This window comes from Nonomuraea sp. NPDC049655 (assembly GCF_044465465.1).
In the GTDB taxonomy this organism is placed as follows: Bacteria; Actinomycetota; Actinomycetes; order Streptosporangiales; family Streptosporangiaceae; genus Nonomuraea.
On record NZ_JBITLS010000022.1, the window covers coordinates 1 to 103,357 of the forward strand.

General features: G+C 70.4%; 115 protein-coding genes, 1 tRNA gene, 1 pseudogene and 2 CRISPR repeat arrays. Of the genes and pseudogenes, 69 read left to right on the top strand and 48 right to left on the bottom strand.

Going from position 1 to position 103,357, the window contains the following annotated elements; genetic code table 11:
• The 11 genes from ACIBQ6_RS47215 to ACIBQ6_RS47265 all read left to right on the top strand — a co-directional run.
• Positions 1-234, top strand: a 234-nt coding sequence (locus ACIBQ6_RS47215; protein ID WP_397219176.1) for a transposase, incomplete at its 5' end; no start/stop codon positions are given.
• A 42-nt stretch (positions 235-276) separates the two neighbouring features.
• A CRISPR array of direct repeats spans positions 277-1,097; the repeat unit is 29 nt; unit sequence GTGCTCCCCGCGCACGCGGGGATGGTCCC.
• Between the two features lie 737 nt (positions 1,098-1,834).
• A complete protein-coding gene (cas3, locus tag ACIBQ6_RS47220; RefSeq protein WP_397219177.1) occupies positions 1,835-4,189 on the top strand; it encodes a CRISPR-associated helicase Cas3' in 2,355 nt (784 codons plus the stop codon).
• Between the two features lie 8 nt (positions 4,190-4,197).
• Positions 4,198-4,563, top strand: coding sequence for a hypothetical protein (locus tag ACIBQ6_RS47225; protein WP_397219178.1), 366 nt, complete (start codon positions 4,198-4,200; stop codon positions 4,561-4,563).
• 4 nt (positions 4,564-4,567) lie between these two features.
• The gene (gene casA / locus ACIBQ6_RS47230; protein ID WP_397219179.1) at positions 4,568-6,172 is read left to right on the top strand and encodes a type I-E CRISPR-associated protein Cse1/CasA; all 1,605 of its coding nucleotides are present in this window, start codon (positions 4,568-4,570) and stop codon (positions 6,170-6,172) included.
• Complete coding sequence (gene casB, locus ACIBQ6_RS47235) at positions 6,165-6,773, top strand: type I-E CRISPR-associated protein Cse2/CasB (RefSeq protein ID WP_397219180.1); 609 nt, start codon at positions 6,165-6,167, stop codon at positions 6,771-6,773. Before casA ends, casB begins: the two co-directional genes overlap by 8 nt.
• Positions 6,770-7,900 carry a type I-E CRISPR-associated protein Cas7/Cse4/CasC gene (cas7e, locus tag ACIBQ6_RS47240; protein ID WP_397219181.1) on the top strand — a complete coding sequence of 377 codons (1,131 nt, stop codon included), beginning with the start codon at positions 6,770-6,772 and terminating at the stop codon, positions 7,898-7,900. The genes casB and cas7e overlap by 4 nt, the downstream gene beginning before the upstream one ends.
• Positions 7,897-8,628, top strand: a complete 732-nt coding sequence (cas5e, locus tag ACIBQ6_RS47245) for a type I-E CRISPR-associated protein Cas5/CasD (protein ID WP_397219182.1) — start codon at positions 7,897-7,899, stop codon at positions 8,626-8,628. The genes cas7e and cas5e overlap by 4 nt, the downstream gene beginning before the upstream one ends.
• Positions 8,619-9,290 (top strand): type I-E CRISPR-associated protein Cas6/Cse3/CasE, encoded by a 672-nt coding sequence (cas6e, locus tag ACIBQ6_RS47250; RefSeq protein WP_397219183.1) that lies wholly within the window; start codon positions 8,619-8,621, stop codon positions 9,288-9,290. The genes cas5e and cas6e overlap by 10 nt, the downstream gene beginning before the upstream one ends.
• Before the next feature lie 1,173 nt (positions 9,291-10,463).
• Positions 10,464-10,814 carry a type I-E CRISPR-associated endoribonuclease Cas2e gene (cas2e, locus tag ACIBQ6_RS47255; protein ID WP_397219184.1) on the top strand — a complete coding sequence of 117 codons (351 nt, stop codon included), beginning with the start codon at positions 10,464-10,466 and terminating at the stop codon, positions 10,812-10,814.
• A 149-nt stretch (positions 10,815-10,963) separates the two neighbouring features.
• A CRISPR array of direct repeats spans positions 10,964-12,602; the repeat unit is 29 nt; unit sequence GTGCTCCCCGCGCACGCGGGGATGGTCCC.
• A 437-nt stretch (positions 12,603-13,039) separates the two neighbouring features.
• Positions 13,040-13,981 (top strand): hypothetical protein, encoded by a 942-nt coding sequence (locus ACIBQ6_RS47260; protein ID WP_397219185.1) that lies wholly within the window; start codon positions 13,040-13,042, stop codon positions 13,979-13,981.
• 121 nt (positions 13,982-14,102) lie between these two features.
• Positions 14,103-14,390, top strand: coding sequence for a hypothetical protein (locus tag ACIBQ6_RS47265; protein WP_397219186.1), 288 nt, complete (start codon positions 14,103-14,105; stop codon positions 14,388-14,390).
• A 74-nt stretch (positions 14,391-14,464) separates the two neighbouring features.
• On the opposite strand, the gene ACIBQ6_RS47270 is transcribed toward ACIBQ6_RS47265, so the two are convergent.
• The 3 genes from ACIBQ6_RS47270 to ACIBQ6_RS47280 form a co-directional block, all read right to left on the bottom strand.
• Positions 14,465-15,271: a CPBP family intramembrane glutamic endopeptidase gene (locus tag ACIBQ6_RS47270; protein ID WP_358289441.1), complete on the bottom strand. Its 807-nt coding sequence runs from the start codon at positions 15,269-15,271 to the stop codon at positions 14,465-14,467.
• A 118-nt stretch (positions 15,272-15,389) separates the two neighbouring features.
• Positions 15,390-15,746 (bottom strand): hypothetical protein, encoded by a 357-nt coding sequence (locus tag ACIBQ6_RS47275; RefSeq protein WP_358289438.1) that lies wholly within the window; start codon positions 15,744-15,746, stop codon positions 15,390-15,392.
• 5 nt (positions 15,747-15,751) lie between these two features.
• Entirely contained in the window at positions 15,752-16,165 is a 414-nt protein-coding gene (locus tag ACIBQ6_RS47280; RefSeq protein ID WP_397219187.1) for a VOC family protein, read from the bottom strand.
• Between the two features lie 93 nt (positions 16,166-16,258).
• Here ACIBQ6_RS47280 and ACIBQ6_RS47285 point away from each other — a divergent pair, with 93 nt between their 5' ends.
• Positions 16,259-17,185: a helix-turn-helix transcriptional regulator gene (locus ACIBQ6_RS47285; RefSeq protein WP_397219188.1), complete on the top strand. Its 927-nt coding sequence runs from the start codon at positions 16,259-16,261 to the stop codon at positions 17,183-17,185.
• A 6-nt stretch (positions 17,186-17,191) separates the two neighbouring features.
• Here ACIBQ6_RS47285 and ACIBQ6_RS47290 read toward each other — a convergent pair whose 3' ends face one another.
• Together ACIBQ6_RS47290 and ACIBQ6_RS47295 are read right to left on the bottom strand one after the other, a co-directional pair.
• Positions 17,192-17,638 (bottom strand): GNAT family N-acetyltransferase, encoded by a 447-nt coding sequence (locus ACIBQ6_RS47290; RefSeq protein WP_397219189.1) that lies wholly within the window; start codon positions 17,636-17,638, stop codon positions 17,192-17,194.
• 26 nt (positions 17,639-17,664) lie between these two features.
• The gene (locus ACIBQ6_RS47295; protein ID WP_358289426.1) at positions 17,665-18,537 is read right to left on the bottom strand and encodes a winged helix-turn-helix transcriptional regulator; all 873 of its coding nucleotides are present in this window, start codon (positions 18,535-18,537) and stop codon (positions 17,665-17,667) included.
• A gap of 52 nt (positions 18,538-18,589) precedes the next feature.
• On the opposite strand from ACIBQ6_RS47295, the gene ACIBQ6_RS47300 reads away from it, so the two are divergent.
• Both ACIBQ6_RS47300 and ACIBQ6_RS47305 read left to right on the top strand, forming a co-directional pair.
• Complete coding sequence (locus ACIBQ6_RS47300) at positions 18,590-19,861, top strand: MFS transporter (protein ID WP_397219190.1); 1,272 nt, start codon at positions 18,590-18,592, stop codon at positions 19,859-19,861.
• A gap of 57 nt (positions 19,862-19,918) precedes the next feature.
• The gene (locus ACIBQ6_RS47305; protein WP_397219191.1) at positions 19,919-20,809 is read left to right on the top strand and encodes an SMP-30/gluconolactonase/LRE family protein; all 891 of its coding nucleotides are present in this window, start codon (positions 19,919-19,921) and stop codon (positions 20,807-20,809) included.
• On the opposite strand, the gene ACIBQ6_RS47310 is transcribed toward ACIBQ6_RS47305, so the two are convergent.
• On the bottom strand, positions 20,775-21,689 hold the full coding sequence (locus ACIBQ6_RS47310; protein ID WP_397219192.1) for a LysR substrate-binding domain-containing protein: 915 nt from the start codon (positions 21,687-21,689) through the stop codon (positions 20,775-20,777). The two genes, ACIBQ6_RS47305 and ACIBQ6_RS47310, sit on opposite strands and share 35 nt — an antisense overlap.
• A 79-nt stretch (positions 21,690-21,768) precedes the next feature.
• Here ACIBQ6_RS47310 and ACIBQ6_RS47315 point away from each other — a divergent pair, with 79 nt between their 5' ends.
• Positions 21,769-22,974 (top strand): MFS transporter, encoded by a 1,206-nt coding sequence (locus tag ACIBQ6_RS47315; RefSeq protein ID WP_358289414.1) that lies wholly within the window; start codon positions 21,769-21,771, stop codon positions 22,972-22,974.
• 18 nt (positions 22,975-22,992) lie between these two features.
• Here the strand turns inward: ACIBQ6_RS47315 and ACIBQ6_RS47320 are convergent, their stop codons facing one another.
• On the bottom strand, positions 22,993-24,579 hold the full coding sequence (locus ACIBQ6_RS47320) for a Coagulation factor 5/8 type domain-containing protein (protein WP_358289412.1): 1,587 nt from the start codon (positions 24,577-24,579) through the stop codon (positions 22,993-22,995).
• Positions 24,580-24,689: 110 nt separating this feature from the next.
• A complete protein-coding gene (locus tag ACIBQ6_RS47325; RefSeq protein ID WP_397219193.1) occupies positions 24,690-25,121 on the bottom strand; it encodes a MarR family winged helix-turn-helix transcriptional regulator in 432 nt (143 codons plus the stop codon).
• 57 nt (positions 25,122-25,178) lie between these two features.
• On the opposite strand from ACIBQ6_RS47325, the gene ACIBQ6_RS47330 reads away from it, so the two are divergent.
• The 5 genes from ACIBQ6_RS47330 (at position 25,179) to ACIBQ6_RS47350 (ending at position 28,451) form a co-directional block, all read left to right on the top strand.
• Positions 25,179-25,550: a VOC family protein gene (locus ACIBQ6_RS47330; protein ID WP_397219194.1), complete on the top strand. Its 372-nt coding sequence runs from the start codon at positions 25,179-25,181 to the stop codon at positions 25,548-25,550.
• Positions 25,551-25,632: 82 nt separating this feature from the next.
• The gene (locus ACIBQ6_RS47335) at positions 25,633-26,214 is read left to right on the top strand and encodes a hypothetical protein (protein ID WP_397219195.1); all 582 of its coding nucleotides are present in this window, start codon (positions 25,633-25,635) and stop codon (positions 26,212-26,214) included.
• A 172-nt stretch (positions 26,215-26,386) separates the two neighbouring features.
• Entirely contained in the window at positions 26,387-26,881 is a 495-nt protein-coding gene (locus tag ACIBQ6_RS47340) for a sigma-70 family RNA polymerase sigma factor (RefSeq protein ID WP_352355860.1), read from the top strand.
• A complete protein-coding gene (locus ACIBQ6_RS47345) occupies positions 26,878-27,585 on the top strand; it encodes a zf-HC2 domain-containing protein (RefSeq protein WP_397219196.1) in 708 nt (235 codons plus the stop codon). Before ACIBQ6_RS47340 ends, ACIBQ6_RS47345 begins: the two co-directional genes overlap by 4 nt.
• A gap of 17 nt (positions 27,586-27,602) precedes the next feature.
• The gene (locus tag ACIBQ6_RS47350; RefSeq protein ID WP_397219197.1) at positions 27,603-28,451 is read left to right on the top strand and encodes a PHP domain-containing protein; all 849 of its coding nucleotides are present in this window, start codon (positions 27,603-27,605) and stop codon (positions 28,449-28,451) included.
• A 64-nt stretch (positions 28,452-28,515) separates the two neighbouring features.
• Here ACIBQ6_RS47350 and ACIBQ6_RS47355 read toward each other — a convergent pair whose 3' ends face one another.
• A complete protein-coding gene (locus tag ACIBQ6_RS47355) occupies positions 28,516-29,112 on the bottom strand; it encodes an alpha/beta hydrolase (RefSeq protein ID WP_358289401.1) in 597 nt (198 codons plus the stop codon).
• Between the two features lie 103 nt (positions 29,113-29,215).
• Between ACIBQ6_RS47355 and ACIBQ6_RS47360 the strand changes: the two genes are divergently transcribed.
• Both ACIBQ6_RS47360 and ACIBQ6_RS47365 read left to right on the top strand, forming a co-directional pair.
• Entirely contained in the window at positions 29,216-30,406 is a 1,191-nt protein-coding gene (locus ACIBQ6_RS47360; RefSeq protein ID WP_358289398.1) for an aromatic acid exporter family protein, read from the top strand.
• Between the two features lie 76 nt (positions 30,407-30,482).
• Positions 30,483-30,917 carry an NUDIX domain-containing protein gene (locus tag ACIBQ6_RS47365; RefSeq protein ID WP_397219198.1) on the top strand — a complete coding sequence of 145 codons (435 nt, stop codon included), beginning with the start codon at positions 30,483-30,485 and terminating at the stop codon, positions 30,915-30,917.
• Between the two features lie 19 nt (positions 30,918-30,936).
• Here ACIBQ6_RS47365 and ACIBQ6_RS47370 read toward each other — a convergent pair whose 3' ends face one another.
• The 3 genes from ACIBQ6_RS47370 to ACIBQ6_RS47380 form a co-directional block, all read right to left on the bottom strand.
• Positions 30,937-31,305, bottom strand: coding sequence for a hypothetical protein (locus ACIBQ6_RS47370; protein WP_358289395.1), 369 nt, complete (start codon positions 31,303-31,305; stop codon positions 30,937-30,939).
• A 101-nt stretch (positions 31,306-31,406) separates the two neighbouring features.
• A complete protein-coding gene (locus ACIBQ6_RS47375; RefSeq protein ID WP_397219199.1) occupies positions 31,407-34,853 on the bottom strand; it encodes a tetratricopeptide repeat protein in 3,447 nt (1,148 codons plus the stop codon).
• A gap of 97 nt (positions 34,854-34,950) precedes the next feature.
• Positions 34,951-35,643 carry a response regulator transcription factor gene (locus ACIBQ6_RS47380; RefSeq protein ID WP_357994472.1) on the bottom strand — a complete coding sequence of 231 codons (693 nt, stop codon included), beginning with the start codon at positions 35,641-35,643 and terminating at the stop codon, positions 34,951-34,953.
• Between the two features lie 176 nt (positions 35,644-35,819).
• Between ACIBQ6_RS47380 and ACIBQ6_RS47385 the strand changes: the two genes are divergently transcribed.
• The 10 genes from ACIBQ6_RS47385 to ACIBQ6_RS47430 all read left to right on the top strand — a co-directional run bounded on the left by ACIBQ6_RS47385 (position 35,820) and on the right by ACIBQ6_RS47430 (position 41,800).
• Entirely contained in the window at positions 35,820-36,071 is a 252-nt protein-coding gene (locus ACIBQ6_RS47385) for a MoaD/ThiS family protein (RefSeq protein WP_358289389.1), read from the top strand.
• Positions 36,072-36,143: 72 nt separating this feature from the next.
• Complete coding sequence (locus ACIBQ6_RS47390; RefSeq protein ID WP_358289388.1) at positions 36,144-36,809, top strand: DUF2993 domain-containing protein; 666 nt, start codon at positions 36,144-36,146, stop codon at positions 36,807-36,809.
• Between the two features lie 37 nt (positions 36,810-36,846).
• On the top strand, positions 36,847-37,359 hold the full coding sequence (locus tag ACIBQ6_RS47395) for a sigma-70 family RNA polymerase sigma factor (RefSeq protein WP_125643242.1): 513 nt from the start codon (positions 36,847-36,849) through the stop codon (positions 37,357-37,359).
• Complete coding sequence (locus ACIBQ6_RS47400; protein ID WP_397219200.1) at positions 37,356-38,174, top strand: anti-sigma factor family protein; 819 nt, start codon at positions 37,356-37,358, stop codon at positions 38,172-38,174. Before ACIBQ6_RS47395 ends, ACIBQ6_RS47400 begins: the two co-directional genes overlap by 4 nt.
• Positions 38,175-38,202: 28 nt before the next feature.
• Positions 38,203-38,661 carry a thioredoxin family protein gene (locus ACIBQ6_RS47405; protein ID WP_358289383.1) on the top strand — a complete coding sequence of 153 codons (459 nt, stop codon included), beginning with the start codon at positions 38,203-38,205 and terminating at the stop codon, positions 38,659-38,661.
• A 174-nt stretch (positions 38,662-38,835) separates the two neighbouring features.
• Positions 38,836-39,249 (top strand): DUF4395 domain-containing protein, encoded by a 414-nt coding sequence (locus ACIBQ6_RS47410; protein WP_397219201.1) that lies wholly within the window; start codon positions 38,836-38,838, stop codon positions 39,247-39,249.
• Positions 39,246-40,085, top strand: a complete 840-nt coding sequence (locus ACIBQ6_RS47415) for a sulfurtransferase (protein ID WP_358289377.1) — start codon at positions 39,246-39,248, stop codon at positions 40,083-40,085. The genes ACIBQ6_RS47410 and ACIBQ6_RS47415 overlap by 4 nt, the downstream gene beginning before the upstream one ends.
• Entirely contained in the window at positions 40,085-40,387 is a 303-nt protein-coding gene (locus tag ACIBQ6_RS47420) for a DUF1416 domain-containing protein (protein WP_357706203.1), read from the top strand. Before ACIBQ6_RS47415 ends, ACIBQ6_RS47420 begins: the two co-directional genes overlap by 1 nt.
• A gap of 103 nt (positions 40,388-40,490) precedes the next feature.
• A complete protein-coding gene (locus tag ACIBQ6_RS47425; RefSeq protein WP_387679409.1) occupies positions 40,491-41,051 on the top strand; it encodes an RNA polymerase sigma factor in 561 nt (186 codons plus the stop codon).
• Positions 41,048-41,800: a methylated-DNA--[protein]-cysteine S-methyltransferase gene (locus ACIBQ6_RS47430; protein WP_397219203.1), complete on the top strand. Its 753-nt coding sequence runs from the start codon at positions 41,048-41,050 to the stop codon at positions 41,798-41,800. Before ACIBQ6_RS47425 ends, ACIBQ6_RS47430 begins: the two co-directional genes overlap by 4 nt.
• Here ACIBQ6_RS47430 and ACIBQ6_RS47435 read toward each other — a convergent pair.
• Positions 41,776-42,330: an XRE family transcriptional regulator gene (locus ACIBQ6_RS47435; protein ID WP_358289368.1), complete on the bottom strand. Its 555-nt coding sequence runs from the start codon at positions 42,328-42,330 to the stop codon at positions 41,776-41,778. The genes ACIBQ6_RS47430 and ACIBQ6_RS47435 overlap by 25 nt on opposite strands.
• A 225-nt stretch (positions 42,331-42,555) precedes the next feature.
• On the opposite strand from ACIBQ6_RS47435, the gene ACIBQ6_RS47440 reads away from it, so the two are divergent.
• The gene (locus ACIBQ6_RS47440) at positions 42,556-43,797 is read left to right on the top strand and encodes a hypothetical protein (RefSeq protein ID WP_397154103.1); all 1,242 of its coding nucleotides are present in this window, start codon (positions 42,556-42,558) and stop codon (positions 43,795-43,797) included.
• On the opposite strand, the gene ACIBQ6_RS47445 is transcribed toward ACIBQ6_RS47440, so the two are convergent.
• From ACIBQ6_RS47445 to ACIBQ6_RS47455, 3 genes are read right to left on the bottom strand one after another with little or no spacing between them, the layout of a single operon-like run.
• Positions 43,784-44,983 (bottom strand): hypothetical protein, encoded by a 1,200-nt coding sequence (locus ACIBQ6_RS47445; protein WP_397219204.1) that lies wholly within the window; start codon positions 44,981-44,983, stop codon positions 43,784-43,786. The two genes, ACIBQ6_RS47440 and ACIBQ6_RS47445, sit on opposite strands and share 14 nt — an antisense overlap.
• A 7-nt stretch (positions 44,984-44,990) precedes the next feature.
• Positions 44,991-45,644, bottom strand: coding sequence for a hypothetical protein (locus tag ACIBQ6_RS47450; RefSeq protein ID WP_397219205.1), 654 nt, complete (start codon positions 45,642-45,644; stop codon positions 44,991-44,993).
• Positions 45,641-46,309: a hypothetical protein gene (locus tag ACIBQ6_RS47455; RefSeq protein ID WP_358289357.1), complete on the bottom strand. Its 669-nt coding sequence runs from the start codon at positions 46,307-46,309 to the stop codon at positions 45,641-45,643. Before ACIBQ6_RS47455 ends, ACIBQ6_RS47450 begins: the two co-directional genes overlap by 4 nt.
• A 169-nt stretch (positions 46,310-46,478) precedes the next feature.
• Here ACIBQ6_RS47455 and ACIBQ6_RS47460 point away from each other — a divergent pair, with 169 nt between their 5' ends.
• Both ACIBQ6_RS47460 and ACIBQ6_RS47465 read left to right on the top strand, forming a co-directional pair.
• Positions 46,479-48,422 carry a hypothetical protein gene (locus ACIBQ6_RS47460; protein WP_397219206.1) on the top strand — a complete coding sequence of 648 codons (1,944 nt, stop codon included), beginning with the start codon at positions 46,479-46,481 and terminating at the stop codon, positions 48,420-48,422.
• 73 nt (positions 48,423-48,495) lie between these two features.
• Positions 48,496-51,465 (top strand): ATP-binding protein, encoded by a 2,970-nt coding sequence (locus ACIBQ6_RS47465; RefSeq protein WP_358289352.1) that lies wholly within the window; start codon positions 48,496-48,498, stop codon positions 51,463-51,465.
• 18 nt (positions 51,466-51,483) lie between these two features.
• Here the strand turns inward: ACIBQ6_RS47465 and ACIBQ6_RS47470 are convergent, their stop codons facing one another.
• A complete protein-coding gene (locus ACIBQ6_RS47470) occupies positions 51,484-51,894 on the bottom strand; it encodes a YjdF family protein (RefSeq protein ID WP_397219207.1) in 411 nt (136 codons plus the stop codon).
• Between the two features lie 182 nt (positions 51,895-52,076).
• Here ACIBQ6_RS47470 and ACIBQ6_RS47475 point away from each other — a divergent pair, with 182 nt between their 5' ends.
• Positions 52,077-53,306: a MurT ligase domain-containing protein gene (locus tag ACIBQ6_RS47475; RefSeq protein WP_358289348.1), complete on the top strand. Its 1,230-nt coding sequence runs from the start codon at positions 52,077-52,079 to the stop codon at positions 53,304-53,306.
• Positions 53,296-54,009 carry a glutamine amidotransferase gene (locus tag ACIBQ6_RS47480; RefSeq protein ID WP_358289345.1) on the top strand — a complete coding sequence of 238 codons (714 nt, stop codon included), beginning with the start codon at positions 53,296-53,298 and terminating at the stop codon, positions 54,007-54,009. The genes ACIBQ6_RS47475 and ACIBQ6_RS47480 overlap by 11 nt, the downstream gene beginning before the upstream one ends.
• 4 nt (positions 54,010-54,013) lie before the next feature.
• On the opposite strand, the gene ACIBQ6_RS47485 is transcribed toward ACIBQ6_RS47480, so the two are convergent.
• On the bottom strand, positions 54,014-54,376 hold the full coding sequence (locus ACIBQ6_RS47485) for a DsrE family protein (RefSeq protein ID WP_352319743.1): 363 nt from the start codon (positions 54,374-54,376) through the stop codon (positions 54,014-54,016).
• 9 nt (positions 54,377-54,385) lie between these two features.
• Positions 54,386-55,879, bottom strand: a complete 1,494-nt coding sequence (locus tag ACIBQ6_RS47490; protein ID WP_397219208.1) for a sugar-binding protein — start codon at positions 55,877-55,879, stop codon at positions 54,386-54,388.
• 68 nt (positions 55,880-55,947) lie between these two features.
• Here ACIBQ6_RS47490 and ACIBQ6_RS47495 point away from each other — a divergent pair, with 68 nt between their 5' ends.
• The 4 genes from ACIBQ6_RS47495 (at position 55,948) to ACIBQ6_RS47510 (ending at position 58,477) form a co-directional block, all read left to right on the top strand.
• A complete protein-coding gene (locus ACIBQ6_RS47495) occupies positions 55,948-56,436 on the top strand; it encodes an FABP family protein (protein WP_352319740.1) in 489 nt (162 codons plus the stop codon).
• Between the two features lie 2 nt (positions 56,437-56,438).
• Positions 56,439-56,735, top strand: a complete 297-nt coding sequence (locus tag ACIBQ6_RS47500; protein WP_352319738.1) for a DUF2470 domain-containing protein — start codon at positions 56,439-56,441, stop codon at positions 56,733-56,735.
• 312 nt (positions 56,736-57,047) lie between these two features.
• Positions 57,048-57,461: a Fur family transcriptional regulator gene (locus ACIBQ6_RS47505; RefSeq protein ID WP_357967168.1), complete on the top strand. Its 414-nt coding sequence runs from the start codon at positions 57,048-57,050 to the stop codon at positions 57,459-57,461.
• A gap of 77 nt (positions 57,462-57,538) precedes the next feature.
• Positions 57,539-58,477, top strand: coding sequence for a glycine cleavage T C-terminal barrel domain-containing protein (locus ACIBQ6_RS47510; protein WP_352319734.1), 939 nt, complete (start codon positions 57,539-57,541; stop codon positions 58,475-58,477).
• Positions 58,478-58,482: 5 nt separating this feature from the next.
• Here ACIBQ6_RS47510 and dtd read toward each other — a convergent pair whose 3' ends face one another.
• Positions 58,483-58,914 (bottom strand): D-aminoacyl-tRNA deacylase, encoded by a 432-nt coding sequence (gene dtd, locus ACIBQ6_RS47515; protein ID WP_352355491.1) that lies wholly within the window; start codon positions 58,912-58,914, stop codon positions 58,483-58,485.
• 60 nt (positions 58,915-58,974) lie between these two features.
• On the opposite strand from dtd, the gene ACIBQ6_RS47520 reads away from it, so the two are divergent.
• On the top strand, positions 58,975-59,883 hold the full coding sequence (locus tag ACIBQ6_RS47520) for an asparaginase (protein ID WP_397219209.1): 909 nt from the start codon (positions 58,975-58,977) through the stop codon (positions 59,881-59,883).
• 30 nt (positions 59,884-59,913) lie between these two features.
• Here ACIBQ6_RS47520 and ACIBQ6_RS47525 read toward each other — a convergent pair whose 3' ends face one another.
• Complete coding sequence (locus ACIBQ6_RS47525; protein ID WP_397219210.1) at positions 59,914-61,518, bottom strand: DUF2207 domain-containing protein; 1,605 nt, start codon at positions 61,516-61,518, stop codon at positions 59,914-59,916.
• Positions 61,519-61,545: 27 nt separating this feature from the next.
• Positions 61,546-62,634, bottom strand: coding sequence for an FAD-dependent monooxygenase (locus tag ACIBQ6_RS47530; protein WP_397219211.1), 1,089 nt, complete (start codon positions 62,632-62,634; stop codon positions 61,546-61,548).
• Positions 62,635-62,745: 111 nt separating this feature from the next.
• On the opposite strand from ACIBQ6_RS47530, the gene ACIBQ6_RS47535 reads away from it, so the two are divergent.
• On the top strand, positions 62,746-63,663 hold the full coding sequence (locus tag ACIBQ6_RS47535) for a TetR/AcrR family transcriptional regulator C-terminal domain-containing protein (protein ID WP_358289324.1): 918 nt from the start codon (positions 62,746-62,748) through the stop codon (positions 63,661-63,663).
• Here the strand turns inward: ACIBQ6_RS47535 and ACIBQ6_RS47540 are convergent.
• A complete protein-coding gene (locus ACIBQ6_RS47540; RefSeq protein ID WP_397219212.1) occupies positions 63,660-64,394 on the bottom strand; it encodes an alanyl-tRNA editing protein in 735 nt (244 codons plus the stop codon). The two genes, ACIBQ6_RS47535 and ACIBQ6_RS47540, sit on opposite strands and share 4 nt — an antisense overlap.
• A gap of 115 nt (positions 64,395-64,509) precedes the next feature.
• On the opposite strand from ACIBQ6_RS47540, the gene ACIBQ6_RS47545 reads away from it, so the two are divergent.
• Complete coding sequence (locus ACIBQ6_RS47545; protein WP_387679360.1) at positions 64,510-65,118, top strand: SGNH/GDSL hydrolase family protein; 609 nt, start codon at positions 64,510-64,512, stop codon at positions 65,116-65,118.
• A gap of 16 nt (positions 65,119-65,134) precedes the next feature.
• Here ACIBQ6_RS47545 and ACIBQ6_RS47550 read toward each other — a convergent pair whose 3' ends face one another.
• The 5 genes from ACIBQ6_RS47550 to ACIBQ6_RS47570 form a co-directional block, all read right to left on the bottom strand.
• Positions 65,135-65,494, bottom strand: a complete 360-nt coding sequence (locus ACIBQ6_RS47550) for a DUF2516 family protein (RefSeq protein WP_352319719.1) — start codon at positions 65,492-65,494, stop codon at positions 65,135-65,137.
• Positions 65,495-65,618: 124 nt separating this feature from the next.
• Complete coding sequence (locus tag ACIBQ6_RS47555) at positions 65,619-66,029, bottom strand: hypothetical protein (protein WP_357967190.1); 411 nt, start codon at positions 66,027-66,029, stop codon at positions 65,619-65,621.
• Between the two features lie 3 nt (positions 66,030-66,032).
• Positions 66,033-66,527, bottom strand: a complete 495-nt coding sequence (locus ACIBQ6_RS47560; protein WP_352355473.1) for a helix-turn-helix transcriptional regulator — start codon at positions 66,525-66,527, stop codon at positions 66,033-66,035.
• 61 nt (positions 66,528-66,588) lie between these two features.
• Positions 66,589-67,494, bottom strand: coding sequence for a M56 family metallopeptidase (locus ACIBQ6_RS47565; RefSeq protein WP_358289313.1), 906 nt, complete (start codon positions 67,492-67,494; stop codon positions 66,589-66,591).
• Positions 67,491-67,847, bottom strand: a complete 357-nt coding sequence (locus ACIBQ6_RS47570) for a BlaI/MecI/CopY family transcriptional regulator (RefSeq protein WP_352319711.1) — start codon at positions 67,845-67,847, stop codon at positions 67,491-67,493. Before ACIBQ6_RS47570 ends, ACIBQ6_RS47565 begins: the two co-directional genes overlap by 4 nt.
• An 88-nt stretch (positions 67,848-67,935) precedes the next feature.
• On the opposite strand from ACIBQ6_RS47570, the gene ACIBQ6_RS47575 reads away from it, so the two are divergent.
• On the top strand, positions 67,936-68,445 hold the full coding sequence (locus ACIBQ6_RS47575) for an O-acetyl-ADP-ribose deacetylase (RefSeq protein ID WP_397219213.1): 510 nt from the start codon (positions 67,936-67,938) through the stop codon (positions 68,443-68,445).
• Positions 68,446-68,536: 91 nt separating this feature from the next.
• Here the strand turns inward: ACIBQ6_RS47575 and ACIBQ6_RS47580 are convergent, their stop codons facing one another.
• Both ACIBQ6_RS47580 and ACIBQ6_RS47585 read right to left on the bottom strand, forming a co-directional pair.
• On the bottom strand, positions 68,537-69,328 hold the full coding sequence (locus ACIBQ6_RS47580; RefSeq protein ID WP_358289307.1) for a class I SAM-dependent methyltransferase: 792 nt from the start codon (positions 69,326-69,328) through the stop codon (positions 68,537-68,539).
• A gap of 5 nt (positions 69,329-69,333) precedes the next feature.
• The gene (locus tag ACIBQ6_RS47585; RefSeq protein ID WP_358289304.1) at positions 69,334-70,080 is read right to left on the bottom strand and encodes an SDR family NAD(P)-dependent oxidoreductase; all 747 of its coding nucleotides are present in this window, start codon (positions 70,078-70,080) and stop codon (positions 69,334-69,336) included.
• A gap of 94 nt (positions 70,081-70,174) precedes the next feature.
• Between ACIBQ6_RS47585 and mshA the strand changes: the two genes are divergently transcribed.
• From mshA to ACIBQ6_RS47605, 4 genes are all read left to right on the top strand, one after another.
• Positions 70,175-71,452 (top strand): D-inositol-3-phosphate glycosyltransferase, encoded by a 1,278-nt coding sequence (mshA, locus tag ACIBQ6_RS47590; RefSeq protein ID WP_358289301.1) that lies wholly within the window; start codon positions 70,175-70,177, stop codon positions 71,450-71,452.
• Between the two features lie 42 nt (positions 71,453-71,494).
• Positions 71,495-71,974, top strand: coding sequence for a YbjN domain-containing protein (locus ACIBQ6_RS47595; RefSeq protein WP_357967206.1), 480 nt, complete (start codon positions 71,495-71,497; stop codon positions 71,972-71,974).
• Between the two features lie 39 nt (positions 71,975-72,013).
• Complete coding sequence (locus ACIBQ6_RS47600) at positions 72,014-72,757, top strand: phosphoglyceromutase (protein WP_352355458.1); 744 nt, start codon at positions 72,014-72,016, stop codon at positions 72,755-72,757.
• 276 nt (positions 72,758-73,033) lie between these two features.
• Entirely contained in the window at positions 73,034-73,240 is a 207-nt protein-coding gene (locus ACIBQ6_RS47605; RefSeq protein WP_397219214.1) for a hypothetical protein, read from the top strand.
• A 27-nt stretch (positions 73,241-73,267) separates the two neighbouring features.
• Here ACIBQ6_RS47605 and ACIBQ6_RS47610 read toward each other — a convergent pair whose 3' ends face one another.
• A complete protein-coding gene (locus tag ACIBQ6_RS47610) occupies positions 73,268-74,005 on the bottom strand; it encodes an SAM-dependent methyltransferase (protein ID WP_397219215.1) in 738 nt (245 codons plus the stop codon).
• A 201-nt stretch (positions 74,006-74,206) separates the two neighbouring features.
• A complete protein-coding gene (gene phoU / locus ACIBQ6_RS47615) occupies positions 74,207-74,851 on the bottom strand; it encodes a phosphate signaling complex protein PhoU (RefSeq protein WP_352355448.1) in 645 nt (214 codons plus the stop codon).
• Positions 74,852-74,983: 132 nt separating this feature from the next.
• Here phoU and ACIBQ6_RS47620 point away from each other — a divergent pair, with 132 nt between their 5' ends.
• Positions 74,984-76,156 (top strand): sensor histidine kinase, encoded by a 1,173-nt coding sequence (locus ACIBQ6_RS47620; protein WP_387679874.1) that lies wholly within the window; start codon positions 74,984-74,986, stop codon positions 76,154-76,156.
• Positions 76,153-76,845, top strand: a complete 693-nt coding sequence (locus ACIBQ6_RS47625) for a response regulator transcription factor (protein WP_352355444.1) — start codon at positions 76,153-76,155, stop codon at positions 76,843-76,845. Before ACIBQ6_RS47620 ends, ACIBQ6_RS47625 begins: the two co-directional genes overlap by 4 nt.
• Before the next feature lie 55 nt (positions 76,846-76,900).
• Here ACIBQ6_RS47625 and ACIBQ6_RS47630 read toward each other — a convergent pair whose 3' ends face one another.
• Positions 76,901-77,482, bottom strand: a complete 582-nt coding sequence (locus ACIBQ6_RS47630; RefSeq protein WP_352322347.1) for a copper chaperone PCu(A)C — start codon at positions 77,480-77,482, stop codon at positions 76,901-76,903.
• Positions 77,483-77,733: 251 nt separating this feature from the next.
• Between ACIBQ6_RS47630 and ACIBQ6_RS47635 the strand changes: the two genes are divergently transcribed.
• The 4 genes from ACIBQ6_RS47635 (at position 77,734) to ACIBQ6_RS47650 (ending at position 79,550) form a co-directional block, all read left to right on the top strand.
• A complete protein-coding gene (locus ACIBQ6_RS47635; protein WP_043624891.1) occupies positions 77,734-78,216 on the top strand; it encodes a CarD family transcriptional regulator in 483 nt (160 codons plus the stop codon).
• Positions 78,217-78,233: 17 nt separating this feature from the next.
• Positions 78,234-78,704, top strand: a complete 471-nt coding sequence (gene ispF, locus ACIBQ6_RS47640) for a 2-C-methyl-D-erythritol 2,4-cyclodiphosphate synthase (RefSeq protein WP_358289293.1) — start codon at positions 78,234-78,236, stop codon at positions 78,702-78,704.
• A 187-nt stretch (positions 78,705-78,891) separates the two neighbouring features.
• Entirely contained in the window at positions 78,892-79,182 is a 291-nt protein-coding gene (locus tag ACIBQ6_RS47645; protein ID WP_352322343.1) for a GlsB/YeaQ/YmgE family stress response membrane protein, read from the top strand.
• Between the two features lie 98 nt (positions 79,183-79,280).
• A complete protein-coding gene (locus ACIBQ6_RS47650) occupies positions 79,281-79,550 on the top strand; it encodes a GlsB/YeaQ/YmgE family stress response membrane protein (protein ID WP_352322341.1) in 270 nt (89 codons plus the stop codon).
• 105 nt (positions 79,551-79,655) lie between these two features.
• On the opposite strand, the gene ACIBQ6_RS47655 is transcribed toward ACIBQ6_RS47650, so the two are convergent.
• Positions 79,656-80,678 (bottom strand): DUF2637 domain-containing protein, encoded by a 1,023-nt coding sequence (locus ACIBQ6_RS47655; RefSeq protein WP_397219216.1) that lies wholly within the window; start codon positions 80,676-80,678, stop codon positions 79,656-79,658.
• Between the two features lie 59 nt (positions 80,679-80,737).
• On the opposite strand from ACIBQ6_RS47655, the gene ACIBQ6_RS47660 reads away from it, so the two are divergent.
• The gene (locus ACIBQ6_RS47660) at positions 80,738-81,124 is read left to right on the top strand and encodes a PPOX class F420-dependent oxidoreductase (protein WP_397219217.1); all 387 of its coding nucleotides are present in this window, start codon (positions 80,738-80,740) and stop codon (positions 81,122-81,124) included.
• A 43-nt stretch (positions 81,125-81,167) separates the two neighbouring features.
• On the top strand, positions 81,168-82,559 hold the full coding sequence (cysS, locus tag ACIBQ6_RS47665; protein ID WP_397219218.1) for a cysteine--tRNA ligase: 1,392 nt from the start codon (positions 81,168-81,170) through the stop codon (positions 82,557-82,559).
• A 46-nt stretch (positions 82,560-82,605) separates the two neighbouring features.
• Here the strand turns inward: cysS and ACIBQ6_RS47670 are convergent, their stop codons facing one another.
• Positions 82,606-82,938, bottom strand: a complete 333-nt coding sequence (locus ACIBQ6_RS47670) for an NIPSNAP family protein (RefSeq protein ID WP_397219219.1) — start codon at positions 82,936-82,938, stop codon at positions 82,606-82,608.
• A 76-nt stretch (positions 82,939-83,014) separates the two neighbouring features.
• Positions 83,015-83,767, bottom strand: a complete 753-nt coding sequence (locus ACIBQ6_RS47675; RefSeq protein ID WP_397219220.1) for a class I SAM-dependent DNA methyltransferase — start codon at positions 83,765-83,767, stop codon at positions 83,015-83,017.
• Positions 83,768-84,205: 438 nt separating this feature from the next.
• Here ACIBQ6_RS47675 and rlmB point away from each other — a divergent pair, with 438 nt between their 5' ends.
• The 4 genes and pseudogenes from rlmB to ACIBQ6_RS47695 form a co-directional block, all read left to right on the top strand.
• On the top strand, positions 84,206-85,177 hold the full coding sequence (gene rlmB / locus ACIBQ6_RS47680; RefSeq protein ID WP_358289275.1) for a 23S rRNA (guanosine(2251)-2'-O)-methyltransferase RlmB: 972 nt from the start codon (positions 84,206-84,208) through the stop codon (positions 85,175-85,177).
• Positions 85,178-85,197: 20 nt separating this feature from the next.
• A tRNA-Thr gene (locus ACIBQ6_RS47685) sits at positions 85,198-85,270 on the top strand.
• A gap of 597 nt (positions 85,271-85,867) precedes the next feature.
• A complete protein-coding gene (locus ACIBQ6_RS47690; RefSeq protein ID WP_397219221.1) occupies positions 85,868-86,182 on the top strand; it encodes a hypothetical protein in 315 nt (104 codons plus the stop codon).
• 81 nt (positions 86,183-86,263) lie between these two features.
• Positions 86,264-86,467, top strand: a pseudogene (locus tag ACIBQ6_RS47695) (IS5/IS1182 family transposase); the annotation flags it as partial.
• A gap of 5 nt (positions 86,468-86,472) precedes the next feature.
• Here the strand turns inward: ACIBQ6_RS47695 and ACIBQ6_RS47700 are convergent.
• Together ACIBQ6_RS47700 and ACIBQ6_RS47705 are read right to left on the bottom strand one after the other, a co-directional pair.
• Positions 86,473-86,928, bottom strand: coding sequence for a hypothetical protein (locus ACIBQ6_RS47700; protein WP_397219236.1), 456 nt, complete (start codon positions 86,926-86,928; stop codon positions 86,473-86,475).
• A complete protein-coding gene (locus ACIBQ6_RS47705) occupies positions 86,907-88,361 on the bottom strand; it encodes a S1 family peptidase (protein WP_358289269.1) in 1,455 nt (484 codons plus the stop codon). Before ACIBQ6_RS47705 ends, ACIBQ6_RS47700 begins: the two co-directional genes overlap by 22 nt.
• Before the next feature lie 329 nt (positions 88,362-88,690).
• On the opposite strand from ACIBQ6_RS47705, the gene ACIBQ6_RS47710 reads away from it, so the two are divergent.
• Positions 88,691-89,086 (top strand): DUF5984 family protein, encoded by a 396-nt coding sequence (locus ACIBQ6_RS47710; protein ID WP_397219222.1) that lies wholly within the window; start codon positions 88,691-88,693, stop codon positions 89,084-89,086.
• On the opposite strand, the gene ACIBQ6_RS47715 is transcribed toward ACIBQ6_RS47710, so the two are convergent.
• The 4 genes from ACIBQ6_RS47715 to ACIBQ6_RS47730 form a co-directional block, all read right to left on the bottom strand.
• A complete protein-coding gene (locus ACIBQ6_RS47715) occupies positions 88,989-90,011 on the bottom strand; it encodes a hypothetical protein (protein ID WP_397219223.1) in 1,023 nt (340 codons plus the stop codon). The genes ACIBQ6_RS47710 and ACIBQ6_RS47715 overlap by 98 nt on opposite strands.
• Positions 90,012-90,135: 124 nt before the next feature.
• Positions 90,136-90,696 carry a DUF6461 domain-containing protein gene (locus ACIBQ6_RS47720; protein ID WP_397219224.1) on the bottom strand — a complete coding sequence of 187 codons (561 nt, stop codon included), beginning with the start codon at positions 90,694-90,696 and terminating at the stop codon, positions 90,136-90,138.
• A gap of 511 nt (positions 90,697-91,207) precedes the next feature.
• Positions 91,208-91,471, bottom strand: a complete 264-nt coding sequence (locus ACIBQ6_RS47725; RefSeq protein ID WP_397219226.1) for a hypothetical protein — start codon at positions 91,469-91,471, stop codon at positions 91,208-91,210.
• Between the two features lie 75 nt (positions 91,472-91,546).
• Positions 91,547-91,699 (bottom strand): hypothetical protein, encoded by a 153-nt coding sequence (locus ACIBQ6_RS47730; protein WP_397219227.1) that lies wholly within the window; start codon positions 91,697-91,699, stop codon positions 91,547-91,549.
• A 290-nt stretch (positions 91,700-91,989) separates the two neighbouring features.
• Between ACIBQ6_RS47730 and ACIBQ6_RS47735 the strand changes: the two genes are divergently transcribed.
• The gene (locus tag ACIBQ6_RS47735) at positions 91,990-92,247 is read left to right on the top strand and encodes an Imm8 family immunity protein (RefSeq protein WP_397219228.1); all 258 of its coding nucleotides are present in this window, start codon (positions 91,990-91,992) and stop codon (positions 92,245-92,247) included.
• A gap of 52 nt (positions 92,248-92,299) precedes the next feature.
• Here the strand turns inward: ACIBQ6_RS47735 and ACIBQ6_RS47740 are convergent, their stop codons facing one another.
• Positions 92,300-93,121 carry a hypothetical protein gene (locus ACIBQ6_RS47740; protein WP_397219229.1) on the bottom strand — a complete coding sequence of 274 codons (822 nt, stop codon included), beginning with the start codon at positions 93,119-93,121 and terminating at the stop codon, positions 92,300-92,302.
• Between the two features lie 380 nt (positions 93,122-93,501).
• Here ACIBQ6_RS47740 and ACIBQ6_RS47745 point away from each other — a divergent pair, with 380 nt between their 5' ends.
• Positions 93,502-93,819, top strand: a complete 318-nt coding sequence (locus ACIBQ6_RS47745; protein ID WP_397219230.1) for a hypothetical protein — start codon at positions 93,502-93,504, stop codon at positions 93,817-93,819.
• Between the two features lie 15 nt (positions 93,820-93,834).
• Here ACIBQ6_RS47745 and ACIBQ6_RS47750 read toward each other — a convergent pair whose 3' ends face one another.
• The 3 genes from ACIBQ6_RS47750 to ACIBQ6_RS47760 are packed head-to-tail and all read right to left on the bottom strand — an operon-like array spanning position 93,835 to position 96,154.
• Positions 93,835-94,539, bottom strand: a complete 705-nt coding sequence (locus ACIBQ6_RS47750) for a class I SAM-dependent methyltransferase (RefSeq protein ID WP_397219231.1) — start codon at positions 94,537-94,539, stop codon at positions 93,835-93,837.
• Between the two features lie 40 nt (positions 94,540-94,579).
• Positions 94,580-95,350, bottom strand: coding sequence for an arylamine N-acetyltransferase (locus tag ACIBQ6_RS47755; protein WP_397219232.1), 771 nt, complete (start codon positions 95,348-95,350; stop codon positions 94,580-94,582).
• A 54-nt stretch (positions 95,351-95,404) separates the two neighbouring features.
• On the bottom strand, positions 95,405-96,154 hold the full coding sequence (locus ACIBQ6_RS47760) for a class I SAM-dependent methyltransferase (protein WP_397219233.1): 750 nt from the start codon (positions 96,152-96,154) through the stop codon (positions 95,405-95,407).
• Positions 96,155-96,225: 71 nt separating this feature from the next.
• Between ACIBQ6_RS47760 and ACIBQ6_RS47765 the strand changes: the two genes are divergently transcribed.
• Complete coding sequence (locus ACIBQ6_RS47765) at positions 96,226-96,795, top strand: CGNR zinc finger domain-containing protein (RefSeq protein WP_352355400.1); 570 nt, start codon at positions 96,226-96,228, stop codon at positions 96,793-96,795.
• Between the two features lie 16 nt (positions 96,796-96,811).
• Here ACIBQ6_RS47765 and ACIBQ6_RS47770 read toward each other — a convergent pair whose 3' ends face one another.
• Positions 96,812-97,753 carry a D-2-hydroxyacid dehydrogenase family protein gene (locus ACIBQ6_RS47770; RefSeq protein WP_358289243.1) on the bottom strand — a complete coding sequence of 314 codons (942 nt, stop codon included), beginning with the start codon at positions 97,751-97,753 and terminating at the stop codon, positions 96,812-96,814.
• A gap of 313 nt (positions 97,754-98,066) precedes the next feature.
• A complete protein-coding gene (locus ACIBQ6_RS47775) occupies positions 98,067-98,459 on the bottom strand; it encodes a hypothetical protein (RefSeq protein ID WP_387679276.1) in 393 nt (130 codons plus the stop codon).
• 271 nt (positions 98,460-98,730) lie between these two features.
• Here ACIBQ6_RS47775 and ACIBQ6_RS47780 point away from each other — a divergent pair, with 271 nt between their 5' ends.
• The 4 genes from ACIBQ6_RS47780 to ACIBQ6_RS47795 all read left to right on the top strand — a co-directional run bounded on the left by ACIBQ6_RS47780 (position 98,731) and on the right by ACIBQ6_RS47795 (position 103,179).
• Positions 98,731-100,587, top strand: coding sequence for a glycosyltransferase family 2 protein (locus tag ACIBQ6_RS47780; RefSeq protein WP_397219234.1), 1,857 nt, complete (start codon positions 98,731-98,733; stop codon positions 100,585-100,587).
• Positions 100,588-100,661: 74 nt separating this feature from the next.
• Complete coding sequence (locus tag ACIBQ6_RS47785) at positions 100,662-101,669, top strand: energy-coupling factor ABC transporter permease (protein WP_397219235.1); 1,008 nt, start codon at positions 100,662-100,664, stop codon at positions 101,667-101,669.
• Between the two features lie 23 nt (positions 101,670-101,692).
• The gene (gene cbiQ, locus ACIBQ6_RS47790; protein ID WP_358289233.1) at positions 101,693-102,448 is read left to right on the top strand and encodes a cobalt ECF transporter T component CbiQ; all 756 of its coding nucleotides are present in this window, start codon (positions 101,693-101,695) and stop codon (positions 102,446-102,448) included.
• Positions 102,442-103,179 (top strand): ABC transporter ATP-binding protein, encoded by a 738-nt coding sequence (locus tag ACIBQ6_RS47795; RefSeq protein WP_358289230.1) that lies wholly within the window; start codon positions 102,442-102,444, stop codon positions 103,177-103,179. Before cbiQ ends, ACIBQ6_RS47795 begins: the two co-directional genes overlap by 7 nt.
• Positions 103,180-103,357: the final 178 nt, after the last annotated feature.

The window sequence follows — 103,357 nt, forward strand, 5'->3', positions numbered from 1 at the left end:
AACCCGCAGGAGCGGCTGAACAAGGAGATCCGCCGCCGCACCGACGTGGTCGGCATCTTCCCCGACCGGGCCGCGATCATCCGCCTGGTCGGCGCGGTGCTGGCCGAGCAGACCGACGAATGGACCGAGGCCCGCCGCTACATGGGCCTGGACATTCTCGCCAAGGCCCGCGTCCGGCTCATCGCCAGCGACACACCGGCCCAGAACCCTCTCCCGCAGACACTTACCGCTTAACCTGCAGAAACAGGATCACGCGAAGATCGATTCATACACCACGTTCGTGGACGTGACCCGGGGATGGTCCCAACATCACGGTTAGCGAGCGAGGCCGCATCGCGTGCTCCCCGCGCACGCGGGGATGGTCCCCGTGCGTACGAGCGCGGTCTCCACCTCGCGGTGTGCTCCCCGCGCACGCGGGGATGGTCCCATGGCCCTACGCGAGGAGGACTTCGGGCGCATGTGCTCCCCGCGCACGCGGGGATGGTCCCCGGCCAGACCCTGAATCACACCTATGTCGGGGGTGCTCCCCGCGCACGCGGGGATGGTCCCTCCTGCCACATCTCGGTCGGGCCGACCCGATGGTGCTCCCCGCGCACGCGGGGATGGTCCGCGGGGGCACCCCGGCGGGGCTTGAGGTGTGTCGTGCTCCCCGCGCACGCGGGGATGGTCCCAATGAACAGTACGGCGTTTGGGGCGGAATGCTGTGCTCCCCGCGCCCGCAGGGATGGTCCCTCGTCCAACGAGGACTTCCAGTCGGCGAGCTTGTGCTCCCCGCGCTCGTGGGGATGGTCCCGAGACAGAGGCCCGTCGGCGTCTGGACAAGAAGTGCTCCCCGCGCCCGCGGGGATGGTCCCGCCAGCGGCGGGAAAGCCCACTGCCAGGGCAAGTGCTCCCCGCGCACGCGAGGATGGTCCCCAGACCCGAAACCCCATGTGCCAGAAGGAGGAGTGCTCTCCGCGCACGCGGGGATGGTCCCGTGTCGGCGGACACGGTGATGGCGCTGGACATGTGCTCCCCGCGCACGCGGGATGGTCCCGCCGGATCCTGCTCGGGATGTTGAAGGCGGCTGTGCTCCCCTTGCACGCGGGGATGACCTGGTTGCTGTCGCCTGCAGATTCTGCAACGAAGCGCACGCGTACTGAGACGTAAGATGGCCTCCGACATCCGGCGGTGGTCCAAAGGTGGATGGTCTGCGAGTCAGTGATCGTGGCAGCAGCGCTCCCACCCTTGTGGAGAAGTGGGGAGCGGCTGACTTCAACACGCCTAGCGATGCAGATCATCGAGAGTGCTCTCCGCGCACGCGGGGATGATCACTGCGCAAGACCCGGAAATGGGTCGCCGCCACCGTGCTCCTCGCGCACGCGGGGATGGGGACCTACGATGCGGACCGTATCCCACCCTGGCTAGGTGCTTCTCGCTCAGGCAGGGTGGGCCCCTGGGGCAGCGCGGCACCTCTGCGCCGCCGAAGCGCGCCCCCACGCATGCGGGGATGGCCTCGAGGAGTGAGACCGAGCCTTCTCTGGGGACTGTGACCACTTGTCGATCGGGGCATTCGCAGGCCCTACATGGCGATGATGCCCTTTAATTACTCCATGCTCGGTGAGGGGACACCCCATGCCCGGTTGGTTAAGGGATCGTCAGCTGAGGCACGTACGGTTCGGATCAAGCACAGTCGAGAGCTGAACGTGTCGTTGCCAACGTGCAAGCAGTTGATTGACGGTGGTGCTGCGTGTGGATGGCCATGGGATCGACGGCAGCCATGGCAGGTGGAGCAAGAGACCTCGGAGGTGCGCTTTGTCGGCAGCGCTCTGGGCGCGCTTGATCAGGTCGTACGGTGAACGCCGAACCGGGCGTTTGGCCAGCCTGGGGCAAGGCGCGCACTGACCAAGTTCACCCCCTCGTCTGCCACGTTCTCGATACTGCTGCGGTGGCCCAGCGCCTTGTAGGCGTGCTGACCGGGCCGCAATGTCGAGATGAACTGCGTGCTGCGTTTGAGCCGTTGGGGGAGGAGGATGCGTGGATCGCTACCCTCTGTGGGCTGCACGACCTGGGGAAACATAGCCCGACGTTTCAGGGGCTTCAGGTTGAGGTTGCCTTGGCGAGGTTCGATGAGGCGGCCGCTGCTGATCTGAGGCGCGTGGCGAAGAGGCCGGAGCTCAGGCGGCGCATCGATACACCGCATGGACTGGTCACGGCCATGCACATGCGCGACCTCCTCCGTAGCTGGGGCGCGCTGCCGGCCACTGCCGAACTCGTCGCTGCCGCGCTCGGCGGGCACCACGGTTACTTCCCTGATGGGACAGCACTGCGTCAGGCGCGACGAGAGATCAATGACCACGGCGGCCCGACCTGGGAAGCATGGCGCGATCAACTCGTCAGAGAGGTCATTGCTGTGCGCGGCCTGCCGGATCCCGGAGAGGTCCCCTGGCAGGACGTGCACGTGAGCAGCGCCGCCGCGGTGGCCCTCGCCGCTCTGACCACGATCAGCGATTGGATCGCGTCGGACACCAAGAACTTTCCCTATGCGGATGTATTCGATCTCCCCGTCTACAACAGGAGAGCTGATGAACGCGCGTCGCTAGCCGTGGAGAGGCTTGAGCTGTGCCCTTGGGAGCCGCCCACGTCGTTCAGCGAGTTGTTCCCGGGTGAAAAGCCGCGGCCGGTGCAGGTTGTCGTCGAGCGTGTAACAGGGGATCGGGACCAACCGACATTAGTGATCGTGGAGGCTCCGACGGGGGAAGGTAAGTCCAAGGCAGGGATTCAAGCTGCCGCAGCCTTGATGCGCCGCCTTGGCCTCCTGGGTACCTACGTCGCCAACCCGTCCAAGGCGACGAGCAATCAGATGCTGACCGAACTGGAGAGGCTGCTAGAGCGCCTTGGACACGACAAGACGGTCAGCGTCCGGCTGATCCACTCCGGCGCGCTCGATCACCTGAACGAGCGGGTAGCCGACCCAACTGACGTGAGTCGGGACAACGAGGACGACTCCGATGTCCAGGCGAAGGAGTGGTTCACTCGCAAGAAGAGCCTGCTCGTCCCGGTCGGCGTTGGAACGATTGATCAAGCCCTCAAAGCGGTCATCCGGTCAGGCCACGTCTTCGTACGGCTGGCCGCGCTGACCAACAAGGTCGTCGTCATTGATGAGGTCCACGCATACGACACCTATATGTCGACGCTGCTCGACCGGCTGCTCGCCTGGCTCGGACGGCTTGGCACGTCGGTGGTGATGCTGTCGGCCACACTGCCTTCGACCCGGCGGCAGGAACTGGTGGCAGCCTGGCAGTCGGGCCTGCTGAGGTGCCTGCCACGGGATGTCCCGAAGGCGGAACCATGCAGCGATTACCCGAGGGTCACGGTGGCCGGCGCTGGCAGCCCCATGACCGAGCGTGCCGAGGTGTCCGACCTCAACGTCAGCCGCCCGCTTCACTTCACTCCGGTCAACGACGAAGACGTAATCGACTGGGCCTTGAATCAGGTGGCGGATGGCGGCTGCGCCGTCGTGATGCACAACCTGGTACGCAGGGTGATCGCTACCCACGAGGCTCTCGTGACACGAATCGCGACCCTCCCACTGGAGATGCGCCCCCAGCTGTTCGTGATCCACGGTCAGTTGGACGATGGCCCGCGTCGCGCCGTTGAGACCGCATTGAAAGCCGCCTTCGGCAAGGATGGAGCACGGCCAAGGGCGATCGTGGTCAGCTCCCAGGTCTTGGAACAGGGACTGGATCTCGATTTCGACGCGATGCTCACGGATCTGGCTCCCGTGGACTGGCTGATGCAACGAGCTGGCCGGCTTCACCGCCACGACAGGACGCGAGGGGAACTTCGTCTGGCGATCGCGGGCGTGGTCGACACCGAGGCCGGCCCTCAGTTTCCGCGGTACAGCGAATCGGTCTACGCGCCGATCACGCTCATGCGAACCTGGGCTCTGCTGCAGGAGAAGACCTGCCTGAACCTGCCTGACGACGTACCCGCCTTGGTCGATGCCGTCTACGGGCCGGGCGGGGCGATCTCCTGTCCGCCCGGGTGGGAGGAGTCATGGCGGATCGAGACCGAGCGCCTGGCCCACGCGCTGAAGGTGGCTGAGCGCAACGCCCGTCTTATGTATCTCCCACACCCCAATGCGGTCTCTCATCTCGGTGAGTTGACCAAGCACAACAAGCACGCAGGACGAACGCGAAGCAGGTGATATCCGCGGTGGAGCACTCTGACGACGTCCCTTCCGTTGACGTCGTGCTGTTCCGAACTTCTCATGGAGGGCGGCCCGTTCCGACCTCTGGCGGCGACCCAGTGGAGCTGACCGCTCTGAGCCCTCCCGATGAGGACGTGTTACGAGCACTGCTCGACGCTTCCCTCCAACTCACCGCGTCGGCAGACATGCCCGCCGATGTCGTACGGGCGATCGCTGCGACCCCAGTGCCGGAGCTTTTCCAACGGTCTCCATGGCTGTACGAGCACAGGGTTCTCATGACCACCGAAGGCCGGTGCGCCGTCGGTAGTCATGTGCTGCGTTACGGCGATGGCCTGGGCCTCCTTGCGGAGGATGTCGATGCCCTCGCCTGACGACATGGTGCCATCGTTCGATCTACTGACCCAGCCCTGGATTCCTGTCGTGGGACCTGATGGGCGGGTCGATGCCATGGGACTTGAGGACGTCGTCGCGAAGGCTCATACCATCCGCCGAATCGCGGGAGAGGCGCCCACGATGACGGCGGCTCTTCATCGCCTCCTCCTGGCGGTCTTCCATCGCGCATATGGCCCGCCGAATGAGACGGTATGGCGAGACCTGTGGGAGGCGGAGAGTATCCCCGCCGATCCGCTCCGCAACTACCTGGAGCATCGACGGGATCGTTTCGATCTGTTTCACCCGAAGGTGCCGTTCATGCAGTGCGCTGAGTTGAGGTCCCTGACCCCGGCTACAGCGGCGAAGCTTGTTCCGTACCGCGCCGTCGGCAACAACGTGACGCTCTTCGACCACACCACGTCCGAAGACAAAGTCGTACTGACCCCACAAGAGGCGGCCCGATGGCTGGTCACGGTTCAAGCCTTCGACCCGGGAGGGATGAAGACCCCGTACGAGAAGGACAAGTCGTCGGAGCGGGCACCCTGCAATTGGTTCGGAGTCGTCCTGGTCGAGGGGCAGAACCTCAAGGAGACCCTCCTACTCAACGCCCTGGTCTACCTGCCGGACTACGAGAAGCCGGAGATGACCACTGCTGACGACAGGCCCGTCTGGGAGGAGCCGACCGGGCCTTCGCCGAGGCCCGACAAGCGCACCGCGCGAGGCTGGACCGACCTGCTGACCTGGCCGTCAAGACGCGTACTGCTGTTCACGAGGGAAACAGGTGGGAGCAGTGTGGTGGACGCCGCTGTCATAACGCCAGGGACGCGGCTCGATGTGAAGCTGCCGGACGAGGAGAAGATGGCGGCCTTCCGCACGCCGAGAGACGCGAAAGGGAAGTTCAAGAAGGACGCCCCCCTGCTGCCGGTGAGGCTCTACCCGTTGCGCGGCGTCTGGCGCCACAGCGTGGAACTTCTTCTGAGCGATCCATGGGAAGAGCACCAATACCGCCAGCGCCCCGCGGCCCTCGACCAGATGGCCGAACTGGCGGAAAGCGGCTACATCCCCGCAGACGCCGTCTACACCCTCCGCCTCTTCGGGCAGCATCTCGATTCCAAGGCGACGGTCGTCGAGACGTGGCTGGAAGAGGAGGTTCCCGCGCCTGTTCCGCTGATTCGAGCACGGGACGAACAACTGAGCGGGATCATCGGGCACGCGATTGCCCTTGCCGATGACGTGGGTTCCGCGTTGCGTTCGTTCCAGAGCGAGTACCACCGTGAGTTCAAGGCCGATCAACCCGTGGCAGACATCAGCCGCGGTTACTGGCCTCGCCTCGCGCGTCCCTTCGGAGCATTTCTGATCGACTTGGGCAAAGCGCGTACGGCTGGCCGTTCGGAAGCACCGACCGCTCGGGCATGGGGATGGCACGTGGTCGAGTTGGCTCGTGCGGCCGTGGACCGCTGGGTTGCCGGCTCGCCCGCTGAGAGTCGCGCCATGCTCGCGCTCGGAAAGCACCGCGCCATTTTCGATGATCGCGTGCAGACCGCGGAACGCGTCTTTCGTGCCCGGATCCCGAGCTATACCGATGGACCGGAGGAGCCAGATGCCTGACCAATTCTCCATACGACGGGATGCGTACATCACATACCTCTGCGGCCTGGAAAACGCATTGCGCTCGGATGACCGGCGGCGAGTGTCCGAGGCACGGAGGGTGCTCGCCAGATTGCGTCAGAGCTTCGTGGAGGGCAGGCAGTATCAGGCGTACGAGATCGTGTTCCAAAACGATCCGCCTCAGGGGGATGGCTCTGAACCGGAGACGTGGCTTCTTGTGGGCGGCCTGTTCTCGCTGCATCCGTTGAACTGGCGGAGTGGGGGAGGAGCGCGCTCGTTTGGCGCCTCGCTTGGCAGCCTGCAGAAGAAGCTGGGAAGCCCAGTGGTGGACCGACGACTCACTCAGCTACTGGCCAAGGACAAACAGACTCTCCCGCACTATCTACGCCAGACGATCCGGTTGCTGTCCGCGCATGACATTCCCGTCCGCTACGAGCGGTTGCTCTCTGACCTGCTCGTCCTGCTCGGCAGGGACCACCGAGGCGACAGGGCGAGCAGAGTACGCCTGACATGGGCCCAGGAGTACTACACGCTGGCTTCCGCGAAGCCGGCGAAGGGACAGGACCAGCCTCCCACCGATTCCCTGGAGACGAGTCAATGATCATCGAGCTTCATCTGCTCCAGTCCTTCCCCGTCAGCAACCTGAACCGGGACGACGTGGGCCAGCCCAAGACAGCCACCTTCGGCGGCCATGTCCGGGGACGCATCTCCAGCCAGAGCCTCAAGCGCGCCGCCCGGGAGCTCTTCAAGGTGTACGGGCTCGACGAGTCCGAGGTCGGAGTCCGTACCAAGCGCCTGCTCGACGGTGTGGTGGAGCGCCTTGTAGGCCAAGATCATGACCGTGAGCAGGCGCAGACCGTCGTCACGGCAGCCTTGCAACAACTTGGCTTCGGATTGGATCAGAGCCGCGGACTCACCGAGTACTTGCTGTACGTCGGAAAGGGAGCCATCGACCATCTCGCGGCGTACTGCGAGGAACGCTGGGACAGTCTTGAGAAATTCGCCGCCGCGAAAACGAAGGCTCAGAAGGAGAAGATCAAGCCGGACAAGGCCGCGCAGGCTGTGGCACGCCAGGTTCTCGACGCTGGTCGGGTCGCGGACATCGCACTGTTCGGCCGGATGATCGCGGACAACAAGGACCTGAACGTCACCGCCGCATCACAGGTTGCCCACGCCATCTCGACGCATGTCGTCGCCACCGAGTTCGACTTCTACACCGCAGTCGACGACCTGAAGCCGGACGCCGAATCCGGAGCCGACATGCTCGGCACGATCGACTTTAACTCCGCCTGCTACTACCGGTACGCGAACGTCGATCTGACCCAGTTGACTAAGAACCTGCAAGGCGACGTCGACCTCATCCGCCGCACCGTTCAAGCCTGGCTCCTGGCCTTCATCAACGCCGTGCCGAGCGGCAAGCAGAACTCGATGGCGGCGCGCACCATGCCCGACACGCTCCTTGGTGTGGTGCGTGACCATGGGGCCTGGAACCTGGCCAACGCCTTCCTCAAGCCAGTTGTCGACAACGACATCATGGAGGGCTCGACCCGGTGTCTCGTCGATCACTTCGGCAAGCTTCGTTCCTTCTACGGCGGCGAACAGATCCGCACGGCCGTAGCCGCATCCGTGTCTCAGGAGATCCCCGCCAACGAGGGGCTACAGGTCGTGGGCAGCCTCGACGCCTTCACCAAGGGGCTGCTGGCCGGCGCTGGGGAGTACGGCGGATGACGTACAACAGTCCCACGTCGCTCGCCTTGTGCTTCGACGCGCCGATGCAGTCATGGGGCATCAGGTCACGCGGGATCATCCGCGACACGATGCCAGAGCCAACGAAATCGGGCGTCCTTGGTCTGCTGTGCGCAGCATTAGGGATCGACCGCAACGATGATGCCGCCCTTGCCGAGTTGACCAGGCTTCGCCTGGCCGTGCGCGTAGACCGCGAGGGCGTCGTCGAGCGCGACTACCACGTCACGCAGAACGTGCCGACCACACAGGGCGCAGGACATCGCACCGTCGTCAGCGAGCGGTACTACCTGGCCGATGCGCTCTTCTTGGTGGTGCTGGAAGGTGACGAGCGACTGCTGACCAGGGTGGCCGAAGCAGTGGAACGGCCACACTGGCGGTTGTCTTTCGGGCGCAAAGCCTACGTTCCGGCGCGGCCCATCCTCGCGAGGGGAGAAGGGCCAACGTCTCGAACTGCAGAGAAAGCTTTGGCCGGGTACGGGTGGCTGGAGAACTCGGCCACTGCCCGCGCCTCGATGAAGCGCCAGGTGATCCGGCCTGGTCTGCGTATCGTCGTTGAATGCCCGACGAACGCCATCGATGCTGAGGCCCGTCATGATCAGCCTCTTAGCTTTGCCGAAGGTAGCCGGCGTTTCGCGCCCCGAACCGTACGAACCGGAGAGGTTCCGCTGACTGACGAAATGATCTCCGCGGGAGAGAAGCTGTGTTTCTGAGCAAACTCACCGTCGACCAGCGGTCTCGCGCGTTTCTGCGCGACGTCGCTGACGTTCATGACATGCATAGAACGATCATGTCTGCGTACCCGGAGCTACCGCCGACTGCTACTTTTCGCAGCCAGCATGGCGTGCTCTGGCGGCTCGATACGGTGGCGGGTGGCGGCTTGGTGCAGTATGTCCAGAGCCAGACGGCTCCCGACTGGGAGCGTCTCCCGGCAGGGCTCCTCTTGCGGCCGGCGGAGGTCCGCTCCCTTCAGCCGGTACTGAACGCCATTGCGCCCGGACGGAAGTTCACGTTCCGGCTCATGGCCAACCCGACCCGCGACGTCCGTGTCGAGAATGGGAAGCAGCAGCGGAAACGCGTTCCACTTCAGCAGCCTGCCCAGCAGATCGAATGGCTGATCAGCAAAGGCGAGCAGCATGGCTTCGTCATCCCCTCCAGCCGGCAGGGTGCTCCCGACGTGGCCGCGAATCCGGCTCCGAGACTGGTTGGGAAGAAGCGGGAGGTACGGCGCGTCACCGTTGATCCTGTCCGCTTCGACGGTCACCTGATGGTCACTGACTCGTCGGCCTTCACCGCTGCCTTGATCAACGGCATCGGGCGCGCCAAGGCATACGGCTGCGGTTTGCTCAGCCTCGCACCTGCACGCGCCAGCTGATCTTCTGCGCACGCTGGAAGAGCATTCGGAGGCCTTCTCCTGGTGGATCGTACGCCTTGCAGTTGATGGCCTCCGTGATCACATCCCCGCGTGCGCGGGGAACTGCTCGGCTGTGAGAGTCGCTGTTCCTCTTCTCACCGGACCATCCCCGCCTACGCGGGGATCACTTGCACCATGAAGGGTACTCACACGTGGCGCTTCGAGCGGCTGACCTACGTCGTCACAGGTCAGCTGAGCCCATCGGTTTGATGGGGCAGTTGACGTGCCCGCCCCGCATGCTCAGCGGAGCTCGATCAGAGTGTTTGCCCCAAGTAGTGCAGCGCCCGCCGCGGCTGCACCCGCGAGCAGTGCCATGGCCACGTCTTTGTTTGACCTGTAGTTCAGGAACGTCACTGCTAGCCCGACAACAGTGGCGAATAAGAGTAGGGCGAAGGCCCGGACGGTGAATAAGGGTGTCACTGGTTCTCCCATGGCGTGTGCTATCCCTCTCCTCACGTTACGTGGATGGAGAGGAGCATGTGACTCAGACTTGTGATCGCCGAATGGGAGGGGTGCGGCCAGGGAGCCTGTTCGTGTAGGTCGGGGGCAGTTGGGCCATCGCTGCGGGATCTATAGCAAGATGGCATATATTGCTTTGCTCAAGCTCCTTGAGCGGCTCAACCCAAGACTTAGTGGAGCAACGCTAGGTCATTCAGGCGTACGTGTGACTATTGGGCGCTTATTTCTCGAATGGTCGATTAGTGCAACAAACTCCCACTGTGGCATCATTTACGGGCCTGAGTAGGCCCCTTCCGACCAGCCCTTCCTGTGCCCGTAGGCGCGTTCCGTGAGAAAGATTGGTTGGTGGGGTGAAAAGGTGATGCTTCCTGCGCACGTGGGGATGGACCCGGCTCCTGCTCAGCGTTGTCCCCCGTTCGGCCGCTCCTCGCGCACGCAGGGACGGTCCCTGGGGGCAGGCCGCTGTGGACAAGGTGCCCAAGTGCCTTCTGCGTGCGCGAGACGGCTCGCAGTCCAAGCGAGGCGTTCGACAACAAGCATCTGCTCCTGAGTGGTGGTGTCCAGATGCTGTGCCGGAGGATCCGGATCGGATCGCGTCACCCTTCAGAGTGACCAGGGGGTGGAATTGGAATCGGGGCACAACTTCGCCAACGACTTCGTCGACGAGGTGCCCTGGTGATGGTCATCGTGCTCACGCGTTGTCCCGCTGGGCTGCGCGGCTTCCTGACGCGTTGGCTGATGGAAATCTCGCCTGGGGTGTTCATCGGCGGTCCGACTGCGCGCATCCGGGAAGCGTTGTGGCTGGAGGTTCAGCAGTACGCGGATACCGGCCGGGCACTACTGGCCTACAGCACCAACAACGAGCAGGGGTTCGCCTTCGAGACCCACGACCACAAGTGGCATCCCATCGATCACGATGGCCTTGTCCTGATACGTCGGCCGAAGGATCGTCCCACCACCTCAGCAGCTGCACCTCCGGCCGGATGGAGCAACGCATCAAAACGACGACGCTATGGGCAGCGTTGATCGACGGCATTCCGTCTGGCGGCTTCATGCAGCGTCCTAGCAGTGTTCTTGTTCTCCGCACGCCAGCCCGCCGGGTGTCTCAAATGTCCGAGTTCTCGGAAGTGCTCAATTTGGGTGTTAGTGACGGCTCACGATGCAGGTCATCGAGTGTGCTCCCCGCGCACGCGGGGATGGTCCCGACGGCCACACCCCATGGCCTGCTGTGCAGCTGTGCTCCCCGCGCACGCGGGGATGGTCCCACGCTCGGCATGCTGGCCGGTTCCGGCGGCAGGTGCTCCCCGCGCACGCGGGGATGGTCCCCTGTACGAACTCGCCGAGCGGCGGGTGGGCAAGCGCTCCCCGCGCACGCGGGGATGGTCCCGCGGACCAGCGCCCGTCCGCGCGCTCTCCCAGGTGCTCCCCGCGCACGCGGGGATGGTCCCGCATCCGAAGTCGCGTCGGTATGCGAGGCGAGGTGCTCCCCGCGCACGCGGGGATGGTCCCACCATCCGGATCAGCGGGTTCGACACCCCGAACGTGCTCCCCGCGCACGCGGGGATGGTCCCCCGCGCACGCGGGGATGGTCCCGCTCACCTAGCCCCGCGAACGCCTTCTCCAGGTGCTCCCCGCGCACGTGGGGATGGTCCCGAGACAGCCACACCCGCCCCCTAGACGATCACTGTGCTCCCCGCGCACGCGGGGATGGTCCCAGCGTGACGCCGAGCAGCCCTCCCCGAACGGTGTGCTCCCCGCGCACGCGGAGATGGTCCCGGCTACCGGTGGGAGCCCGCTTCCCGTAGCCAGTGCTCCCCGCGCACGCGGGGATGGTCCCGATCTTGAGCGGCCGAGAGAGCCGAAGGCTCGGTGCTCCCCGCGCACGCGGGGATGGTCCCACCCGCCTCCAGGCCCTTGCCACCGAGCGAGAGTGCTCCCCGCGCACGCGGGGATGGTCCCGCGGAGGGGTTCGGCTCTCACCAGCTCCTCCTGTGCTCCCCGCGCACGCAGGGATGGTCCCGCCGCATCGACACAACCCAAGGTCGTGGAGGGGTGCTCCCCACGCACGCGGGGATGGTCCCGACCGCAGGCTGATCGGCCTCGCCGTCTTCACGTGCTCCCCGCGCACGCCGGGGATGGTCCCAGCTCGTGATCGGCGAGAACGCCGACCACTTGGTGCTCCCCGCACACGCGGGGATGGTCCCGGCTCCCACGAGGTGGACAGCATCCACGGGCCGTGCTCCCTGCGCACGCGGGGATGGTCCCTGATGCCGTGGTCCACCCAGCGCTGGAACCAGGTGCTCCCCGCGCACGCCGGGATGGTCCCGTAAGAATCTAAGAACATAAGAACGTGTCGCTGTGCTCCCCGCGCACGCGGGGATGGTCCCAGGTCCTCGGACTTGTTCACGCCTTCCTGCTGGTGCTCCCCGCGCACGCGGGGATGGTTCCTCCGCCACGGCGGACACGTTCGCGCTGGCCGAGTGCTCCCCGCCCACGCGGGGATGGTCCCCACTCCGAGCGGTTGCGGTCGATGTGGGTGAGGTGCTCCCCGCGCACGCGGGGATGGTCCCACCTTGGGGTCGATCGGCTGGGCACCGACGCGGTGCTCCCCGCGCATGCGGGGATGGTCCCACGCGAGGGAACACCAGGAGGCGTCCGCTGGTCTGGTCACCGCCCACGCGGGGATGGTCCCCGCTCCCCCGACCAGGCGGCTGGCGACGCCAAGTGCTCCCCGTGCGCGCGGGGATGGTCCCAGCGCGGGCGTTGGCCGCCTGCCCGCTGGTCAGTGCTCCCCGCGCGCAGGGGGATGGTCCCGACGCGCGGGCGGCACGCAAGGAAGTTCTGAGGTCCTCGCATGATGGCTGCCCTTCGCATGCCCCACCCAGCGAATGGTCCCGCAGATCGGTAGCGGACGAATCTCCTGCTCGTTGATTCTCGGACGCGCTGGGACGGGTAACGGACAGCGGTTCGGGGAGCCAGAGAAGGGAGCCAACGCCCGCCGACCAAGACCGGCATCACGAGACCGGCAGTGACGATGAGGCAGGTGGAAGGCTCCCCGTCCGACTCCTTCAGACCATGTCAGACCCTCTTCCCCTGCCGTCGCGTCAAGGTCAAGCCGGTCTCAGGCGGTCCGGCTGGCGAGGACGTTCAGGTAGCTGGTGAGATCGATGCTTCCCGGCAGAGTGCTCATCGAATGAGCACTCTCCGCACGGCCGGAGGAACGTCTGGTCCGGGCTGTTCGTCGTCATTGCGTGACCCTCTCCCCGGAACTTGACGAACGGCTGCGCGAGGCGTCCGCCAGGATGCACCGCGCCGAACACGTCCGGCGGCTGCGCGGGAACGCCGCGCAGCAGATCGCGGACGTCCGCGGCACCCTGAAGGGCCTGGAGTCCGAGCTGGCCGACGAGGAGCGTGACGTCGCCCGGCTGGAGGGCGGCCTGTCCGCCGTCCTGTCCCGCCTGTTGGGCAACCGGGAGGAGCGGCTGGCACGCGAGCGCGCCGAGGTGGTGGTGGCCAGGGAACGCGTGGACGGTCACCGCGCCCGGCTCGCGCAGCTCGAAGCCGACGTGGCGGCGGCCGACGCCGAGCTGGCCGTGCTCGACCCCGCCTCCCGCGAGTACGCGCGGCTGCTGGTCGAGAAGGAGCAGCAGATCGTCCGGAGCGGCGATCCGCGGGCGCGGGAGCTGGCCGACCTCGGCGCCGCGCTCGACCGGCTGAGCGCCGAGGTGCGTGAGTGCGACGAGGCCCACCAGGCGGGGCAGGGCGCGCACGAGACGCTGGCCGTCGTGCTGCGCCTGCTCGACTCCGCCAGGACGGCCTCCACCTTCGACGTGTTCGGCGGCGGCCTGATCGCCGACGCCTTCGAGCACGACAGGCTGACCAGCGCCGACAAGGCCGCCTGGCACGCCCAGCGGGCTCTGGACGTCTTCTCCCGCGAGCTGGCCGACACCGGGATCGCGTCCCGGCCGGTGATGCCCAAGGTGGACACGCGATGGTTCGTGGACGCCTTCTTCGACAACGTCATCAGCGACGTGCTCAAGCATCAGCGCATCGAGAAGACCAGGGCCGAGGTGCAGCGGCTGGCGCAGTGGGTGCGCGAGACCAGGGCGCATCTGAAGGGGCGGCGCGGCCAGCTGCTGGCCGAGCAGTCGCGGCTGCTGACCAGGCGCGAGCAGCTGCTGCGCCCTGAGTAGCCACTCGGCGAGCGCTACCGACCACTGTCGTCACGGACAGTAGTCGAATGACTGCATTACGTGAATGATGGCGAGGACGCCGGCGCCACGGCGCCGTACCTCAAGGGACAGGAACGCGCTCATGCTCCGTACCACGACCAGCCTGACCGGCCTCGCCACCGCCGCCGCACTCGTCCTGAGCCTGGCGGCCCCCGCCTCGGCCGCGACCGGCACCCTCTACATCAACCGGGCGCAGTACGACGACCCCAGCGGCTGCTACACCTCCGACAGCGCGAACCCCTTTGTCTACAACCGGACCGACGCCGTGGCCTTCGCGTTCCTCAGGCCGGGCTGCCAGGGGCCGATCACCGGGACGGTGCCGCCGGGCGACGGCCAGGAGATCGTCGGCACCAGCGTGTTCATCCGGTAGGGAAAATCGTCCGGCCACGGCCCCGCAGCGTTGTGCGGGGTCGTGGCCTTCGTCGTTCCGGGGAAGGGGGCGGCTCACATCGAGGCGGCGCCGGAGGCGAGGGCGACGATGCCGACGACGGTCATCAGGAGCGTCGTGCCGGGGTGCATGGTGATCGAGATGCGGATGTCCTGCTTCTTCCAGGCCAGCCAGACGCCGGGGTAGAGGAAGACGAGCTTCGACAGGACCGTCCAGGGGGCCCAGAAGTGGTACACGGAGAACAGGAGGGTGTTGAAGATCGGGGCCCACTTGCCGAGCTGCGGCAGGCGGGGCAGCAGGAAGCCGCGGAAGTAGTACTCCTCGATCAGCGGCAGGGTGAAGCCGGTGAACGGCCCGCAGACGAGCAGCGTGGTGAGCACGACCGCCTGCGGGTAGCCCTGGAGGTAGGTGGTGCCGTCGGGGCCGGCGCCCTGGTAGTCCACCCAGGTGAAGAACCAGTCGTAGACGAGGTTGTCCAGCGGGGTCAGCGCGAGCGAGACGACGGTCATCCACACCAGGCACGCGCCCCCGAGCCACATGACCTTGCGGCGCGTGAGCGGCTTGTCGCGGTAGCGGACGACGCCCTTCAGCGTGAAGCGGCCGGTCTGCTTCCTGCCCAGCCACAGCAGGAACAGCTGGAGCGGGAAGAGCACGATCGCGAGGGCCATGGCCCAGGCCGCGAAGATCGGCGCGCCCATCGCCCGCACCAGCGGGGCGGCGACGAACGCGTACACGGCCACGATGGCCGCGCCGGGCACCAGGTGCAGTGCGATGGAGAGCGGGACGGAGTGACGGTCCGCGAGGAGCTTCGCGACGAAGCCTGTCGGGTGGGCGCCGGCCGGGGGCCGCGTTGCTGTGTCCATGCCGGCAATCGTGGCCGGGCGACCCGACACCGCCCTGACATCGTTCTGACACGGCTTCGAGCCCCGTGAAAGGCGCAGGTCACGAGGGGCCGGAGCGTCCCTGCCGAGCGGGAAGGCGTCAGGCGGGCCAGCGGCCGGTGGTCTTGGCGGCCTCGATCGCGGCGTGGCCCGCCGGGCGCATCCGGCCGGCGGCCGTCAGCGCCTCGGCCTTGGCGACGTTGATGCGGGACCAGGGGCTGCGGCGGGCGCGCGGCGAGTAGCGCTGGAGGTAGTGGTCGCCGTCGAAGGCCCTGCGGTGGCTGTCGATCCAGCCGTGGCACAGGGCTTCGTCCAGGGCCTCGTCGAGGGTGACGGTGGTCGCGGCGCTGTTCTTCTTGGCGATCAGCAGCCAGACGTCGGCGGCCGTCTCGTGGTGTTCGGCGAGCCAGGACTTCCAGGCGGCGGCGTCGTCCAGGCGCAGGGCGTCGTCGGTCATCGTGGTCAGCCCTTCCGGCTCGCGAGGACGTTGAGGTAGTGGTGGTTGATCATGATGCCGAGGATGTTGCCGAAGGGGTCGCGGACCGAGGCGGTGGTGAAGCCGGGGCCGCGTTCGGTGGGCTCGTCGTAGGGGGTGGCGCCCATCTCCAGCAGCCGGTCCCAGGTGGCTTCCAGGTCGTCGACGGCCCAGTAGACGATGGCGCCGCCGTCTTCGGCGCTCCAGCTCTGCGGGGCGAAGCGGGCGTCGATGATGCCGAGTTCGTGCTGGTAGTCGCCGACGCGGAACTCCACGTAGACGGGGTCGCCCTGTTCGGGGCGCTGGAAGTAGGCGGGGATGCTGAGGAGGTCGGCGTACCAGTCGCGGGCGGCGGCGACGTCGTGGGCGTAGAAGCTGATGGTGGTGAGTCCGCGGAGCATGTCCTCGCGCCTTTCGTTGCGGTGGCTTGTGAGATCGATGCTGCCAGGCAAAGTGCTCATCGAATGAGCACTTTGCCTGGCATCGTCGAAGACATGAGAGCGGACCGACTGGTGGCCGTCCTGCTGCTGATGCAGTCGCGCGGACGGGTGACGGCGGCGGACATCGCCGCCGAGATGGAGGTCTCGGTCGCCACCGCGCGCCGTGACCTGGAGGCCCTGTCGGCGGCGGGCATCCCCGTCTACCCGCAGGCCGGGCGCGGCGGCGGGTGGGCCCTGCTCGGCGGCGCCCGCACCGACCTGTCCGGGCTCAAGGCCTCCGAGGCCAGGGCGCTGTTCCTGCTGCTCGGCCCGGCCGCGGCGATCGCGCCCGAGGCCAAGGCGGCGCTGCGCAAGCTCGTACGCGCCCTGCCCTCGACGTTCCGGCAGGAGGCCGAGGCGGCGGCGGACGCCGTCGTGGTCGATCCGGCCCGCTGGGGCGAGCACCGCCGTGCCCGGCCCGCGCTCGTCAACCTGCTGGAGGACGCGGTGGTCCGGCGCCGGAAGGTCCGCCTCACCTACTCAGGACGGGAGCGCGTCGTCGCGCCGTACGGCCTCGTCGACAAGGACGACACCTGGTACCTGATCGCCGGCACCCCCGACGGGCAGCGGACCTTCCGCGTCGACCGGGTCACCGACGCCGAGGTCACCGACGAGCCGGCCGAACGCCCGGCGGACTTCGACCTCGCGACGGCCTGGGACGAGGTCGTCACCGCGATGGAGGCCCGCCGCGCGACGACCACGGCCACCGCGACCATCGAGCCCCGCTACCTGCGCGTCCTGCGCGACCGCTTCGGCCGCCACTGCGAGGTGATCTCCTACGGGGAGCGGGTGCGCGTCACGCTCACCGCGCCGACCGCGCTGGACATCGCCCGCCAGCTCGCCGGCTGGGGCGACCTCGTCGTCGTGGAGGGCCCGGAGTCCGTCCAGCAGGAGCTGACGAAGCTGGCCGCGCAGCTCACAACGCTGTACGGCGGCGGCTGACGGCCCCTACCGGGCGGTGTCGCGGCGGTAGGTGTAGAGGATGAGGCCCTCGTGGAATCTGCCGATCTTGTCGTAAAGGGCGCGGGCCTGGGCGTCTTCGAGGGTGTTCCAGTAGAGGCTGGGGTAGCCGTGGTCCTTGGCGTCGCGGGCCACCCACTCGATCACCGCCGTCGCGATGCCCCGCCGCCGGAACTCGGCGTCCACGAACAGGTCCGCCATGTAGCACCTCCCGGCGTACCAGACGCTGGCATGGAACAGGTAGTGCGCGATGCCCACCATTTGGCCGTCCAGGCGGGCGGTGATCCCGCGGGTCTGCTCGTCGTCGATCAGGCGCCGCCAGGTCCGTTCGTAGGCGTCGTCGTCGCGTTCGGTGTCGAAGTAGGCGTCCTGTCCGCGGGCCAGCACTTCCCAGCGGGCGCGGTCGGGTTCGGTCAGGAAGTCGATCTCCAGCATGGCGCCATCCTGCCGTAGGCCGACGGTCAGCGGTCGCGGACGAGGGCGAGCATCTCGTCCACCGAACCGGCCGGATCGGTGATCGGGAACTGCACGGCCCGGACGACCGCGTCGGGGTCGACCAACAGGGTGAGGCGCTTGAATCGGTCGACGCCGGCCGTCCGGAAGGTCGGCAGCAGCAACCCGGCGGCGAGCCTGTCGTTCTGGTCGGACAGCAGGGGAAAGGGGAGTTTCGCGTGCGTGACGAACGCGGCCAGCTGGTCGGGGCGCTGGGTGCTCACGCCGCGGATCGTGGCGCCCGCCGCCTCGAAGTCGGCGAACCGTGACGCGTAGGTGAGAGCCTCCAGGGTGCAGCCCTTCGTGCCGGGGATGTCGGCCCAGCCGGGCGGGTAGTCCTGGGCGTCCGGGGCGAACGCGCCGGGGAAGAAGTAGAGCACCGTCCAGACGCCCGGCGCGCTGGGCGCGACCGGCTCGCCGTCGTGGCGTTCCAGCAGGACGCCGGGGATCTTCCGGCCGACCAGCTCGTGCACGCGACGGCTCTCGGCGGAGCCGTTCTGGCTGGTGGCGGTCAGGGCGCCGTCACCCATCACGTGCCGCACGCCCCAGTCCTGGAGGGCGACGAGCGCCGGCAGCAGACCTTCGCCCTTCGCCGTCAGCACGTAGTCGTGGCGCGGCGGGCGGGTGGAGTAGGGCCGCCGTTCGAGCACGCCGTGTTCGACCAGCTTGGCCAGGCGTTCGGCCAGGGCCCGGCGGCTGACGCCGAGCTCGCGCTGCAGGCCGTCGAAGCGGGTGGTGCCGCCCGCGATGTCGCGTACGACCAGGAACGTCCACCAGTCGCCGATCACGCCGAGGGCTTGCGCGATGCCGCAGTCGGAGTCGGGGAGATCGGCGCGCTTCACGGGCTCCAGTATAGTGCGTTCCATTCTGGAACTTACTTGGCGGAGGTGCGGGATGGGGATCGACGGCGGAGGTGGCGCGGCCGTCTTCTGGCGGTGGTGGACGGCCGGCACGACCAGTGCGGTCGGCTCGGCGGTCGGCGCGGTGGCGTTACCGCTGACCGCCCTGACCGTGCTCGACGCCTCCGCGTTCGAGATGGGCGTGATCGCCGCCGCCGCCTACGTCGCCTGGATCGTGATCGGCCTGCCCGCCGGGGTGATCGTGCAGCGGCTCCCGATGCGGACGGTGCAGGTCGCCGCCGACCTGGCGCGCGCGGCGGCCATCGTGTCCATCCCGGTGGCCTGGTGGCTGGACGAGCTGACCATCGCCCAGCTCGTGATCGTGGCCCTGGTGACCAGCTTCGCGAACGTGCTCTTCGACGTCGCCAACGCGACCTTCCTGCCGTCGATCGTGAGCAAGGAGCAGTTGCAGTCCCGCAACAGCCTGACCTCCGGCACCCACGCCACCACCCAGCTCGGCGGGCCGTCGGTCGGGGGGCTCGTCGTCCAGGTGCTCGGGGCGGTGCCCACCCTGCTCGTGGACGCGGTCAGCTACCTCGTCTCGGCCCTGCTGCTGCGGACCCTGCCCGAACGCCGTCCCGAGACCCCCGACCGCTGGCCGCCGATGCGCGAGATGATCCGCGAAGGCCGGCGGTTCGTCGTGCGTCACCCGGTCATGGGTCCGTGCATGTGGGCCGCCACCGCGGTGAACACGGTCTGCGGGGCGCAGCACGCGCTCTACGCGCTCTACCTGGTACGCGAGCTGCACGCCGAGCCCGGCCTCGTCGGCCTGCTGCTGGCGGTGGAGGGCGTCGGCACGCTGATCGGCGCGGCGACGACCAGCCGGCTCACGGCCCGGTTCGGCACCGCCCGGACGCTGGTCGGCGCGGGCTTCGTCGTGGTGGCCGGGGCGCTGGTCATCCCGCTCGGCGACGGCTGGCCGGGCTTCGCCGCGTTCGCCGTCGGCAACGTGGTGTTCGCCGCCGGGGTCGTGGTGCTCAGCGTGGTGACCCGGACGTACCGGCAGCTCGCCAGCCCGCCCGAGCTGCTGTCCCGGGTGATGGCCACGGTCCGCTTCGTCTCCTGGGGCGCGATCCCGGTCGGCGGGCTGGTCGCGGGGGGGATCGCCGGGCTGCTCGGCGCGCGGGCGACCCTGTTGATCTTCGTCGTCGCGGCCGTCTGCGTGCCGCTGGTCCTGCTGGCCTCGCCGATCCGGCGCCTGCGCGACCTCACCGACCATCAGGAGAGCGAGGAGAGCCCCGGCGCGCATGGTGTGCCGATCACATGATGATTCGCGGAAGTGGCGGTGACGTCATGGCGATCTTGCGGCGTCAGGATCACAGCCATGAAGCGCATCCCCCTCTTCCTCTCCACCGCCGCGCTGCTGACGCTGGTCGCCACGCCGGCCCAGGCCGCCGCACTGCGCCCGATCGTCGTCCAGCCGTACGGCGACCTCACCGAGGGCGTCACCGTCGCCCCGGACGGCACGATCTACGTCGGCCTGCTGACCAAGGGCGAGATCAGGAAGGTCGACAGCACCGGCACCGACAGCCTGCTGGCCGCCCTGCCCATCGGCGAGGGCAAGCTGAACGGCCTGGCCACCGACCGCCAGGGCAACGTCTACGCCGCGCTCAACTCCGGTGAGGCCGCCACCAACGGCATCTGGCGGATCACCTCCTACGGCGAGGCCAAGCTCTACGCCGCGCTGCCGATCGGCTTCGCCAACGGCCTGGCCTTCGGCCCCGACCACGCGCTCTACGTCACCGACACCACGAACAGCGTCGTCTACCGCGTGACCGACGGCAAGGCGGCGGTCTGGGCCAAGTCGTCCCTGTTCGTCGGCTCGGACGGCACCGGGGCGAACGGCATCGCCTGGCGTTCGGGCGCGTTCTACGTGGCCGTGTCCGACGAAGGACAGATCGTCCGCGTCCCGTACGGCAAGGGCGGCAAGGCGGGCGTGCCGACCGTGTACGTCAAGGACGCCAAGCTGGCCGGGGCCGACGGCGTGGCCTTCGACGTGCGCGGGCAGCTCTACGTGCCGAGCTACACGGGCAACACCCTCAGCATCGTCCGCACCGGCGGCGGCGTGGAGGTGCTGGCCGACAAGCTGGACAGCCCCGCCAGCCTGGCCTTCGACGGCAAGGCGCTCTACTTCGTCAACATCGGCGGCAACGGCGCGCCCAGCCTGATGAAGACCAAGGTCAAGCTCCCGGGCCAGCCGCTGCTGCGCGGCTGACCCCGCCCCCGCCGCCGGACGACGGGCCGATCAGGCCGAGGAACGCCGTGGCCGCCGCGGACGGGTGGGCGCCCCAGATCAGGTGCTCCACCCGGGCCGGAGCGTCGCGGAGGCGGACGAGGCCGAGGTTCGGGAAGCGGGGGGCGTAGGCGGCGGGGAGCAGGCCCACGCCGAGGCCGTGCCGGACCAGGTCGACCATGAACTCGGCGGAGGTGACCTCGAAGGCGACCTCGCGGTGGACGCCGGCCGCCGCGAACGCCACGTCCGACTGGATGCGCCCGGCGTGACCGGCGCGGAAGTCGATGAACGGCTCGTCGGCGAGGCCGCGCAGGTCGCTCTCGCCGCCCGCGAGGGGGTGGTCCGGGGCGACGACGGCGACCAGCTCGCCCCGGGCCAGCGGGCGGCTCTGGACGGCCTTCGGCTCCGCGCGGGTCGGCAGGCCGAGGAAGGCGACGTCCGTCTCGCCGCGCCGGACGCGTTCGATCAGGTCTTCGCTGCCGGCGGAGACCAGCGTGATGCGCACCCGCGGGTGCCGGCGGCGGAACTCCTTCAGCACGACCGGCAGGTCCACGGCGGAGACCGTGGGGATCGAGCCGACGGCGAGCCGCCCGCGGATCTCGCCGCTGGCCGCCGCGACGTCGGTCCGCACCCGGTCGGCGGCCTCCAGGCAGTCGCGGGCCGCGGGCAGGAACGCCTCCCCGGCCGCGGTCAGCCGCACGCGGCGGCTGGTGCGCTCGAACAGCCGGGCGCCCAGCTCCCGCTCCAGGGCGGCGATCTGGTGGCTGAGCGCCGACTGCACGACCCGGCAGCGCTCGGCGGCCCGGGTGAAGTTGCTGGTCTCGGCGACGGCGAGGACGTACCGCAGCTGCTGAAGCTCCATGGATCAATCGTGTCAGACGATCGAACGCGATGAAAACTATGTGTTGGACTCATCAATGGAGTGTCGGCAGGCTGGGCGCATGACGCAAACTCTTTCTCCGCAGGCGACGCGCTCCGCCTTCCGGGCGTGGGCGGGGGTCGCCGCGATCACGGCCAGCCTTTTCGTCTTCCTCACGACCGAGTTGATGCCGGTGGGGCTGCTGACCCCGCTCAGCGAGGATCTGGGCATCTCCGTGGGCGCGGCCGGGTTGATGGTGACGTTGCAGGGCGTGTCGGCCGGGCTGGGGGTGCCGTTCATCGTGGCGTGGTCGCGGCGGGTCAACCGGCGGGTGCTGTTGTCGGTCCTGCTGGCGGTGCTGGCCGTGGGCAACCTGGTGACCGGCATCGCGCCGAGCTACACGGTGATCTTGTCGACGCGGCTGCTGCTGGGCTTCGCCAGCGGCGTGTTCTGGGCCATCGGCGTGAGCATGGCGATGCGGCTGGTCGAGGAACGGCACGCCAACCGGGCCGCGGCCATCGTGATGTCCGGCATCTCGGTCGCCACCGTGGTCGGCATCCCGCTCGGCACCTTCCTGGAGAGCCTCACCGACTGGCGCACCACGTTCCTCATCTGGAGCGGGTTGAGCGGGCTGGTGTTCCTGGCGGTCGCCTCCGCGATCCCGTCGCTGCCGTCGGCGAACGCCGTCTCGGTCCGCGAGGTGTTCGGGCTCCCGCTGCGGAACGTGCCGCTGCGCATGGTGCTGTTCACGGTGGTGCTGTTCGTGCTCGGCCACTTCGGGGCCTACACCTTCGTCCGGCCCTTCCTGGAGGCCAACGCGGGCGCTTCGCCGCTGCTGGTGACCGGGGTGCTGATGGTGTTCGGGGTCGCCGGCGCGATCGGCAACTTCGTCGCCGGGCACACCGTGAGCCGCAGCCTGCGGGGCAGCTTCGTCGTCGGCGCCGCGGGGCTCGTGACGGCCATGCTGCTGCTGCTCGCGCTCGGCGGCAGCGCCACGGGGGCGATCGTGGCGCTGGTCGTCTGGGGGTTGTCGTTCGGGGTGGTGCAGCTCGCCCAGGTCAACATGACGCTCGCCGCCGCGCCGGAGACCTTCGAGGCGGCCATGTCGCTCAACACGATGGCGTACAACACCTCCATCGCGCTCGGCGCGCTCTTCGGCGGGCTGTTCGCCGACAACGTCGGCGTGACCAGCGTCGTGTGGTTCGGCGTGGCGCTGACCGCGGCCTCGCTGCTGCTCAACCTCGCCACCGGCCGGCGGACCTCGCGGTCCGTCCAGCCGGTCGCGTGAACGACGGGGACGCCCGCCTCACGGCAGTCGCCGCGCGGCGGTCGCCTCCCAGGTCCGCAGGTACGATTCCGCGCCGCTCGCCAGGTCACGGACGATGTCCTGACCGGCGAGCAGGCGCATGTCCTCGATCCAGTCGGGGACCAGGCCGTAGTTGGCCACGCCGTCGACGTTGACGTCCCAGACCCGCTGCCCGGTGCGCTGGCGGTCGAGGCGCACGCTCCCGTCGAAGGACGTGAACGGGTACGTCACCGGGTTCGCGGCGTTGCCCGCGCGCGGGGCGGGCAGGCGGCCCATGCCGTTGACGTCCAGGCCGTAGCCGTATCCGGGGACGTTGTACTGCTGCCGCAGCGGTGCGGTGCGCCGCCACTCGGCGACGAAGTCCGGGGAGTTGTGGCCGTACTGGGTGATCATGCCGCCGAGGGCGTAGATCCGGCTGAAGAAGCCCGGGTCGGCCCAGCTGTGGGAGGAGATCACGCCGGGGTAGCGGGCCGCCTCCAGCAGGCCGAGCGTCTGGGCCGCGGCCTTCACGCTCATGTGGTCGATCTCCACCATCATGCCGCGCCGGATCAGGCCCTGGACCATGTACGTGCCGAGCGAGGTCAGCCCCCGGGTGTTGCAGTGGGGCGCCGGCGGGTACAGCGGCAGCGAGACGCCCGGCGGCAGCAGCCGCGCGATCTGGTCGGGCAGCACGCCGGCCGGGTCGATGGTGTTGTCGTGCTCGGGGCCGGTGCAGGTGCGGGCCTGCCAGAACGAGCCGGTGGACAGCAGGTTGCCGACGTTGACGATCGCGCCCTGGGTGCCGGAGTCGAAGCGCACGCCGCACAGCGCGTTGTCGTACTTGTGGCAGACGAACATGCTGCGCACGCCGAGCGCGTACATCTCGTCCAGGCCCCGGTCGATCTGGGACTTCGTGCACTGCGGGATGCCGAGGATCTGCCGGCAGCCGAACGGCTCCGACGTCTCGATCCCGAGGACGACGGCCAGCTTGCCGGCCGCGGCCACGCTCCTGGCCTCGGCGGGGTCGTTCACGAGGCGGAACCAGCCGCGCCCGGGGCCGCCCGACTCGGCGTCGATGTGGTCCTGCAGCTCGCGGGCCCGCTGGGCCTGCAGGCGGATGGACGTCATCTCGTCGCAGGAGTACTTCTTCAGCGGGTAGATCGCGCACAGCTGCCGGTTGGCCACCAGGTCGTTGACCAGCACCCGCAGCCCGCCGCGCCAGGCGCGCTCGACCCAGGTGTAGTACGCCTGCTGGTGGGTCAGCGAGTCGTTGGCCGGCCAGTCGCGGAAGGTGGGCCAGCCCACCGGGTCGTGGGTGCCGGTGGGCTTGCCGGTCCTGGTGAAGTTCTCGTACCAGGCCAGCTCGCCGTTCGGGTAGTGGTCGGGGCAGTCGGTCAGCGCGTGCTCGATGCCGTCGGGGTCGAACGGCTTGCCGCACATGAGCATGCCGCCGAACGTCTCGTACGAGAACAGGTGGCTGTGGCCGTCCACGAAGCCGCTCACGGCGGCGGCGGCGTGCGCGGCGGCGGTCGGGACGGACGGCGCGACCAGCGCGCCGGTCAGGAGAAGGACGGCTGCGGCCGCCCGGCGGATGAGACGGTGGAACACGGGACCACCTCCCAGGCTGCGGTACCGGGGTCGCCGCAAGCATCCACCGCCGGAAGGGTCCCGGCAAGACCGAACATGAGCTGATCTCATCTAAATTCGCGACCGAAATGTCAGGCGCCCACGTCATCGGCCAGGCGGCCGAGGTAGGCGCCGAACCGCCGCCGGTCCGCCTCGTCCCAGGACGCGGTCAGGTCGTCGAAGACGTGCCGCTGCCATTGCCGGGCGGCGGCCAGCAGGGCCTCGCCGCTGCCGGTGACCCGCAGCGCGGCCCGGCGTCGGTCGTGCTCGCTGGTCTCGCGGACGAGATGGCCGGCGGCGACGGCGTCCTTGACCATGCGGCTGGCGCCCGAGTGGTCGAGGCCGAGCTGGTGGGCCACGGTGGCGACGTCCGCCTCGTCGGGGGAGCTGCGCACCGCCTCCAGGACCAGGACGTGCTGGACCTGGCCCAGCTCGCCGACCGCCTGCCCGGCCCAGCGCCGCGACCAGAAACGGACCAGCCGGAAGAGCGCGGGGCCGCCGTCGGCGGAGAAGTCGTCGTTCACCGGGACAGTCTATGCCGATATTGTATGCGTATCGCATGCAATTCTGAGGAGAGCGCCATGGGTATCACGCTCGACCACCTGATCGTCCCCGCCGCCGACAAGGACGTGGCGGCGGCCTTCCTCGCCGGGCTGCTGGGCCTGGAGGCGGGCGCGCCGTCGGGGCCGTTCACGCCCGTACGGATCAACGACGACACCACCCTCGACTTCGACGACCGCCACCACGCCCAGCCCGGCCACTACGCCTTCCTGCTGGACGACGACGCCTTCGACGCGCTCCTGGCCCGGCTCGCCGCCGACCCGGACGTCGAGTACGGCTCGGGCCCCTGGAACGGCTGGGACCGGCGGACCAACGACCTGGGCGGCGGCAGGGGCGTCTACGTGCGCGACCCGAACGGTCACAGCTACGAGTTCTTCACGGCCGTTCCATGAGTTTTCCGCATGGAAGCCGTTGAACCCGGCCCGCGCGGGACGGCGTACACCCTGACGACGAGCACCGAGCCGGAGGACGGCGATGGACAGTCAGGGATGGGGTGGCGGGCTGGCCCTTCGGCCGCGCGACTACCTGGGCATGGGTGAGCCGCTGGCCGACGTGGTCGCGGCGGCGGGGCCGTACGAGGGGGAGGCGCTGCACCGGCTCGCGCTGGGCACGGCCGCCACCATGGCCAGGCTGCATCTGACCGGGATCGCGGGGCTGCGGCTCGGGCCGCACAACGTGCTGGTCGGGCCGCTCGGCGAGACGTCGTTCGCGCCCGGCCCGAGGAGCAGCGACCTCCCGCCGGCCGACGTGCGCGAGTGGGCCGACGTGATCGTCTTCGCCGCCGCCGGGCACACCGGGGGCGGCGACGATCTCGGCCGGCTGCCGGCCCCGCTGCGCGGACTGGTCGAGCGGTGCCGCCGGCCGGACCCGGCTGCCCGGCCGACGGCGATCGAGCTGGTGCGCGTCCTGCTCGGGCACGCGGCCTCCGCCCGGCACGCCTCGGTGCGCGACCTGCTGCGCGAGGCCGAGGTTTGGGCCGGTCCGCACGAGCCGGCACGTTCGGAGGTACGGCCGCGAGCGGCGGGTCGGCACGGGCGTGCGTCATCGGGGGAATGATCAGCTTTTATCGATGAATCAACAGGTGGGGGGATTGATGCAAATCCCGTATCTTGTTCCTCGCCCGTGCTAGGGCAATAATTCAATATCAGTAGTTATCCGGGCGACATTTCATGATGTACGCAGCGCGAGGAGTCGCCGCGTGAATCATCGTGTGACCGACGAGGCCATGGTGCGGGCCCTGTACCGCGAATACGGGTCCCCGCTGATGGCCTTCGCCGTGCGGCTGACGGGCGGCGACCGGCGCTGGGCGGAGGACGTCGTCCAGGAGACGCTGGTACGCGCCTGGCGCAACCTGGGGGACCTGCGGACCGACAACGGCTCGTTGATGCCCTGGCTGGCCACCGTGGCCCGCCGGGTCGTGATCGACGACCGGCGGCGGGCCGGCACGCGTCCCCTCGACACCGTGGAGGAGGTCCCGGAACGGGCGAACGCCGTGGCCGCCGAGGACGACCGCCTGCTGCGCGAGATCGTGGTGACCGACGCCATGCTCTCGTTGTCGCCGGCGCACCGCCAGGTGCTCACGGAGACCTTCCTGCGCGATCGCACACTGCAGGAGGCCGCGGAGACGATCGGCGTGCCCGTGGGCACGGTGAAGTCCCGCGTGTACTACGCGATGCGGGCGTTACGCATCGCACTGGAGGAAAGGGGGGTGGGGCTCCCGTGAACGAAGTGCATCACGAGGACGTGGCGGCGTACGCGCTGGGCCTGCTGGACGACGACGAGCGCAACGCCTTCGAACGCCACCTGCACGGCTGCCCGAGCTGCGCCGGCGAGGTCGGCGCGTTCGCGGCCATGGGGGAGCTGATGCGCGACGTCGACCCCGACGACCTGCGCGCCGGACCGGTCGATGCACAACTGGACTCCCCGGTCGAGTCGCTGCTGGTGCGCCGGGCCGCCGTGGAGCGCCGCCGCCGCACCCTCCACCGGGGGCTCATGTCGGCCGCCGCGTGCTTCCTCGTCGCGACCGGCGTCTTCCTCGCCGTCAACGCGGCGACCTCCGGCCCCAACCCCGACAGCGTGCACAGCCCAGCCCGCGCCCTGCTCATGACCGGCCGCACCTACCCGGTCAACGACCCGGCGACCGGCGTGTCCGGCGTGGTGGGCGTCGAGGACAAGGGCTGGGGCACCCACGTGGCGCTGGAGCTCAAGGGCGTCAAGGGGCCGCTGAAGTGCCGGCTGGTGGCCTTCGGCGACGACGGCCGTTCGGAGACTGTGGCGAGCTGGGGCGTGCCCGACAAGGGGTACGGCGTCCCGGGCGCCCCCGACCCCCTGCTGCTGCACGGCGGCACCAGCCTGACCCAGGACGACCTCAACCACTTCACCATCGAGACCCTGGACGGCCGTATCCTCGCGACCGTGCAGGTGTGACCGCCTACCATCGAGCGATGCGCATCGACCTGCACAGCCACAGCACCGCCTCCGACGGCACGCAGCCGCCGGCCGACGTGGTGCGCCGCGCCCGCGAGCGCGGCCTCGACGTGCTCGCGCTGACCGACCACGACACCGTCGCCGGGCACCGCGCGGCCGTCGAGGCGCTGCCCGAGGGCCTGACGCTGGTGCCGGGCATGGAGCTGTCGTGCCGGCGGGCCGGGCAGAGCATCCACCTGCTCGCCTACCTCTTCGACCCCGCCGACCCCGAGCTGCTGGCCGAGTGCGAACGCATCCGCCGGGCCCGCGAGGAACGCGGCAGGCTGACCGTCGAGCGGCTGGTCGAGCTCGGCGTGCCGATCACCTGGGAGCAGGTGGCCGCGGTGGCCGGCGACAGCCCGGTCGGACGGCCGCACATCGCCCGCGCCATGGTCGCCGCGGGGGCCGTGGCCGCGCCGGAGGAGGCGTTCACGCCCGAGTGGATCGGCACGGGCGGTCGAGCGCACGTCACCCGCTACGCCCTCGACCCCGTACGCGCGGTGCGCCTGGTGCGGTCGGCCGGCGGGGTGCCCGTGCTGGCCCATCCCAAGGCGGTCCGGCGCGGCGAGGCGGTGCCCGACGAGTGGATCGCCGAGCTGGCCGCGGCCGGGCTCTTCGGCGTGGAGGCCGACCACCTCGACCACGACGACGAGGCCCGCGCCCGCCTGCGCCGCCTCGCCGCCGGGCTCGGCCTCGAAGTGACCGGGTCGAGCGACGACCACGGCGAGCTGACCGGCCACCGCCTGGGCTGCGAGACCACCGACCCCGAGGTCTACGCGCGCCTGCTCGCCGAGGCGAAGGGCGCCGCACCTTTCACAGGCCGTTGAAAACCGCACCCATCACAGGCCGTTGAAGGCCGCACCGATCGCGGGCCGTTGAAAGCCGCACCGGTCACGGCGCGTTGAAGTACGTGGTGAACCAGTCGCGGGCGTGTCCGGCGACGCTCTCCAGCGCGCCAGGCTCCTCGAACAGGTGGGTGGCGCCGGGCACGACGGTCAGGCGGTGCTCGGCGCTCAGGTGCCGCTGCGCCTCCTCGTTCAGGTCGATCACGATCGGGTCCCGGCCGCCGACGATGAGCAGCGTGGGCGCGCGCACCGCGGCCAGCCGCTTCCCGGCCAGGTCGGGCCGCCCGCCGCGGGAGACGATCGCCGCGATCCGGTTGTCCGGCTCGGCCGCCGCCCACAGCGCCGCCGCCGCGCCCGTGCTCGCGCCGAAGTAGCCGATCGGCAGCCCCGCGGCCTCCTCGTGCCCGCGCAGCTCCTCCGTACGCTCCAGCAGCCGTCCGGCCAGCAGCGCGATGTCGAACACGTTGGCCCGGTCGGCCTCCTCCTCGGGCGTGAGCAGGTCGAACAGCAGCGTCCCCAGGCCGGCCTTGTTCAGCACCTCGGCCACGTACCGGTTGCGCGGGCTGAGCCGGCCGCTGCCGCTGCCGTGCGCGAACACCACCACCCCCCGGGCGGCGTCAGGGACGACCAGGTCGCCGGTCATGCTTCACCTCCGACGGGCGCGCTGCCCCGCTGCGCCACAACCTTGCCGCTACCCAGGCACGGCGACCTCTATCCACCGCTCGAATGGGCATTGACCTGGGAGTATGGACAAGGAGCCGGGGCGCAAGCAGCAGAGCGCCGGCGCGCCGCTCGGGCGGATCTTCTCGGGCGCGGCGGCCGGGCTCGCGCGCCTGCGCGCCCAGGGGTTCCGGGAGTGGCTGGGGGCCGAGCGGGAGGCGTTCGCCCAGACGGTCAAGGTGACGCTGGCCTGCGTGTTCGGGTGGTGGCTCGCCACGTTCGCGCTGAAGGTGCCGCTGCCCGTGCTGGTGCCGATCGGGGTGCTGCTCACGGTCTCGGCCACCGCCTACAGCACGGTCGTCCGCGGGTTCCAGCAGGTCGGGGCGGTCGTGGTCGGGGTGGCGGCGGCGTCGGGGCTGATCTGGCTGATGGGCGTCAACGCGCTGACGCTGGGCCTGCTGGTGGCCGCCGGGCTCGTGCTGACCCGGCTGCTCAACCTGCCGGCCCAGAACGTGCAGATCCCGATCACCGCCCTGCTGGTGCTCTCGCTCGGCCGCACGTACGGCTTCGCGCGCCTGGCCGACGTCCTGCTCGGCGCGGCCATCGGCATCGCGGCGAACCTGCTCATCCTGCCCCCGCGCTTCGTCGAGCACGCCGCCAGGGAGTTGTGCGACATGTCGGCCGAGCTGGCCGACCTGGCCCAGGACATGGCCGACGGGCTGAGCGGCCACTGGACGGAGGACATGGCCCGCGACTGGCTCGACCGCGCCCGCGAGCTGTCCCAGCGCCTGGAGGAGACCAAGGACACCGCCGACCAGGCGGCCGAGTCCGTGCGCCTGACCTTCCGCCGGCGCCGCCGCTACGACCGGCGGCTGCGCCAGTCGGCCGAGGCCGCGACCTGCCTCGACCACGCCGGGCACCAGCTCAGGAGCATCGCGCGCGGGCTGGTGGACCTGGTCGCCGGCGCCCGCGGCCTGCCCGGCGAGAAGGCCGCCGACCTGCCCGAGCCTCTGGCCGGCGAGCTGCGCGCGCTGTCGCGCATCTTCCGCGACTTCGGCCTGATCCAGGTGGGCAAGGCCGCGTCCAGGGACATGGCGAACCTGTGCGCGGCCCTGCGCGAGGGCGAGCACCAGCAGCGCCACCTGGCCGCCGAGCTGGCCGGCTCGCCGCCCAAGGGCCCCCTGTGGCCCCTGTACGGCGCCCTGCTCGACGACTGCGCCAGGATCCGCCACGAGTTCGACCCCGACACCGGCCCCCACCGGTCCGCCTTCCCCTGACCTCGGCACCGGCCGCCACCAGCCCGCCTTCCCCGGGTTCCGCCCGCGGGCCCGCGGACCGTGTCATGATCCCTTCGTGATCGACGCGGAGACCGGCTGGTATTTCATGCACGCCTCGATCAAGGGCGTGGTCCTGACCGACGAGGGCGTCCTGCTCTGCAGGAACCCCAGGAACGCCTGGGAGCTGCCCGGCGGCTGGCCCGACCGGGCCGACGACACCCTCGCCGAGGTCGTCCGCCGCGAGGTCCTGGAGGAGAGCGGCCTCGACGTCGAGGTCGGCGGGGTCGTCGGCGCGGAGATCTTCCACATCGCCGGCGGCAAGGTCCTGGTCGTCGCCCTGCTCGCCATCCCCACCGGGCCGGTCGAGCCGCGCGTCAGCGAGGAGCACAGCGACCTGCGCTTCTTCCCCGTGGACCGGCTGCCCGACGACCTCGAAGCCGGCTACGCGCCGCTGATCAGGGCGGCCGTCGGCGCGTGGCGCGAAGACGGCGGGACGCCACCGCGAAGGTGACGGCCCGCCGCGCCCCCGTTCAGGCCAGGAGCAGCGCGGAGACGAACTGGAGCAGGTGCCAGGCCACGTACGCGGCCAGCGAGCAGAACGCCCACTCCTTGCTCCTGCTCACCCGCGCCACCCAGACCAGCACCTCCACCGGTTCGGACCGCGGCCTGACCGCCCGTACCGCGAAGCAGGCCGCCATCAGCCAGGCCGCCCCCGACGCGGTCAGCAGCCCGACGGACAGGGCGAGCAGCACCCCCGGCCCCGCCGGCGGGTCACCCGGCGAGAGCTGACGGGTCCAGGCCGCCAGCACCCCGGCCAGCAGGCCGAGCGTGACCCGCCGATCCCTGCGCGCCTGTCGCTTGAGTGACTGCAGGTCTCGACGCATCTGGTGCTTGAGCATCCGGATCACCTCCGTGTCGTCGCTGGTGGCACCAGCTAACGAGAAGGCGCGGAGAAGATCTGCGACCTCACTTCCGAGATTTCCCGACTTTTAGCGGTCTTTCAGGAGAGCTCCCGCAGCTCCTGCGCCGCCCGCCGGCCCTCGAAGACGTCCCCCACCTCGTCCAGCGTGCGCACCGCCTCGGCCAGATGGGCCACCGCCGCCTCGCGGTCCCCGAGCCTGGCGGTGATCAGGCCGAGCGCCCTCAGCGCGCATCCCAGGTCCCGCCGCGTCCCGCACTCCAGGTGCACGTCCCTGGCCTGTTTGGCGTGGACCAGCGCCTCCTCGGCCCGGTCCAGGTCGAGCAGCACCATGGCCAGCGTCGTGAGCGCCGCCCCCCACCGATCCCTGGTACCGGTCACGTGCTGCAGCTCGACGGTCTCCACGGCGTACTCCAGGGCCGCCGCGGGCTCGCCCGCCGCGTGGAGCGCGTGCGCGATCGACAGCAGCGCGCTGGCCCTGCTGTCGCCCGTCTCCTCCCGGATCGCCAGCGAGGCCCGCGCCGCCCGCACCGCCGGCTCGTGCCGCCCGAGCGACAGGTACGTGTAGGTCAGCGTCTCCTGCACGTCGGCCTCGGCTCGCCGGTTGCCCAGCCCCTGGACCAGGTCCAGCGCCTCCAGCGCGTACACGAAGGCCACCTGGGGCAGGCCCTGGCGGCGGCGCACCCGGGCCAGCCGGTTGAGCATGCGGGCCTCGACGGGCTCGTCGCGGATCACCCGGCTGATGACGAGCGCCTGGTTGAGGTAGTCGTCGGCGCGCAGGTAGTCCGACAGCCGCCAGTGCACCACCCCGATGTCGCCGAGCGTCTCGGCCTTGCCCTGCTCGTGGTGGAGCTCGACCTGCACCGCGAGCGCCTGCTCGTAGCAGGCCAGCGCCTCGTCGTAGCGCGAGCCGTTGCGCGCGATGCGGCCCAGCGCGCACAGCGCCCGCCCGCACCCGTGCTGGTCACCGGTGGCCGTGTACCCGGACAGGGCGCGTTCGGCGTCGCGGCGGGCGTCCTGCTGCAGCCCGAGCTGGTCGTAGATCTCGGCCAGGCAGAGCAGCGTCTCGGCCTCGGCGTGCTCGTCGCCCAGCTCGTGGCAGATCGACAGCGCCTCCAGGCCCTCCGACAGCGCCGCGTCGGGCTCGCCCAGGCTCCGCCGCACCCGGGCCGAGATGATCAGGCTCTGCGCGGCGCCCCTGCGGTCGCCCAGCTCCTCCCGTACGCGCCGCGCCTGGCCGGCGTACCGGAGCGCCAGATCGTTGCGCTCCTGCGACAGGTGCAGCCGGGCGAGCGTGTGCAGGCACTTCGCCACGCCGGACAGGTCTCCGATCTCCCGGTGCACCTCCAGCGCCTCACCCGCGCGGCGCAACGCCTCGTCCCTGTTGCCCGCGATGCCGTGCACCTCGGCCAGGTCGTTGAGCGCGCGGGCCAGCCCCGCGCGGTCGCCCAGCGAGGTGAAGTCGGCCAGCGCCTCGCCGATGAACCTGGCCGCCAGCGTGGACGGTCCGATGTCGCGGTGGATCGAGCCGAGGTGGCTGCGCATGAGCGCGACGGCCCGCTGGTCGCCCACCTGGATGGCCGAGGTCAGCCCGGCCTGCTGCACCTCCAGGTTGTTCTCGTAGTACCGCAGCCGCCTGAACGGCTCGAACACCGCCTCGGCGAGCTGCCAGGCCATCCCGTACGCCCCGCTCTCCTCGGCCAGCCGCACCGCCGAGACCAGCGACCGCCGCTCGGCCTCGAACCACTCGCGCGGCGTGTCCGGACCGGTCGCGACCGCCAGGTAGTGGTCGAGCAGCCGCACCCTGGCCTCGCGCACCCCCGCCTCGGCGTGCCGGCCCAGCTCCCTGGCCTGCCACTTGACCAGGTCGTGCACCCGGTACCGCGACCCCGGCAGCGGCTCGACCAGGTACGCCCGGTGCAGCCCCTCCACCGCCGCCACCGCCTCGCCCACCGGCACGCCCAGCGCCGCCGCCAGCACCTCCGGCGCGAAGTCCCGCCCGGGAAGCAGCCCGACGTGCCGGAAGGCCCGCCGCTGCGCGGGGCTCAGCGACTCGTACGCCAGGTCCAGCGCCGACCTGAACGCCTCCTCCGGGTCCCCGGCCAGCGGCCGGTCCGGCGTACGCAGCTCCGCCGCCCGCGCCCGCACGCTCAGCCCCGGGTCCTCGGCCAGCTTGGCCGCCGAGATCCGCAACGCGTACGGATGGTACGAGCACACCCGGGCCAGCTCGGCCAGCGCGTCCCGGTCGGCGGCCCGCGGCGAGCCCTCGCCGAGCACCGACACCAGCAGCGCCACCGCGTTGCCCGGGTCGAGCACCGACAGGTCCATGAGGTCGGCATGCCCGGTGGCGCGCAGCGGGGCCATCCGCGTCCTGCTGGTCACCAGCACCACGCAGTCCTTGCCGCCCGGCAGCAGCGCCCGCACCTGGGCCGGGTCGGCCGCGTTGTCCAGGACGAGCAGCAGCCTGCGCCCGGCGATCCTGCTGCGGTAGAGCAGCATCAGCTCGGCCTCGTCGGAGGCCGGCATGTGCTCGCCGACGCCGAGCGAGCGCAGGATCTGCCCGAGCGCCTCGGCCGAGCTCATCGGCGGCTGGGTCGGCGAGTGGCCGCGCAGGTCGATCATGATCTGGCCGTCGGGGAACCGGTCGGCGTGCAGGTGGCCCCAGTGCGTCACCAGCGCGGTCTTGCCCACGCCGGTCAGGCCCTGCACGACCATGGTGTTCGTCCGCCGCGGCCGGTCCAGCCAGGCCGTGAGCAGGTCGAGGCTCTGCTGGCGGCCGGTGAAGTCGGACGCGTCGGCGGGCAGCTGGCGCGGCTTCGGCAGCTCGCCGACCGGCAGCGGCCCGGCCTGCGCGCCCGGTCGCGTCAGGAACGGCGTCACCCGGCCGCGCCACGGCTCGGACAGGTGCTCCCAGGCCCCCGCGGCCTCGCGCAGCGCCACCGGGTCGGCGATCCGCAGCCTCCGGTACCCCAGCCGCGCCAGCCAGCCGTGCCTGACCCACTGCGTGAGCTGCCGCTGCACGACGTCGGGCGCGCTGCCCACGAGGTCGGCCAGCGTCTCCACGGACAGCGGCGGCGCGGCGGGGGAGGCCAGCTCGTACCGCTCGTCCAGGTGCAGCAGCCACACGGCCAGCCGGGCCGCGACCGGCGCCCGGGCCAGCGCCTCGTGCCTGCGGGCCGCCAGGTTCCTGGCGAACAGCTCCTGGACGAGCGCGGTCGCCACGGCCGGGACCGCCGATGCGTGCTCGCGTAACCGCCGCAGGTCGATGGGCCAGGCCCGGACCTCGGTCAGGGCGTCCACCTTGACGCGCTCGCCCGGGCTCCAGAAGGCCAGCTCGCCCACCAGGTCGCCGGGGCCGCGCAGGTCGTGCACGACCTCCCGGTCGCCGCCGGGGACGTGCTCGCGGGCGTACCCGTGGTCGATCAGGTGGACGCGGTTGACCGGCCGGACCGGCGAGCAGATCAGCTCGCCGCGGCGGAAGAGACGGAGGCTCGCGCCCTCGTCCACGAGTGACCTGAACAGACCCATGCCACCACCGATCTGGGGACGGCGGTGTCCTCGACATGACAGGTTGGAAACAGTCCCAACGACAAAGTGTCACATCAGGCGAACACGGGTCAACGGATCACACGTGCGCCGAATCGCTCCGGTCGGGCACGAACCGGTAGCCGACGTTGCGGACGGTCCCGATCAGCGACTCGTTCTCGGTGCCGAGCTTGGCGCGCAGCCGCCGGACGTGCACGTCGACCGTCCTGGTGCCGCCGAAGTAGTCGTAGCCCCAGACCTCCTGCAGGAGCTGGGCGCGGGTGAAGACCCGGCCGGGATGCTGGGCCAGGTACTTCAGCAGCTCGAACTCCTTGAACGTCAGGTCGAGCACGTTCCCCCGCAGCCGCGCGGTGTAGGTGGCCTCGTCGATAGACAGGTCGCCGCTGCGGATCTCGTCGGGGACGTCCTCGGCGGCGGTCTGCGACCTGCGCCCGGTCGCCATGCGCAGCCGCGCCTCCACCTCGGCGGGGCCGGCGGTCTCCAGCAGCACGTCGTCGACCCCCCACTCGGCGGTCATCGCGGCCAGGCCGCCCTCGGTCACCACCACCAGCAGCGGGCAGTCGATGCCCGTGGTGCGGATCAACCGGCACAGGCTCTTGGCCTGCACGAGCTCCTTGCGCGCGTCGACCACGACGGCGTCGGCGGGCGGCGTGTCGATGAGCGCCGACGCCTCGGCCGGCGAGACCCGCACGGAGTGGAGCAGCAACCCCAGCGCCGGCAGCACCTCGGAGGACGGCTCGAGGGCGTTGGTCAGCAGCAGCAGGTTGCTCATCACGGCCTCCTCTAACACACAAGGACCCGGAGGCGACGTCGCCCAGGTCCTGTACGCGAGGATATCCCACGGCTTAGTCGCGTCCATTGCGCGTCCACCAGGTGAACAGCGGGCCCTTTGAAACAAGCGTGTTAAGGGCGTCGCACAATAGAGCGAAGGCGATTGTGAGGCAACGCATGGCCACAGGAAAAGTACGTTATTGGGCGGCGGCCAAGGAGGCCGCCGGAGTCGCGGAAGAGTCGTTCGAAGCGGCGACTCTTGACGAACTGATGACCAAAATCACACAGGACCGGGCCGAGCTCGCCCGGGTGGTCGGCCGTTCGTCGTTCCTCGTCGACGGCGCCCCCGTGGGCCGGCGCGCCCACGACACGGTGGTGCTCGGCGAGGGCGTCACGGTGGAGGTGCTGCCGCCCTTCGCCGGCGGGTGATCCACGGCTCCGGCGGGGAAGGAGACCGCCGGATCGATAGGCTCGAAACCCCCGCCGACGACAGGGAGCCCCATGCGCAAGCTGATCATCTTTCTGATCGTCCTGGCCGTCCTCTTCGTCGTCGTCGACCGCGTCGCGGTGGCCGGGGTGGAGCGCGACCTGTCCAACCGGATCGCCGCCGCCACCGACCTCAGCGGCGCCCCCAAGGTGACGATCGAGGGCATCCCGTTTCTCACTCAGGCCGTCTCGGGGCACTATCCCGAGGTACGGTTCGATCTCGGCACCCTCACCTACGGAGGCGTGCCGGTGAAGAACCTGCGCGGCGTCGCCTACGACGTGACCGCCCCGCTGTCCGACGTGCTGCAGAACCGTGCCGACGTCCGGGCCGGGCGGGTCACCGTGAGCGGCGTGCTCACCCGGGCCACGATCGACAAGCACGCGCCCCGGGGCATCAAGATCAGCGGCAACGGGCGGCGGCTCGTGGCGTCGGGAGAGGTGACGGTGGGGGTGCAGAAGGTGCAGTTCACCGCGGAGATGCGGGTCGACGTGGCCGACGGCGCCATCAGGCTCCAGGCGGAGAAGATCCAGGGCGTGCCCGACCAGCTCGCCCACTTCGTCACCTACACGATCCCGTTCAAGGGCGGCCTGCCCTTCGACGTGAAGATCACCGGGGTCAAGAGCGTGGCCGACGGATTGGAGTTCTCGGCCGAAGCGTCTGACGTGCCGATCCGTGGATGAGCCTGAACCGCTGCGGCCCCCCGTACGTGATGAGGGCGTGAGCGCAGCAGGCACCGCGGACGAGGAGCTCGTACGCACCCTCTTCGACGAGCACGCCGGGCCACTCTACGGGTACGTGCTGCGACTCACCGGTGATTCCGGACGTGCGGAGGACGTGGTGCAGGAGACGCTGCTGCGGGCCTGGCGGCACCCCGACGCGCTCTCCGGCCGTCCCATCCGGGCCTGGCTGTTCACGGTGGCGCGTAACCTCGTGGTCGACCAGCACCGCGCCAAGAAGGCCCGGCCGCAGGAGACCGGCGACGAGGCCCTCGCGGTCCTGCCGGCCGACGACGAGCTGGAACGGGCGGTCGAGTCGTGGGCCGTGGCCGAGGCGCTGGCCGCGCTGCGGCCCGAGCACCGCGAGGTGCTGCTGGAGGTCTACTACCGGGGGCGATCGGTGAAGGAGGCGTCGGCGACGCTGGGCATACCGCCGGGCACGGTCAAGTCGCGCACCTACTACGCGCTGCGCGCGCTCAAACTGGCGCTCGAAGAGCGGGGGCTGGCGCCGTGACGACCTGCGAAGAAGTGCGCATCGCCATGGGCGCGCACGCCTTGGGCGCGCTCGAACCCGACGAGGCGCTGGAGATCGACAACCACCTGGCCACCTGCGAGACCTGCGGCGCCGAGCTGCTCGAACTCGAAGGCGTCGCCGCCTTCCTCGGCAAGGTGTCCGAGCACGACGTCGAGCTGGTGGCCAGCCCGCCGCGCCAGGTGCTCGACCGGCTGCTCAACGCCCGCGCCCGGCGTCACCGGCGCGGCCGGCTCATGCTGGCCGTGGCCGCCTCCGTCGCGGTGATCGCCGTCGGCGGCACGGTCTGGACCGTCACCCGGCAGGACGTCACGCAGCGGACCGCGGCCGCCCCCGCGGCCGCCCCCCAGTCCTCGGCGGCCGCGAAGTCGCCGGAGACCGAGGGCTTCGTCGCCAGCGACGCCGCGCCCGACGCCCAGCTCAGGAAGGCCCTGCCGACGCCGAGCACGATGCCCACGACGGCCCTGAGCACCACCGGTGACGGCCGGGCGTTCAAGGGCGAGAACCGGGCCAAGGACTACTACGCCACGGTCTACGCCCTGCCCGCCGACGGGCGCACCGAGCTGCTGGTGACCGTGCGGAACGTGCCGGTCGGCACCGTTTGCAGCCTGGCCGTCTACGACGACAGGGGGCGGCGCGAGGTCGTCGGGAGCTGGACCGTCAGCCGCGAGAGCTACCGCGAGGAGACCGTCTTCCAGATGGCGACGCCGGTGCTCATGCGGCGCATCGACCGCTTCGAGGTCGTCGACCGGCGGGGACGCGTCCTGGTGGACGTCGCCGGCCCGGCCAGGAAGTAATCGCGGCCGCCCGTGGTTGGCACCTGAGGTGACGGGTCTGTGGATCGCGCTGGCGACGCTGGCGCTCGGCACGGTGATCGGGGTGGTACGTCTGCGCCGCGACGGACGGGTGCGCGCGGCGGCCGGGGAACGGCTGACCGCGGACATGCTGGGCGCCGCCATGGGCGAGCGGGCCACGCTGGTGCAGTTCTCGACCGCGTTCTGCCAGCCCTGCCGGGCGACCAGGCGGGTGCTGGCCGAAGTGAGCGCGCTCGTGCCCGGGGTGGCGCACGTGGAGATCGACGCCGAGTCCCGGCTCGATCTGGTGCGGCGGTTCGACGTCATGCGCACGCCCACCGTGTTTGTGCTGGATCCGTCAGGCAACGTGGTCAAAAAGGCCTCTGGCCAGCCACGGAAGGCCGACGTGCTGGCCGCGCTGGCGGTCGCGATCCCCTCCGGGGAGTCACGGCCGTCTCACGAACTGTCTCAGAACTCGGACGAGATGTGACAGATGGCGAGACGACGAGTAGGGTCGTCGCTATGAACCCGTCGACAGAGCTGCTCACGAAGCGGCGCGCGGTTGATTTCTGCCGCGTCGCCACCGCGCTCTGTCGCGCTGCCTGAGGACGGTCACCGCGGACATCTGGTCCGCCCCATCCGACCCCTTCAGGAGCATCCTGCGATGCGTGCTGATCCCAGAGCGCTGCGCTTCGGCGCGGCCGTCACCACCTTGGTCCTCGCTCTCGTCCTCGTGACGGGGAGCGCGTGGCTGCTCGCCGTCCAGGCGGTGGTCTTCGCGCTGGGAGTCGCGCGCCGCTCGCCGTACACGATGCTCTTCAAGGCGCTCGTCAGGAGCGCTCCGAAGGAGACCGAAGACGCCCGCCCGCCGCGGTTCGCGCAGGGGGTGGGGCTGCTCTTCGCGGTCGCGGGGCTGACCGGGTTCGTCATCGGGATCACACCGCTGGCCCTCGGGGCCACGGCCGCGGCTCTCCTCGCCGCCTTCCTCAACGCAGCCTTCGGATTCTGCCTCGGCTGCGAAACGTACCTGCTCACCCGCCGTCTACTGCCCGCCGCCAAAATGGAGGTTTCCCAATGAGCCGCTCCGCCGCCCTGGTGGACGCCGACTGGGTCGAGGCCAACCTCGACACCCCCAACGTCGTACTCGTCGAGGTCGACGAAGACGTCAGCGCCTATGACAAGGGCCACATCCGTGGCGCCGTGAAGGTCGACTGGCGGCAGGACCTGCAGGACCCGGTCCGCCGCGACTTCGTGGACAAGACCGGTTTCGAGGCCCTGCTGTCGGACCGCGGCATTTCCAACGATGACACCGTCGTGCTCTACGGCGGCAACAACAACTGGTTCGCGGCCTACGCGTACTGGTACTTCAAGCTCTACGGCCACCAGGACGTCAAGCTGCTCGACGGCGGGCGCAAGAAGTGGGAGCTCGACTCCCGCGAGCTGGTCCGCGACGTGCCCGAGCGCGCCAAGACCCAGTACGTCGCCCAGGAGCAGGACACCGCGATCCGCGCCTTCCGCGACGACGTGGTCTCCGCGATCGGCAAGCTCAACCTGGTCGACGTGCGCTCGCCCGACGAGTTCACCGGCAAGCTGCTCGCCCCGGCCCACCTCCCGCAGGAGCAGGCCCAGCGCGGCGGCCACGTGCCCACCGCCCGCAACATCCCGTGGTCCAAGGCCGCGAACGACGACGGCACCTTCAAGTCCGACGACGCGCTGCGCGCCCTCTACGGCGAGGCCGGCGTCGACTTCGGCAAGGACACCATCGCCTACTGCCGCATCGGCGAGCGCTCGGCGCACACCTGGTTCGTGCTGCACGAGCTCCTCGACCAGGGCAACGTGAAGAACTACGACGGTTCGTGGACGGAATACGGCTCGCTCGTGGGCGTGCCGATCGAGCTGGGGGAGGCCCGCTGATGACCACTGCACAGGGTTGCGGAGCGCCGGAGCAGACCATCGCGCTGCCGGCCGGGATCGATCTGTCCAACCAGGCCGTCATCCAGGGCGTGGTGACGGGCGCCACCACCGCCTACGCGCGGCTGCTCGACCACTCCGGCGAGTTCACCGGTGAGGTCGTCGTCTCCGACGACGGCGTCTTCCGCTTCTTCGCCGCGCCCGGCGACTGGACCGTCCGCATCATCGCGGGCGGCGGCGTCACCCGCGACGTTCAGGTGGAGGCCCGGCTGGGTGAGGTCTCCCAGCTCGCGGTCGCCGTCTGAGCCCAGACAGCGCCGAGACGGGCCCGTGTCCACACCGGACACGGGCCCCGTTCCCGTTCCGGGCGAGCGCAACGAAACCCGGCGCGGCGGTGTTGTAGAGGGCGTGAGTGGAACCGACTGTCTCGACCCGGTGCGCAAGGCGCTCCTCGACGACCTCGACGAGGGCTTCGCCGAGCTGTACGCCGCCCACCGCGGCCTGGTCTTCTCGACCGCGCTGCGGCTGAGCGGGCGCTGGGCCGACGCCGAGGACCTCACCGCCGAGGCGTTCCTGCGGGCGTACCGGGCACTGGCGGGCTACGGGCCCGACCGCGTGGCCGCGCTGCAGCCGCGGGCCTGGCTGATGACGATCCTCATGAACATCTGGCGCAACTGCGCCAGGGCCAAATCCCGCAAACCGCCACCCGACCTGCGTGACGAGCCCGTGGACGAGCCGGACCCCGCCCAGGACGTCGAGGAGGCCGCGGTCCGCAGGGAGACCGGCGACGAGCTGTCGGAGCTGCTCGGTCTGCTGCCCGAGGAACAGCGGGCCGCCGTGGTGCTCAGGCACGTCGTCGACCTGCCGGTCAGCGAGATCGCCACCGTGCTCAGGATTCCGCAGGGCACGGTCAAGTCGCACGTGTCGCGAGGGCTGCGGCGGCTGCGCGAACTGGGAGGTGCCCGATGAATGACGATTCACTGCTGGCCGGGCTGGCCGGGCTGGCCACCGACGCCCCCGCCGGGCTGCTCGACCGGATCGCCGCCCGCTGGGTGAGCGTGCCCGCGCCGATCGGCGAGCTGCGGGTGGCCTTCACCGACCAGGGCGTGGCGTACGTGCACGCCGGCGACGACTTCGCCGCCTCGTTCAGGAAACGGTTCGGCCGGCCGCTGCTGGCCGCCGACCGGCCGCCCGCGGGGCTGGTGCCCGCGCTGCGCACCGGCCGTCTCGGCAAGGTGCCGCTGGACCTGCGCGGCGTCAGCGGCTTCCAGCGTGACGTGCTCGACGCGGTCAGGACGATCCCGAGGGGCGAGGTCAGGCCGTACTCGTGGGTGGCCGGGCAGATCGGGCGGCCGCGGGCCGTACGCGCGGTGGGGACGGCGCTCGGCGCCAACCCGGTGCCGCTGCTCGTGCCGTGCCACCGGGTCGTCAGGTCCGACGGCGTGAGCGGCGACTACGTGTTCGGCCGGGCGGCCAAGGAACGGCTGCTGCTGGCCGAGGGCGTCGACCTGGACCGGGTGCGCGCGCTGGCCGGGGAGCGGGTGTTCTACCTGGCCAGCGACACCACCGGCGTGGTGTGCTTCCCGACCTGCCACAACGCCCGCCGGATCACCCCCGCGCACCGGCACGGCTTCCGCAGCGTCGCCCAGGCCAGGGCGGCCGGCTACCGGCCGTGCCGCACCTGCCGGCCCGCTCAGGCGGAGGGCTTGGTCGGGTAGCGCATCAGGAGGGTGGCGCGCACGACGTCGGGGCCGTGCGCGCGGTAGCCGTGAGGGACGTCGGAGAGCCAGGAGATGTGGTCGCCCGGCCCGGCCGTGAGCGGCTCGTGGATCGGGCCGGCGCTGAGCGTGCCGGTGAAGACCGTGACGTGCTCGCTCACCCCCTTGTGGTGGGCGGGCGAGGTCTGGGTGACGCCCGGGGGCACGCGGACGCGGTAGAGCTCGTAGGTGACGCTGTCGTCCTCGAAGACCTCCAGCAGGTCGGCCTCGATGGCGGCGCCGCGCATGGTCTGCGGCTCGGGCGGCGAGTCGAGTATCGCCCCGATGGGCACGCCGAGCTGCGCGGTGATCGCCCAGAGCGTCTCCAGCGTGGGGTTGCGGGTGCCGGTCTCGACGCCGGACAGCGTGGCCTTCCCGATGCCCGCCCGCTTGGCGAGCTCGGACAGCGAGACTCCGCGCGCCTGGCGCAGCCGTCGCAGCCGGTCACCGACGACGGCGGGGTCCTGGTCGAACGCAGGCAGCGGCTCCATGACGCCATCGTGCCGCAAGGCTCGTCCGGTGTGACCGCCTCTCGGGGGCCGAATCGTCGTTTCCCGGATTTGCCACTGCTCAGGAGTGGCCTGGAAACACGCCGGCCACAGGCTGTCCACGGGTTGCGGCTGCGGCGTAAGGGACAGACCGCTACGATTCAGCAGATGTCCGGATCGACAGGTGTGATGGCGCCGCCCCGACCTGGGCCTACGCCGGCTCAGCGGATGCCGTCGCCGTACTCGCTGCCCCTGCACGCGCTGCGCCTCGCGGGGAGCTGCGCGCTGCCGCTGATCCTCTGGTACGCGGCGGGCCAGGTCGTGCGCTTCGTCCTGCTGTACGCCGCCACCGAGCTCGCCTACGGCGACCTGCGACAGCTCCGGCTGGTGGGCACGGTCACCTTCCTGACCCTGATCGTCCTCGCGGCGATGACGGTCACCACGGGCATGCTCTACACCCTGCGCGGCGCGCTGTGGGAGATGCGCGCGAGGCGGGAGGAGGGCGTCGAGGACGAGCGCTTCTTCCGGGTGCTGGACCGGGTGGCCCCCGCCTTCGCGGTGCTCTACCTGTCGTGGGGCTGGCACGTGGAGGACGCCCGCGCCCTCCAGCAGATGGACCTGAACCACCACTTCTACGACATGCAGTCGGCGGCCTGGTTCGGCGAGGAGACCCACGTCGGCAAGGGCCTCACCGACCTCGACTGGCGGGTGTCGCTGGGCGCGATGGTCGTGCTGTTCGGCCTGAAGTGGCTGTTCGCCAAGCTCGTGGAGCAGGGCAAGGGCAAGCTGTACGGCTTCGGCGCCGCCTTCTCCGAGTTCGCCTTCGTCTTCTACGGCCTGAACGCCACCGTCGCCATCGCCGGGCTGCGCTCGGACTGGGTGGAGCACCGCAGCGTGGTCGCCGGCACCAACGACCTGCTGGAGCAGGCGGAGAAGAGCGTGCCGCTGTGGAAGACGGTCACGGACGCGGTGAGCGACTTCTGGCCGTTCTTCATCGGCGGCGTCGCCGTCCCGCTGGCCTGGCTGACCGTGGCGATGCTGGTGTTCGGCGCCTACTCCGACGAGACCCGCAGCCTGGTCAAGGGCACCCGGTTCGAACGGGGCGTGGACCGGCTGGAGGACAGCCACGACCTCACCAAGAGGTCGTTCGATCAGCTGACCGGCGGCTTCCGGGACCGCTGGCTGCCGCTGGCCAACTCGCTGCGGATGATCGCCAAGGGCGGCGCGCCGCTGTTCGGCATGATGTGCCTGAGCTACGTCGCCCTCACCGTGGGCGCCGAGTACGCCGAGCGCGCCGTGGTGACGCTCGTCGGCTCGCAGGCCGAGTGGGTGTGGGCGTACAAGCAGGGGCCCGTGACGTTCGTGCGCGGGCTGGTCGTGACCGTGCTCACCATGGCGCTGCTGGCGGCCACGTACGATCTGGCCGCCACGCGGGCCCGGCTCAAGGGCGAGCCGCTCAGCGACGTGTGAACCGCAGCACGTCCGCCTCCGGCTTGCCGGCCTTCTCCCGTTTGAAGTAGTCCGCCGTCGGGGTGTCGGAGCGGTAGTCGCTGACCCTGAAGGAGAGCTCGACCTCGTCCGCGACCGGCGCCGGGACGATCGCCATGCCCTCGAACCTGTACTCCTTGCCCAGCTCCAGCCGGTCCGTCGGACGGTCGCCCGGGGTGAACTCCACCGTCCAGGTCCGGCCGGCGCGGTCCTCCAGCTTGGCCCTGTCCGGCGGGGCGGTCATGGTGGCGCTGGACTCGTCGAGGAGCTTCTGGGTGATGTCCACCTTCAGCCAGGTGACCTCGGGGCCGTGCTTGCTGCCCGCGGGGGCCTGGACGGCCTTCAGGGCGGCCCGCCACTCGATGTCGTGGACCTTCCCCGACTGGCCGGGGGCGACGGCGACCTCGTTGATCTTGATGCCGTCGGTGATGGTCGTGTCGTAGAAGCGGTAGCCGTCGTAGGTGTTGAGGCCCATGGCGAGGACGGAGGCCACGGCGGCGCCCACGGCGACCAGGATCAGCCGGCCGCGCCTGGGCGGCCGGGCGTCCCGCGGGGCCGCCGGCGGCTGCTCGACGGGCGGTACGGCGGCCGCGGCCGGGGGGCGCTGGGGGGACGGCATGGCCATGCCGGGCCGGATGGCGGGCAACGGCTGGGTGCTGCCTCCTGGGGACTCGCGGGGGGCGGGCGGCCACACCTGCTGGTCCGGATGCACGAACCGCCCCCGCCCGGGCCCGCCGGGCAGCCCAGGGCCGGGCTGTTGCGCGCCGCCACGGCCGGGAGGCCGCGCGTCGTGACCGGGAGGCGCCCCGGCGGGGCCGGCCGGGGGAGCCGCGTGGCCGGAGGGAACGGGGCCCGAGGGGGCGGGGCCGTAGCCGGGAGGCGGCGTGGGACGGGTCGGCGGCGGGGTGGCGCGGTCGCGCGGCGAGCCCGTACGGCGGCGTCGGGGCCGGGCGGGCAGCGGCGTCTGCGGCGCAGGCGGCATCGGCCCCGCCGCGGGCGGCTGGGACGGCGGCGGCTCCGCCGCGGGCGGGGGGAAGGCCGGAGCCCCCGGCGGGGTCGCGGGGTCCGCGGGCGCCGGGGGAGGCGGGAAGGCCGAGGGGGCCGGGGCGGGGTCCTCGGAGTGGTGGTCGTTCCTGGGGGCGAACCAGTCGCGCTCGTTCGTGCTCACAGTGCGATCACTTCTTGACGGTGGAGTAGACGGCCTGCGGCGAGGCCGCGAGCTTGCGCGCGGCCTCCTCGTCGAGCCCGAGGTCGATCTCGACCTCCGGCTGGAACGGCTCCACCAGCATCTCGGCCGGCAGCCCGAAGACCACCCGCGCTCCCGGCAGCGCCGATGAAGGAACCTCGAAGAAGAACCGCCCGCTGACCCAGATGTCGGGCTGGACCCACGTGTTCGCCAGCGTCAGAGTGCTCGCCACGCGGTCGGTGGCCTGGAACTTCTTGCCGTCCGCGGTCAGCAGCTGCGGCTGCCCCAGGTGGTACGGCTTGAGGCTCGACCTGGCCGAGGCGTTGACGACGAGGAACAGGTTGTCCGTCGTGATGGTCTCGTCGCTGTTCTGGATCGTCTTGGCGGCCAGGAACGAGTCGAGCCGGACGGTGAACCGCCTGGCGTCCACGTCCTCGCCCTTGGCGCCCGTGTAGGTCACCCTGGCGCTCGCCTCGTTGGCGGTCAGGTGGAACGTCTGCAGCCCGACGGCGGCGGCCGCCAGCAGCAGCCCGGCGCAGGCGTTGAGCACTTTGGAACCGCCGCCAGGCCCGCGTCCGGCGCGGCGGCCGGGCCGCTCGGGGCGCTCGGGGACGGCGGAGGAACGCGGCTGGGTGGCGGTCATGCCCCCTCACCCGCCTTGACCGGCAGCGTCACGCGGGCCTTCACCTCGGGGTAGAACTTGTCGTCCTTCTCCTTGGCGACCATCTGCCACTGCAGCCGCTCGTCCTGGAAGCCGGGGACGTACTCGAAGGCGGCCACGTCGAACGTGATCTTGTCCGGGGGCCGTTCGGTCGCGCCGAGCCGGTACCGGACGAGGACCTGGCTGGTCACGCCGGGGTGGAGCTGCCGGGTCTCGTCGCCCTTGTCCAGGGCGTAGACGAAGGGCCCCGACTCCTTGGAGAACCTGGGGCTGATGGCGACCAGCGAGTCGGCGAAGGACGAGCCGAGCCACGCCTTGTCCGGCTGCGCGGGGTCGGGGGGCAGGCCGACACTGGAGGTCTCGTCCCCCTTGTTGGTGACCTCGAAGACCAGCTCCACGAACCGCTTGTCCTCGTCGAACTGCGTCTTGGCCCGCTCGACCTTGACCCGCGACTCGACGAAGCGCGTGGAGTAACGGCCCTGGTCGAGCGTCGCGCCCTGACCGAGCAGGTCGGGGCCCTTGTCGGGGGCCTCGTTCAGCCCGCCCAGCAAGGCCGTGATGCCGACGGCCGTGACCGCCACGAGAGCCGCGATGGGCACCGCCACCGGGCGTCTCGGCCTCGTGCTGTCGCCGGAGGGTTCCGTCATGGGTATGGATGGTAATAGGTCACGGTTGCCCCATCTGCCGCAATGGTCCCTTCTGGCGGGGGGAATTGCCGCGAACCCTGCCGCTACGGGGGTGGAAGCTCATACGCTGTCACGGAGCGGAAAAGGGCTGGCCCCTGCAACTAACGACATATCGCGGCCGGAGGGTCACGTGGCGGACGTGCATCCCGAGCATGCCCAGCTCCAGGCGGACCGCATCTACCTGGGGTGGCAGTACATCCTGCTGCATCCCGACCCGGGGCCGCCGCCCAAGCGTCCCTCGCCCGAGAAGGAGCCGGCGCCGGACGCGGAGTCGTCCGGCCGGGCGGCGGCCGAGGCGCTGCGCCGCGAGCGGCTCCAGGAGGACATGCTCAACCGGCCCGTACGCGTCATCCGGGCCATCAGCCTGACCATGTCCGCGCTGATCCTCGTGGCCGCGGTCAGCGGCTACCTGGGATGGTCGTTCGCGCTCCTCGGGCTGGTCGCGGCCGGCGGCGTGGCGGGCATCTGCACCTACGCCCTGCTCCAGGGCGACCGGGCGGTCCGCTACCGGGTGCTCGAACAGCAGGCCAGGGACGACCGGCAACGTCAGGAACGTGACAAGGAGCTGTTCCGCGCCCAGGAGGAGCACGCCCGGCGCTACCGCGACTGGCAGGAGTCGAAGGAGCGCCACGAACGCCAGCTCACCTGGTACGCCGTCGCCGTCCCCGACGAGATCGACCGCATCGACGTGGCCGGCGGCACGCTGCCCGGCTGGTCCGCGCTGATCACGCTGCTCGGCGCCACGCGGCTCTACAGCGGCGGCCACCTGACCGTGCTCGACCTGTCGGAGGGCGCGGTCGCCAAAGACCTGATCGAGCTGGCCCGCAAGGGCGGCGACGACCCGCTGGTCTGGGTGCTGCCGGTCGACCTGCCGAAGCTCGACCTCGGGGCCACGCTCAAGCCGGAGGCGTTCGCCGACGTGCTGGCCCACGTGGTGAGCGTGAGCGAGGAGCACCGCACCACCCGCGACCTCAGCTTCGACAACGCCATCCTGGAACGGGTGCTCGAAGTGCTCGGCGAGAACGCCACCATCAGCCAGGTCACCGCCGCCCTGCGGGCCCTGGCGCAGGTCGGCGACCCGCGGGACGACCTGCGCTTCGGCCTGATCACCGCGACCCAGCTCGAACGCATCGGCACGCTGTTCGGCCGCGGCGTGAGCGACCGGGTGGTGATCGAGCGCGCCTGGGCCCTTGAGTCGCAGCTGCGCAAGCTGGAGACGCTCGGCACCCAGGCGGTGCGGCTGCCGCCCGCCCGGCTGCGCGTGGTGAGCATGGACCGGCAGGCCGGCGTGTTCGGCAACCGGGTGCTCGGCACGTACGTGGCCACCGCGCTCACCCACATCCTGCGCCAGTCGCCCGCCTCCGACCGGCCCTGGTACCACACGATCATCGTGGCCGGCGCCGACAAGCTCCGCGGCGACGTGCTCGACCGGCTCATGGACGCGTGCGAGACCTCGCGTACCGGGCTGGTGCTGACGTACCGGAGCCTGACCCCCACCGTGAAGGAGCGGCTGGGGCGCGGCCACGCGGCCGTGGCGTTCATGCGCCTCGGCAACGCCGAGGACGCCCGGGTCGCCAGCGAGCACGTCGGCACCGAGCACCGGCTGGAGCTGGCCCAGCTCACCGAGACGATCAGCGACGCCCTGCCGGGCCTCGACGGCGGCTACACCTCCACCATCTCCCAGGTGGACGACGCCCGCCGCGACCGCGGCGACGGCCACGCCGACCTGGTCGAGGACATCACCGAGTCCACCGAGTGGGGCCGGACGGCCGACAAGATCTCCGAGACCGAGCGCGTGCTCCACCGGTCGCGCGAGTTCCTGGTCGAGCCGCACCAGCTCCAGCAGCTCCCCACGACGTCCGTGATCGTCACCGACGCGACCGCCGAGGGCAGGCGGGTGCGGCTGGCCGACGCCAACCCGGCCATCCTCACCTTCCCCAAGACCACGCTCGGCGACCTGGAGGAGGTGCGCGAGGCCGTGCTGGCCCTGGAGGCCAAGGACGAGGGCGAGGAGCCGCCACCCAACCTCGGGCCACCACCGCCACGCCTTGACTGGCGCAAGGGCAGGCAATGACCTGGTCAAGGGCGTGGTGAGGAGCTGACGATCAGCGGGATTTTACTGAGAACCGACTGTGGGGGAATTGAAGATGCAGCCGAGTGTCTCGCTGAGCGGGCCCTGGTATCGGATCCAGTCGATCGCCGCACCCTCGCGAAGCTCGTCGGCGGAATGGGATTTCGTCACCGTGCTGCCCGCCGTGTTGTCGGCGGCGCAGCGTGACCGGCCGTTCGTCATCGGGTGGCTGTCGCGGGGTTCCGGGGCGCCGCTCGAACTGATCACCAACGCCGGCCCGCTCTCGCCGCCGCGCCAGCCGCGCAGGGCGACCGACGTGCCCGGCCTGCCGACCGGGCCCCAGCCGCTGCTGTTCCCGGGCGGCGCGCGGGGCGTCGAGCTGGACGAGGAGTACCTGGCCGACCTCGCCGACCTGGTCTGGACGCCGTGCCCCGGCCGCCAGGCGCCGCCGCTGGGCGGGCGGGGGCGCGAGTTCGCCGGGTCCGACCCCGACGAGCTGAAGCGGCCCACGCTGTTCGAGTCGACGCTGGTCACGCTCATGTCGCGGCCGTTCGCCTGGCTGGTGGTGGCCGAGCCGACCGACCTGCTCGACGCCGAGGTGGCGCACCTGCGCACCCAGCTCAACGTCCTGCGGCAGTACGGCGACGCCTCCGAGCGTTCCCGGTTCGACGCCGAACGGGCCGAGCGCCGCATGCAGGAGCTCGACGCCTTCCGCGAGGCCGGCCTGTGGAACGTGCGCGTGCTGGCCGGCGGGGCCACCGCCGAGGAACTGCGGCAGATCGCGCCCGTGCTCGTCGGGTCGGTCGAGATGAGCCACCACCCGTACCGGCTGCGCAGCGCGCACGGCGCGGTCTACGCGCTGTCGGAGGCCCTGGCCATCACCATGCAGGACCCGGCCGACGGCGCCGCCGCGCCCTTCGCGGCCACCGCCGGTGCGCTGGCCGCGCTGGCCGGGCTGCCCAGGCGCGAGGTGCCCGGCGTACGCGTGCTCGACTCCGGCTTCTTCGACGTGACGTCCGAGGCCGACGGCGGCGAGCTGGAGCTGGGCGAGATCCTCGACGGCCAGGACAGAGGCGTGGGCAGCTTCCGGGTGCCCCTGGCCACGCTCAACAGGCACGCCTTCGTCACCGGCGCGACCGGCTCGGGCAAGTCCCAGACCGTCCGGCACCTGCTGGAGCAGCTCAGCGAGGCGCGCATCCCGTGGCTGGCCATCGAGCCGGCCAAGTCCGAGTACGCGGCCATGGCCGGCCGCATCGCCGACCCGGTGACGGTGATCAACCCGTCGGCCCCCGAGGGCGTGCCGCTCAGCGTCAACCCGCTCGAACCCGAGCCCGGCTACCCCGTCCAGGCGCACATCGACATGATCAGGGCGCTGTTCATGGCCGCCTTCGACGCCGAGGAGCCGTTCCCGCAGATCATGTCGCTGTCCCTGCAACGGGTCTACGAGGCCACCGGCTGGGACGTCGTGACCGGCGGCGCCGTGCCCGGCTCGAACGTCCCGCCCAGCGTGCCGACGCTCGAACAGCTCCAGCAGCACGCCATGGACGTCATCAAGGAGATCGGCTACGGCCGCGAGGTCCAGGCCGACGTCGAGGGCTTCATCTCGCTCAGGCTGCGGTCGTTGCGGGTCGGCTCGGCCGGGCGCTTCTTCGAGGGCGGCCACCCGGCCGACATCGGCGGCCTGCTGGAGCGCAACGTCGTCCTGGCCATCGAGGACGTCGCCAACGACGAGGACAAGGCGTTCCTCATGGGCACGCTGATCATCCGGATCGTCGAGCACCTGCGCATGCGGGCCAGGAAGGAGAAGTCGGCCGGGCTGCGGCACGTCATCGTGATCGAGGAGGCCCACCGGCTGCTGCGCGACCGCGGCCACGGCCGGGCCTCCACGCACGCCGTGGAGCTGCTGGCCGGCCTGCTCGCCGAGATCAGGGCGTACGGCGAGGGCATCGTGGTGGCCGAGCAGATCCCGACCAAGCTCGTCTCCGACGTCGTGAAGAACACCGCGCTGAAGGTCGTCCACCGGCTGCCCGCCGAGGACGACAGGAAGCTCGTCGGCGCGGCCATGAACCTCAGCGACGAGCAGTCCAGGCACGTCGTCTCGCTCCAGCCGGGCTCGGCCGCGGTCTTCGCCGACGGCATGGACCGGCCGCTGCGGGTGCGCGTCCCGCTGGGCGAGTCGCGGGAGAAGCCGCTGCCGGGCCCCCAGCCGCCCATCCGCGGGCGCAGGTCGGCCGCGTGCGGGGCGCAGTGCCGTACCGGCCAGGCGTGCACCCTGGTGGAGCTCAGAGAGGCCGACGTGCTCGCCGACGGGCCCGACTGGGCGTGGCTGCGCATCTGGTGCGACACGGTCGTGCTCGCCTTCGTCAGCAACCGGCCGCTGCCCGGCGTGCCGCGCGCCCTGTCGGCCGCCTGGGGCGAGCTGCCCGCCCGCCGCCGCGAGTGCCTGCTCGCCACGCTGGTCGAACGCGCCGTCCAGCGGCGGGCCTGGTCGTTGCGGAGCTGGTTCGACCCGGCGCTGCTCACCGAGAAGGCCGCCGAGGTCGCCGCGCGGCTGCTGTCGGGGGCCGAGCCGGGCGGCGACCGTCCGGGCGCGTCGTGGGTGATCCCGCAGGTGCGCTGGCTGCACGAGGTCGACCGGCTCTTCCCGTACGGCCAGCCCGCCCCCAACCTGCGCAGCCCGGCCCCGCCCATGGAGTACGCCCTGTTCCGCCAGTCCAACGGCAACGGCACGGCCGACCTGGTGCACGCCGAGCTGCTCGGCCACCGCGCCAAGGCCCTGCGCCACCACCCGCTGTCCATGGAGGTGGACCACAACCGGGCCCTGGCCTGGCGGGTCATCCTGGGCGACGACGAGAACGAGAGCGTGCAGCGCGACATCACCAACGTGGCGATCGGCATCGAGGCGTCGGCCAGGATCAGGCACGTCGGCCAGACGATGGGCGCGGGCTGGCTGGAGGGGGTGCTGTCGTGGCCGCAGCGGTTCGTCCTGCCGTTCGACCACGGGGGCGCCCCGGAGATCGCCTTCGTCGACGCCCCCTCGGCCTGACGCCCGCCCGGGGACGGGTCAGCGGTCGCGGCGGCGTTCGAGGCGCTTGCGGCGGGCCACCTCGCGCTTGTGCTCGGCCAGCTCGCGCCGCCGTTCCCGACGTCCCTGCGCGGCCTGCCGCTTGCGGCTCTCCAGCTCCAGCCGCATCGCCTCCTGCGCGGCCGTGCTCCGTACGGACACCTGGGCGGCGGCCCGCGCCGCCAGCTTGGCCGCCCGCTTGGGGTTGACCCGCCGCGCCCGCTCCCCGCCGGCCACGGCGGGCGCGGCATGGGCCTGCTCCAGCAGCCCAACGCCGTGGCGCATCAGGAACGCGTGCAGCTCGGGATCGGTGGGCTCGGACCCGAGGGTGAACCGGGTCGCCCGCAGCCGCCCGCCCTCGGCGACCTCCAGCACCCCGACCCAGAACGGGCCGTCCAAATAGACCGACAACGTGACCATCTTCTCCGCCCTTCACCAGACATGCCGGGAAAGCGACCTGGACAGGCCGCCTCCGGCACACCGGACATCCCTGGTAAGGGCGGATACGTGATGCTTCGCCCGGGCTACCAACCGGGCCGCGTTTTCGTGTGCAACTCCAGAGTAGGACTCAACGGCGACTAGGATCCATGTGCATGACCCAGCTTCCTCTGCGGGCTCAGCTCGCCAGCGCCCTGGGACGCAGCGCTGCCACGCTCTCGCGGATGACCGGGCGCGGTGACGGCTCGGTGATCGGCGGCAGGGTGGGCCTGATGCTCGAACCCGACCTCCTGCGCAAGCTGGCCCGCGACCGCAAGCTGGCCCTGGTCAGCGCCACCAACGGCAAGACCACCACGACCAGGTTGATCACCTCCGCGCTGCTGGAGATGGGCGAGGTCGCCACCAACGCCTTCGGCGCCAACATGCCGGCCGGGCACGTCTCGGCGCTCTCCCAGCACAAGGGCGCCCCCTACGGCGTGCTGGAGGTCGACGAGAAGTACCTGCCGGAGGTGCTCGACACCACTGGCGCCGGCGTCGTCTGCCTGATGAACCTCAGCCGCGACCAGATGGACCGCGCGGCCGAGATCTGGCTGCTCGCGCAGAAGTGGCGCAGGGCGCTGTCGGGCAGGCCCACCCACGTCATCGCCAACTGCGACGACCCCCTCGTCACCTGGGGGGCCTCCACCGCCGCCAAGGTCACCTGGGTCGCCGGCGGCCAGCGCTGGAAGGAGGACTCCTGGTGCTGCCCCGAGTGCGGCGGCCCCCTCGACCGCAAAGACGCCGACTGGTCCTGCCGTGAGTGCACCTTCCACCGTCCAGAGCCGCAGTGGGTGCTCGACGACGACGTCGCCATCGACCCGCGCGGGCAGCGCTGGATGCTCGACATCCAGCTCCCCGGCCTGGCCAACCGCTCCAACGCGGTGATGGCGCTGGCCGTGGCCGAGGCGTTCGGGCTGCCCGTCGACCGGGCGCTGCCCCGGCTGCGCGAGGTCACCTCGGTGGCCGGCCGCTACACCACGGTCGAGCGCGAGGGCCGCCACGCGCGGCTGCTGCTGGCCAAGAACCCGGCCGGCTGGCTGGAGGCCTTCGACGTCGCCGACCCGCAACTGCCGATCATCCTCTCGGTCAACGCGCAGGGCCCCGACGGCCGCGACACCTCGTGGTTGTGGGACGTCGACTACCGCATCCTGCGCGGCCGTCCGGTCTTCGTCACCGGTGAGCGGCGGCTCGACCTGGCGCTCCGGCTCGACGTGGCCGACGTGCCGTTCACGTTGTGCAGCTCGTTCTCCGAGGCGCTGGCCATGCAGCCGCCCGGCCGGGTCGACGTGATCGCCAACTACACCGCCTTCCAGCAGATCCGATCGGAGTTCGGACGTGCCGTCTGACAGCGCCCTCAGCATCGTCTGGATCTACCCCGACCTGCTGAGCACCTACGGCGACCAGGGCAACGTGCTCGTCCTGGAGCAGCGTGCGCAGCGCCGGGGCATCGAGGTCGAGACCGTCTACGTCCGCTCGGCCGACCCCGTGCCGGAGACCGGCGACATCTACCTGATCGGCGGCGGCGAAGACCGTCCGCAGATCCTGGCCGCCCAGCGCCTGCGCCGCGACGGCGGCCTCCAGCGGGCCATCGCCCGGGGCGCGGCGATGCTGGCCGTGTGCGCCGGCTACCAGATCATGGGCAGCACGTTCGGCGGCGAGGAGGGCCAGCCGGTCGACGGCATCGGCCTGCTCGACATCGCCAGCTCGCGCGGCCCCGCGCGGGCCGTGGGCGAGCTGGTCGCGGAGGTCGACGCCGCCCTCAACCTGCCCACGCTGACCGGTTTCGAGAACCACATGGGCGTCACGCACCTCGGCCCGGGCGTGCGGCCGTTGTCCAAGACGGTCGCCGGGGTCGGCAACGGCGACGGCTTCGAGGGCTGCTACGCGGGCCACGTGGTGGGCACGTACCTGCACGGCCCGGCCCTGGCGCGCAACCCGGCCCTGGCCGACCTGCTGCTGTCGTGGCGCGTGGGCGACCTGACGCCCCTCGACGACTCCCGCTACGAGGCCCTGCGCCAGGAGCGGCTGAGCACCGTCCTGTCCGGCTGACGGCCTAGTAGACCAGGGCCTGGGCGCCCTCGCTGACCGCCTCCTCCACGAACGCGGGCGCGCCGGCGATGCGCACGCCCTCGATCACGTCGTCGACCGTGATGTCGCGGCGGGCGGCGCACTGCGTGCACAGGGTCACCCGGCCGGCCGCCAGGACGGCCTCCAGCAGGTCCGCCAGCGGCGCCGCGTGGGGCAGGGAGAACTCCTTGGCCCGCCCCGGGAGGGCGAACCACGACGACTCGCCGGTCAGCCAGAGGGAGACCGGCACGCCGCTCGCGAGCGCGGCCGCCGCCACCGTGAATGCCTGGTTGCACCGCTCAGGGGCGTCCGCCCCCGCGGTCACCTTGATCACCAAAGATCGTGCCATGGCGTCACCCTAACCCCGACCGACGCGGCCCCACACGTACGGATCGGCCTGGGCGCTGCCGAACGGCGACCAGGCCAGGCGCGTCTGCCCGGTCCTGTCGCCGGTGTCGGAGTCGTAGACGAGCACGTTCGCTCTCAGCGTGGTGGGCGGGGCGGGCAGCAGCGCGAACGGGATGCGCACCTCGACGCCGTACCCGCCGTCGTGGGCCGCGGACGCCACGCCCACCCGCGGGGCGGGGCCCTGGCGGGCGTCGGCGTCGCGGGCCGCGCACGGGCCGCCCTCGGCGGTGTAGGGCAGGACGCCCAGCTTGAACGTGGTCGAGGTGTCGTCGGAGTCGCCGCGCGGGTCGAGGGCGATCTCGACCGCGTCGGTGCGCCAGTGGCGCTCGCACTCGTCTAGGGCCGCGCCGCGCGCCTCGTCGGTGACCTCGACCTGGACGTAGAGGTCGGCGCCGTGGCGGGTCAGCCGGGCGGTCGCGGCGCAGTCGGCCGCCGCGCAGCGCTCGCCCTCCCAGTGGACGAGGGGCAGGGCCGGGCCCGCGTACTCACCGGCGGAGGCGACGCCGTCGAGCACGGGGGCGCGCCCGGCGACCGGGAGCGTGGTGGCGGGCGGCTCTGGGTAGTCCGGCTGCGCCCGGTTGGCCAGCCAGGGCAGGCCGGTCGCGCGCGCCCAGTCGCGGAACTCGGCGTACAGAGGACGCAGGCCCGCCTGCTCGACGACGGGAGCCGGCACCGGCCGCCCGCCGTCGAAGACGACCGAGAACCAGTCGCACCCGAACGGCCCGGCCACCTTCGCCGGCCGCGCGGCGAACCCCTGCGTGCGGTAGGCCCGCTCGGCGTCGCGCTCCCGCTGGGCCCACGTGGCGCGGTGGCGCGGCGACCAGGCGCCCGCCCAGACGCCGAGCTGCGGCAGCCCGGTGGCCGGGTCGCGCAGGCCGCCCGTCGCGCAGCCGGGGCCCACGGGGCCGCGCAGCTCCCAGTTCTGGGTCAGCAGCCGGGTGGCCCGCCAGGGCGCGCCCGTCCCGGGGAACGCGGCGGGGTCGGCGGCCAGCCGGAACGCCTCGACGGCCAGCCGGGCGGCGAGCTGGTGCCCGCCGTGCTGGTTGAAGGGCCGCGGGTCCATCGTCACCACGGTCGAGGGCCTGGTCGCCCTGATCGTCTCGACCAGCCGCCGGAGGGTGCCGGGCCCCCACGCGCGGGCGGTCAGGGGTGCCGACAGTGTGTACCAGAAGTCCGGTCTGTCCAGGTAGAAGACGTCGCGGATGCCCGCGTGCGCGACCGCCTCGCGCTCCTCGGCCTCCCTGATCCGGCCGAGCGCCGCGCCCTTCTCCGGCCCGGCGGCGTTGCCGCCGCCCTCGCCGCGGGTGACCGTCACGACCCCGGTGGTCAGCCCGAGGCGTTCGCGCCACTGCCCGAACGTGGACAACGACTGGTACTCGTCGTCCGGATGGGCGCCCACGAACAGCACGTCGACGTGCGGCGGCACGGCCCAGGCATCCAGCATCGCGGCTCCCCCCGGCGAAACGTCTCCCCGATCCAGAAGGTTAGCCACCGGCGCTAGGCTTGGTGAGCATGGAAGAACCTGAGGTGCACCCCGCTCTGGAGCAGATCGCGTTCCTGCTCGGCCGCTGGGAGGGCGCCGGCGTGGGCGGCTATCCGACGATCGAGAGCTTCAACTTCGGCCAGGAGATCGAGTTCGGCCACAACGGCAAGCCGTTCCTGACCTACGTCAGCCGCACCTGGCTGCTCGACAACGACGGCAACCGGGTCAGGCCGCTGGCCACCGAGTCCGGCTACTGGCGTCCGCAGCCCGACCGGCAGATCGAAGTGGTGCTCGCGCACCCGACCGGCATCGTCGAGATCTACATCGGCGAAGTGGTCTTCCACAAGATCGAGCTGCGCACCGACGTCGTGGCCCGCACCTCCACGGCCAAGGAGTACACCGCGGGCCACCGCCTCTACGGCCTGGTCAACGGCAACCTGATGTGGGCCTACGAGATGGCCGCCGTCGGCCACCCGCTCACCGACCACATGTCGGCCGAGCTGAAGAAGGTGTCCTGAGCATGACCTCGCCCTTCACCCCCGACGCCGTCGAGGCGATCAAGCGGCACATGAACGACGACCACACCGGCGACGCCCTGGTCATCGTGCGCGGGCTCGGCGGCCGGCCGCAGGCCACCTCGGCGGTGACCAGCGACGTCGACGCCGAGGCCATGGAGTTCACGGTCGACGGCGGCGAGCGGGTGCGCGTGCCGTGGGGCGAGACGCTGACCGAGCGCGCCCAGGTGCGCAAGGCGGTCGTGCGCCTCTACCGGGCGGCCTGCGCCGAACTGGGGATCGAACCCCACGGGGAACACTGAGGGAAGAAACAAGAAGGGCCCCGGGCAACACTCCGCCTGCCGAGCAGACGGGCCGGATGGACCAATGGCCGGGATGCGTCATCCCGCCCTCCGGCTGCCAGGGGCCCCGGTGGTTGCCTCGGATTCGCTTGCGACACGAGACAACAGTCCGCAGCGCTAGCGGACAACCACCTCGCTAGCCCGACTATGACTAACCATTATTCGGACCACCTCCTTTCCGCGTACTCACGAAGCTATGCGGTCGCGAACGCCGGGGGCAAGTAATTATCGGACGGCCGCGAACAGGCGATCGTGCGCTTTACACTCGGGGGCATGACCGAGACGCAGTGGCACGAGGAACTCCGCGCCAAGGGCTACCGGGTCACCCCGCAGCGGCAGCTCGTGCTCGAAGCGGTCAAGGATCTGGAGCACGCGACGCCCGAGGAGATCTGCACCAAGGTGCGCGAGACGGCGCGCGGGGTCAACATCTCCACCGTCTACCGCACGCTCGAACTGCTCGAAGAGCTCGGCATGGTCACCCACACCCACCTCGGTCACGGCGCGCCGACCTACCACCTTGCGGCCGAGGCCGACCACGTCCACCTGGTGTGCCGGGGTTGCGACGAGGTCTTCGAGGTGCGTCCCGAGCTGGCCGAGGGGCTGGTGAAGGGGCTCGACGAGGAGCTGGGGTTCGCGGCCGACGTCCATCACCTCACGGTGTTCGGCCGCTGCCGCAACTGCCGCTGACCCGCGGCACCGGCGTCGGGCACCGGCGTCGGGCACCGGCGTCGGGCGTCGTCGCGGGGGCGGATAGCCTTGGATGCATGCGTAGCCCTCTGCTCGATCTCCCCGGCGCCGTCGCGGCCGACGGGCCGGACGCCGACGTAGCCGCGCACTATGGCGACCTGTTCGCCGAGCAGCGCGCGCTGGCCAAGGGTGAGGCGGTCGTCGACCGCAGCAACCGCGAGGTGGTCCGCATCTCCGGCGCCGACCGGCTGAAATGGCTCAACGACCTGACCTCGCAGAAGCTCGACACGCTGACGCCCGGCCAGTGGACCCAGACGCTCGACCTCGACCTCCAGGGCCGCGTCCTGCACCACCTCACGCTGGTCGACGACGGCGAGAGCGTGCTGGCGCACGTCGAGCCCGGCACGGCGCAGAGCCTGGTCGACTATCTCGACCGCATGCGGTTCATGCTGCGCGTGGAGGTGTCGCGGGCCGACGACCTGGCGGTGCTCTCCACGGCCACCGAAGACTTCCTGGTGCCGCGGGCCGAGCTGGCCGATCATCTGGGCCGGCCCCTGGCGGGGCTGTGGGCGTACGAGGCGCTGCGCATCGAGGCCCACCGGCCGCGGCTCGGCTTCGAGACCGACCACAAGACGATCCCCCACGAGGTGGGCTGGATCGGCTCGGCCGTCCACCTGAGCAAGGGCTGCTACCGCGGTCAGGAGACGGTCGCGCGCGTCCACAACCTGGGCCACCCGCCGCGCCGCCTGGTGTTCCTGCACCTCGACGGCAGCGTCGACACCCTGCCCGCGCACGGCGACCCGGTGATCTTCGAGAGCCAGGAGATCGGCGTCGTCGGCTCGGCCGCCCGCCACCACGAGCTGGGCCCGATCGCGCTGGCCGTGGTCAAGCGCACGGTCCCGGTCGACGCGCCGCTGCTGGCCGGTGGCGTGGCCGCCGCCCAGGAGGTCGTCGTGCCGCCGGACGCCGGTCGCAACGTCAGCATCGACCCCTCGCTGCGCCGCCGGATCCGCTGACCCCGCTAGGCGTCGATGTCGAGGACGAGCGTGATCGGCCCGTCGTTGACCAGCGAGACCTTCATGTCGGCGCCGAAGCGGCCGGTCTCCACGTGGGCGCCGAGCGCCCTCAGCTCCTCGACCACGGCCTCCACCAGCGGCTCGGCGACCGGCCCCGGGGCCGCGGCCTGCCAGGTGGGGCGCCGCCCCTTGCGCGCGTCGCCGTAGAGGGTGAACTGGCTGATCACCAGGAGCGGGGCGGAGACGTCGGAGCACGACTTCTCGCCGTGCAGCACGCGCAGGCCCCACAGCTTGGCGGCGAGCTTGGCGGCCTCGGCGCGGGTGTCGGTGTGCGTCACGCCGACCAGGACGAGCAGCCCCGGCTCGTCGATGGCGCCGACCGTCTGCCCCTCGACCTCGACGGAGGCCGAGCTCACTCGTTGTACGACTGCTCGCATGGCATCCCATTCTGGCGCAGAAAGAACTGTTCGTAGACTCGTGCCGAAAGGGGGCGCGTAATGTCGCTTGTTGTCGAGGTTGTCCGGTCGGGGTTCGTGGAGTCCACTCATCTGGCCCGCATGCTCACCGTGGACGCGCAGGGCGTCCCGGTGGAGACGCGGGGAGCGGTGCACGTGCCGGCCTCGCCGCGATCGTCGATGAAGCCGCTGCAGGCGCTCGGCATGATGCGCAACGGCCTCCAGCTGGAGGGTGAGCTGCTGGCCCTGGCCTGCGCCTCGCACTCCGGTGAGGCGTTCCACGTGGACGGCGTACGGAACATCCTGGCCGGAGCGGGCCTGGACGAGTCCGCCCTGCTGTGTCCGGAGGACCACCCGTTCGAGCGCACCTCGACCGACTTCGGCCGGGTCTACATGAACTGCTCCGGCAAGCACGCCGCCATGCTGGCCACCTGCGTGCTCAACGACTGGCCGCTCACCACCTATCTGGAGCCCGCGCACCCGCTCCAGCGCGCGATCCGCGCGACGGTCGAGGACCTGACCGGCGAGCGGGTGGCCGCCTCCGGCGTGGACGGCTGCGGCGCGCCGCTGTTCTTCGTCTCGATGCTCGGCGTGACCAAGGCGTTCCGGGCCTTCCCGCTGGCCGCGGAGGGCTCGTTCGAGCGGCGCATCTTCGACGCCATGCGCGCCCACCCCGAATGGACCTCCGGCACCGACCGGCCCGAGGCCAAGCTCATGCGCGCGATCCCCGGTCTGATGCTGAAGGCGGGCGCGGAGGCGTTCGACGCGTTCGCGTTCGAGGACGGCCGAGCCGGCACGATCAAGATCGAGGACGGCTCGTCGCGGGCCCGCGTGCCCGTCACCGTGGCGGCCCTGCGCTCGCTCGGCCTGGACGCGCCCGAGCTGGCCGAGCTGGCCAGGCCGGCGCTGCTGGGCGGCGGCCGGCCGGTCGGCGAGCTGCGGATCCGCTAGAGGGGCGAGAGCCGCCGCCGCGCGGAGTGTCTACAGGGTGCGGAACTGGCGGCTGGCGGAGATGGCCCCCGAGGTCGTCGTGGTGAACGTGCGCATCGACCCGGCGAACTTGGACAGGTCCCACTCCGCCGGCCCGTGGTACCAGTAGAGGTTGTCGGCCTGGTGGCCGTTGCCGGTCACCGAGGCCACCACCCGCGACCAGTGCTCGACCCCGTCGAAGATCACCGCGTACGGCAGGTAGCGCGAGAACAGCTCCACCCGGTGCTGCTCGGGCACCTCGCCGAGGTCGCCGGAGAACAGGTACTCGCGGAAGCCCATCGTGTGCGCGAGCGCGGCCGAGCCCTTGGCGGTCTTGGCCGGCATGTACTGGCCGCCGGCGGCCAGCGCGCCGCCCGCGATGACCAGGGCCAGCCCCAGCAGCCCGTACGTGGTGAACCAGGCCAGCCCGACCGTGGCCAGCAGGCCCAGGCCGATCAGCACGACGCCGATCGTCGTCCACCGGGTGCGCTCGGTGTCGGGACGGCGGGCGAACCAGCCCTGCTCGACCACGTCGCTGTAGAGCGCGTCGCGCACCTTGCCCAGATGGCCGGCGAACGAGCCGGACAGCTGGGAGAGCAGCACCGCGTCGCGGCCGTCGAAGACCGCGTCGTACAGGGCGCGCTCGTACGTCAGCAGCGAGTTGACCGGCGCGTTCGGCAGCCTGACCAGCAGCCAGTCGGGGGCGTCGTAGGTCTGGCGGGGCTGCTCGTCGATCCGCAGGTAGCCGCGGACGGCCAGGTCGACGATGGTGGCGGTCACGTCGATCACGTCGGCCTGCTCGTCCACCAGCGTGCCGATCTGGCCGGGACGCACGCCGTCCGGCGGGGTGAAGTGCCCGTTCTGGATGGGATCGACCCCGCCCTTCTCGTGGCCCGCGACCCGGGCGTCCCGGCCGCGCGTCCAGTAGAGCAGGCCGACGCCGCCGAGCAGCAGCACCAGCAGGGCGGCCAGCGCGCCGCCGGTGACCAGGTCGAGGGTGAACGCCGAGGCCAGCGAGAAGCGGCGCTCCAGGATGGGCGCCCCGGAGCTGGAGCCCTTGGGGTAGCCGACGACCACCGTCAGGGCCTGGCCCGCCGCGAGGTTGTCCTGCTCGAAGTCGGCCCGGGTGGCGGTGTGGTCCATCGAGGCCGAGGTGCAGCCGATCGCCGAGGTCAGGTCGCCGGCGAAGCACGACAGGTTCTGCACCTGGCCGGGCCCGCTGACCTGGACGGTCGCCTTGGTGACGGGGACGCTCCAGCCGCTGACGGCGAACCAGCGCAGCTCCTCGACCCCGCCGGAGGTGGTCACCGCGCCCTTGACGTCGTACTCGACGGTCTGGCCGGTCACGGTCAGGACGTCGCCGTCGAGCTTGCCGCCCTTGACGTTGGTGACCCGGTAGACGCGGTCGTTGTCGTCGTCGTAGCGGGTCTTGGTGAGCAGGGTGCGCTTGAGGCCGCCGGACGCCCCGGTGATCTTCTCTACCACGTGGAGAGTGCCGTCCTTGGCGAGCGTCATCGTCACCTGGTCCGTGATCCCGGCCTCCGCCGAGGCGGGGGTGGCCAGCAACGTCAGAGCGGTGGCTCCCAGGGCGGCCAATGTGAGTCTGAAACCCGTCATGGCGGGACATCGTAGCGGTTGCGGGTGTCAATCCAGGGTGATGGCGTCGGCCGCCCGGCGTACGCTCTCGGGCGAGGCGGCCATGCCCGGGTTCTCCAGGGCCAGAGCCTGGTTCAGGGCGACGTAGGGCCGCATGCGCTGCTCATAGCGGTCGAACGCCCCCTCGGGGGCCTGGCCCAGCTCCTCGGCCAGCACGTACGCCCCCACCAGGGCCAGGCTGGTGCCCTGCCCCGACAGCGGCGAGGGGCAGTGGGCGGCGTCGCCGATCAGCGCGACCCGGCCCTGCGACCAGCGGTCCATCTCCACCTGGGCCATGGCGTCGAAGTAGAAGTCGTCGGCCTGCCACATGGCCGCGAGCAGCTTGGGCGCCTCCCAGCGCAGCCCCGAGCAGTGCTCCTGGACCAGGCGCTTCTGCTGCTCGACGTCGCGGTGGTCGTAGTCGATCGGGCCCGCGGCGAAGCCCATGTTCACCTTCATCACGGCCGGCTCCCGGTCGCTGAACAGGCCGAACCCGGCCTCCCCCTCGCGGTGCCAGAGCTGCCAGTGATCCAGGCCGAGGAAGTTGTCGGCGGTGTAGATGGAGACGTACATGCCGAGGTGCCGCAGGAAGCGCTGCTCCGGGCCGAACACCAGACGCCTGACGTTGGAGTGCAGGCCGTCGGCGCCGATCACGTAGTCGTAGCGTTCCCGGACGCCGCTGTCGAAGGTCACGTCCACGCCGTCGTCGTCCTGGGCGAGGGCGGCGATGGAGTCGCCGTAGCGGCAGGGGGCGTCGGTGACGGCGCCGACGATCGCGGTGAGGTCGTCGCGGGCGATCTCGACGTCCGGGCTGTCGAGCCGGCCGCCGCTGATCGTCTCCTCGGTGCTGCGCATGATCTCGTTGCCGTCGCCGTCGACCATGGACATGCCGCGCATGGTCGTCCGCGCGGCCCTGACCTGCTCCAGGATGCCCATGCGGTCGGCCACGACCAGGGCGGCGCCGCGGAGGTCGACGGCCTGGCCGCCCCTGCGCGGGCGCGGCGCGCGCTCGACCAGCGTGACCTCGAAGCCGCGCCGCCGCAGCCAGTGAGCCAGGACGGGCCCACCGACGCTCGCTCCCGAGACCAGAACCTTCATGACGTGCTCCTTGCTGTTGACGTTGTACGCGGGACTGAATGTACGTCGTACATACAGCAGCTCACAAGGGTTCACTGGTACGATCTGTACTAGTACAGAGAAAGGATTGTGATGACCGCTCCGCCCTACGCGCGCATCGTCGAGGACATCAGGCGGCGCATCGCCGACGGCCGGCTCCGCCCCGGCGACCGGGTGCCCTCCACCAGGCAGCTCGCCCGCGACTGGGAGGTCGCGCTCGCCACGGCCGCCAAGGCGCTCACGGTCCTGGCCCAGGAGGGCGTGGTGGTCGCCGAGCCGCGCGTCGGCACGATCGTGGCCGAGATCCGCGGCGGCAGGGCGCGGCGGGCGCCCGTCCCGTCCGGCGACGACCTGACCCGCGACCGCATCGTGGCCGCGGCCGTCGAGATCGCCGACGCCGACGGCCTCGCCGAGCTGACCATGCGCGGCGTCGCGGGCCGCCTCGGCGTGGCCACCATGTCCCTCTACCGGCACGTCGGCGGCAAGGACGACCTGGTCATGCTCATGATCGACCATGTGATCAGGGAGTTCCCGCTGCCCGACCCGCCGCCCGACGGATGGCGGGCCAGGCTGGAGACCGCCGCCCGGGTGCAGTGGGCGGGCTACCGCACTCACCCGTGGATGGCCAGGGTCACCTCACTGACCAGGCCGCTGCCCTCGGCCAGCCTGATCGCCCACACCGAGTGGGTCATGCGCACGCTGGAGGGCTCGCCCCTCGATCCCATCAGCAAGATGCACGTGCACACCCTGCTGTTCAGCTTCGTCCAGGGCCTGGCCGCCAACATCGAGATGGAGCAGCAGGCCCAGGCCGCGACCGGGCTGACCGCCGACGAGTGGATGACCAGCCGGGAGGGGGAGCTCCAGGCGCTGGCGGAGTCGGGGCGGCTGACCGCCTTCACCGGCGTCATCGAGGAGCTGGGCGGCGAGTTCGACCTCGACCTCGACCGGCTGTTCGCCTTCGGCCTCGACGCGCTGCTCGACGGGCTCGCCGGGCTGGTCGAGGGGCGCTAGTCGGAGATCGCGATGCGCAGCCGGCGGAAGCCGCGGCCCTTGCTCTCGATCTTGGCCACCCTGATGCGGCCGATCTGCTTGGTCGAGGCCACGTGGGTGCCGCCGTCGGCCTGCGTGTCGAGGCCCACGATGTCGACGACGCGCACGTCCTGGACGGCCTCGGGCACCAGGTTGCCGGCCGTGCGGATGATGTCGGGGATCTCGAACGCCTCCCGCCGCGGCAGCACGCGCACGTCGATGCGGCGGTCGGCGGCGATCTCGGCGTTGCACGCGTCCTCGACGGCCTCCTTGAAGCCGGGCGGCACCTCGGGCAGGTCGAAGTCCATGCGGGCGCTCAGCTCGTCCATGTTGCCGCCGGTGACCAGGCAGCCGTAGTCCCTGAACACCACGCCGCACAACACGTGCAGGCCCGAGTGCGTACGCATGAGCGCCGAACGCCGGGCGTCGGCCACCGCTGCCTCGACCACCGTGCCGGCGGGCGGGATCGGGTCGCCTTCGGCGGGGATCAGGTAGAGATCGTCGCCTTTGCGCACCCCGACGATGCGCGTCTCCACGCCCTGCCAGACCAGAACTCCGTGATCGGCAGGCTGGCCGCCGCCGCCTGGATAGAATGCCGACCTGCTCAGCACGATCCCCTCAGGCGTCGCGTCCAGCACGACGGCTTCGAAATCCCGCAGGCTCTGGTCGGACAGTTCGAGCCGTTGCGTGCGTCCGTGGAGGTCGGCGGTCATATCGGCAGCCTAGTGCCCCGGGGTGATTATGCGTGGCCTGATGCTTCGAGGAAGAATCGCCCCGGTCGTCGCACTAATAGGGATATTTGCTGGAATTTCAGCATGTACGAGCGCGGTGGCCCGGACGCCGCCGCAGCGGGCGCCCGAGGCCGTCCCTCCCGCCCGTCCGGCGGTTCCCGTGATGATGTTCGTGGGCGACAGCTTCACCGTCGGATCCGGCCCGGTGCCGCCCTGGCGGACCTACGCCTCGGAGTCGGCGCGGCTGCTCGGCTGGCAGCCGGTCATCGCCGGCGCCGGCGGCACCGGTTATCTCAACGAGGGCAAGGTGGGCCGCACGTTCCGGCGGTCGTTCGAGGAGGAGCTGGCCTGGCGGCCGGCCCCCGACGTGCTGGTCATCTCCGGCGGCCACAACGACCAGCGCTGGAGCACCGGGCAGGTGCGCGCGGCCGCCGCCGCCCTGCTCGCCGAGGTGCGCCGCCGCTGGCCGGTCACCAAGGTCGTCATGGTCGGCCCGATCTGGCTGGAGGACACCCCGGCCAAGGCCTACCGGGTGCGCGACGCCCTGGCGGAGGTGGCCGACGCCGCGGGCGTGCCGTTCCTCGACCCGATGCGCCGGAAATGGGTGACCGGCAGGCCGTCGGAGACGGTGCTGCCCGACGGCGTGCATCCCACGTTCGCCGGGCACGAGCGCATCGCCGCGTGGCTGGCGGCGGAGCTGGCCTGATCTGGACGGGGCCGGCCTACCAGGGGCCGTAGGGGCCGCTGTTGCCGCGGCCCATGCCCTTGACCGCGGGCTTGACGTCGACGATGTAGATCGTGGCGGCGATGACGGCCAGGATGGAGAACAGGCCGAGCCCGTTGAGGCCGATGAACCGGAAGCCGCCGATCAGCATGAAGTCGTTGAAGTAGCCCAGCGCGCCGCCGCCGGAGAGCAGGGTCGCCAGCGCGAGGATGAGCACCCAGATCTTCTTCTGCAGCTTGCCCGCCGAGACGAACGCGTTGGTCGGCACGCGCGCCGCGTGCACCAGCGCGTAGACCGACATGCCGAAGATGACGGCGGCGAGCACCAGGAAAAGGAAGTTGAAAACGCCGTTGATCATATTCATGTTGCTGGCTCCACCCAACGCCGCGATGAAATCGGCCCCAGCCTAATAGGCGTCCCCGACAAGCGGGCACCGGAACAGGAACGGGCCCGCCTCCGAAGAGGCGGGCCCGCTCGCTCGCTCAGGCCTTGGCCCGAGGCGTGCGCGTGGTCTTCTTGACGGGCTCGGCGACGGGCGGCTCGGCGGCCTCCGACACCTCCTCCAGCTCAAGGGCGGCTTCGCCGGTCGTCTTGCTGACGACCTTGCGGCCACGGGTGGCGAAGTCCTCGTAGACCTCGGTGGCCTTGTTGCTCAGCTGGTCGGCGTACTCGCGGGCCTTGTCCGGGAACTCGCGGACGAAGCCCTCGGCCTTGTCGGCGTACGCGCGGGTCTTCTCCGGCAGGTCCCTGGCCAGCTCCGAGCGGCGGGACTGGAGCTGACGCAGCTGCTCGGGCAGCTCGCGCAGCTTCTCGACGGCGAAGTCGCCGGCGCCGGCGAAGGCGTAGAACGGCTTGGAGTCGGTGAGCTTCTTGACCTCGGTGGCAAGCGTCATGGGTTAACCTTCCTTGGTTTCCTGGGTGACGGTCCCGTTGCCGGGGGAGGCCGCGTAGGGCTCAAGCGCGGCGAGATACTCCTCGGGCAGCGGCGGCTCGTCGTCCGCGGTGGAGTCGTGCTGAGGGCGGGCGTTCTGGGAGGTCTGCTCGCCCTCGGTGCGGTTCTCCTTGCGGAACGATTCATAGATGTCGATCAGCACCTGGCGCTGCCGCTCGGTGAGCAGCGTGTCGGCGTTGACCGCGGTGATCACGTCGCTCGGCGGCTCCCGGTCCTCGATGAGGCCGGCCTGCACGTAGAGCGCCTGCGAGGAGATCCGCAGACCCTTGGCGATCTGGTTGAGAATCTCCGCGCTCGGCTTGCGCAGCCCGCGCTCGATCTGGCTCAGGTAGGGGTTGGAGACCCCTGCCGCCTGCGCGAGCTGGCGCAGCGAGATCTTCGCCTGTTGCCGTTGCTCGCGGATGTACTCGCCGATCGAGCCGACCTTCGGTAGTGCCATACCCACAGTCTGCCGTCCCGTGCTTGCAATTGCAAACGGAACGGCTAACACCTGCAAGCAGTCAGAGCTGGTAGACCCACAGGAAGGGGGTGGTGGTGAGCAAGCTCACAGAGAGGGCGAGGTAGCCGTATCGGACAAATGCTGACAATTCCGGCCCTGGCTTGATCAGGCGGTCCACCCTGGCCATGACGTTGTGCGCGTGCACGCCGAGCATGCCCTGCGGGGTCGGCATGGCGCCGGCCGTACCGAACCTGAGCAGCGCCGTCGCGAGCCTGCGCGGTGAGCAGTAGCGGCGGGCGCGGTCGTCGGCGGCCATCTCGATCAGCAGCTCCACCTGCGCCTGCGCGTCGGCCACCACCTTCGACCAGGGCAGCGCCCGGCGCAGCGCGGCGAACGGCAGCAGCACCAGATCGTGCCGCTCGCGCACGTGGGCGGCCTCGTGCGCCAGCACGGCCGCCATCTCGTCCGGCGACAGCAGCTCAAGCGCGCCCGCGCTGACCACGACCTGCGAGCGCAACCCCGGCACGCAGTACGCCGCCGCGCTGGGATGGTCGAGCACCCGCACCCCCGGCACGCCCGGATCGTCGCGGGAGATCAGCGCGAGCAGCACGCGATGCCGCCGCCGCGCGCGCAACGCCTGCACGCCGGCCGTCAGCAGCACCACGACCAGCACCGCCAGCGACGTGAGACCGGCGATCATGGCCAGGACGTGCAGCGGGTCCCACGCCTCGACCGGTGTCCTGCCGCGGGCGAAGGCGATCAGCCCCGGCAGCACGCCCACGTTGTAGGGCAGGACCGCGTAGGCCAGCATGGCGCCGGTGGTGGCCAGGCCCCAGGCCACGCCCAGGGACTGCCAGACGATGATGGCGAGCCTCGGGGCACGGGAGGTCCACCGGGCCGTCGTGAAACGCCAGGAGCCGAGCGCGCACGCCGTGGCGAGCGCCGCTAGCACCGCTGCCGTGATCACTCTTCCTCCAGCTCCGTGAGAGCTCTCCGCAGGATCTCCGCCTCCGGGCCCGACACGGCCTGGGCGAAGCGGGTCAGGGCGGCCGATCGGTCGCCCGTCAGGTCCAACGCCTCAAGCATAAGCTCGGCGATGTAGGCGTCACGGCTCGCGGCCGGTTCGTAACGCCACGCGCGGCCGTCCCTGGTGCGCTCCAGGAAGCCCTTGCGCGTGAGGCGGTCGAGTACGGTCATCACCGTCGTGGGGGCGAGGTCGCGATCGGCAATGAGCCTGCCGACCTCGCGGGCGGTCAGCGGGTTGTGCTCCGCCCAGAGGATGTCCATGATGCTGCGCTCAAGCTCGCCAAGACCCTTCACGCCCTTCAGGGTAGCTCTACAAAGCGTCGAGCTGGCATCCGGGAGCGGCAAGTGGCGGCCCGGAACCCCGCCTGGCAGGCTCGGTGAGATGAATGTCACGTTGGTGCAGGGCGACATCACCGAGCAGCGGGCCGACGCGATCGTGAACGCGGCCAACTCCTCGCTGCTCGGCGGCGGGGGCGTCGACGGCGCCATCCACCGCCGCGGCGGGCCGGAGATCCTGGAGGAGTGCAGGCGGCTGCGCGCCGGGCATTACGGCAAGGGCCTGCCGACCGGCCGGGCCGTCGCCACCACCGCCGGGCTGCTGCCGGCCCGCTGGGTGATCCACACGGTCGGGCCGGTCTACTCCAGGTCGCAGGACCGCTCCGAGCTGCTGGCCTCCTGCCACCAGGAGTCGCTGCGGGTGGCGGACGAGCTGGGCGCGCGGACGGTGGCCTTCCCCGCGATCTCCACGGGCGTCTACGGCTGGCCGCTCGACGACGCCGCCCGCATCGCCGTGGCCGCCGTGCGCGCGGCGGGGACGTCGGTGGAGGAGGTCAGGTTCGTGCTGTTCGACACCGCCGCCTACGAGGTGTTCCTCGCACAGCTCTCCCGATAGCCCGGATCCCGTCAGCTCTCCCGATGGCCCGGATCCCGTCAGCTCTCCCGATAGCCCGGATCCCGTCAGCTCTCCCGATGGCCCGGATCCGTCAGCGCGGGTCCACCGCCGACCAGGGCAGCGTCAGCTCGCCGAGCCGCCAGCGGGCCGGGCCGCCGAGCGGCGGGCGCACCGCCACCGGCCACTGCCCGGCCAGCAGCCGCACGGACGCCAGCCAGCGCTGCCGCAGCCCGTGCACGCCGTAAGGGGCGCTGACCGCCCACGCGTGGTCGAAGTCACGCAGGAACGCATGGATGCGCTCACCCGGCACGTTCCGGTGGATGAGGGTCTTCGGCAGCCGGTCGGCCAGGTCGGAAGGCCGCTCGAAGGCGTCGAACCGGGCGGAGAACGTCAGCGTGCGCGGGCCGTCGGGGGACAGGCCCACCCAGACCGCCCGCCGTCCGGTCTCGGAGCAGGTGCCCTCGACCAGCACGCCGCCGGGGGCCAGCTTGCCGCACAGCACGTCCCAGTAGTGCCACGCCTCCGCCTCGCCGTACTGGCGCAGCACGTTGAAGGCGCGGACCAGCGTCGGCGGGCGCGGGACGGGCAGCTCGAAGCCGCCGAGCGCGAAGCTCAGCCCCTCCCGCTCGTACGGCTTGGCCAGGGCCACCCTGGCCGGGTCGATCTCGATGCCGACCACCTCGACGTCGGGCGCGACCGCGCGCAGCCGGGTGAACAGCTCGAACGTGGTCGTGTGCGAGGCGCCGTAGCCGAGGTCGACGACGAGCGGGCGGACGGCGGCGCGCAGGGCCGGGCCGTGCACGGCGGCCGTCCAGCGGTCGACCCGGCGCAGCCGGTTGTGCCACGTCGTGCCGCGGGTGATCGCGCCGACCGGTCTGGCCATCGGGCTCAGCCGCCGCTGACGCGGTGCACCTTGTGCTGGGCGGCCTGGGCGCGCGGCCTGATCACCAGGCGGTCGATGTTGACGTGCGACGGGCGCGTCACGCACCAGGCGATGGCGTCGGCCACGTCGTCGGCGGACAGCGGGTCGGGGACGCCCTCGTACACGCGGGCGGCGGCCGTCTCGTCGCCGCGGAAGCGGGTGACCGCGAAGCCCTCGCTTTTGACCATGCCCGGCGCGATCTCGACCACCCGGACCGGCTGCCCGACCAGCTCCAGGCGGAGGGTCTCGGCCATCGCGGACTGGGCGTGCTTGGCCGCGCAGTAGCCGCCGCCGCCCTCGTAGGAGACCAGGGCGGCGGTCGAGGTCAGCATCACCAGCACGCCGTCGCCCGACTCCACGAGTTTGGGGATCAGCGCCTGGGTCATGCGTAGGGAGCCGAGTACGTTCGTGTCGTACATCTGCTGCCAGTCGTCCAGAAGGCCGTCAGTGACCGATTCCATGCCGAGCGCGCCACCGGCGTTGTTGACCAGCACGTCGCAGCGGTCGAGCGAGCCCACCAGCGCGTCAACCGACTCCTGAGAGGTCACGTCGAGCGTCACCGGCCTGATCGAGGGCACCTCCGCGGCCAGCTTGTCCAGCCGGTCGCGGCGCCGTGCGCCCGCCACCACCACGTAACCTTCAGCGGCGAGCCGCCGCGCGGTCGCCTCGCCGATCCCGCCGCTCGCGCCGGTCACCACTGCCGTTCTCTGCATGCCCCTCATCCTGCCAGGGCGGACGCGGTGCGAACCGCGGCAGGGAATGTCGAAAAAATTCGGATAGTTGTATTCCGCTTGGAGGTGATGTCGAGTGAGGCGACGACGGGTCAGCCGGGTCGCGACCATCAGCATGCACACATCGCCATTGGACCAGCCCGGCACGGGCGACGCCGGTGGGATGAACGTGTACATCGTCGAGTCGGCCAGGAGGCTGGCGCAACTCGGCGTGGAGGTGGAGATCTTCACCAGGGCCACCGCCCGCGACCAGCCACCCGTGGCCGAACTCGCCCCAGGCGTCCTGGTACGTCACCTGACGGCCGGGCCGTACGAGGAGATGGACCGCGCGGACCTTCCCGGGCAGCTGTGCGCCTTCCTGTCCGAGGTGCTGCGCACCGAGGCCATGTACGACCCCGGCCGCTACGACGTCATCCACTCCCACTACTGGCTGTCCGGGCAGGTCGGCTGGCTGGCCAAGGAGCGCTGGGGCGTGCCGCTCGTGCACACCATGCACACCATGGCCAAGGTCAAGAACCTGCTGCTCGCCCAGGACGACAAGCCGGAGCCGCAGGCCCGCGTGGTGGGCGAGGAACAGGTCGTGGAGATCGCCGACCGTCTCGTGGCCAACACCGCCGACGAGGCCCGCGAGCTCATCGACCTGTACGGCGCCGCCCCACAGCGCGTGGCCGTCGTGAACCCCGGCGTCAACCTCACCGTCTTCCAGCCCGCCTCGCAGGGCGCCGCCCGGCAGCGGCTCGGCCTGCCGCAGGACGCCCGCGTGCTGCTGTTCGTCGGCCGCATCCAGCCGCTCAAGGCCCCCGACGTGCTGCTGCGCGCGGCCTCGCGCATGCTCATCGACGACCCCTCGCTGCGCGGCCGGCTGGTCGTCGCCTGCGTCGGCGGGCCGTCGGGCAACGGGCTCGCCCGGCCGTCCATCCTCACCGAACTGGCCGGTGAGCTGGGCATCTCCGACGTCGTCCGGCTCGTGCCGCCGGCCCCGCAGGAGGAACTGGCCGACTGGTACCGGGCGGCGGACGTGACGGTCGTGCCGTCCTACAGCGAGTCGTTCGGGCTCGTGGCCCTGGAGTCGCAGGCCTGCGGGACGCCGGTCGCCGCCGCGGCCGTGGGCGGGCTGCGCACCGCCGTCCACGACGGGGTCTCCGGCGTGTTGGTGGACGGGCACGACCCGGACGAATGGGCCCGCGTCCTGCACCGCCTGGTCACCCTGCCGGACTGGCGTGAGCAGTTGTCGCGGGGGGCGCGCACGCACGCGGCCGCCTTCGGCTGGCAGGCGACGGCGGGCCGGCTCATGGAGGTGTACGCGGGCGCCGTCGCGAACCTGCACAAGGTGCCCGTGGCGCTCAACTTCTAGCGGCTGGACGGCCTCACGTCGCGCGCTCCTAAGCTGTATCCCATGCGCGATGTCGTCGAAGCCGCGCTCAAGGCCGCGGACGTCTCCTACGACGAGCCGCGGCCCGGGGCGTTCCTGGTCAAGCTGCCCGGACAGCACAAGCTCGCCACCATGACCTGGCTGATCGTCGGCGAGCGGGTGCTGCACGTCGAGGCGTTCTTCTGCCGCCAGCCGGACGAGAACCACGAGGAGTTCTACCGCTGGCTCCTCGGCAAGAACGGCGCCATGTACGGCGTGCACTTCTCCCTCGACCCCGTCGGCGACGTCTACCTGGTCGGCCGGGTGCCGCTGGCCGCCGTCAGCGAGGAGGAGGTCGACCGGCTGCTCGGCTGCGTGCTGACGTACGCCGACGACTGGTTCGACCGGGCGCTGGAGCTGGGCTTCGCCTCCTCCATCAGGCGGGAGTGGGAGTGGCGTGCCAAACGCGGCGAATCCCTGGCCAACCTGCAGGCTTTCGCCCGATTCGCCGACCCCGGGCAGTGACCTGCCGGCGCTCCGGGCGGCGGCCATAGGATTGGCCGCATGGCGACTTTGGTGCTGCTACGGCACGGTGAGAGCGACTGGAACGCGAAGGGCCTGTTCACCGGTTGGGTGGACGTCAGCCTGTCGGCCAAGGGCGAGGACGAGGCCCGGCGCGGCGGCCGGCTCCTGCAGGAGGCCGGTCTGCGGCCCGACGTCCTGCACACCAGCCTCCTGACCCGGGCCATCCAGACGGCCCAGCTCGCCCTGGGCGAGGCCGACCTGCTCTGGCTGCCGGTCAAGCGCAGCTGGCGGCTGAACGAACGCCACTACGGGGCCCTGCAGGGCAAGAACAAGGCCCAGACGCGTGAGGAGTTCGGCGACGAGCAGTTCATGCTCTGGCGCCGCTCGTACGACGTGCCGCCGCCGCCCATCGCCGACGACGACGAGTACTCCCAGGCCGGCGACCCCCGTTACGCCCTCCTGCCGCCGGAGCTCATGCCGCGCACGGAGTGCCTGAAGGACGTCGTCGACCGCATGCTCCCGTACTGGTACGACGAGATCGTCCCCGACCTGGCCGCGGGGCGCACGGTCCTGGTGACCGCGCACGGCAACTCGCTGAGGGCCCTGGTCAAGCACCTCGACGGCATCGGCGACGACGACATCGCCGGGCTCAACATCCCCACGGGGATCCCGCTGGCGTACGAGCTGGACGCCGACTTCAAGCCGCAGGTGCGCGGCGGGCGCTACCTCGACCCGGAGGCCGCCAAGGCCGCCATCGAAGCAGTGGCCAACCAGGGCCGCTGACCCCACAGCCTTTCGGGCGCTTCGCGCGGCGCCCGGCGTGCCGCGCGAGGCGCCTTCGCACGACCGTGCGAGGGCTCGGGGCTTGGTGTCGGCGGTGGGGAAGGTATGTCACTGATGCCGGACACTGAAATGTGTGGGCCGGCTTGGGGCGAGGTGCCTATGCTTTCGGGGATGTGAGCACCTCTGCCAGAGCTGAGCGCTCCTGCCCCCTTCCGTCCGCCGGGGAAGCCCGCGTTCCGGGCGGGACGGTCTGACGTGCCGACGTGGGAGCCCCATGTGTCGCGCGGGCTCGTACGCGTGGTCGAAGCGTCCTGTTGCGAGGAGTACGTCCTGTGCTTCGAGGCGGCGCAGTTCTTCGTGCGGCGGGTCACCGAGCGCGGGGACCACGAGGAGACCGCCAGGGGCCCGTACGCCCGTGCCGCCGCGGTCTGGGCCGAGTTGGCGCGGCGGCATGTGTGCAGGAGCCGGCGGGCGGCCTCCTGACGTCGGCCGAGGCGCGGGCGTGGCCCGTCAGTCGGACGTCGGGCGCAGGACGAGGGTGACGAACCCGAAGACGTCCCGGTAGACGCGCAGCCACTCGGCGCGGTGGGTGTGGGCCGTCGTGAGGGCCTCGCACCTGTCCGGATGGTCGGGGTTGTCCAGAGCCCAGGACGCCAGCGAGCCCGTCCAGGCCCACTCGTAGTCGTCGAGCTCCTGGCGGGTGCTGATGTGGCCGTGCACGGGCGTCCAGCCGTCGGCGGTGACGCGGTCCATCAGGGCCGGCAGGCCGGTGAGCTCGCCCAGCATCTCCACCGCCTCGGCGGACGGCTCCCCGGCCCAGAAACCGTCGCCGACCAGGACGCGCCCGCCGGGGGCCAGGTGCTCGCGCGCCGCCGCGAGCGTGGGCGGCAGGCCGCCGAACGCGTGCGTCGCCCCGACGCTGATCACCAGGTCGAACGCGTGCGGCGAGGTGAACTCGGCGGCGTCCGCACGATGGAGGACGAGCCGGTCGTGGACGCCGAGCGCCTCCGCGCTCTCGCGGGCGTGCGCCAGCGAGCCCTCGGCGATGTCCACGCCCTCCGCCTGCAGCTTGGGACGCGTGCTCAGCGCGCGCAGCAGCCACTCCCCGCCGCCGCAGCCGAGGTCGAGCACGCGCGAGCCGCCCTGGGGGAGGGCGCGGTCGAGAAGGCGGCTCACCGAGTCGTCGTCGAGCGGAGCCGCGATCGGATGGTCCGCGTGGGCGAGTCGGGAGATCTGTTCACGATTCACCGGCGGAGCCTGCCACATGCGGAGACGTCACCGCATCCGCTTTTGGCCAGGAGACAGGGCGCTTGGCGGGCGTCTGTCGCTGCTTGTCGCTGTTCGTCCCGCCGGATTGCCTCATTCCCGGCCGGGGACGTGCGAAGCGGGCGGCCCCCCGACAGGTGCCGCCCGCTGCGTCCGGGTGAAGAGCTCGCCTCCGGGAGGCCGTCAGCTGGGACGGGAGCCGGTGACCAGGTAGACGACGTCCCGCGCCACCCGCACCGCGTGGTCGGCGTACCGCTCGTAGTACCGGCCGATCAGGGTGATGTCGATCGCCGGCTCCACGCCGTGCTGCCAGTCCTTGGCCAGGATGTTGCGGAACAGCCGGCGGTGCAGCCGGTCCATCGCGTCGTCGTCCTCCTCCAGCTCAAGGGCCGACTCAACGTCCCTGGAGGCCACGCAGCTCCCGGCCTTGGTGACCAGGTTCTCGGCGATCTGCCCCATTTCCACGATGGTCGAGCGAGTCTCGGGCGGAATCGCGGAGTCCGGGTGCCGCAGCCGGGCGACCTTGGCCACGTGGACGGCGAGGTCGCCCATGCGTTCGAGGTCGGTGCCCATGCGCAGCGCCGTGATGACCATTCGCAGGTCCACCGCGACCGGCTGCTGCCTGGCCATCAGCTCGAAGATCGACGTCTCGATGTCGGCGAAGAGGGCGTTCACCTCCTGGTCGCGGGAGATGACGCTCTCGGCGAGCTGGAGGTCGGCGTCGAGGAGGGCCGTGGTGGCACGGGAGATGGCCGAGCGGACCAGCCTCGTCATCTCGACCAGCTTGCCCGTCAGGAGATCAAGTTCTTCATGGTACGCGTCGCGCATGTCGTCACCGTACGTGCCACTCGATGAACGAACCTCTACTGCGAGATGAACTTTCCAGGAAAGGGCCGTTCATCCGCAGGTGAGAGGTCTGTCCCTTGAGCTTCGCCACCTACCATCGGAGGCATGAGTGAGATGGCCATGAGCTTCGCGGCCCTGGCCGGGTTCGTCGTGGGAGCCCTGGCGGTCCTGTTCTACCGGAACCAGATCGAGGCTCCGAAGAGGACCGATTCAGCCGACGGCGTCGAGACCGGAGCGGCGCTGCCGCAGGGCGTGGCCTCCGTGCTCGCCGTGCTCCCCTCGTCCGCCGTCGTGCTCGACGCGCACGACCGCGTGTTGCGCGCCAGCTCGGCCGCGCGCGCGTTCGGGCTGGTCAAGGGCGACAGGCTGATGGCCGCGGAGCTGCTCGCACTGGCAAGACAGGTACGCCGCGACGGCGAGATCCGCGAGAGCGAGATCGACGTCGCCGGCCACAAGTTCGGCCAGGAGACGACGAACTTCGCCGTCCGCGTCGCCCCCCTCGGCTCCTACGGCCAGGTGCTGGTGCTGGCCGAGGACCAGACCGAGCGGCGCAGGGTCGAGGCGGTGCGCCGCGACTTCGTCGCCAACGTCAGCCACGAGCTGAAGACCCCTGTGGGCGCGCTGAGCCTGCTGGCCGAGACCATCCAGGACGCCGCCGACGACCCCGAGGCGGTCACCCGCTTCGCCGGGCGCATGCAGCACGAGGCCGCCCGGCTCACCTACCTGGTCCAGGACCTGATCACGTTGAGCAGGATCCAGGGCGCCGAGCCCATCCCCACCCCGGGCCAGGTCGCCATCGACGAGGCCGTCCACGACGCCATCGACCACTGCAACACCAAGGCGGTGGCCAAGGACATCACGCTGGTCACCGGCGGCACCGAGGGCCTGCGCATCTGGGGCGACGACGAGCTGCTCGTCACCGCCCTGCGCAACCTCATCGACAACGCCGTCGCCTACAGCCCCGAGCACACGCGGGTCGTGGTCAGCGTCCGTCCGGCCGGCGACTCCGTCGAGATCAGCGTCAGCGACCAGGGCATCGGCATCCCCGAGGAGTCTCTGGAGCGCATCTTCGAGCGCTTCTTCCGCGTCGACGCGGCCAGGTCACGGGCGACCGGCGGCACGGGGCTCGGCCTGGCCATCGTCAAGCACGTCGCCGCGGCCCACGCGGGCGAGGTGTCCGTCTGGAGCAAGGAAGGCTCCGGCTCCACCTTCACCCTCCGTCTGCCCGCCTTCGGCGGCACGGCGGTGGCAGTACCACCCTCGATTCCCCTGGAGACCGCAAAATGACCAGAGTTCTAGTGGTTGAGGATGAGGAGTCCTTCTCCGACGCCTTGTCCTACATGCTGCGCAAGGAGGGCTTCGAGGTGTCGGTCGCGGCGACCGGGCCCGAGGCGCTCGACACGTTCGACCGCAACGGCGCGGACCTCGTGCTGCTCGACCTGATGCTGCCCGGCCTGCCGGGCACCGAGGTGTGCCGCTCGCTGCGGCAGCGCTCGAAGGTGCCGGTCATCATGCTGACCGCCAAGGACAGCGAGATCGACAAGGTCGTGGGCCTGGAGCTGGGCGCCGACGACTACGTGACCAAGCCGTTCTCCTCGCGGGAGCTGGTGGCCCGCATCCGCGCGGTGCTGCGCCGCCAGGGCGACGTGGTGGAGGAGCTGGAGACGGCCGTCCTGGCCGTCGGCCCGGTGCGCATGGACGTCGACCGCCACGTCGTCGCGGTGCGCGGCGCGCAGGTGCAGCTGCCGCTGAAGGAGTTCGAGCTGCTGGAGGTGCTGCTGCGCAACGCCGGCCGGGTGCTCACCCGCGGCCAGCTCATCGACCGCGTCTGGGGCGCCGACTACGTGGGCGACACCAAGACGCTCGACGTCCACGTCAAGCGCCTGCGGGCCAAGATCGAGGCGGACCCGTCGAACCCGCGCTGCATCCTCACCGTGCGCGGCCTGGGCTACAAGTTCGACGCCGCCGAGGAGTGAACGACCCTTGTTCTGGTACGTGGGTTCGTACCAGAACAAGGGTTCTCTCATGCCGTCAGTGGGCCTCTTCGGTGGCCGTCGGGGTGGGCGACGCCGAGGGCGTCGCGACCGGGGTGGCGTTGGGGGCGGCGGGGTAGTCCTTGAACTCACGGCTGCGCGTGACCACAGGGACGTTCAGGGTCACTGTCCCGGCGTTGGCGAACTGGAGGTCCAGACGCACGCTCTCGCCGCCTCTGAGGCTCGTGGAGATGCTCTCCAGCATCAGCTGGGGCTGCGGCTTGCCGGTGTTGACGAGCTGGTTGGGGGGAAGCTGGATCGGCGTGGCGACCTTCACGGACCCGACCGAGCCCGCGGAGACGGCCTGGAGCGTGTCGGCGGCGCCCGCGGTGTTGAGGATGTTCAGGTAGATCGGGGCTGAACCGCGCCACGGGAGCTGGGCTCCGGAGTCGGGGCCGAGGATGAACGCCTGCGGGATGTGAATGCCGCGCGTGCCATAAGCACCCTGGTCGATGAGTGCGACCGCCTCGTTCGGGGCGTACGGCTTGTTGGTGTTGGCGTCGAATCCTGCCCCGCAGCCCGCGAGCACGGGGGCTGCCAAGAACGCGGCGGCTACGACAATCCAGCGACGGCTGGTCACGTGCGGGTTCTCCTTGCTCTTGCGCGGTATGGCGCATGGGGTGTTGGGCAGCGCCTACCATATCCACCTGAATCCATGGTCATATCCGCACCCCTGCAGGTCATTCGCTATGTCCGGAAATGCGATTCATACGGTCGAGGACTTGTCAAGCCCCAATATGCGGCTTTGACCTGCAGTTATGAGGATTTCACTGTTCCGGGAGCCTGTGGATGCGTGGTACCCTGGAGTACAGCGGAAGGGGTACTTGTCACATGACTTTCCAGGTCGGCGACACTGTCGTCTACCCCCACCATGGGGCTGCTCGGATCGAAGCAATCACGAAGCGATCCATCAAGGGTGAGGAAAAGACCTACCTGGTGCTCAAGGTCGACAAGGGCGACCTTACCGTCCAGGTGCCAGCAGAAAACGCGGAACTCGTCGGTGTGCGCGACGTCGTCGGCCAGGAAGGCCTTGAGCGGGTTTTCGATGTTCTTCGGATGCCGCACACGGAAGAGCCGACCAACTGGTCGCGCCGTTACAAGGCCAATCTGGAGAAGCTCGCCTCCGGCGATGTGAACAAGGTTGCGGAGGTGGTTCGCGACCTGTGGCGTCGCGACCGCGAGCGCGGCCTGTCAGCGGGCGAGAAGCGCATGCTCGCGAAGGCTCGTCAGATCCTCGTCAGCGAGCTCGCGCTCGCCGAGAAGACCAATGAGGACAAGGCTGAGGCCCTGCTCGACGAGGTTCTCAACTCCTGAACACGAATCTTCCACGGGTGGGCGTCGGAGTCGACGTCCACCCGTTCGCTTCGGCGGACTCGGGGCGTGAGCTCAGCCTCGCCGGCCTGCACTGGCCGGCCGAGATCGGGCTCGACGGCCACTCCGACGGCGACGTCGCCGCGCATGCCGCCTGCGACGCGCTGCTGTCCGCGGCCGGCCTGGGCGACCTGGGCGGGCTGTTCGGCACGTCCGATCCCCGCTGGGCCGGGGCTTCCGGGGTCACCCTGCTGGAGGAGACCGCCCGCCAGGTGCGCGCGGCGGGCTTCGAGATCGGCAACGTGGCCGTCCAGGTGATCGGCAACCGTCCCAAGATGGCTCCTCGGCGTACCGAGGCCGAGCTGGCGCTCGGCGGCGCCGTGGGGGCGCCGGTGAGCGTCTCGGCCACCACCACCGACGGGCTCGGGCTCACCGGGCGCGGCGAGGGGATCGCCGCCATCGCCACGGCCCTCGTGGTCAACCTTTCCTAGGCATTCAGCGTCTTATGTGTGGGATGCGTGAGGGTGTCCCGGCGGGTCGTCGCCGAACCCGCCAACTGTGGGGGCGGCGGTTCGTCACTGGCGCGGTACGGGCCGCCGTCTTCCTCAGGGGGTAGTTTCCCCAGGTGTCGGGTATGTCCCCATCTAAGACATGTGAACGTCTCGGGGGGAGCTACACATGATCGGCGCGATCGTTTCCGCAGTAGTCATCGGCGCCATCGTCGGTGCGCTGGCCCGGCTGATAGTGCCTGGCAGGCAGAACATGTCCATCGGCCTGACGCTCATCGTGGGCATCGTGGCCGCCCTGATCGGCACCCTGATCGCACAGGCGTTCGGCTGGGCCGACACCAAGGGCATCGACTGGCTCGAACACATACTCCAGCTCGTCCTGGCTGTGGTCGGCGTGCTCCTCGTGACGCGGATGGGCTGGGGAGGACGCGGTGGACGCACCGGCCGAACCACGACCTGACCTGCTCGTTCGTAAAGCCGGCGCATAATCGCCGGCGATCGGGTAGCGAAGCTCCCCGTGAGAGTGAACGGCTCACTCTCACGGGGAGGTTTCGTGTCATGACCATTCAGTCCATCCTTGGCGCCATCGTGATTGGCGCCGTCATTGGCGCAATCGGTCGCCTGCTGCTGCCCGGCAGGCAGGCCATCGGGTGGATCCTCACCATCGTCGTCGGCATCGTCGCCGCCCTGCTGGGCACCCTCATCGCCCAGGTGCTCGGCGTCGAGACGACCCCCGGCATCGACTGGATCGAGCTCGTGATGCAGGTCGTCCTGGCGATCGTCGGTGTCGGCCTGGTCGCCGGCCTACGCCGCGGCTCCAGGGTCTAGCGGGCGCCAGGGGTGTAGACGAGATAGACGCACACGAAACGGCCCGTCCGGGATCATCCCGGACGGGCCTCTCGTGTTTCTCGCGTTTCTTCGGGGCGTGGCCCGCTATTCCTCGGGGTCCGGCGGGCGCGGAGTGCTGCGCAGGCGGCCGGACGGGGCCTGGGTGTCCTCGTGGATCACCGGGTGGGGCGCGGTGGCCTCAGAGTCGCTCTGGGGCGTCCGGGGCTCGTCGGCGGCGGCGGGGCGCGGCCGGCGGTCGTCCTCGATGACGGGGACGGGCTGGGTGTCGACGTCGCGCGTGTCGGTGGCCCGGGTGTCGGTGCGGGGGTGGACCAGGACGTCGGTCGGCTTCACCCGGTCGCCCCACCGGACCGGTCGCCTCAACGGTTCGGGCTCGGGCTCGGGATCGGGTTCCGGCTCGGGATCCGGATCCGGTTCCGGCTCGGGCTCGGGTTCCGGTTCGGGGTCGGGGGCTCGTTCGGGCTCAGGGGCGCGTACGGGCTCGGGGTCCGGATCTTGCGGTACGGCCTGCCGCTCGGGCACCTGGGCCGGGACCGGCGGCGTCTCCGGCGCGGCCGTGGGCCCCACCAGCGGCGTGGACTCCAGCACCGGCGGGGGCGCCTCGGTCACGAGCGGCGGCGGCGTGTCGGCCGCGCGGCCCGGGTGGAAGGGCACGAAGTCGTCGTCGTCCGCCTCCTCACGCGCCGCGCCCCGGTGAGCCTGGACGTGCTTGATCAGCAGCAGCCAGAGCCACAGGGCCACGGCCAGCATGACCCAGGGCGCCAGGGCCACGCCCACGGCCACCTGGCGCGCGTCGAAGGTGAACCGCAGCGCGGTCGCCACGTTGGCCGCCGCGGCGGCCACGATGAGCAGGACCAGCACGGTGGCGGCCTGCGCCCGCACCAGCGGCCGGGCGGGGCGCAGCAGCAGCACGCCGAGCAGCGCGACCACGAGCAGCGCGTCGAAGGCGGCCGGATAGAGGAAGGCGAGGTCCTGCCGCGCCTCGCCGGTGACGGCCAGCGCGCGCAGATCGTCGAAGGACAGCGCGCAGGCGGCTCCGGTCAGAGCGGCCACCGCGAGCCCGGCCAGGGCGATGCCCAGGCGACGGAGCGTAGAGGGGGGAGTCACGTCCATGGCGCCTTCGAGACTACAGAAGAATGGGGATCACGACCGATCGAGGGAGACACATGCCCGAGCTGCCGGAAGAAGCGCGCGAACTCCTGGATGCCCCGAATCATGCGACGGTGACCAGCCTCAACCCCGACGGCGGACCGCAGTCGACCGTGGTGTGGGTGCGCACGGACGGCGACGACGTCCTGTTCTCGACCGTCCGGGGGCGGGTGAAGCCGCGCAACTTCGAGCGCGACCCGCGGACGAGTCTGCTGCTCATCGACCCGGAGAACCCCTACCGCTACGTGGAGGTGCGCGGCCGGGTGACGATCGAGGAGGACCCCGAGGGCGCGTTGATCCAGGAGCTGGCCCAGAAGTACACGGGCGAGCCGTGGGAGGACAAGCCGGGCACCGAGCGCCTGATCATCCGGATCCGTCCCGACAAGGTCACGGTACGAGGCTGAGTAATCGGCCTACGAGAGCTCCCGAGGCGTTAGCCTTGCCATCGTGAGCCTGCACATCTACGACACCAGCACGCGCGCCATCCGTGAATTCGTTCCGGTCGAAGCCGGCCGGGCGTCGATTTACCTGTGTGGGGCCACCGTGCAGGCTCCTCCGCACATCGGGCACATCCGCTCAGGCGTGAACTTCGACGTGCTCAGGCGCTGGCTCACGCGTTCCGGATACGACGTGACGTTCTGCCGCAACGTCACCGACATCGATGACAAGATCATCAGGGTGTCGGCCGCGGAGGACGTGCCCTGGTTCGTGATCGCCGAGCGCAACCAGCGGGCCTTCACCTGGGCCTACGACACGCTCGGCTGCCTGCCGCCCACCGTCGAGCCGCGGGCCACCGGCCACGTGCCCGAGATGATCACGCTGATGGAGCGGCTGATCGAGCGCGGCCACGCCTACGCCTCGGGCGGCGACGTCTACTTCAGCGTCCAGTCCTACGCCGACCACTACGGCAAGCTCTCCAACCAGAAGCTGGAGAACATGCGGGGGGCGGCCGACACCGACGACGAGTCGCTCAAGCGCGACCCGCGCGACTTCGCCCTGTGGAAGGGCGCCAAGCCGGGCGAGCCGACCTGGCCCACGCCGTGGGGGCTCGGGCGTCCCGGCTGGCACCTGGAGTGCTCGGCGATGGCCACCAAATACCTCGGGCCGACGTTCGACATCCACGGCGGCGGCATCGACCTGATCTTCCCTCACCACGAGAACGAGATCGCCCAGTCGCAGGCCGCCGGCGACGGCTTCGCCCGCTACTGGATGCACAACGGCATGCTCAAGATCGGCGCCGAGAAGATGAGCAAGTCGCTCGGCAACTCGTTGCTGATCCCCGAGATGGTGCAGAAGGTGCGTCCGGTGGAGCTGCGCTACTACCTGGCCGCGCCGCACTACCGTTCCTCGATCGAGTACTCCGAGGAGGCGCTGCTGGAGGCGGCGGCGGCCTACCAGCGGATCGAGGGCTTCGTCACCCGCGCCGCCGAGGTGATCCACGACGTCGACGCCGACGCGCCCCTTCCGCAGGCGTTCGCCGACGCGCTCGACGACGACCTCGGCACGCCGCAGGCGCTCGCCGTGGTGCATGAGGTGGTGCGCGAGGGCAACGTGGCGCTGTCGCGGGGCGACAAGGAGGCCATCGCGCGCCTCCTCGCCGAGACCCAGAACATGCTCGACGTGCTCGGCCTCGACCCTCGCTCGCCGCAGTGGCGCGGGAGCGGCTCCGACCTGTCGCCGGTGGTCGACGCGCTGGTGGCGGTGGCCCTGGAGCAGCGCAAGGCCGCGCGGGCCCGTAAGGACTACGCGGCGGCCGACGCGATCCGCGACCAGCTCGCCGCGGCGGGCATCACGGTCGAGGACACGCCGCACGGCGCCCGCTGGGAGCTGGCCCACTGACCTTCCGCCGCTCCTGAGTGACGGCGGGCGCCTTTCGCGTCCGCCGTCAGCCGCGGAGGGCCGCGACGGCGGCGTCGGTGGTCTCGATCACGATCGTGTGGTAGCCGTCGATGCGCGAGACGATGCCCGCACGCGGGCCCTGGTGCCATGCCGGGCTGGTGTAGAAGGCGTCCTCCTGCTCGTCGCGGGTCTGGTTCGAGGGGAACGCGCGGATGAGGTACGCCTCCTCGTGGCCGTCCTCGTCCACGAGGGAGGCGCCGCTGCTCACGACGTCGATGCCGGCCTTCGCCAGGAGGGGGAGGGCTTCTTCGTGCATGATCCGGAGGAAGTCTGCGCGGGTGCCGGGTTTGAGGCGGTAGGTGCGGATCTCCAGGATCATGCGGCTGCTCCTTGGGGGATGGTCGGGGTAGTGCTGGGTGGCGGGCACGTTATTCGGTGGTCGCTGACATCCTCTGTCAGTGTTTTCGGGGCTCGTGCTCGGGGGGCTGGCTGATGGAGTTTGGGGTTTCCGGCTTGTCTATCGGTTCGTCGGTCGGCTTGTCGGTTGGCTTTTCGGTTGGTTTGTGGGCCAGGAAGAAGGCTTGGCGGCCTGAGCGGGGTCTTTCGCTCTCGTCGGGTTCGCGGATGAGCTGGGCGTCCAGGGACAGTCCGGCCGTGGCGAGGAGGTCGGCGATGTGCTCCGGGGGAGTCCAGTAGACGTCCAGTGACAGCTTGTGGCCGTAGCCCTGGCTGAGGTGTCGGCGTTCGTCGCCGACCTTGAACGCGATCAGCAGGTGGCCGCCCGGCGCCAGCACCCGGTGGATCTCGGCGAACACCGTCGGCAGGAGCTCCGGCGGGGTGTGGACGGTGGAGTACCACGCGACGGCCCCGGCCAGGGACGCGTCCGCCAGGTCCAGCGCGGTCATCGAGCCCACTTCGAAGCGGAGGCCGGGGTGGCTCCGGCGGGCGACGTCGATCATCCCTGGCGACAGGTCGATGCCGAAGGCGTTCACTCCGAGGGCGTGGAGGTGGGCGGTGACGCGGCCCGGTCCGCAGCCCAGGTCGGCCACCTCTCCGGCGTCCGGGCCCTGCACGAACTCGGCGAACGCTCCCAGCATGGCCCGGTCCAGGGGCTTGGTGTCGAGTTCGTTCCTCAGCAGGTCGGCGTATTCGGGGGCGACGGTGTCGTAGGCCGTTCGGGTGGCTTGGAGGTAGGCGGACTCAGTCATGGCCAAGGACCATAACCGGCCTTTGGGGTGGGGGTAGGTGCTTTCGGAGTCGTCTGGGGCCGGTTCGAGGTGGGCGCCTTTTGCACTGTGCGGGGGGCTGTGCGGGGGCGGTTTGGGGGCTCTGCTGGGAGAGGCGGGCGGGCCTGCGGTCGTCGCGATGTGCGGTCACGGCGTCGTGTGCGGTCATGGCGTCGCGTGCGGCCCGATCTCGCGTGCGGCCCGATGAGGCGATTTGTGGTGATGTGCTGACGCAAGACGCTCGGTGAGGTTGTGAGCGGCGCTACGTGCGCCCTGAGGGCAGGCGGCTCGCCGGGTGTGCCGCGGCCGGTCATGTGCGGACGTCAGTGTGCGGACGCCGCTCTTCTTGGTCTTGGCGGGATCGGATGGGGGCTTGCCCGGCGGGATCGGGTGGGTCGACGGGCCGATACCCTTGATGGCATGGCAGCAGGCGGTAGGGCATCGGGCAGGCCCGCGAAGAAGAAGGGCCCCTCCAAGGGCACCGGGGGCCAGAAGCGCCGGTCGCTCGAGGGCAGGGGCGCGACGCCGCCTGCCGAGATGCGCCACTGGTACAAGGACAAGGCCAGGTCCGAGCGCATCGCCAGGGAGGACCGCGGCGGCGAGACGCGCCGTCCAGGCAGCGGCCCGGCCCGGCAGAAGCGTTCCGAGGACGCCCCCGAATACATCGGCGGCCGTAACCCGGTGCTGGAGGCGTTGCAGGCGGGGGTGCCCGCCAACGCCCTCTACGTGGCCCAGCGCGTCGAGAGCGACGACCGCGTACGCGACTCCATCAAGATCGCGGCAGAGCGCGGGATCGCGCTGCTCGAAGTCACCCGCGACAAGCTCGACCGGATGACGGAGGGCGTCGTCCACCAGGGCATCGCGCTCCAGATCCCCGCCTACGACTATGCGCATCCGTCCGAGCTGGTCGAACTGGCCCAGGACGCGGCCGAGGTCCCGCTGATCGTGGCGCTCGACTCGGTCACCGACCCGCGCAACCTGGGCGCCATCGCCCGTTCCGCCACCGCGTTCGGCGCGCATGGCCTGCTCATCCCGTCCCGCCGCTCGGCCGGGGTGACGGGTGGCGCCTGGAAGACCTCGGCCGGCACGCTCGCCACGCTGCGAGTCGCCCGCGCCTCCAACCTGACGGCCGCCCTCCGCGAATACCGCGAAGCCGGCCTCTTCATCATCGGCCTCGACGGCGCCGGAAAGATCGACATCGGCGACGCCGACCTCCTCGCCGAGCCGCTCGTGGTCGTGGTGGGCTCCGAGGGGAAGGGCCTTGGCCGGTTGGTCCGGGAGCAGTGCGACGTGGTCGTCCGCATCCCCATGCAGGCCGCCGCGGAATCCCTCAACGCGGGCGTCGCCGCCGGTGTGGCACTGTACGAGGTCGCTCGTCACAGGCGCCGCTAGCGTCTACACTGGTAGGCCGTGCCGACGTAGCTCAATCGGCAGAGCATCTGTCTTGTAAACAGAAGGTCAGGGGTTCGATTCCCCTCGTCGGCTCTGCAACAGGAAGCCCCTGAACAGGCGTTATGCCGTCAGGGGCTTCCTTGTTTGTCAGGACAATAGCGCGATCTTGCTAACACTCTTGCTAACGGGGGGTCTCGTGGCCTCGGAAGAGCGCTCAGGCACATGGACCTACGCCCCTGAGGGCGGAGCTGCGTACGTCAACCTGCGAGGTTCTATCGCTCAGGGTGGGATCGCGAGGACGGTCACGATGGATGAAGCGATGGTCAACTTGGACCTCGATGTCGATGGGCGTGTGATCTGCACCGAGGTCCTTGCTGAGTGGATCGAACAATGAAAAGAGGCCCTCCCGAAGACGGAGAGCCCTCTCTGTACGTGACATAAGGCCGTGCTTCTGAGTGCTTCGGCGAAGACGTCTGCGGCAGTCGCCGCTTGCTGGTGATGACGGGCGCGTAGACCCGGAGCGTGATGGCGGGATCGGCGTGGCCGAGGCGGCCCGCCACGACGTGGACCGCCGCCACGACGTGGACGGGGACGCCGGCCAGGAGCAGGGGCGCGGCGTGGACGTGGCGGAGGTCGTGCAGGCGCGCATGCGGGAGTTGAGCCTTCGGATTCTGCTCGTTGTGGGTCTTGATGAGCTTGGGCATCAAGGAACTGGGTGTGTCGAGGTACAGCGGATCTCCCCAGCCGGTGGTGAAGACGTATGCGCCGCCGCCCTTCCAGGATTCGCCTAGGCGGGCGTTCCTCGTCCTGGCGGGCGCGGTGGGCCTTGAGGACCTTGACCGTGCCGAGGCCGAGAGACGCCACGCGGGAACGTCCGCTCTTGGTGCCTTCGGCTCGCTGGTGGTCGATCACTGCTGCGGTGCCGGTGATGTGGATCTGCGGCATATCGAGGTCGACGTCTGTCCAGCGGAGGTTGAGCAGTTCCCGCGTCGCGCGCCGGTGTAGGCGGCCAGGTACAAGAAGGCGTACAGGCGATGCTCTTGTGTGGTGGCGAGGAACGCGCGGAGCTGGGCCGGGGGCCAGCTGGATGCGGTCGCCAGCCATGACACCATCACCCAGCTGATTGCCGCGATCCGCCGGGTAGCCCGCCAGGCTCGCGGCGCGAACGCACCTATTGCGGCACACTGCCACGCCCACGACTACATCGTCCCAGGCAAGCCGGAGATCGCCTGGGACGATGAGGAGGCCAAGAACGCCCTGGTGAGCGAGCTGGTCACCGACGCCTTAAGGAAGGTCTACCTCGTGGCCGAGGGCTGGACCTCGTCGACCTCGCCGATGATGAATACCGTCCCTTCAGCCCCAGGTGGCAAGCAGCCCTTGGGGACGATGACTCCTTGCGGCGGATTGGCGCGCCAGGTGGACCCGCCACCTCCCGCTCGGAATCTGTCGCCCTCCACGATCACTCCCACGCCCGGCACAGTGACCCCTCGTTTCCCCTTGACTCGAATAGGATCAGTACCGTTGGGCCAAATGGGCATCGCTTCTGTCCCGGTGCCGGAAGCGGGACTCAGCCTGAGACAGCGGCTCTTCGCGTCGAAGGTCAGCACTCCGGAGAACTCGGCCTTCATCGACACGCTGGAGCCATGGACGAGGATGAAGGGATCATCCCCTTCGACGCGAACGCCCGTACTCGCGCAGCCGGTGATGAAGAAGATGGACAGGGCGACCCTTAACAGGTGGGGCACGTCCATACACTCCAATTGGTCCCGAGACCATCCGCGTCGTTCACGCGGTCTGTCGGCACCCAGTAGTCGACCGTCCATGTGCTGAATCGCCATCCGCCGGCGGAGAGGATCCCCCAGGCGCGGTTTCCATAGTACAGCGGCCCGCCGCTGTCACCCTTGACGCTTATCTCATCGGTCTCGATGTTGCCGCGATACTGCTTGCCGTCATCCATCCAGTCGGTGATGTCGACATTAGTGTCGGTGATGTTGTCACAGGAGGCCCCGCTATTCCTGCCGAATTTACAGACGGGCTGTCCGATGACCGGCGACGTCCCTACGTCATGAGCGTAGCGCGCGAGATTCCAATCATAGTAGAATGTGCGCGTCTGCGTCATGGACGTGGTTGAACTCTTGTCGTACCGGGCCATGTCGTAGTTCTGGGATCTGTACCAGCGCGACAGTGTGGTGGTGTCGTCCGCCTGGGTCGGATGGTTTCGATAGGTGAAGTACTGCTCAAGGTCAGCACAGTGCCGGGCGGTCAGGCTGGCCTTCGCGCCGGTCGATGAATTGATGACATTGAATCCATTGGTACAGATGAAGGAGGAGCCATCAAGCAGGCCGCCGCCGCGAATGTATTTGTCCTTAAGTGTGATGTTTGGCCTGTCGACCACCTTGATGGTGATATGGATGCGGTCGTTCACGGGAGCCGGCGGCTGTAGGGCGGATTCCGCCTGGGCGCGCATAGTCGCGTTGGTCGCCTTGTCCTTGAGGGATAGTTCGAAGGTGATCTCGCCGGTCTCCGCATTGTGCTTGGCGATGGCCGATGCTACCTTGCCGGTTTGGCGAAGCCGCTGGTAGGCGGCATCCTTGACCGCCTGGAGCTCCTTCTCTGAGAATCCTCGGTTCGGGAAGAGTTTTACCTGGACAGGCAGATTGCCGACAATGTCGGCGGCCCTCTTCGGAATCTCTCCCTTGAATCCGATCCGAACGCCGCGCCCTTCATCGACAATGGCTATATCGGCGACATCGTCGGAGAGCTCCGAGCGTAGTTGGGCAGCGATGGAGTTGATTTTCGGAGTCCATGCATAGCGATCGATCGCTTCTTTGAAGGAAATCTTCTTGCTGTCGGCCAGGCGATTCAGGTCGATCAGCTCGGCGAAGGGAATGCCATCCACCTTGATCGTTGGATCGGGTACCGGCCCGTCCGGCATAGCGCCCTGGGCGGACGGGTTGCTGGCGACCACGTGTGATGCATAGGCGTCAAGTGCGCTCTTCAGCGAAACCCCCTTCTGCTCAGCCTCTCTGGCGAGTCTGTCGAGGGTCGGGTATTGCTGGCCTGATTGAATGCCTGACGTGATGACGAGCGGGTCGCTTTCCAATGACTCGGCATTCGCAGCAGCGGACTGGATGCCGATCACTGACATTGCAAGTGTGGCGGCGATGCTTAAACCGCGTTTCATCCGTATCTCCTGGGAGATGGATCACTATAAGTGATCATTTCAAATGATCTTTACTTCTGGTCACCTCCAAGTCAACACTCCAAAGTGTCCAGTACCGGTCATGCTTGGCGCTTGCGACCATAAGAGGGGGAATGCTAGATGGTGCGAGCTTGCCCAGCGCGTCTGCTGCTGCCGCGCCGCAGCAGCTCAGTGAGGGCACCAGGGCTCTGGAAGGCGGCGCAAATTCGCAGGAGACATTTCGCTGCCTGGTTCAAGGCGTGATCTCATCCGGACACCCACCCGGTATCCCGGTGTCGTTCGCTATCGGCCGTTCTGGGAGTTCATGACCCATGAGATCGGCAAGGCGCATCCTTGAATTTATCCTTACCTGCCCGAGCCTCTCTGAGGTCGTGCCATGGGGTGATGATCCACCCGTCCTGCATTGGTTTGTGCTGACTGACGGCTGGTATTGGATCGAGGAGGACGTCGGAGCCGGTCTTGATGGCCTTCGGGAGCCCTGCCGGGCCGCTCTGAACTGGCGCGCGACCCACGTTCTGGACAACCGTGCGTACGGGGGGCGAAGCGATTGCGGAGCTCTGGTCAGGCCCCCGTCGACGGGACCGGATCTCCGCGTTGACGCGGGGAGGTCTATGCGAACGGGGCCAGGTACGGGCGGTCCTTCATCGAGTCGTGGATGCGGCGCAGCCATGGTTGCCGAACCGCCGTCAGGCGCTCCAGTGCGTTGAAGAATGCGCGCCCATCGGGACGGAACAGCGTGTGTGGCAGCAGCGCGGGCGGGTCGTCGCGGCGGACGGCGGCAGGCATCCCGCGCGCCGCGGGCATGAGCCGTCGATCGTCGTCGAAGGCCAGGTACGTCCACACGTCCGCAGCGAGCGGCACCACCGTTTCCGCGTCGCACGGCCATACCTCACCGGTCTGGGGGTGCTTCGGCACCAGGGCGAGGTCCGTGATCGGGGTGGACAGGCCGGGGCCGGCCAGGACGAGGTGTCGTTCCGGCGGCCCGGGAGGGAGGAGGACGTCGATCGTCCGGCGAAACGTCTCCGCGACGAGCCCCTCAGGGACGGACACCCGCCAGCCGCCCGAAACCACCACCAAATGTGCCAGGGCCACCGCGATTGCGGCCTCCCACTGGGGGCTCCAGAAACCAAGCGGATCAACGGGCGGCGTGCTCGGCAGTTCCGTCCAGTCCATCACGCGTTGGACGGGGCCGGCGACGGCGACGGGACGCACGGCGTCCGGTTCCAGCCACACCACCTGCCAGAACCCGCAGTCGTCGACGCGGGTCGCCACCGGGCAGCCGCACCCGGCGCAGGCCAGGTTGGGACCGTACTGGCCGTCCCAGCCGCAACAGCAGCCGCCCAACCGGTCCGGGATGAAGACGGTTCCGCGGACGTCGCCCGGCGCGATCCCGATCCTGTCCGGAGGGCCCGTGATGCAGTACATCATCTGCCGGACGCCGTGATCTTCCGGTTCGGGCGTCAAGGGAGCCCTTGCTCGGCCATCCCCAGGGTCCACGACGTATGTTCCCGGCTCCAGCAGACCGGGGAGCAGGTCATGGCCGTACTTCTGGCCGGAGTGGTCGGGGAGCGCCACCCGCGCCACCCGCGCGGTCAACACGGCGCCGCACGACGCACAGGAGAAGACGACCAAACAGCCTCCCTTGCCGCATACAAGGCGATCATGGTGGCACAACATCCCGCCTCGCGGGGAAACGTGGGCACATGACCACCGACAAGCGGCGCCATGGGGACGACTCGGCTTCGACGTGCCGGCGTCAGGACTTGGTCGCAGGTGGGAGGACGCCCCATCTGAACGTGGAGCTCTTCAGCAGGTGCTCCGTCGTCCTGATGCCGGTCAGGTGCTCGACGAGCAGGAAGGCGGGGCCTTCGTAGAGCCGGGGACGCGACGGGTAGAGCCTGTCGATCTCCTCCATCGTGTCCAGGAGTTCGGCGGGCGTTTCCGTCAGGAAGCCGTCGTCGCCGCCCCAGCCGAATCTGATCTCGCCGTCCTCGCACCAGTAGAAGTAGTCGAGGCCCTTGACGCCGAGTGCTGCCTGGGAGACGAGACGGGTGCCCGTGGACAGCTCGGTGATCAGGTCTTCGCAGGTGCCGAGCCAGTCGGGCTCGGAGACGAACGTCCAGTCGCCGATGGAGGTGACGCCGACAGGGGCCCCGGGGTTCGGGTCTTCGAGGAAAGGGCCCGGCGTGAAGTCCTCCCAGCGGCCGCCGAGGCGCGCGACCACCTGTTCGGGCGTGGCACGCACAAAGATGAAGCTGTAGCACTCCTCGGCGTATTCGCCGCGCAGCCAGGAGACATCGGGGGGTTGCAAGGACATGCCGTCATGCTGGCAGTCGGCACCGACAGGAACGGCTCTGTCGTCGGGAGGCGGCCGACGGTGGGCGTCGCGCGGAAGCGTCCGTAGGCGAGCCGAACGTCGGTCAGCATCCCTGCCCGGGGACGGCGGCCAGATCCATGACCATGTATCGCTTGCGGGCGTCGTCCCGCCAGAACAGTCCCGCCAGAACAACAGCGGGCTGCCGGAGAGGGAACAGCCGACCTGAACGGTCACCTCGCCTTCGGCCGGCTTGCCCGCTTTCGGCCGGAGCGCGGCGGACCGGTCGGCGCAGCGGTCGTAGATCACGCTGCCGTTCTCCAACGTCCCGACACGGGCTGTGGACATGGAGGAACCCTCGCCGATGACCTTCGGCGGATAGAAGAACCCGAACCTGTCGTGGAAGAGGTGCCGTCGACCTTTTCGGCGGAGCGTTTCTCGCCGGTGACGAGGTTGGTGACGGTGTTCCTGCCGTCGTGCGTCCAAGGCCAGGTGGAGACGTGGCCGGAGCCCATCAGGGCCGGAGTTCCGCCGGTGAGGGGGACGCGGTGGACGGAGCCTCCCCTGTCGTCCACCAGACGATCTGGTCGCCCGCGATCTCCAGGCGGTACATCCGACCGTCCCGGCCCCCGGGCCGGTCGGGGTCGGGCGCGACGAGGGCCACGAAACGGATGTGACCGCCGGTGATCGGCATCGTCCACAGTTGCAACTCGGGGCTCGTGCGGTCCGGACGGCGGACTGCGGCGATCCACACGATCTGCGAATCGCTGACGGTCACGTTCTCGATCCGGTGATGGCGTGCCGCGCTCTCGGGGATGGTCCCCAAGAGTTCGTGCCTGCCGGTCCGCCGGTCCTAGTTCACCAGGATCGGCCGGTGCTCGTTCGGGTCGGCCATCAGCACCTCGTGCCTGCTGAGCATCGCCAGTGGACGAACGTCGCGGGTGTCGCTGAACCAGCGTGGCACCGAGAAGAACGCCTCGGGCCAGACGTCCTCGGCCGCAGGCAAGTCCGGTACCGGAGGAGGGGCAGCCGGTCGTGACGCCGATTGCGAGACATGTGTCGAGCAACCGCCTGTGCCGGCGGTGAGCAGAGCCCCCAATGCGGTAATCAGCAGCCTCGAATATGCGGAACGTCTCACCTCTTCTCAGACGTCGGGGTCGAAAAGTGAGTTCCCGTTCGTGGGCCGTGAAAGGTGCGTCGATGAACGCGGGAGATGTCACCGAAACGACCGTCGGGGGAGCGCTGGGTAACTGATTCCCCGTGAGGGCCGACATACATTTACAGGAGTTCGCAGGCATGGGCGGGGTCATCGATCAGCCGGGCGAGGAACAATTTCAGCTCACCGTCTGCGCCCCGTCGGCTCTCGCGGAGCAACTCGAACAGCGTCCCTTTCTCATGGGCCGGCCCTGGCTCTTCGTCGCCGGGCTTCGTCCGGAGAAAGTCACCGAGTGGCTGAGCGAACGGATCGCCGTACTGGAGGCTCCGGCCTGGCAGAGCAGATCGGCGGGGCTGCGGCGGCAGCCCCGCCTCGGCGTGCGGGCGGCGGGCCGGTGACGCCGGGCCCTGTGCCAGGTGGTCAGAAGGGGCCGGGCCCTGTGCCAGGTGGTCAGAAGGGGCCGGGCTCCGGGTAGCCGGCCTTGATGACGGCCCTGCGGGTCTTCGGGGTGAGCTTCTTCTCGTTGATGACCTTGCCGGCCGCCGGTGCGGTGATCTGCACCTTGGCGCCCCAGCCCGAGAAGCTGGTGTCGGTGTGGAAGGCCATCTGACCGTAGTCGTCCTCGTCCGACGACGGGGTCGAGTCGACGACTGTGCGGGTGAGCAGGTTGTTCTTGTCGAAGTACAGGTGGAACTCGACGCTGCCTTCACCGGCTGCCTTGTTGTGCCGGTAGGCGGCGAGGGTGGAGGTGCCCTGGTATTCGCCGGGCGCCACCTCGGAGGAGTGATCCAGCATGAACTTCAGGTCGGCCGGGGTGGCGCCCATGTCGAGGATGGAGTTCTCGCGCTCACTGGTCCGCGAGCCGATCCAGGAGCGGCCGGCGGGCAACGCCTTGGCGATGCCGGGGTTGGTCACGTAGGCGTTTCTGCCTTCGGCGACGACCCGGTAGGGAGGTTCGAACTCCTTCTGGCGGGACGACATACGGACGCGGAGGTCGGCTGCCGCCACCTTGCCCTTTCCGAACGCCAGCGTGCCGGTGGTGCGGGTCTTCACCTCCACCTGCATGGCCTGGCCGTCGACGGTGAAATCGAGGGTGATGCTGCTTAATTCGGTGATCTTCACGCCCTTGCCTGGTAGTAGTTGGGCCTTCAGGGCTTTCACCGCGTCCGCGGGAGCGGCCTGCGCGGTTGCCGGAGATGCGGCCTGAGCGGGCAAGGCTGCCGCGCACACGACTGCGGCCGTGGTCGCGAGGCCCGCGAAGAGAAGCTTCATCAGTGTCCTTCATTTCGTGGATATAGCAGGGAAAAGAGTAAGAGAGGGGTGTCGGGCGGACGGACGATATCTCGTAACGATCGGGTGCCGACTGGTGTTTCGAGGATGGAAAAGGAGCGGCCCTCGCGTCCGCTCTCGTCATGTGCGGAGGATTCCTTGGGTGTGAGGGACAGGGCATGGGGAGCGATTGCCGTTGTACTGGCTCTGGGAACGGTTTATGCGACCAGCGTTCCCGGCTGGCATTTCATGTGGTTGATGGCCATCGGCGCCGGCTGGGTGTTGTTCGGGGTTCTTGGCTTGTCATGCTCGGTGGCGCTCTGCTCCGGAGGGACCGGGCGGTCGAGTTACGCCGTCACTGGCGGTTCTGGGTCGTGCCGCCCTTGGCCGCGGCTCTGGCAGGGGCACTGGTCTACGTCGGTGCGCCGGTCAGGGTGCGGTTCGAGTTGTCGCGGGGCAGTCTTGAGCACCTCGCGCAGACGGTGTCAGACGGGACGCCGCCCGAGGCGGGGCGATGGATCGGGCTTTATCCCGTCAAGTACCTGGTAGCCTCCCGCGGAGCCGTCGGGTTCATGATCGAGGACGCGGGATTCTTCGGCAGTTACGGATTCGCCTGGAGCTCGAACGGTGAGCCCGACATCGACGCGCCGGGTTCCTACCGCCACTTCGACGGACGCTGGTACGTCTGGAGCGACGACTGAGGCCCACCCGGGGGATCAGGCGCGTCGCCAGGCCAGGAGGCCGTCGGGGGCGGCGGCCCGGACGTAACCCGCGCCCACGAGTTCGTCCCGCAGGACCTCCCAGGCGGGACGGTAGGCGTGCCCGACGAGTTCTTCCTCGCTGAGCACTTCGTCGCCCCGGGTGATCCGGTAGAGGTAGCGGCACGTGGCGCGTTCGTCGTCCGACTCGATGATCTCGGACGAGACCGTGTACGTGTGGCGGCCCACCCGGCGGGAGTCCAGGTGCCGCATGGGACGCGGCTTCGGCGGACCGCCGTCGCGCCAGGTGAGCACGAGAAGCCCGCCGGGCTCCAGCCGGTCGGCCAGGACGGGCCAGAGCCGCCTGCGGTAACCGGGCTCCAGGGCGTACAACACGTTGATCATCAGCATGGCCTCGACCGGCTCGTCGAGGGCGAGGCCCATGGCGTCGCAGGGCAGCACGGTGACCCGTTCGAGCAGGTCGGGCCGTTCGGCCAGGCGGGAGAGCAGGATCGCCCGCATCGTGGTCGAGGGTTCCAGCGCGAAGATCTCGGCGGGCGTCCACTCGGCCAGGGACGTGGTGATCAGGCCGGTTCCTGCGCCCACCTCCAGGACGCTGCGGCGAACCCCGGCCAGGAGGGACGGCAACTTCTCGCGCACGCCCGGTACGTGGCTGTGCACCGCGAGCAGGTCGTAGAAGACGGGAGAGATGTAGTCGGCCATGAGCGGCCACCGTAGTCCAGCCGGTGTGACGTCCCCCGGGTCAGGCTCCCGCCGCCGGGGCCCGGTCGAGCGTCACGCCGAAGTGCTCCCGGTACGCCGGAAGCAGCTCGTTCTCGTTCAGGATGCGTTCGGCGCGCTCGCCCTGCCGGGTGACGATCAGCTTGCGCCCGCTGATCGTGGTACGCCCCTCCGCCGTGCGGATCGAGCACACCGGCGACCTGGTGAAGTGCGAGTCCGGCGAGGTCGCCTGCCACCAGCAGGTCGGCACGAAGTCGGCCAGCTCGTACGGCCGCGCGGTGAGCCGGTAGGCGGGCTCGCCGTTGTGCGACACGTCGAGATCGCCGTGCTCCCCGGGAGCGGGGACGATCTGGAACACCCCCGCGCCGTCCTTCTGCTCGCCGCGCCCGTCGATCCGCAGCGGCTCGTCGGCGAAGTCGCCGAAGCCGACGTCCACCAGCCAGGGCTCGTCCAGGTCGACGCGGAGCGCGAGGTGGTCGAACAGCGGCCCCGGCCGGCCGCCGCCGAACACCCGCGCCGCGAGCAGGGTCACCCGGTAGCCGAGCGCGGTGAGCAGCGCGGCGAACAGGCCGTTCTGCTCGTAACAGAAGCCGCCGCGGCGGCGGGTGACGAGCTTGTCGAACAGGGCGTCGGGAGCGAGGGAGATCGGCTCGCCGAGGTGGATGCTCAGGTTCTCGAACGGCACCGCCCGCAGGTGCGCGAGCTGCAGGGCCCGCAGGCCGTGGACGTCCGGCGGCACCGGCCGGGACGCTCCGAATCTGTCCAGGTAGCGGGTGACTTGCGACTCGTCCATGACCTACAGGAAACCACGTCTCGCCCGCCTGCGCCCGCCGGATGGCGGCGCGGGTCAGCTTCGCACGGCGCACAGCAGGCGGTTGTTCCCGCGCTGCCACAACGTGCCGATCTCGCCGAACCCGGCCTTGGTCAGCGCGCTCACGTGCTGCTCGACCAGGTGGGACTCCGAGCCGTGATGGGCTGCGCCGGCCGTGCTGCGCTCCTGGTTGAGGTCGGCGAAGGCGGGGTCGGCGGCGATGGCGTCCCACCAGGCGCGCCAGTCCTCGGGCCGGCGGTCGCCGAAGACGCGGTCGGTCTCGCGCTGGTGCACGGCGTGCTCCAGCCGGGCCAGGGTGGGGGAGGAGGAGTCCATGTGGTCGCCGTTGAGCAGGATCCCGCCGGGGCGCAGCACGCCGGCCAGCTCGGCGTACGTCTCCTGAAGCTCCTCGGGCGAGATCCAGTGCAGCGCGGTGGTGCTGACGGCGGCGTCGGCCGGACGGTCGAGGCCGAGCGCCTGGGTCCACCCGCCGGTGCGCAGGTCGGCCGAGACGAACCGCAGCCCCGGGTAGGCGGCCCGGCCCAGCCCCAGCAGCAGCGGGTCGGCGTCGACGGCGATCACGGTGGCCGCGGGCAGGCGTTCGAGCAGCCGGGCGGACAACGACCCCGGCCCGCACCCCAGGTCGATGACCACGGGGTCCGGCCGGCCCAGCGCCTCGACCGCGTCGATCAGCGCGGTGAAGCGGGCCTCCCGGTCGGGCAGATAGCCCTCCTGCTGACGGTCCCAGCGCTCGATCCATGCCAGCGCGGCTTCCTGAGTGAGCATCAGATCTCCCTGTAACTGTCGTCTAAGATTTGAGCAGTCACAACTTAGAACGCGAAGGTGTAACCGGTCAAGTGGATTACAACAGTCACACAGATGCGATCGTCCGGGTCGCGGTGGCGCTGGTCAACGCGCTGACCCCGGGCGAGCAGCGCGGGCGCGAGTTCCCCGTCCCCGACGACCTCGCCGCGGCCGCCTCCGGCGCGCTGGGCAGCGTCTATTCCGGCCACCGCGGGATCGGCGCGGCCGACGCCGCCGAGCTGGCCGAGGTGGCGGCCCGGCTGCGCGTGGTGTTCCGCGCGGTGGCGGACGGCGACGTCGACGCCGCCGCCATGGCCACGAACGCGCTGCTGGAGGAGAGCAGGGCCAGGCCGATGCTCGAACGCCACGACGGCGAGCCGTGGCACCTGCACTTCCACGGCCCCGGCGGCTCGGTGGCGGGCGACTGGGCGGCGAGCTGCTCGACCGGGCTCGCGATCGTGCTCGGCAGCGAGTTCAGCGACCGGCTCGGCGTCTGCACCGCCCCCCATTGCGACCGCGTCTACGTGGACGTCTCCCGCAACGGCACCCGCCGCTTCTGCTCCACGGCCTGCCAGAACCGCGTCAAGACCGCCGCCTTCCGGGCCAGGACGAAGGCGGAGTGAGCCGTGGTGAGCCGGGTCAGCCCAGGACGCGGATCGGCGCGCCGGCCAGGAACGCGTCGATGTCCTGCACGGCGTCGCGGAAGTAGGTCTCGTAGTTGCCGCCGGTGACGTACCCGAGATGGGGGGTGGCCAGCACGTTGGGCAGTCTGCGCAGCTCGTGCCCGGCGGGCAGCGGCTCGGTCTCGAACACGTCGAGCCCGGCCCCCGCGATCAGCCCCTCGCGCAGCGCCGACGCCAGCGCGGCCTGGTCGACGATGGCCGCCCGCGAGGTGTTGACCAGGTAGGCGCTGGGCCGCATCAACGCCAGCTCACGCGCGCCGACCAGCCCGCGGGTGCGCTCGCTCAGCACGAGATGGACGGAGACGACGTCGGACTCGGCGAACAGCTCCTCCTTGGCGACCGCCCGCACGCCCAGCTCGTCGGCGCGCGCCGCGGTCAGGTTCTGGCTCCAGGCGATGACGTCCATGCCGAACGCCTGCCCGATGCGGGCCATCTGCGCCCCGATCTTGCCGAGGCCGAGCAGCCCGAGGGTGCCGCCGTGCAGGTCCATGCCGACGGTGCTCTGCCACGGGCCGTCGGAGCGCATCGCCGTCGCCTCGGGCACCAGGTGGCGGGCCAGGCCCAGGATGAGCGCCCAGGTCAGCTCGGCCGGCGGGGTGGAGGCGCTGCCGGTGCCGCACACCGTGACCCCGCGGGCGCTGGCGGCGTCGAGGTCGACGGAGGCGTTGCGCATGCCCGTGGTGATCAGCAGGCGCAGCCGGGGCAGCCGCTCGAACAGCTCCGCGCAGAACGGAGTGCGTTCCCGCATGAGGACCACGATCTCGAAGTCCGCCAGGGCCGCCACCAGCTCGTCCTGGCTGGTGAAGTGGGCCCGGAAGCTCGTGGCCCGGACCCGCGACCAGTCGGCCAGCCCGAGGGCCACGCCCTGGTAGTCGTCGAGGACGGCGCAGCGCAGCATGATCCGTGATCCTACGCCGCGGCCCCCTGCTCCAGCTCCCCGGCGGGGCCGGGGAGCTGGAGCCCGTTCATTCGGCGGCTAGCCTTTCCGCCTCTTCGTGCAGCGCCGCGACCAGGATCAGCTCCAGGTTGAGCTCCTCCAGGTCCGGCGACGCCAGACCGTCAAGGACGCGCATGGTGGGCCTCCCTGAACAAAAGACGTCTCAGGTGTCACATAGGTTCACATCTATCTGAAACGTTCTCAGGGGAGGCGCGGACCGGAGGGGGAGGGAGTCATTCCGTCGAGGGTTCCGGGAATTGTCCCGGACAAATCGTCAAGCGACTCCCGACAGGCCGGAATCGCGGTTCAACTCGATGTCCATCTGCATCGCCAGAATCTCCTGCCGCTCCTGGTTGATCCTGCGGCAGATCGTGACATATGCGGTCAGCACCTTGGAGTAGGAAGCCCGGGCCTCCTCCAGCTGGCCGCGCAGACGTTCGATGCGGTCGGGGTCGGCGAACTCCTCGGCCTCGGCCTCGGCCAGCAGCGCGCGGGCCTCGTCGACGATCTCCTCGGCCCGCAGCCGCGTACGTCGCAGCATCGCCGAGCACTGGAAGAGCTCCGTCAGGCGCGCCGATGAACGAGCGAACTCGGCCTTGCCCATACCCGTGCCGCCCGCCCGATGCCAGCGAAGATTCGATGCCATTACCGCCACCTCCCCGGTCAAGGTTGCCTAACTGTAGACGTGTGTACCCCGCCGGAGGATGACCTGAGACGCCCACGGAGTACGTCCCTGATCCCGGCGGAGAGTTTTCTTCCTCTGACAGGTCGAGGATTTTCCCCTGAAACTCATTCGGTCCCTGGTGAATGTGCTGATTAGAGCCATCTGTGGGGTCTATCCGAAGAATGCAACGAATCGCCGGGGTCGGCAAATAGGTGACTCCAAGACGGCCGATCGCCCCCCGCGGCGACGGGCGTTCGTCACATACTGAAACGACATGGCGGCGCAACGTGACTCCGAGGTGACGGCAGTGGTGGCGATGTCGGCGGCGGGTAACAACGACGAGACGGTCGACGTCAGCGTCGTCATCCCGGTGCACAACTGCCGTCCCTATCTGGACAGGTGCCTCACCTCGGCGCTCGTGCAGCGGGTGAAGAAGGAGATCATCGTCGTCGACGACGGCTCCACCGACGGCGGCGCCGAGCTCCTCGACCTCTATGCCACCTACCACCAGTCCAGCGTCAAGGTCGTGCACATCGAGGGGTCGGGCGGCGCCGGCCGGCCGCGCAACGTCGGCCTCGCCCACGCCACCGGCCGGTACGTCTTCTTCTGCGACGCCGACGACCACCTCGGCCCCGAGGCGCTGGAACGCATGGTCGCCATGGCCGACAGGAACGGCTCCGACATCGTGCTCGGCAAGATCGTGGGCCACGGCAGGCGGGCCCCGGCCTCGATGTTCCAGCAGAACGCCGAGCGCCTGACCCTGGCCGACAGCAACGTCTACAACAGCCTGAGCTGCTTCAAGCTTTTCAGGCGGGAGATGGTCGAGCGCCACGGCATCCGTTTCGCCGAGGACATGCTGGTCGGCGAGGACATCATGTTCACCGTGCACGCCTACTGCCACGCCGGCGTGATCTCGGTGGTCGCCGACTACGACTGCTACCACCTGGTCTCCAGGTCCGACGGCAGCAGCATCATGCAGCAGGCGGGCAGCCGCGACCCGATCGCCTGGCTGACCATGATCCGGCGGCCCATCCGGCTCATGGCCCGGCACGTCGAGCCCGGCCCGCTGCGCGACCACCTGCTGCGCCGGCACTTCAGGCTCGACGCCTTCAGCCAGCTCGGCGCGGTGTTCCTGGAGAGCGACGACGTGCGCCGCAAGGAGATCGCCCAGGAGGTCGCGGCGCTGTGCGACGAGTGGTTCACCCCCGGCGTGCACGCCCGGCTCAACACCATCGACAAGCAGCGCGTGGCCGCGCTCGGCGACGTCGAGCGCCTGGTTCGGCTGGCCCGCATCGAGAGCGCCACCGTGCGGCGGCGACTGACCGGGCTGCGCTGGGAGGAGGACCACCTGGTGGTGAGCGGCACGGCCGGGCTGGAGGGCATCAGCCAGGACGACGGCGTGGCCCTGGTGCTGCGCCCCCGCAACGACCCGCACGGCGAGCTCGTCGTCCCGGCCGAGCGGCGGGGCGCGGAGTTCACCGCCCGGGTGGAGGCCGCCGCGCTCGCCTCCGGCGTCTGGGACCTGCGGGTGGCGGTCGAGCTGGAGGGGGTGGTGCGCCACGGCCGGCTGGGCGCCGACCGGGACAACGGCGTCACCCGGCCGCAGCCCCGCCTGATCGGCGGCGTGGTGACCCTGCCGTACTTCACCAGGGACAACGGCAACCTGAGCATCGACGTCGGCGGCCATGTCGTCGCCGTGCCCGGCACCGTCCGGCTGGAGCGGACCAGGTGGGGGCTGGGCCACCGGCTGGTCGTGCACGGCGAGGTCAGCGTGGCCGGGCAGGTGCCCGAGTGCGCGGCGATCAGGCAGATCGTCTGGCGCGAACGGCGTACCGGCCGCGAGCGCGCCGAGCGCGTGACGGCGCTGCCCGAGGGCGGGTTCGCGGCCCGGCCGGCGGTGGGCCGGCTCCCGCCCGGCACCTGGGACGCCTACCTGGAGCTCGACCTCGGCGGGCCGCCCGCGCTGTTCAGGATCGAGACCGACGCCGACACGGTCGCCGGCCCGCGCAGGTGGCGGGGCGCGGCGTTGCTGCGCAGCGTGCGGCCGTACGCGACCTCGGGGAAGGGACGGCTGAGCACGGTCGTGCACCGGCTGACGCCGCGAACGATCCTCAGGAAGCTCCTTCAGTAATTGCCACCTATGTGCAGGTGCAAGGCGATGCTCTAAAGTGAGGAGGATTTGTTCGTCCTTCTGGAGGCGTTGCCGTGCACGTACCCGATGGCTTCTTCAACGCAGCTACATCCGTCTCCGCCGGAGCGGTGGCGGCCGCCGGGGTAGCGGTCTGCCTGCGGGGCGCCCGTCGCGAGCTGGACGACCGGAGCGCGCCCATGGCGGGGCTCGTGGCGGCCTTCATCTTCGCGGTCCAGATGCTGAACTTCCCCGTCGCGGCGGGCACCAGCGGCCACCTGCTGGGCGGCGCGCTGGCGGCGATACTCGTGGGGCCCTACACAGGCGTGCTCTGCATGGCCGTGGTGCTCCTGGTGCAGGCCGTGTTCTTCGCCGACGGCGGGCTGACCGCGCTGGGCGTCAACATCACCATCATGGGCATCGTCACCGTGCTGGTCGGGTGGGGCGTCTTCCGGCTGGTCACCACCATGGCCAGGGGGCGGGGCGGGGTGACGCTCGGGGCCTTCCTCGGGGCGCTGATCTCGGTGCCGGCCTCGGCGCTGGTGTTCTCCGTGCTGTTCTGGATCGGCGGCACCGCGCCCATCGAGGTGTCGGCCGTGGCCGCGGCCATGGGCGGCGTGCACGTGCTGATCGGCATCGGCGAGGCGCTGATCACCGCCACCACCGTCGCCGCCGTGCTGGCCGTCCGGCCCGACCTGGTGTACGGCGCCCGCGGGCTGGCCAAGCCGCTGGTGCTCAAGGGGGCCGACGGCGCCACCACGACCGTGGACGAGCCGGCGCCGGCGGCCCGGCCGGGCGCGCTCAAGCCGTTCCTGCTGGGCGGGATCGGGCTGACCCTGGTGCTGGCCGGCGTGGTGTCCTTCTTCGCCGCCTCCGACCCCGACGGGCTGGAGGCCGTGGCCGAGAACAAGGGCTTCGGCGGCCAGGCGGCCGACCACGCGTTCGGGTCGTGGGCGCTGGCCGACTACGGTGAGGTGGGCGGCATCCCGGTCGGCGTGGCGGGGATCGTCGGCGTCGGGCTGGTGCTGCTCATCGCCGGGGCCGTGGCGTTCGCCGCGCGCAGCCGTACGAACGTGGGGGTCTGATCTGTGAGAGACGGTGAGTGACGGTGGGCGCGGGGCATCGGCACGATCTCTACCTGCCGGGTGACTCCCTCGTCCACCGGCTGCCGCCGCAGTGCAAGCTGCTCGCCGTCTTCGCCTTCGCCGTCGTCGTGGTGGCCACGCCGCGGGAGCGCTTCTGGGCGTTCGCGGTCTACGCGGCGCTGCTCGGGGGCGTCGCGCTGGCCGCGCGGGTGCCGGTCGGGCACGTGCTGCGGCGGATGGTGATCGAGCTGCCGTTCGTGCTGTTCGCGTTCCTGATCCCGGTGATCGGGATGGGCGAGCGCACGACGGTGCTCGGCGTCTCGCTGAGCGTGCCGGGGTTGTGGGCGGCCTGGAACATCCTGGTCAAGGCCACGCTCGGGGTGATCGCCTCGATCCTGCTCGCGGCCACCACCGAGCCGCGGATCATCCTCGTCGGGGCGCAGCGGCTGCGGCTGCCGAGCCTGCTGGTGCAGATCGCCATGTTCATGCTCAGGTACATGGACGTGATCCTGGAGGAGATGCGGCGGATGCGGGTGGCCCGCGAGTCGCGCGGGTTCGAGGCGCGCAACTTCCGGCAGATCCCGGTGATCGCGCGTTCGGCCGGGGCGCTGTTCATCCGTTCGTACGAGCGGGGTGAGCGGGTGCATCTGGCGATGCTGAGTCGCGGCTACGCTGGACGGATGCCGATAATTCAAGATATTTCGGCATCCATCGGGCAGTGGGCGGCGGCGCTCGCCCTGCCCGTCGTGGCACTCGCGGTTCTGGGGCTCTCATGGTGAACTCTCTGGAGGTCAGTGACCTGGCCTACGCCTACCCCGACGGCACTCAGGCGCTGTTCGGCGTGAACCTGGCGATCGGCCGCGGTGAGCGGGTGGCGCTGCTCGGCCCCAACGGCGCCGGCAAGACGACCCTCGTCATGCACCTCAACGGCATCCTCACCGCCGGGCACGGCAGCGTGGCCGTGGGCGGCGTCCCGGTGCGCAAGGACACGCTCAAGGAGATCAGGCAGCGCGTCGGCCTGGTCTTCCAGGACCCCGACGACCAGCTCTTCATGCCCACGGTCCGGGACGACGTCGCCTTCGGCCCGGCCAACGCCGGCCTCAAGGGCGCCGAGCTCGACCGGGTGGTCCGCGACGCCCTCGACCGGGTCGGCATGCTGGAGGCCGCCGACCGGCCGCCGCACCACCTGTCGTTCGGCCAGCGGCGCCGGGTGGCGGTGGCCACGGTGCTGGCGATGCGGCCGGAGATCCTGGTGCTCGACGAGCCGTCCTCCAACCTCGACCCGGCCGCGCGCAGGGAGCTGGCCGAGATCCTGCGTTCGCTGGACGTGACGGTGCTCATGGTCACCCACGACCTGCCGTACGCGCTGGAGTTGTGCGAGCGCTCGCTGATCCTGTCGGGAGGCGTGATCGCCGCCGACGGGCCCACGCGCGAGCTGCTGGCCGACGCCGAGCTGCTGGCCGGGCACCGCCTGGAACTCCCGTACGGCTTCGCCGTCCCGGCCGGGTGAGCAACCTGGTCCCCAGGTCGCGGGCCGGGCGGCCGGCTGGGTAAGAACCCTCAGCGCCGCGTCCAGCGCGTGATTGGTCCGGTCTAGGCCGTGTTTCGAAAGGTCGCGTGTGAGGCGTGTCGGTGATCGTTGAACGAAGAGGTCTCCGGTAGTTGGTTCAACGACCAAGAAGAACGAA

Excerpts from the sequence above, each read along its gene's own strand:
- casA (WP_397219179.1), top strand. The coding sequence starts at position 4,568 with ATGGTGCCATCGTTCGATCTACTGACCCAGCCCTGGATTCCTGTCGTG.
- casB (WP_397219180.1), top strand. The coding sequence starts at position 6,165 with ATGCCTGACCAATTCTCCATACGACGGGATGCGTACATCACATACCTC.
- cas7e (WP_397219181.1), top strand. The coding sequence starts at position 6,770 with ATGATCATCGAGCTTCATCTGCTCCAGTCCTTCCCCGTCAGCAACCTG.
- cas5e (WP_397219182.1), top strand. The coding sequence starts at position 7,897 with ATGACGTACAACAGTCCCACGTCGCTCGCCTTGTGCTTCGACGCGCCG.
- ACIBQ6_RS47265 (WP_397219186.1), top strand. The coding sequence starts at position 14,103 with ATGCTCCGTACCACGACCAGCCTGACCGGCCTCGCCACCGCCGCCGCA.
- ACIBQ6_RS47270 (WP_358289441.1), bottom strand. The coding sequence starts at position 15,271 with ATGGACACAGCAACGCGGCCCCCGGCCGGCGCCCACCCGACAGGCTTC.
- ACIBQ6_RS47275 (WP_358289438.1), bottom strand. The coding sequence starts at position 15,746 with ATGACCGACGACGCCCTGCGCCTGGACGACGCCGCCGCCTGGAAGTCC.
- ACIBQ6_RS47280 (WP_397219187.1), bottom strand. The coding sequence starts at position 16,165 with ATGCTCCGCGGACTCACCACCATCAGCTTCTACGCCCACGACGTCGCC.
- ACIBQ6_RS47285 (WP_397219188.1), top strand. The coding sequence starts at position 16,259 with ATGAGAGCGGACCGACTGGTGGCCGTCCTGCTGCTGATGCAGTCGCGC.
- ACIBQ6_RS47290 (WP_397219189.1), bottom strand. The coding sequence starts at position 17,638 with ATGCTGGAGATCGACTTCCTGACCGAACCCGACCGCGCCCGCTGGGAA.
- ACIBQ6_RS47300 (WP_397219190.1), top strand. The coding sequence starts at position 18,590 with ATGGGGATCGACGGCGGAGGTGGCGCGGCCGTCTTCTGGCGGTGGTGG.
- ACIBQ6_RS47305 (WP_397219191.1), top strand. The coding sequence starts at position 19,919 with ATGAAGCGCATCCCCCTCTTCCTCTCCACCGCCGCGCTGCTGACGCTG.
- ACIBQ6_RS47310 (WP_397219192.1), bottom strand. The coding sequence starts at position 21,689 with ATGGAGCTTCAGCAGCTGCGGTACGTCCTCGCCGTCGCCGAGACCAGC.
- ACIBQ6_RS47315 (WP_358289414.1), top strand. The coding sequence starts at position 21,769 with ATGACGCAAACTCTTTCTCCGCAGGCGACGCGCTCCGCCTTCCGGGCG.
- ACIBQ6_RS47330 (WP_397219194.1), top strand. The coding sequence starts at position 25,179 with ATGGGTATCACGCTCGACCACCTGATCGTCCCCGCCGCCGACAAGGAC.
- ACIBQ6_RS47335 (WP_397219195.1), top strand. The coding sequence starts at position 25,633 with ATGGACAGTCAGGGATGGGGTGGCGGGCTGGCCCTTCGGCCGCGCGAC.
- ACIBQ6_RS47350 (WP_397219197.1), top strand. The coding sequence starts at position 27,603 with ATGCGCATCGACCTGCACAGCCACAGCACCGCCTCCGACGGCACGCAG.
- ACIBQ6_RS47355 (WP_358289401.1), bottom strand. The coding sequence starts at position 29,112 with ATGACCGGCGACCTGGTCGTCCCTGACGCCGCCCGGGGGGTGGTGGTG.
- ACIBQ6_RS47360 (WP_358289398.1), top strand. The coding sequence starts at position 29,216 with ATGGACAAGGAGCCGGGGCGCAAGCAGCAGAGCGCCGGCGCGCCGCTC.
- ACIBQ6_RS47370 (WP_358289395.1), bottom strand. The coding sequence starts at position 31,305 with ATGCTCAAGCACCAGATGCGTCGAGACCTGCAGTCACTCAAGCGACAG.
- ACIBQ6_RS47375 (WP_397219199.1), bottom strand. The coding sequence starts at position 34,853 with ATGGGTCTGTTCAGGTCACTCGTGGACGAGGGCGCGAGCCTCCGTCTC.
- ACIBQ6_RS47380 (WP_357994472.1), bottom strand. The coding sequence starts at position 35,643 with ATGAGCAACCTGCTGCTGCTGACCAACGCCCTCGAGCCGTCCTCCGAG.
- ACIBQ6_RS47385 (WP_358289389.1), top strand. The coding sequence starts at position 35,820 with ATGGCCACAGGAAAAGTACGTTATTGGGCGGCGGCCAAGGAGGCCGCC.
- ACIBQ6_RS47390 (WP_358289388.1), top strand. The coding sequence starts at position 36,144 with ATGCGCAAGCTGATCATCTTTCTGATCGTCCTGGCCGTCCTCTTCGTC.
- ACIBQ6_RS47410 (WP_397219201.1), top strand. The coding sequence starts at position 38,836 with ATGCGTGCTGATCCCAGAGCGCTGCGCTTCGGCGCGGCCGTCACCACC.
- ACIBQ6_RS47415 (WP_358289377.1), top strand. The coding sequence starts at position 39,246 with ATGAGCCGCTCCGCCGCCCTGGTGGACGCCGACTGGGTCGAGGCCAAC.
- ACIBQ6_RS47420 (WP_357706203.1), top strand. The coding sequence starts at position 40,085 with ATGACCACTGCACAGGGTTGCGGAGCGCCGGAGCAGACCATCGCGCTG.
- ACIBQ6_RS47430 (WP_397219203.1), top strand. The coding sequence starts at position 41,048 with ATGAATGACGATTCACTGCTGGCCGGGCTGGCCGGGCTGGCCACCGAC.
- ACIBQ6_RS47435 (WP_358289368.1), bottom strand. The coding sequence starts at position 42,330 with ATGGAGCCGCTGCCTGCGTTCGACCAGGACCCCGCCGTCGTCGGTGAC.
- ACIBQ6_RS47440 (WP_397154103.1), top strand. The coding sequence starts at position 42,556 with ATGCCGTCGCCGTACTCGCTGCCCCTGCACGCGCTGCGCCTCGCGGGG.
- ACIBQ6_RS47450 (WP_397219205.1), bottom strand. The coding sequence starts at position 45,644 with ATGACCGCCACCCAGCCGCGTTCCTCCGCCGTCCCCGAGCGCCCCGAG.
- ACIBQ6_RS47455 (WP_358289357.1), bottom strand. The coding sequence starts at position 46,309 with ATGACGGAACCCTCCGGCGACAGCACGAGGCCGAGACGCCCGGTGGCG.
- ACIBQ6_RS47465 (WP_358289352.1), top strand. The coding sequence starts at position 48,496 with ATGCAGCCGAGTGTCTCGCTGAGCGGGCCCTGGTATCGGATCCAGTCG.
- ACIBQ6_RS47475 (WP_358289348.1), top strand. The coding sequence starts at position 52,077 with ATGACCCAGCTTCCTCTGCGGGCTCAGCTCGCCAGCGCCCTGGGACGC.
- ACIBQ6_RS47485 (WP_352319743.1), bottom strand. The coding sequence starts at position 54,376 with ATGGCACGATCTTTGGTGATCAAGGTGACCGCGGGGGCGGACGCCCCT.
- ACIBQ6_RS47490 (WP_397219208.1), bottom strand. The coding sequence starts at position 55,879 with ATGCTGGATGCCTGGGCCGTGCCGCCGCACGTCGACGTGCTGTTCGTG.
- ACIBQ6_RS47495 (WP_352319740.1), top strand. The coding sequence starts at position 55,948 with ATGGAAGAACCTGAGGTGCACCCCGCTCTGGAGCAGATCGCGTTCCTG.
- ACIBQ6_RS47500 (WP_352319738.1), top strand. The coding sequence starts at position 56,439 with ATGACCTCGCCCTTCACCCCCGACGCCGTCGAGGCGATCAAGCGGCAC.
- ACIBQ6_RS47505 (WP_357967168.1), top strand. The coding sequence starts at position 57,048 with ATGACCGAGACGCAGTGGCACGAGGAACTCCGCGCCAAGGGCTACCGG.
- ACIBQ6_RS47510 (WP_352319734.1), top strand. The coding sequence starts at position 57,539 with ATGCGTAGCCCTCTGCTCGATCTCCCCGGCGCCGTCGCGGCCGACGGG.
- dtd (WP_352355491.1), bottom strand. The coding sequence starts at position 58,914 with ATGCGAGCAGTCGTACAACGAGTGAGCTCGGCCTCCGTCGAGGTCGAG.
- ACIBQ6_RS47520 (WP_397219209.1), top strand. The coding sequence starts at position 58,975 with ATGTCGCTTGTTGTCGAGGTTGTCCGGTCGGGGTTCGTGGAGTCCACT.
- ACIBQ6_RS47525 (WP_397219210.1), bottom strand. The coding sequence starts at position 61,518 with ATGACGGGTTTCAGACTCACATTGGCCGCCCTGGGAGCCACCGCTCTG.
- ACIBQ6_RS47530 (WP_397219211.1), bottom strand. The coding sequence starts at position 62,634 with ATGAAGGTTCTGGTCTCGGGAGCGAGCGTCGGTGGGCCCGTCCTGGCT.
- ACIBQ6_RS47535 (WP_358289324.1), top strand. The coding sequence starts at position 62,746 with ATGACCGCTCCGCCCTACGCGCGCATCGTCGAGGACATCAGGCGGCGC.
- ACIBQ6_RS47540 (WP_397219212.1), bottom strand. The coding sequence starts at position 64,394 with ATGACCGCCGACCTCCACGGACGCACGCAACGGCTCGAACTGTCCGAC.
- ACIBQ6_RS47550 (WP_352319719.1), bottom strand. The coding sequence starts at position 65,494 with ATGATCAACGGCGTTTTCAACTTCCTTTTCCTGGTGCTCGCCGCCGTC.
- ACIBQ6_RS47555 (WP_357967190.1), bottom strand. The coding sequence starts at position 66,029 with ATGACGCTTGCCACCGAGGTCAAGAAGCTCACCGACTCCAAGCCGTTC.
- ACIBQ6_RS47560 (WP_352355473.1), bottom strand. The coding sequence starts at position 66,527 with ATGGCACTACCGAAGGTCGGCTCGATCGGCGAGTACATCCGCGAGCAA.
- ACIBQ6_RS47575 (WP_397219213.1), top strand. The coding sequence starts at position 67,936 with ATGAATGTCACGTTGGTGCAGGGCGACATCACCGAGCAGCGGGCCGAC.
- ACIBQ6_RS47580 (WP_358289307.1), bottom strand. The coding sequence starts at position 69,328 with ATGGCCAGACCGGTCGGCGCGATCACCCGCGGCACGACGTGGCACAAC.
- ACIBQ6_RS47585 (WP_358289304.1), bottom strand. The coding sequence starts at position 70,080 with ATGCAGAGAACGGCAGTGGTGACCGGCGCGAGCGGCGGGATCGGCGAG.
- ACIBQ6_RS47595 (WP_357967206.1), top strand. The coding sequence starts at position 71,495 with ATGCGCGATGTCGTCGAAGCCGCGCTCAAGGCCGCGGACGTCTCCTAC.
- ACIBQ6_RS47600 (WP_352355458.1), top strand. The coding sequence starts at position 72,014 with ATGGCGACTTTGGTGCTGCTACGGCACGGTGAGAGCGACTGGAACGCG.
- phoU (WP_352355448.1), bottom strand. The coding sequence starts at position 74,851 with ATGCGCGACGCGTACCATGAAGAACTTGATCTCCTGACGGGCAAGCTG.
- ACIBQ6_RS47620 (WP_387679874.1), top strand. The coding sequence starts at position 74,984 with ATGGCCATGAGCTTCGCGGCCCTGGCCGGGTTCGTCGTGGGAGCCCTG.
- ACIBQ6_RS47625 (WP_352355444.1), top strand. The coding sequence starts at position 76,153 with ATGACCAGAGTTCTAGTGGTTGAGGATGAGGAGTCCTTCTCCGACGCC.
- ACIBQ6_RS47635 (WP_043624891.1), top strand. The coding sequence starts at position 77,734 with ATGACTTTCCAGGTCGGCGACACTGTCGTCTACCCCCACCATGGGGCT.
- ACIBQ6_RS47645 (WP_352322343.1), top strand. The coding sequence starts at position 78,892 with ATGATCGGCGCGATCGTTTCCGCAGTAGTCATCGGCGCCATCGTCGGT.
- ACIBQ6_RS47650 (WP_352322341.1), top strand. The coding sequence starts at position 79,281 with ATGACCATTCAGTCCATCCTTGGCGCCATCGTGATTGGCGCCGTCATT.
- ACIBQ6_RS47660 (WP_397219217.1), top strand. The coding sequence starts at position 80,738 with ATGCCCGAGCTGCCGGAAGAAGCGCGCGAACTCCTGGATGCCCCGAAT.
- ACIBQ6_RS47670 (WP_397219219.1), bottom strand. The coding sequence starts at position 82,938 with ATGATCCTGGAGATCCGCACCTACCGCCTCAAACCCGGCACCCGCGCA.
- ACIBQ6_RS47675 (WP_397219220.1), bottom strand. The coding sequence starts at position 83,767 with ATGACTGAGTCCGCCTACCTCCAAGCCACCCGAACGGCCTACGACACC.
- rlmB (WP_358289275.1), top strand. The coding sequence starts at position 84,206 with ATGGCAGCAGGCGGTAGGGCATCGGGCAGGCCCGCGAAGAAGAAGGGC.
- ACIBQ6_RS47690 (WP_397219221.1), top strand. The coding sequence starts at position 85,868 with ATGAGCTTGGGCATCAAGGAACTGGGTGTGTCGAGGTACAGCGGATCT.
- ACIBQ6_RS47700 (WP_397219236.1), bottom strand. The coding sequence starts at position 86,928 with ATGGACGTGCCCCACCTGTTAAGGGTCGCCCTGTCCATCTTCTTCATC.
- ACIBQ6_RS47705 (WP_358289269.1), bottom strand. The coding sequence starts at position 88,361 with ATGAAACGCGGTTTAAGCATCGCCGCCACACTTGCAATGTCAGTGATC.
- ACIBQ6_RS47710 (WP_397219222.1), top strand. The coding sequence starts at position 88,691 with ATGAGATCGGCAAGGCGCATCCTTGAATTTATCCTTACCTGCCCGAGC.
- ACIBQ6_RS47720 (WP_397219224.1), bottom strand. The coding sequence starts at position 90,696 with ATGTCCTTGCAACCCCCCGATGTCTCCTGGCTGCGCGGCGAATACGCC.
- ACIBQ6_RS47735 (WP_397219228.1), top strand. The coding sequence starts at position 91,990 with ATGGGCGGGGTCATCGATCAGCCGGGCGAGGAACAATTTCAGCTCACC.
- ACIBQ6_RS47740 (WP_397219229.1), bottom strand. The coding sequence starts at position 93,121 with ATGAAGCTTCTCTTCGCGGGCCTCGCGACCACGGCCGCAGTCGTGTGC.
- ACIBQ6_RS47750 (WP_397219231.1), bottom strand. The coding sequence starts at position 94,539 with ATGGCCGACTACATCTCTCCCGTCTTCTACGACCTGCTCGCGGTGCAC.
- ACIBQ6_RS47755 (WP_397219232.1), bottom strand. The coding sequence starts at position 95,350 with ATGGACGAGTCGCAAGTCACCCGCTACCTGGACAGATTCGGAGCGTCC.
- ACIBQ6_RS47760 (WP_397219233.1), bottom strand. The coding sequence starts at position 96,154 with ATGCTCACTCAGGAAGCCGCGCTGGCATGGATCGAGCGCTGGGACCGT.
- ACIBQ6_RS47770 (WP_358289243.1), bottom strand. The coding sequence starts at position 97,753 with ATGCTGCGCTGCGCCGTCCTCGACGACTACCAGGGCGTGGCCCTCGGG.
- ACIBQ6_RS47780 (WP_397219234.1), top strand. The coding sequence starts at position 98,731 with ATGGCGGCGCAACGTGACTCCGAGGTGACGGCAGTGGTGGCGATGTCG.
- ACIBQ6_RS47795 (WP_358289230.1), top strand. The coding sequence starts at position 102,442 with ATGGTGAACTCTCTGGAGGTCAGTGACCTGGCCTACGCCTACCCCGAC.